This is a genomic window from Clostridium sp. cel8, from assembly GCF_014050525.1.
In the GTDB taxonomy this organism is placed as follows: Bacteria; Bacillota; Clostridia; order Clostridiales; family Clostridiaceae; genus Clostridium_B.
This window is the reverse complement of the sequence record NZ_JACGAG010000006.1, coordinates 1-115,343: the sequence shown is the minus strand read 5'-3', so window position 1 is coordinate 115,343 and position 115,343 is coordinate 1. Positions and strand designations below refer to the sequence as shown.

The window sequence follows — 115,343 nt, the reverse complement described above, 5'->3', positions numbered from 1 at the left end:
ATTGTGTAAGGAAAATAATATAAATACCGTTTTAGATACTTCAGGATTTGGGAAAGGTAATTACGATGAAATTTTAAAATATACTGATCTTGTAATGCTTGATATAAAACATATAGATGCTAAAGGTTATAAAGATTTTACAAGTGGCGATATAAATGAATTCTATGATTTTGTAAAGGCGGTAAATAGATCACACTCTAAAATATGGATAAGACATGTAATGGTACCTGGAATAACTGATAACTATTCATCTATGGATAAAATTGTAGAGATGATAACAAACCTAGTTGATTTAAATAAGTTAGATAAGTTTGAGGTGCTTCCATATCATACAATGGGAGTGGATAAGTACAAAAAGTTTAACATTGAATACAAATTACAAGGAATAAAGGCCATGAATAAAGATAAAGCTATGAAGTTTCAGAATTATGTTATTAAAGAACTTAATGAAATTGGAAAAGATATAAATGTAAGGTAACATAATCAGTTAATTGGAGTACTATGTTATTAAGGTAGATTTTTTTAATCTACTAGCCTAACCTTTGTTTTTAAATTACATAAAAACAAAGGAGGTGATACTTTGAGTAAAAAGTATATTGATTATAGATTAATTCCAATTAATTTAGATGATTGTAAATATTTAGGAAAAGGTCATAGTGGAGAAGTTTATTTAATGCCAAATGGCAAAGTTATAAAAATATTTAGGAATTCAACAAGCTGTAAAGCTGAGTTTGATATATTAAAATCAGTAGAAGGAAGCCCTCATTTTCCAAGAGTTTATGAAATTTCAGGTAACTATATGATAAGAGAATATGTAGGGGGAACCAATGTATACGACTATTTATTAAAAAATGGGATACAAAGATCTTTTGTTATAAATGTGGCTAATTTAGTTGATGATATGAAATTATTTGGATTTACAAAATTAGAGATTAGATTTCCACATTTGTTTGTTCAAGATAATGGGACATTGATGATTATAGATCCAAGAAAAAGTTATGAATATGATATACCTTATCCAAAATCTTTTTTAAGAAAATTAAAGAAGATGGGATTATTAGATAAATTTATGGAAATATTAAATCAAGAAAGACCAGATTTAGAATGGGAATATAGTTAGTATTAAAGCCTGTGTGAAAAATTACTAAGTTTTTGACACAGGCTTTTTATATTACTATCTTGCTGGAATTTTAAATTCTTCTGTTACTGAAGACATATAGTCAAGCAAATCATTTCTTAAATTATCACGCTTTAGAGCGTAGTGAATATTGGCTTTTAAAAATCCAAATTTGTCTCCAGCGTCAAATCGTTCACCTTCAAAACAGTATGCATACATTGCTTCTATTCTTGATAATTCTTTTAATGCATCTGTAAGCTGGATTTCTCCACCTTTACCAGGTTTAGTTCTATTTAAAATTTCAAATATTTTTGGGGTTATTATATATCTTCCTAGTATTGCTATGTTTGATGGAGCATCTGAAATTGAAGGCTTTTCTACCATATCTTTAATTTTGTACAGTCCAGATTCAATTTCCATTCCATCTACTATTCCATATTTTGATATAGCTTCTTTTTCCACAGGCTGTACACCTAAAATTGAAGTTTTGTACTGGTCATAGCAATTAATTAGTTGTTTTAAACAAGGTGTAGTAGAGTCTACTATATCATCTCCAAGCATTACTGCAAAAGGTTCATCTCCAACAAAATTCTTTGCAATGCTTATAGCGTGACCTAGCCCCTTTGGTTCTTTTTGTCTTATATAATATATATCAACCATACTGGATATATCTTGAACAATTTTTAGAAGTTCATCTTTGTTATTACTTTCAAGTTCACTTTCAAGTTCAACTGATTTATCAAAATGATCTTCTATTGTTTTTTTGTTTCTTCCGGTAACTATTAATATTTCTTCAATTCCTGAGGCAACTGCCTCTTCTACTATATATTGTATAGTTGGTTTATCAACTATTGGAAGCATCTCTTTTGCTTGTGCTTTTGTTGCAGGTAAAAATCTAGTACCTAGACCTGCTGCAGGAATTATAGCTTTTTTTATACTCATAAATATCAAATCCTTTCAAAAAATTTATATTAATCAATGTGAAACAGTTTAAATTTCATTAATAGATACATCTGTCTTCTTAATTTTGTCTACAAATATTTTTATTAAATAAATAAATAGAATTATATTTAATAGTGAAGTTACATAATTCATTGTTCCAATACTCCTAAATAGTATGGAATATATATTGATATAAATTGTAAGTGTGTAACCAAGACACAATATCATAAATCTCTTATCTTTTATATATATAGAGGACAGTATGCAGAAAGCAAGTGCTGGGAATAGATATCTTTCATGCATTCCTGTTGAAAAAGTGAAAACACCAGCAATTTGAATTAGTGCTGCACAGAATGCAAAATTTTTATTTTTACTTTTTGCATACATAAACCAGGAAAAAAGTGTAATAGCTACAATTGCAATTAATCCCCAACTGCTATAATTTAATAGCAAAAATGAAGTTGAACTCTCCTTGTAGTTTCCGCCAAGTAGGTAAAAAAAGTTAAAGCCATTTACTGAAGCATATGGATATTCTGATATAGTATTTGAATATAGTTTGAAGATCCACAGTGCATCTTGATTAAAGGAAAATGGTAGTATAATTACAAGAAAAGTTACAAGTGATGATATAATGCTTTTAATAAAGAGTTTTACACTCTTATTTTTTACAAGTTCAAAAAACAAAACTGGTAAAAATATTATTCCCTGTGGTTTCATAAGTACAGCACAGGTGAATAAAATGCTGGATAAAATTATTTTGTTTTCTGATATAAAAAATACTGCAAGCATTACAATAAGTGTAAAGAAGGAATCAACTTGACCCCATAGGGTTGAATCTATAAATACAGCAGGATTAAAAATATAAAACAAACTTAAAATCATGCTTGATTCAAATGAAAAATGTTTCTTTGCTATTCTATATATCAGATACCCTGTAATTACATCTGCTATTATTGAAGGAAGCTTTAGCAAAATTGTATAGTATGAACTCATTGAACTTATACTTCCTAGTTTGCCAATTATAGATAGTATGTAGATGTAAAGTGGAGGATAGTCACTTGACCTTGCATTTGAATAAAAGTTTGAAAAACTATTTGCAGCAGTTGAAGCCCAATTTTTAAATAAACTTAGATCACCGCTATGACCTTCCATTACCGTAGATAGTGAAATTCTTAAAAAAAGTCCTAAAAACAATATGGAAAATATAACTAGTTTTTTGTTGGAATCTGCTATTTTAACATTTTTGTATTTTGTAAAGTATAAAATAAGTATGCATAATCCAATAAATAGTATAAGGTATATACTCAAAAGAGGAGCATATCTACTACTTCTGTTCTTATTTCCAAAATTTTTTCTGGCATTTATATTTTTTGAGTTTATATTTTTTTGAGGTTTTTTTTGCATATTTCTATTAGTATGTTGTGTATTACGATTAAAATCAAAATTAATTATTTCGTTTTGATGTGTTGGATTTACACCTGTAGTGGATTTATAATTGGAAAGTGTGTAAATACATAAAATTATTGATAATACCATGATTAAAATCAAGCTTATTTTAAGCAGATTTTTTTTGGTAGAAATAATACCCATATTAATTAAAGCTCCTCTCTAAAACTTAATTTATAAAATTTCTATAAATATATTTTGAAGGTAAAAGCTTAAAAATAGCTTAAAAAATAACAGTTATTTTATTAATATTGTTTTAACTGATAATAAATAACTTTAAATATTTGTTACATTTTATATTCTATTTGTTTATAATTAGTATATTAAACAAGAGTACATAAATTTGTAAAAAGTATTAGTGGGAATAGAATTGGACAATCTTATTTTTAGTTTTAACGCGATAATTCCAGTATTTTTGGTAATGGGAGTTGGATATTTTATAAAGGAAATAGGGCTTATAGATGATAGATTTATAGCTACAGCTGTAAAAATGAATTTCAAAATTGGCCTGTCAACGCTTATTTTTTACAATATATATAAATCTAAGCTCAGTAAAGTATTCAATATTAAATTGGTTGTATTTGTGTTTTTATGCATTTTAATTTGGGCAATTGTACTTTCATTTGTGGTTCCTATATTTATAAAAGATAAAAAAAGGGCATCTGCTATGGTACATACTATTTTTAGAAGTAATTTTGTACTTCTTGGAATACCATTTGGTATAAATATGCTTGGAAAGAATAACATCGGAGCCATATCACTTCTCATACCAATTGCAATTCCGTTATATAATTTTTTAGCAGTTGTAATACTATCTGCCTTTGATGAAAAAGGTGGCCAAGATATAAAAGTTAAGATAAAGTACACAATTATAGGTATTATTAAAAATCCTCTTATCATAGCATCTGCTATTGGAATAATGATGCAACTATTTTTAATTAAACTTCCCTTGTTTTTAGATAGAGCTGTATCTGAGGTAGCAGCATTAGGTACACCACTTGCAATTATAACTCTTGGAGCACAGCTAGAATTTAAAAGCTTAGTTAATAATTTAAAATATTCTTTAATAGCTACTTTTGGAAGACTTGTTATGGTACCTGGTGTAGTTGTCAGCCTTGCAATATTAATGGGATTTAGAGGAAGTGAGCTAGGAGCAATATTTGTACTATTCTCTGCACCATCTGCAGTTTCATCTTATGTAATGGCAAGGGAAATGAATTCAGATTATAAACTTACAGGTGATGTAGTTATACTTACAACATTTTTCTCTATGTTTACTATATTTATAGGAGTGTATCTACTCAAAACATTTTCTCTTATTTAGTCAGTTATATAAATTAACCCGGAGAAAAATAATTTTCCGGGTTAATTTATATAAGTTACTTGCAGATAAAGCTTTTGATTTCTTTTAAATCCATTCCGAAATATACCCAACGTCTTCTATACCATCTATATCCTGATACAGATTTTTTGCCAACATAAGTTAGCCATGACCAAAATCCTTTTCCCCTTTTAGGCCAGATGTATACAAATCTAAAAAGACAGGGCCTAATTGATTTTTGATTTACAGATTTTATTCCAGATGATTTTGCCAGCTGAGATTGCATCTCAGCTTCTGAAATTTGATCTGGTGGAGGGCCTGGGGGAGTTAATTGTCTTTGCCTTGGCATAAATACAGGAGGTATAACTGGAATCATTGGAATATAGGACATGTAAAATTCTCCTGAACTATAGGGATTAATGTAGTTTAAGTTATTTTCATTAGAATTATTTCCAAAATAATTGTTCATACAGAAAACTCCTATTATTGCTTATATTAAATAGTATGTGATTTATATATATATAGTTACAGTAAGTATTTTATATAGTAGAGAATAGCTGGTAAATAAAAATTGATTGAAAACTTAGAGAAAAATGAGTTAAAATTTATTTGTTATGTTAGAATAAGTACAAGACAAAATTTAATAATTAGGGGGTTTTTTATGGAATGCGTAAATTTTGAGCCGAATTTTAAAATAACAGATATAAGACTAGCATTAAGTTCTATTTCTGTTTATAGAAATCTACTTAAAGATGAGGTGATAAATAGTTTATATTTACTTCTTGATTACATTGGGGAAGAAAGAATTGAGTTGAATAGAGTATCCTTGCTTTACAATGATTTTTTCTTTAGACTGTCAAAAAGTGGAGCAGATTCACTGGAAGAATACATTGTAGATAAGATTGTATTTGACGAAAATTCCTTTTCAAGGAGAGAAAAATTTAAAAATCAATATGGGGCTGGAAAATTTATTGAAAAGGCTGCATCAAATGATTTGAGAAATTTGCAGTTTGTAGCAAGGTTTAATAACAGGATAATAAAAGATCAGTTTATAGAATTATTTGGGGATAAATATAAACAGATTATAGAGTCATTTCCTGATTGGTATTCTGATGAAAGAAAAAGTTGTAATGAAAGTGTAGAATATGTAAGATCTATTAAAGAGATGTTTTATAAAAGTGAAGATTGGAGAGAATGCTTAAAGCCTCTTGAAAGGTTCCATGAAAAATATGGTTATAGCATATTTGCAAGGTACAGAGCATTTGTATGGGAACATAAAGATGGTCATGGAATCCTTAAAGGTATAAGTAATCCAGATCCAATTCAGCTTTCAGATCTTATAGGATATGAAGATAAAAGATCTATTGTAATAGAAAATACTCTACAATTTTTAAATGGGTTTGCTGCAAATAATGTACTTCTTCATGGAGATAGGGGTACAGGTAAATCATCTACAGTAAAAGCTATATTGAATAAGTACTATACAGAAGGACTTAGGATGATAGAGCTTCCAAAGGCATATATTACAGATTTTCCTGATATAATAAGAATTTTAAGAAACAAGCCTCAGAAATTTATTATATTTATAGATGACTTAGTATTTGGAGATGATGAGGAGAGTTATACTGCACTTAAATCAGTGCTTGAAGGAGGCCTTGAACGTAAGTCTCAGAATATATTAATATATGCAACTTCAAATAGGAGACATCTTGTAAAAGAGTATTTTAGTGATAGATCGGAATCTCAATATCTAAATAATAGTGAAGAGATACATGCTGGAGATAGCAGACAAGAGAAACTTTCCCTTGCAGATAGATTTGGAATAAATATAGTATTTTCATCTCCAGATAAGAAAGGATACCTTGCAATTGTAGATGGAATAGCTGATAAGAGGAATCTAAATATAGATAGAGAAGTTCTTCATAGAGAAGCAATGAAGTGGGAAAAATGGTATAATGGACTTTCTCCAAGAACTGCAGTTCAATTTGTTGATTGGATGGAAGGACATCAATCAATTTGTAGTTTAGAAACAGAATGAATTTAAAAGTAAAATATTAGATAATAATATAATCGTATTAAAATGTATAGGGGGAATAAGTTTATGATATCTGAAAAGATGAAAAAATATGTATCTCAGAGTTCTATAATAAGGGCTATGTTTGAAGAGGGAAAAAAGTTAGCAGATATTTATGGAGAGGAAAATGTATTTGATTTTAGTCTTGGAAATCCCAATGTAGAGCCTCCAGAGGATATTAAAAAGGCAGTAATTGAAATTTTAAATGAGGAGTCTCCAAATTTGATTCATGGATACATGAGTAATTCTGGATATGAAGATGTAAGACAGAAAATAGCTGATAGTATCAATAAAAAGTATAATTTAAAGCTAACTGAAAAGAATTTAGTAATGACATGTGGAGCTGCAGGAGGATTAAATATTATTTTTAAAACTATTTTGAATCCTTCAGAGGAAGTTATTACTTTTTCACCATTTTTCGGTGAATACGAGAATTATGTAAGTAACTTTGGAGGAAAACTTGTTATCGTTCCTTCAAATACAGATAATTTTGAACCGGACTTAAATGCATTGGAAGATAAAATAAATAAAAATACAAGAGCGATAATAATAAATTCACCTAATAATCCTACAGGAGTAGTTTATTCAGAAAAGATTATCAAGGATCTTTCTGAACTTTTAAATAGAAAACAGGAACAATTTAATACTACTATTTATCTTATTTCTGATGAACCATATAGAGAAATTGTATATGATGGAATAAAAGTACCTTACATATTGAATTATTACAGAAATTCAATTGTAGGTTATTCATATAGTAAATCTTTGTCACTTCCTGGTGAAAGAATAGGATATGTAGCTTGTAGCAGTGATATGGATGATTTTGATGATGTAGTAAATGGACTCAATGTGGCAAATAGAATTTTAGGATTTGTAAACGCACCATCCCTTTTCCAAAGAGTAATTGGAAGATGTATTGATTCAAAAGTAGATGTTAATATATACAAGGAAAATAGAGATATTTTATACAACCACTTAATTAAACTAGGATTTTCATGTGTAAAGCCTCAAGGAGCGTTTTATTTGTTTCCAAAATCACTTATACCAGATGATAAGGAATTTGCAAAAGAAGCTAAGAAATTTAATCTTCTCATAGTTCCTGGATCATCTTTTAAATGTCCTGGATATTTCAGACTTGCTTACTGTGTTTCTCGTGAAAAGATAGAAAAGTCCCTAGATAGTTTTGATAAGCTAGCTAAAAAATATTTATAAATTTTTATAAGAAAAAGAAGCTGCGTAAAGTAGAATTCAATTTCTATTTTACACAGCCTATTTTTATGTGATTGTGAACTTTAATATGTAAATACCATTTTTCCAGATCTTAAACTAATTGGTCTTGACCACAACCATGTATTTGTAGTGCTGTCGTCAAAATAATAAATTGCACCATTAGTAGGATCTGATCCATAAAGAGCATCATGAGCGGCCTGTTTTGCAGTTTCAGAAGCAGGCTTGTCTATAAAGCCATTGGATACAGGAGTGAATTGATAGTACTTATCTGATTTTTGATATATTACACTTTTAATTGTAGATGGAAAGCTTGTACTTTTAACTCTATTCAACACTACAGCTGCAACTCCTACTTTAGCAGTATATGATTCAGTTTCAGCTTCTGCAGTTATCAACCTTGCAAGAAGGTCTAAATCGCTTTCGGTATATGATACTACTGGCTTTAAAGAAGATGTACTTTTAAAAACCCATCCTGAAGGTATATTTAGAACTTGTCCAGGATATATGTAATTACTTACATTTTCATTTGCAGCAATTAATGCATTAAGTGAAATACCAAATTTTTTTGATATAAGGTAAAGTGTATCAGAATTTTGCACTGTATAGGTTTTTGAATTAACTTTTAAGACTTGCTTTGGATATATTTCGTAACCCTTTAGATTGTTGTCTTTCATAATTGTATCTACACTTGTTTTAAACAAAATCCCTATTTTGAATAGAGAATCTCCAGATTTAACTGTGTAGTTAGCTGCATGTACCTGAGTAAATGATATTATTGAAAAAGATGCAGCAAAAAGAATTGTTCTAATTTTTTTAAAATTCATAAATTAAGTGTACCCCCCTATAGTGTGCCTACGAGGTTAGCTGACGGGTTTGGGATAGGAGACCCTACTTTTTATATTAAAAGATTAACCCCAAATAATTGTATCCCCCGTATTCCATTTTGGAATTTAGGCTTGTTTATGTTTCATATTTTAACAGGGTTTTTATATTCTATCCATATTAAATCAATGGAGGGATTGGTGGAAAAAGGAAGAAGGGAAAAATCTAAATAAAATGCACAATTAAAAATGCACAATTCACAATGAAGGATGACAGTGACAATTAAGAATTAAGAATTCACAATGCACAGTGGAGGATGACAGTGACAATTAAGAATTAACAGTTCACAAATCACAATGAAGGATGATTTTTCTTTGGAAAAAATCTAAAATATAGGTTTTCTGAAGCAAAGCTGAAGAAAAACAACAACCATTGTGCATTGAGAACTGTGAATTGAGAATTGAAATTCACAATGCACATTGCACAATGCAGAATTAAGGATGATTTTCTAATAGAAAATCCCAAATATAAGTTTTCTGAAGTGAAGCTTAAGAAAACAAACATCCATTGTGAACTGTGAATTGAGAACTGTGAACTGAATTACAATTAAGAATTAACAGTTCACAAATCACAATGAAGGATGACAGTGACAATTAAGAATTAAGAATTCACAATTCACAATGAAGGATGACAGTGACAATTAAGAATTAAGAATTCACAATGCACAATGAAGGATGATTTTTCTATGGGAAAAATCTAAAATTTAAGTTTTCTGAAGCAAAGCTGAAGAAAACAAACATTCATTGTGCACTGTGAATTGTGAATTGTGAACTGAATTAAATTGTGCACTGAATTAATTGTGAATTGACTCAATTCCCTCATTCATGCTTCCTGTTTTGTATCCAAGCAAGTCCAAAGTTACATAGGTAAATCCTATCTCTTTAAGCTTTTTGCCAACTTTATCCATAGTATCAATATTGAAAAATTTTGTTCTCTCTTCTGGGGCTACTTCAATTCTTGCAATTTTTCCATGATGTCTTACTCTAACTTGTCTAAATCCTAGATCAAGGAGAAATTGTTCTGCATCTTCTACCATTTTTAGCTTTTTTATATTTATTTCATTTCCATATGGAAATCTTGAAGATAAACAAGCAAAGGAAGGCTTGTTCCAAGTTGGAAGATTCATTTCATTTGAAAGTTTACGAATTTCAGCTTTAGTAAGACCAGCATCTTTTAGGGGGCTTACTATTCCAAGTTCTTCTGCGGCTTTCATTCCAGGTCTATAGTCACCAATATCATCAAGATTAGCACCATCTAAAACGTAGTTCATGTTGTTTTCTTTTGCAACTTTTTTAAGTTTTGAAAACAATTCTTTTTTGCAGTAATAGCATCTGTTTACAGGATTTTTAGAGTATCCTTCTATATTAAGTTCTTCAGATTGTATAATTATATGTTTTACACCTAAGGATTTTGCGTAATCTATAGCTTCATTTAATTCTCTTTTAGGATATGTGGAAGAAGAAGCAGTAACTGCAATTACTTTATCGCCTAAAACGTCATGAGCAACTTTTAATAAAAATGTGCTGTCTACTCCTCCTGAAAAAGCAACAATACAGCTTTGAAGTCTTTTTAGGTTTTCTTTTAGTGTTTCTAACTTTTTATGCATAATTTAACCTCCAGTTTTCATTTCTTAGTAATATAAATGTCTTATTCAATTATAGCATAGTTAAAGAGCTGTAGTTACTTTACAGTAAAAGTAGCTTATAATAATCTATTTTTTAGATTTTACATATTCTTTAAATTTTATATAAACACCAGGATTATCTTTCATAAATGATACATAGTTTTTAAAACATTGAACAGTTTCCTTGCTTATTGTATGCTCCATTTTCTCTGTTTCTGTAAGAATTGAATTTTTATTTACACCTAGGAGATTTAAAAATTTAGATATAGTGTTGTGTCTGTCTATTAAATTCTTTGCTATTTTAAGTCCTGTTTTTTGAAGAGTTATGACACCGTATTTTTCATATTTTAATATTTTTAGTTTAGATAATTTTTGGATCATTTTAGTAACAGAGGGAGGCTGTACATTTAAGGAATCAGATAGTTCATGAACCCTTGTAAACCCTGTATTTTCAGATAATCTATATATCATCTCTACATAGTCTTCCATTGATGCGGTAAGAAGATTTTCATCTTTTTTCATGTATTCATTGAATGTAAAAAACTGATTGTCGTCCATAATTTCACCTACCTTGCAGATATTCTGCTCAATAAAGTATATGATTTTAAGTATAATTTAATTACAGTGCAAAGTTAAGTAGGATAACTTTCTTATTTACAATTTTATTTAGTAAAGGTAAAATTATTTTATAACAATTAAGAATTCACAATGCACGATGACAATTAAGAATTAACAATTCACAAATCACAATGACAATTAAGAATTTACAGTTCACAAATCACAATGAAGGATGATTTTTCTATGGGAAAAATCTAAAATATAGGTTTTCTGAAGCAAAACTGAAGAAAACAAACATTCATTGTGAATCGTGAATTGAGAACTGTGAATTGAGAATTGTGAACTGAATTAAATTGTGAACTGAATTAAATTGTGCATTGTGCATTGTGAATTGTGAATTAAAAAAAAGCGGGGTGTTTTAAGTGATAGATAAAAATTCAATTATAGGTTTTGTTGGAACTGGGGTTATGGGAAATAGTATGGCAGCTAATTTGATGAAAGGCGGATTTAAACTTTTAGTATATAACAGGACAAAATCAAAAGCTGAGAATCTTATTGAAAATGGAGCAGTGTGGAAAGACAATATAGAAGATTTATCAAAGAGCGCTGATGTAATTATTTCAATTGTAGGATATCCAAAAGATGTAGAAGAAATATATCTTGGAGAACATGGTATAGTAAATAGCGCAAGACCTGGAAGCATAATAATTGATATGACAACTTCAAAGCCATCTCTTGCAAAGAAAATATATGAAAAGGCAAAAGAGAGAGGAATTTATGTACTTGATGCACCAGTATCAGGAGGAGATGTAGGGGCAAGAGATGGAGTACTTTCTATAATGGTAGGAGGAGAAAAAGAGATATTTGAGAAAGTTAGACAGATTTTCGATCTTATGGGAAATAACGTTGTATTACAAGGAGGTCCAGGGGCTGGACAGCATACAAAAATGTGTAATCAAATAGCAATAGCTGCGAATATGATGGGAGTATGTGAAGCTATGGTATATGCTAAAAAGGCAGGACTAGATCCACAAACTGTGCTTAAAAGTATATCCTCTGGAGGAGCCGCAAGTTGGTCACTTAGTAATTTAGCTCCTAGAATGATAAAAGGTGATTTTGAACCTGGATTTTATGTAAAGCATTTTGTGAAGGATATGAATATTGCTTTAAGTGAAGCTAAGGCTATGAATTTAGATACACCGGCTTTAAAACTTTCAAAGTCACTATATGATGAACTCTTAAAGGAAGATAAAGGTGACTGTGGTACACAGGTACTGTATAAACTTATTGACAAGTAAATTACAGTTGGAGATGATAGTTTTGTTTAAATATTATTTTAAAATGTTTCTATTATCTATAGGATTTTTAATTTTATTTTGTATATTTTCTGGACATGCTGCTTATGCAGAGGGAAATTATAAGTTGTGGAATGATGGAAATGTGATAACTGTAAATAAAGATAAAGTGTGGACTGTTACTTTTAATAGGGATGTAGATATGACAACTGCAAAAAACTATATTAAAGTATATAGGGCAGATGATAATGAAAATGTAGATATTGATATTTCATCTAAAGAAAATAACATTCTTAGTATAGCTCCTAAAAGTCCTTATGAAAGCGGAGAAAGTTACATTCTAGAAATTGGCAGTGATATGGAAGATATAGATGGGAATAAATTAAATCAGTCTATAAGATATAATTTTAAGATAGACAGTAATGATAGTAGCAATGATAGCAGCAATGATAGCAGTGATGATAGCAGTGATGACAATAATAGTAATATTAGAAAAAAAATAAATATTGAAAATTATAATGAGTACTATAATGCAGTAAAAAATGCAATGGCAAATTATGAGTCCCAATTGACACTAAATATATCTAATTATGATAAAAGTATTTATAATCTAGATGTAATAGACGATATAGTAGAGGATTCACCTGAACTTATGGCTTGGTATAATAGTGCTAAAGCTACAATTCAATCAAGAAGTGATGGAACAAGTATATTTACTATAAATTTTAATTACAGTGATACAAGAGAAAATATAATAGAAAAAGATGAAGAAATAAACAATAAGATAGAGGAAATAGTAGACAAGGTAACAAGTCCAGAAATGGAGGACTATGAAAAGGAACTTGCACTCCATGATTATGTTGTAAATAATACAAAATATGATGAAAGAGCTGATACGGATATAGATAGCATGCCAATGGAGTCCTATAATGCCTATGGTGTTTTAATAAATGGGGTTGGAGTGTGTCAAGGATATGCTGATGCTATGTACAGGCTTTTAAAAGCAGCAGGTATAGAAAATGAAATAGCAGTTGGAAGTGCAAATAATGGTACAGGATGGGTTGCCCATGCATGGAATATAGTTAAAATACAGGGAAAATACTATCAATTGGATTCTACATGGGATGATCCTGTGGCAAGTAATGGAGAGAACATACTTTCACATAGTTATTTTAATGTTACAGATTCTAAACTTTCAGCAGATCATCAATGGGATAGATCTCAGTATCCAGAATGTAATAGTACAGATTACAATTATAATAGGATAAAAATTATAGAGATGAGAAATAATATATTAAAAAATTCCTTTAAAATAGCTTCTTAATAGAACAATCTATATATTTATAAAAATGCAAACACATATAATGTAATCATGTGTTTGCATTTTTGGTATATCATAGTACTAATTTTTTCCCATTTCTTTTGATTTTTCTATAGTATCATTTATAGCATTCATTACAGCTGATCTAAAGCCGGAATTTTCAAGAGAAAATACTCCTTGAATTGTAGTACCAGAAGGTGAGCATACATTATCTTTCAATTCACCAGGATGTAGACCACTTTCAAGTACCATTTTTGCAGATCCAAGTACTGCTTGAGCTGCAAATTTATATGCGCTTTTCCTTGTCATACCTTGAAGCACTGCTGCATCTGCCATAGCCTCTATGAACATATACACAAATGCAGGGGAAGAACCACTTATACCAGTAACTGTATCCATAAGATTTTCATCTATTATTTCAGATTTCCCGCAGCTATTAAATATTTCAATAACTTTTTTCTTATCTTCATCAGTAATATTTTCTGAAAAGCATATAGCACTCATACCTTCTCCAACTTGAGCAGGAGTATTTGGCATTACTCTAGCTACTTTTACATCTTTTCCAAAAAGAGATTTTATGTTGTCTATTGATATTCCTGCTGCAATTGTAATTATTATTGTGTGAGAACTTATGCAGTTTTTGATTTCTTCTATTACATCTTTGTATTTGTTGGGCTTTACAGAAAGAATAATTAAATCTGAAGTTTTAGCTACTTCTAAATTGTTATTTGTAGTTTCAATGTTATATTTTGCCTTTGTATTTTCAAGCTTTCCATTAGAAGGATTGCTTGCAATTACTTCATCTGGTTTAAGTGTACTTGAATTTATTACTCCTCCTATAATTGCCTGAGCCATATTGCCGCATCCTATTAAACCTAGCTTTTTGTTCATCTATTACACTCCTTGAAAAATTATTAATTTGTATGATATAATTTTTTTAACTGTATGTATTATCATTAATTATACATCAAAATTTAAATTAGGTGGCATATATTATAATGGGTAATAGAGAAAAATATTTAAGTCATGTAAAGAGAATTGTAGTTAAAGTTGGAAGTTCTACTTTGACATATAAAAGTGGTCTTTTAAATTTGTATATGATAGAACAGCTTGTAAGGCAAATTGCTGATATACACAGTATGGGAATGGAAATAGTGCTTGTTACCTCTGGAGCAATAGGTGCAGGTATTGGAAAACTCGGCATGAAAAAAAGACCAGAGAGTATACCAGAAAGTCAGGCAGCAGCTGCTGTTGGACAGGGACTTTTAATGAATACATATGAAAAGTTTTTTTCTGAATATGGAAAAACAGTCGGGCAGATACTTATTACAAAAGAAGATATTTCACACAAATATCGGTTTTTAAATGTAAAGAATACATTTTCTGCACTACTTGAAAGAGGAGTTATACCAATAGTTAATGAAAATGATGCTGTTATTGTAGATGAAATTAAATTTGGTGATAATGATACACTGTCAGCTATGGTTGCAACTCTTATAGATGCAGATCTTCTTATATTACTTTCAGATATAGATGGACTTTATGATAAAAATCCAAAATATGATTTAAATGCATCTTTAATAGAAAATGTATTTGAAATAACAGATGAAATAGAAGAGTGTGCAGGTGGAGCAGGAAGTAAGTTTGGTACCGGAGGAATGGTTACTAAGATAAAAGCTGCAAAGATAGCTAAAAAAGGTGGAGTTCCAATGGTAATTGCAAAAGGAGAGAGAAAAAATATAATTAGGGACATAATAGGTTTTAAAGATGTAGGTACATTGTTTGTAGTTTAAAATAAATGTGCTGTAAATATATAAAAGGGTGGTTTGATTATGGATATAAAAGAGTATGTTATAAAAAAAGCAAAAGATGCAAAACTAGCCAGTAAAAAGTTGTCCTACGAGAAGACTACAGTAAAAAATCAGGCACTTATAAATATGGGCAGGGCTCTTCTTGAAAATAAATCTTACATAATAGATGAGAACAAAAAGGATATAGAAAATGCAAGAGATAAGGGAATATCTAATGCTTTAATTGATAGACTCATGCTAAATGATAAGAGAATAGAAGAAATGGCACAGGGACTTAAAAATACAGCAATGTTGCCAGATCCTGTAGGAGAAGTAACAGGTATGTGGAAAAGACCAAATGGTATTAGCATAGGTAAAATGAGAGTTCCACTTGGAGTTATAGGTATAATTTACGAGGCAAGGCCAAATGTTACAGTAGATTCTGTAGCTCTTTGCATAAAATCTGGTAATGCAGTTATATTAAAAGGTGGAAGTGAAGCTATAAATTCAAATAGCGCTATCTACAATGTTATATCAAAGGCATGTTATGATGCAGGAATTGAAAAAGGAGCCATACAATTTATAGATGTAACTGACAGAGAAGCTGTAAATGTAATGATGAAATTAAATGACTATATTGACGTTTTAATACCAAGGGGAGGAGCAGGACTTATAAAAAATGTAGTTAGAAACTCAACTGTTCCAGTTATAGAAACAGGTCTTGGCAATTGTCATGTATATGTTGATAAATATGCAGATTTTAATATGGCAGAAAATATAATTGTAAATGCAAAGACTCAAAGGCCAGGAGTATGTAATGCAATGGAAACTCTTTTGGTTCATAAAGATATAGCGCAGGATTTTCTACCTCATATGTGTGATGTCTTAAAAAAGTTAAATGTTGAGATAAGAGGATGCGAATCTACGCAAAAGATTGTAGATGGCATAAAGCCTGCAGTAGAAGATGATTGGTCAACTGAATATAATGATCTTATTTTAGCGGTAAAGATAGTTTCATCTATAGATGAAGCTATAGAACATATATATAAGTACAGTACTAGACATTCTGAAGTAATTATAACAAATAATTATACAAATTCACAGAGATTTTTAAAAGAAATAGATGCAGCTGCTGTATATGTAAATGCATCTTCTAGATTTACAGATGGTGGTCAGTTTGGTTTTGGTGGTGAAATAGGAATAAGTACTCAAAAGTTGCATGCAAGAGGACCTATGGGACTCAATGAATTGACTACATATAAGTATATAATTTGTGGAAATGGCCAAATAAGGGAATAAATTTTGAAAAGCAATTAAATTTATGTGAAATAGAGTTCTTTTTGGAACTCTTTTTTACATGAAATTTTACTTAAGATAAATATTTATAGAAGGTGAGGACATAGAATGAAAAGTATAAAAACCAAAATAACTACAACAATACTATCAATATCAATTTTAAGTCTTATAGCAGTTTTATGCATAAGTTATTTTATAGTACATAATACGATAATTGATCAGTCAAAAAAAGCTATGCTACTTTCTGCAGAGAAGTATTCAGAAAAGATAAATAGAATACTTGATGAGCAAGGAAAAATAGTAAATGAAATATCAGATACTGTAGAAAATATGAATACACTTGATAAGAATAAGATACTTCCATATCTCAAAAAAAAGTTGAAAAGCAATTCTAATGTTATGGAAGTTTATATGGGATTTAAAGATGGCTCTGTGGTAATGGCTTCTGGTAAGATTCCACCTGCAGGATATAATTTTACTGAAGCACAATGGTATAAAAGTGCAGTTGAGAAAAAGACTGTAATTTACACAGAACCATATGTAGATAAAAATACAGGAAAAATGGTAATTACTATAGCAAAAACTGTGAATATTAATAATAAATTTGCAGGAGTACTTGGATGTGACATTGATTTAGACACAATTACTAAAATGGTTGAACAGGCAAAGCCTGTAGAAAATAGTTATGGATTTTTAATAGATAGTAATGGAAATTTTGTAGTGCATAAAAATACGAAATTCAAGCCTACAAAGGATGGACTTAAAAAAGTTGCTTCAGTTATGAATGGACAATTTTCAGATATACTTAAAGAAAATTTTGTTAAATTAAAGGATTATGATGGAGAAGAAAGATATTTTGTAACATCTAAAATAGCAGCTACAAATTGGACATTGGGATTTGCTACTCCAATATCACAAGTTGAAGAAGCTATGCAAAAATTGGTTTCTAGTTTAATTTTACTAATTGCAATTGTAATTTTAGTAATTGCAGCGGTATCTATATATTTGGGAAATAGTATAGGAAGACCAATACTTGCACTATCTAAAATGGCAGATAGAATATCTAATTTTGATCTTAAATATGAAGAAAAAAATTATGATCAATTTGCCTCATATAAAGATGAAATAGGAAGACTTTCAAATTCATTTAAAATTATGCATAGGGAACTCATAGAAATTATAACTAAAATACTTGAGAATTCTAAACATATGGATAAATCTAATTTGGAACTTTCAGGAATGTCAAATGACCTTGCTTCAATGTCAAAAAATATTAATGCTGCAATAAAAAACATAGCCTCAGGAATACAAGAAAGCAGTGCTGCATCTGAAGAAATAACTGCATCAATGGAAGAGGTAAATGCAAGTATTAATGAGCTATCACAAAAATCAATGGATGGGAGTAATAGTGCAGAGGCATCAAGAAATAGAGCAGTTGAAATGGAAACTAAGAGTAAAAATCATATAAAGAGGATAAATGATGTATATTCTGAGAAAGAGAAAAATATTATTAATTCTATTGAACGGGCAAATGTAGTGGAAAATATAGGTGATATTGCAGATACTATTGCAGATATATCAGAACAGACGAATCTATTAGCATTAAATGCGGCTATAGAAGCTGAAAGAGCTGGAGAAAATGGGAAGGGCTTTAGAGTTGTAGCTGAGGAAATTAGAAAACTTTCAGAGCAATCAAAGGAATCAGTTTTGGAAATTAAAAATAAAATTGATGAAGTCAAAACTACATTTAAAATGAATACTGAAAACAGCAGAGAAATATTGAAATTTGTAAATGAAGAAGTCATTAATCAATTAAAGTATTTTCAAGATATATCTTACCAGTATTTAGATGATTCAGATTTTCTAAGTAAAATGTCCGAGGAAATAGCAGCTATGTCAGAAGAACTAAATGCCACAGCAGATCAGGTAAGTCAAGCCGTAGAAAGTCTATCAAAGAGTATGCAAAAATCTTCTGATGATATGGAAACTATAAAAGAAAATATAGATAAAGCAGCTAATTCTGTAGTTGACATAAAATATTCTTCAGATAGTAATTTAAATTTAATAGGTGATTTAAAGAAATTGGTTGCAAAGTTCAAAATATAAATAAGGGTTTAGGAATATAATTCAATAGAATAATGTAAAAGGAGAGGTGTAATATGAAATTTAGGAGTATTGTAAGTAGAATTATTATTCTGTTTATGGCATTTGCTTCAGTTCTATCAATATCAGGAAGTAGGGTCTATGCGGATTCTTATAAAGTAGTTACTTTAGGAGGAGATCTTACATCTGAGCAAAAAGAGGACATGCTAGAATATTTTGAAGTTACAAAAGAAGATGCAGATATTCTAGAAGTTCATATTGATGAGGAAAAAAAATATTTAAGTGATGTTGCAACTAGTGATGAAATAGGAACTAAGTCCATATCTTGCGCCTATATAGAACCTACTACAAGCGGAGGAATTAATGTAACAACTAAGAACATATCTTGGGTAAGTAGTAGTATGATAAAAAATGCACTTATTACAGCAGGAATAAAAAATGCAAATGTAAAAGCAGCTGCACCATTTCAAGTTTCTGGTACTGCAGCACTTACTGGAATATTAAAAGGCTATGAAAATAGTAGTGCAGGAAGTAAAATAGACGAAAATAAGAAAAAGGTTGCAAATGATGAGCTTGTAACTACAGGAAAGCTTGGAGAAGAAATAGGAAAAGATAAGGCAGCAGGGCTTATAAATGATATAAAAACTCAAGTTGTAAAAGAAAATCCTAAAACTGAAGAAGAAGTAAAAAACATAGTTGAAAATGTTATTAATAACTATAACATAAATTTGAGCCAGGAAGATATTGATAAAATAGTTTCCCTTATGAATAAAATAAATGGTCTGAACTTAAATTTTTCAGATATAAAAGGACAGTTAAATGACGTTGCAAATACTTTAAAAGATACGCTAGCAAGCCCTGAAACACAAGGATTTTTTGCTACTATCATAAATGCAATTAAAAACTTTTTTTCAAGTTTGTTTTAATTGAAAAGTTGTTTTTAATATAAAATGAAGCCTATATTTTAAGGCTTCATTTTATATTACAGTAAAACATATTAAATTTTATATAATGGTACAATAGAACCATTTTTAACATCAACTAAACCAAAATCCGTTAATTTTAGAGCCGGACTTACTGGAAGAGAAAGAGTACATAAGGATGATATTGGATTGTTGTGCCTGTATCCAAGACTTTCAAGGCTATTTCTTACTTCTTTTAAAGAAGTACCTATTTTGTCTGCAGAGTCTCCTGATATAATTCCACATATATTAAGTTGAAGCTGGCTTAGAATTTTACCATTGCATGCAGTTACAATACCACCTTGTAGTTCTTTTATGCGATTTATTGCAAGCATCATATCATCTATATTTTCACCAATTACCATTAGATTGTGGTGATCGTGACAATGGGTAGTTGCAGCGGCACCACGTTTTATACATGATCCGGTTACAAGTCCAATGCCTACATTTCCATTTTTCCCGTATCTTTCAATTACCATGGCCAGCATGCACCCACTGCCCTGCCATTTTAACTGATGGTTTTCTACAGGAAGCTGGATTTCTTTTATTTTTGTCTGAGTTGAGTTTTCTACAACTTCTATAGTACGAACTGTAACTGAAGTTACATTCTCTTTTACAGGAATTGAAAAGTCAGATTTATTTATATTTTTTATGCAGATGCTGTTATAATAGTTTTCTGGAAAGGAATAGCTTGAATTTTTCCATTGGGTTTTATTTTCTATGTTATAAACTTCAATTCCTCTTTTGTATGTTGAAACTATGTGGAAATCGTATATATTGTCTAAAAGTATGAAATCTGCTAGTTTTCCAGGTGCAAGAGATCCTCTATCCCTTAAATTCATTCTTCTTGAAGCTGTGAAGGTGCTACAGTATATTGCATTTTCAATGCTGAAACCAAGGGAAACAGCCTTTTTTAAAATTACATTTAAATGACCACACTCATAGAGCTTGTCTGCCATTGTATCATCTGTTACAAAACAGCAGTGCTCATAGAGATCATTATTTATTATATATTCTATTATATTCTTTTTAAGCATTTTTCCCTGTATCTCCACAAACATTCCATTTAAAAACCTCTGACGGATCTCCTCAAGGCTGTGTTCAGTATGGTCACTGTTAATTCCAAGGTAAAGGTATTTTGCAAGGTCTAAATCAGTAAGTGAAGGGCAGTGACCTTCTATTACATAGTTTGGCATATTTTTTCTCAAGTATTTTAAAAGTTTTGTTATTTCAAGATCATTTTTCTCTATAATTTTTCTTGAATTCATTACCTCACCAACACAAATTACATTTTTGGAAGATAAAAGGTTTTTCATGTCATTGAAGTTTATTTCTCCACCTGTTGTTTCAATATTTGCATTGGTAGAAGGAACACTACTTGGTATTCCATAATAAACATCTATAAGAGATTTCTTACCAGCTTCTATCATATGTAATATTCCGTCCACACCTGCTGCGTTTGCCATTTCATGGGGTTCAGATACAATTGTAGTAACTCCACAGGAAGCCATTTGTGCACAAAATGGTTCTGGTGCCATCATTGAACTTTCAATATGCATATGAATGTCTACAAGTCCTGGAATCATGTATTTCCCAGTGCCATCTATTGTTTTTATACTTTTAAATTTATCAGTTTTTTTTGTATCTATATAGTATATACGTCCATCTAATATATGAACATTTGCATTTATAAATTTCTTGAAATAGCTGTTAAAGATATTTACATTTTTAATTGTGAGATTAACTTTATCCATATATTCTCCTTTCTTTAAGTTACTATAATTTCAAAATAGAATAGAAATACAATATACATATAATTGCTATTATGTACATAGGTTTGCTTATTTCTTTTGTCTTTCCAGATGAAATTTTTAAGATAATATATGCAGGAAGTGCTACGCATATTCCGTTTGCTATGTTGTTTGCAAATATAGTGAAAACTACACATAAAAGTGCTGGAATATATTCTGTTATATCATTATAATTTACATATCTTAATTTACTAAGCATGTTTACTCCCATGAAAATTAACACTGGTGCTGTTGCAGAAGATGGAATCATAAGAGCAATAGGTGTGAAAAAAAGCATTGTGGCAAAGAATATGCTAGTAAAAATTACAGTGAGTCCAGTTTTACCTCCAGCTTCTACACCTGCTGAAGATTCAAAATAAGTTACCATAGTTGGCATTACAAAAAATGATCCTATACAAGCAGATATGGAATCTACATAAAAGCATTTATCTATTCCAGGAAGATTTCCATCTTCGTCAAGATATCCTGCTTGAGCACCTACTCCAAGAACAGTACCTAGAGTTGAAAAAAAGTCAGGTATGAAAAGGGCAAATACAAATGGAATATACTTTAGTTTAAATGCACCAAGAATATCTATGTTAAAGAAATTTTCTCCTAATCCTTTTGGAAGCATTACAAAGGTTGATGGAATTTTGGTAACGCCCATAGGTATTCCTATTAATGTTGTTATCATAATAACTATAATCATTCCAGCTGTAACATTTCTTGCTTTGAAAATAAGCATAAGTACAAAACCTATGACTGCAAGTATAACTGCAGGAGAAGTTAGATCTCCAAAAGAAAGACTCTTTTTTGCAGCATTTGCAGTTATAAGTCCACAGCTTTTTGCTCCAATAAGTGCGATAAATATTCCTATACTTGCAGTAATAGAGTATTTTAAACTTATAGGTATCATTTTAACAATGCTTTCCCTTACCCCTGCAAAGGAAATAATTACAAACAAGAGACCACCTATAAAAATTATACCAGCTGCGATATCTGCTGGAATTCCCTCATTGCCTACCATTGCAGCAACTATAGCTATACTTCCAAGACCAGGAGCAAGTGCAAATGGTCTGTTCGTGTAAAGTGCCATCCATACAGTAGTAAGTATAATCAAAAGTATTTCTGCTGTAAGTGTGTTGCTCCTGTTGAAACCCGCTGCTCCAAGAGTGTTTGGAACTACTGCAAGTACATAGGCCATTGTGAAAAATGTGGTAAGACCGGCTATTAGTTCTATTCTTATTTTTGTATTGTATTTTGAAAGTTTAAATTTTCTTTCTAATAAATCTTTCATATAAACATTCTCTACCTTTCTCAATATATTTTATTTACCATACCAAACTTTTTTTGATTTTTTTACAAAAACATTCGAATGTTGTGTTACAATAAATTTTATTAAGATAGCACGGATAAGTCAAATATATAAAATTCATATGTGTCATGAATTTTAGCTATAATATATATGGGGGATTTATTATGGATTTTAAAGAACTAAAATATGTACTTTGTATTGCAAAATATAAAAGTGTTACAAAAGCTGCAAGAGAGCTCTATGTTTCTCAATCTACTTTAAGTAAATTTTTAAAAAAGATTGAAGATAGAATGGGAACAAAGATATTCCATCATATAGATAACCAATTTACTCCAACTTACATAGGAGAGCGTTATATTGAATATGCAAACATCATAATGAATATAAATGAAAAGTGGGATGAAGAACTTAAAAAACTTCTTTCCCTTGAAAATGGAGAGCTTACAATTGCATTTCCTCTTTTTAGAAGTTATTGCATAATACCATATACACTTCCGGAATTTAAGAAGATACATAAAAATATTCATGTGAATATTCTTGAGGAGGCCTATGATGTTGAAGGAAAACTTTTAAATAATGAAAAAATAGATATTGCAATTTTTAACAAACCCGGGAAGCATTTAAGTCTTGAATATGAGATCCTTGGTGAAGATGAAACTTTGCTTTTAGTAAGTAGGAATCATCCACTTGCAAAAAAAGGTACTAAGGTAGAAAAGTCAAAATACCCATGGATTGATTTAAAACTTTTTAAGAATGATGAGTTTATACTTCTTGATTCGGATCTTCATACAGGAAAAATTTCTGTAGAATTGTTTGAAAGATTGGGTATAGTTCCTAAAGTAGCTTTTAGGACAAGAAATGTGGAACTGCAGGCTCAGATGGCTGCACAGGGATTTGGAGTTTGTTTTATCTCAGAAAGCTATTTAAAACATATTAAATTTGAAAATGATCCAGTATGTTTTTCTATTGGAAATCCAAGAATTGTAAATCCAATTGTTGTAGCTTATAGAAAAGGGGCATATTTAACTAAATATACATTGGATTACATTCAGATATTAAAGAAATATTTTGATAAAATATAGATATATATTAAAATTTAAAAAGGGAGGAAATTAAATTTGAAATTCGAAACTTATAAAGTTGAAACTTTTATACCAGAAGAATATGTTACAAAACTTAGAGAGAGTTTAAATGAAGTTGGAGCTTTGACTATAGGTGGAAATTATGACAATTGTATCTCTGTATCAAAAGTTACAGGATATTTTAGACCACTTAAAGGAGCAAATCCTTTTAAAGGGGAAATAGGAAAAGTAAGCATGGTAGAAGAGTGTAAAGTTGAATTTTGCTGCAAAAGTAAAATTGTAGATAAAGCAGTTACAACAATAAAGGAAGTTCACCCATATGAAGAGCCAGTTATAAACATTATTCCAATGCACAATTCACAAATCACAATGGAGGATGACAGTGAGAATTAAGAATTGAGAATTCACAAATCACAATGAAGGATGATTTTTCTATGGGAAAAATCTAAAATATAGGTTTTCTGAAGTGAAACTGAAGAAAACAAACATTCATTGTGCATTGAGAACTGTGAATTGTGAACTGAATTAGAAGGATGACAGTGACAATTAAGAATGCACAATTCACAAATCACAATGAAGGATGATTTTCTAACAGAAAATCTAAAATATAGGTTTTCTGAAGTGAAACTGAAGAAAAGCAACAATCATTGAGAATTGTGCACTGTGAATTGTGAACTGACTTATGTGAAGTTTTTATCAAAAAAATTGAAGCTTTTATTGACAATGATTATTTTATAAGTATACAATATAAGTAGTCTTTAAGTATAGATTTTCTGTTCTTAGAGATATAACCAAAATCTACATCAAATTGCAAAGATTTTCTGAGCAAAATGCTGATAGAATACATTTATGATGTAAAAGTACTTTTATATGTATAAATAGTAAGCTGCTAAATTGTTATGTATTTAGCAATTATTGTTGTGATTTTAAGTATTTTTACGTTATTTAGTTAAACTTTCAGCATTGTGTAGAAAGTTTATTTTTATTATCAGGAGGGAATTATGAAAGTAGATAAGAAGTATTTGGACCCTAATTTTAAAGATTTTATTGATGATGATAAGATATGGGAACAACTCAATGCTGCAAAGAATCCAGAAAAGAGTGAAATAAGAGCAATTTTTGACAAGGCTAAATCCAAAGTTAGACTTGAACCAGAAGAAACTGCGAAACTACTTCAAATAGAAGATGAAGAGTTGCTAGAAGAGATGTATTCTCTTGCTGCAAAAATAAAAGATGAAATTTATGGAAATAGGATAGTCTTTTTTGCTCCACTATATATTGGCAACAAATGTATAAATAATTGCGTTTACTGTGGATTTAGAAGAGAAAATAAGTCGATAGAAAGAAAAACATTAACTATGGACGAGCTTCAAAAGGAAGTTGAAATACTTGAAAAGGCAGGACATAAGAGATTAATACTTGTATATGGTGAGCATCCTATGTATGATGCTGACTTTATTGTAGATACAATAAAAAAGGTTTATGAAACTAAAGTTGGAAGAGGAGAAATAAGAAGAGTAAATATAAATGCAGCTCCAATGGATGTTGAAGGATATAAAAAACTTCATGAAGCAGGAATCGGAACATTTCAGATATTCCAAGAAACATATCATCATGAAACATATAAAAAGTTGCATCCACATGGGGATATGAAGTCAAATTACGCTTGGAGACTTTACGGTTTAGACAGAGCTATGGAAGGAGGAATTGATGACTTAGGAATAGGTGCACTTTTTGGACTCTATGATTGGAAGTTTGAAGTTATGGGACTTTTATATCATACTATCCATCTTGAAAATACCTTTGGAGGAATAGGACCTCATACAATATCATTTCCAAGAATAGAAAATGCATTGGATGTTCCTTTTACATTGAATCCAAAGTATAAAGTTTCAGATGCTGATTTTAAGAAACTTGTTGCAGTTTTAAGACTTTCAGTTCCATACACTGGAATGATATTAACTGCCCGTGAAAGTGCTGAAGTTAGAAAAGAAGTTTTACCTGTTGGTATATCTCAAGTAGATGCAGGTTCTAGAATTGGAATTGGTGGATATGCAGAATATGAAAGTGGACTTATACCAGAGAAAGAACAATTTCAACTAGGTGATATGAGAAGTCTTGATGAAGCAGTAAGAGATGTATGTAAAAAAGGGTATATTCCATCTTTCTGCACAGCTGGATATAGATGTGGTAGAACAGGTGAGCATTTTATGAGTATAGCAAAGAAGGGGCTTGTTCACAATTATTGTGTTCCAAATGCTCTATTTACATTTAAAGAATATCTTATAGATTATGCATCTCCTGAAACAAAGGAAGCAGCAAAGGGAGCTATAGAGAATACAATAAAGAAATTTGACAGTAAAAAGCAGAAAATGATAAGAGAAAGACTTAAATTAATTGAAGATGGAAAAAGAGATGTGTATATTTAAATAGAGGTATGTATATTTATGAGTAAAGTTAAATTTCATCAACTTATAAAAGAAAATTTGAAGGAAATATTAAAGGATAAGGATATTAAGGATCTATTTTATACTATTTGTAAAAACACATCAGAATTTTATAATGACAATCAAGTGATTGTTTGTGAGAGATTCACTAAAAGAATTTCATATATAACTGGAGCAGGAAAAGATAGATTTACTTCTCAGAAAAAAATAGAACTAGATGGAAGGTATGTAGTATTTTTGCAAGGCTTTGAAGAAGTGCCTAAATGGGAAATAGATATTTTGATTTCTATTTTTAAAATAGCAGTAGAAATTTCAAAAAAATAAATAGACTTTTGATTTATAACCTGTAATAAACAAATTTGTTTGTGCAGGTTATTTTTTTATGAAAATAAATTTGCATAATCTTTTACCTATATATATAATAATTTAGAAGATTGTGTTTTAAGTAACTATGCCTTCTATATGTTTAGAAGGTTTTTTTCATAATATAAATAATTAGGAAAATATTATCTGGAGGTATAAGAATGAAACATATAAATACAAATAGTGAAGTTTATGATGTAAATTCTCTAACTTCTCTTGAAAAGCTTGAGCCTATAAGAGTAAGGCCTGGAATGTACATAGGTTCTACAGGAATTAGAGGACTTCACCATTGTATATGGGAAATACTAGATAATTCTATAGATGAAATTTCAAATGGATATGGAAATTATGCCGCTGTTATTTTAAATAAAGATGGCAGTGTTACAGTAGAGGACAATGGAAGAGGAATTCCTACTGGAATACATCCTGTAAAGAAAAAGACAGGAGTTGAAATGGTATTTACTGAACTGCACACTGGAGGAAAGTTTAACAACAATGTTTATAAAACTTCTGGAGGACTTCATGGAGTAGGAGCAGCGGTTGTGAATGCACTTTCTAAGTGGATGGAAGTTGAAGTTAAACAAAATGGACATATATATAAGCAGCGTTTTGAATATACTTATGATAAATCATCTAAAAAAGATATGCCAGGTACACCTGTAACTTCTCTTGAAGTTGTTGGTGATACAAAATCTACAGGTACTAAGGTAACATTTATGCCTGATGATTCAGTATTTTCAACAGTAAATTTTAAATTTGATGTAATAGATGAAAGATTAAGAGAAATTGCTTTTCAAAACAAGGGAATAACTTTAAAGCTAATGGACTATAGAGGAGAAGAGATTATTGAAAGAGAATATCATTCAAATAGAGGCCTTTTAGATTTTATAGAATACCTAAATGAGAGTAAGACGATTCTTCACAAAGAACCAATATTATTTGAAGGTTCAAGAAAAATAGGAGATATAAATATGCAAGGAGAAGTTTGCATACAATTTACGGATTCAACTACTTATCATATAGCAAGTTATGTGAACAATATTCCAACTACAGAGGCAGGAACCCATGAAAGTGGCTTTAAAACAGGAATGACAAGGGCTTTTAAGGATTGTGGTAGAAAGTTCAAGCTTTTTAAGGATGGAGAATTTGAAGGAGATGATTTGCGGGAAGGAATGACTGCAATAGTCAAGATAAAAATAAGCAATCCAATATTTGAGGGACAGACAAAGACAAAGCTTGGAAATACAGAAGCATATACAATGATGAATGAACTCTGTTATACAAAACTTTGTGAATGGATAGAAGATCACAAGGATATAGCAACTTTAATAATAAATAATGCACTACAATCTGCAGCAAGAAGGCAGAAGATAAAAAAGATAAATGAAGCTGAAAAGAAAAAAGTAGGTAAGGGAGCTGCACCACTAGCAGGAAAAATTGCTGTATGTACATTGAAAGATTATTCAAACTGTGAATTTATAGTAGTGGAAGGTGATTCTGCAGGTGGATCTGCAAAACAAGCAAGGGACAGAAGATTTCAGACTATAATGCCATCTAAAGGTAAAATTATGAATACGGAAAAGCAAAATCTTGAAAATGTATTGGGCAGTGAAGAACTTAAGATATTTAATACGGCAATAGGAACTGGAATTCTTGAAAATTACAGGGAAGAAGATTTAAAATACGGTAAAATAATAATAATGAGTGATGCAGATGTTGATGGTTATCATATTAGAACTCTGTGGATGACTTATATTTATAGATACATGAGGCAACTTATTTCAAATGGACATCTATATATTGCACTACCTCCTCTTTATAGGGTGTACAAGAATACAAAGAAAAAAAATGTGGTAAAGTATGCTTACAGTGATGAACAACTATTAAAGGTTAAGAAAGAAGTTGGATCTGGTGCTCTTATCCAGAGATATAAAGGATTAGGAGAGATGAATCCAGAACAGCTTTGGGAAACTACGTTAAATCCTGAAACAAGAACTCTGCAGCAAATAACTATAGAAGATGCTGCAAAAGCTGAAAAGATGGTTTCACTTCTCATGGGAGATGTTGTAGCACCAAGAAAAAAATATATGTATAAGTATGCAAAGTTTTAAACAATTCACAATGCACGATGCACGATGCACAATGATTGTTGGTTTTCTTCAGCTTTGCTTCAGAAAACCTAAATTTTAGATTTTTCCTAAGAAAAATCCTCCTTAATTGTGAATTGTGAACCGTGAATTGTGCAATCTTAATTGTGAATTGTGAACTGTGAATTGTGCATTGATTAGACGAAAGGGTTGATTTAATTTGACTAAAAAAATAATAATTCCAAAAGATAATAATATAATAAAACTTCCAATAGAAGAGGCAATGCCAGAGAACTATCTTCCCTATGCAGTAGAGGTTGCAAAAGATAGGGCACTTCCAGATGTTAGAGATGGTTTAAAGCCTGTACATAGGAGAATAATATATGGCGCTTATATGCTTAAGGCTTTTCCAGATAGACCATACTATAAGTCTGCAAGAATAGTTGGGGATATTCTTGGAAAATATCATCCTCATGGTGATGCTTCTGTTTATGATGCAATGGTTATACTTGCACAGAATTTTACAACAAGAATGCCTTTAATAGATGGTCATGGAAACTGGGGAAGTCAAGACGGAGATAATGCAGCAGCTATGCGTTATACAGAAGCAAGGCTTACTCCAATTGCTATGGAAATGGTAAAGTACATAGAGGATGATGTAGTAAATATGGTAGATAACTATTCTGGTTCTGAAAAAGAGCCTGAAGTTCTTCCAGTAAGATATCCTAATTTACTTGTAAATGGAGCATTTGGAATAGCCGTTGGACTTGCTACAAATATACCACCTCATAATCTAGGAGAGGTAGTAGATGCATCTATTGCATTAATAGATAATCCTAACTTGGATACAGATGGACTTATGAATTATATAAAGGGTCCGGATCTTCCAACTGGAGGAATTATAATAGGTAAAAAATCAATGAAACATGCATATGAAACCGGTGAAGGTAAAGTTACATTGAGAGCAAAAACTTCAATTGAAAAACTTGAAAATGGGAAATATGCAATTGTAATAACTGAATTTCCATATAGGAGAAGTAAGGCTAAATTGCTACAGACTATTTCTGAAATGACAGTAGATAGGAAACATTCAAAGATTCTTGAATCAATTTATGACATAAGGGACGAATCGGATAGAAGAGGAATTAGAGCTGTAATTGAGATGAAAAGATCTGTAGATTATGAGCAATCTGAAAAGATATTAAAATATCTATTTAAAAAGACTGATCTTCAATGCAGTGTTTCATTTAATATGGTTGCACTTGCAGAAGGAAAGCCTGTAACTCTCTCATTGAAAAAGATACTTACATATTTTTTAGAGTATCAAAAAGAAATACTTATAAGAAGAACTAAAAAGGAACTTAAAGCTTCAAAGGAAAGATTTCATATAGTTGAGGGATTTATAAAGGCAATTGGCATTATGGATGATATTATAAAAACTATAAGGGAATCTAAATCAAAAAAAGATGCTTGTGAGAATTTGATGTCAGAGTTTAAATTTACCAAAATGCAATCTGAGGCAATATTAGAACTTATGTTATATAGGCTTACAGGTCTTGAAATAGTCCGATTTGAAAAAGAACACAAAAAACTTTCAAGATACATAAAAAAAATGGAACTGATACTTTCAAGTGAAAAAGAACAGTTTAAAGTTATAAAAACTGAACTTAAAGAAATAAAAGATAAATATCAAGATCAAAGGAGAACATCTATTGTAGAAGATGATAATGTTGCAAACATACATATGGAAGAGCTGATATTTGAAGAAAATATAGTAATTACAATGTCAAATGAAGGATTTATAAAGAGAATACCACTTAAAAACTACAATCGTTCAAGTAAGAATGTAGATGAAATAGACTACAGAGAAGGAGATTATAATAAATTTTTAATAAATTCAAATACAAGTGATACTATTATGTTTTTTACTGACAGAGGGAATATGTATAAACTTAAAGGTATTAATATTCCAGAGCGTAAATGGAAAGAAAATGGCGAAAAACTCGACAGTATAATAAAGGGACTTGATTTGTCGAAAGAGAGAATAGTTTCTGTATTAAATTTAAAAGATGAAGATTATGAATTAAATTTTTTAATTATGACAAGTATAGGAGGAATAAAAAAGACACCAGTAGAAAAATTCAGAACAAATTATTCAAAGCTTGTGGCACTTAAATTGAAAAATGGAGAAAATTTAATAGATGTAAAGCTTGTACCAAGAGATAGAAAAGAAAAGTTTCTCCATGTTTTAACAGAGCTTGGACTTGAGTTTACAATTACTGAAAAGAAAGTTGATTTAGAGGATAGAAATATAGTAAGTACACCTATGTTTGAGCTTCCACCAAAAGATAGAGTCATTAGTATGAAATTTCAAGATGAAAACAATTATGAAGATTTTTATATATCTATAGATAGAAATGGAATATTAAAATCATCTTCAAATAGTAAAAGAACTTTTGGAGTAGCTACAAATTCAAATTCAATTTTAATGATATTTACTAAATATGGTAGAGCTTTTTCAATTCCATCATTGATGCTTCAGAATATTGAAAATGGCATAAATGTAAGTGACTTGTTTGGTATATCAAATAGAAAAGATATATTGAATATATTCTCTGTAGATGATTTTAACTATGGATATATATATTTTTTTACAGCTAAAGGAATGGTTAAGAAAACTGAACTTTCTAAATTCGAAAATGGAAAAATTGGAGAAATAGCATATAAATTTAAAAATAAAGATGATATTTTAGTTGATGTAAAACTTTTCTATGAGGAAAATGGAGAAGTGGTTATATTCACTGAAAATGGAATGGGAATAAGATTTCCAAGTAAAAATATTAATTCTACGGGTAAAATAAGCTGTGGAACAATTGGAATTAACTTAAAAGATGATGATAGGGTTGTTTATTCAGATATTTTCAAGAAAAATATGGAAAAGTATTTTCAAATAAACTGTAAAATAGGAAAAAGTGTTAAGGTGAAATTAAGTGATATGAAACTTCAAAATAGAGGTGGAAAGGGAAAAAATATAATTGATGAAGATGATAAAGTAAAAAGTGTTTCATTGATAAAATAATGAGATAAGAGAATTATATGGTAAAAAATGTATCAAAACGATAACAAAAATCTATTGCATGTTTTGTTGTTATATATTATAATAAAACATGTGATAATAAAATATGATAAGTGGTAGAGAATGGGAGAACCGCTTTTAATGGAAATGTATATACGTTTTGCATTAAAAGCGGTATTTTAAGTTCATTATTACAAATTTAATCGTTTTATTACTTGTTCTGTACCATGAGTGCAATATTTAATAAATATAAGGGAGGAAAATTATGTCTAAATTAGTAGCGGAGTTTGTAGGAACAATGCTTTTGGTTTATCTAGGGGATGGTGTTTGTGCAAACTGTACACTTGCAAAGAGCAAAGGACAAAATTCAGGGTGGATTGTAATAACTACAGGTTGGGCTTTTGCAGTTGGTATACCAGCATTTATATTTGGCGATATAAGTGGTGCGCATTTTAATCCGGCACTGACTATTGCTCTTGCAGCAATAGGTAAATTTCCAGCATCACAAGTATTGGGGTATATATGTGCACAGATGCTTGGTGGACTAGTAGGTGCAGCGATTGTATGGCTTACATACTTGCCACATTGGGAAGAAACTGAGGACAAAGCAGCAAAACTTGGTATATTTTGTACAGCACCGGCTATAAGAAATTTGCCTCTTAACTGTTTGACTGAGTTTTTTGCAACAGCAACTCTTGTGTTTGCAATTCTTGGAATAGGAACTACAAATGCAGCACCAGGATTTGGAATATTATTTGTAACATTTATAATCTGGTCTCTTGGTCTTTCTCTTGGTGGTCCAACAGGATATGCTATGAATCCAGCGAGAGATTTGGCACCTAGAATTGCACATGCAATTTTACCTATTGCAGGAAAAGGTGATTCTGATTGGGGATATTCATGGGTACCAGTTGTAGGACCTATAATTGGAGGAATAGCTGGAGCATTTTTATTTGTGGCTATATTTTAGGAGATTCTTATTTTAAGTAATTTATACCTTGAATTATCTATAAGTATAATGTTATTATAAAATGGCTAAACAAAACAATTTAAAAGAGGTATGTATTAGTGATGAAACTCAAAGAAATGTTAATAGAAAACCCAGTAATAGCAGCTATAAGAAATGATGAAGATCTTGAAAAATCGATTAAAAGTAATGCCAGTATAGTGTTTACATTATATGGTGATATACTTAAAATAGGCGATATATGTAAAAAATTAAAAAAAAGTGAAAAAATTGTTTTTACACATATAGATTTAATAGAAGGACTTAGGGGGGATCAAGCGGCTATAAGATTTATAAAAGAATCTGTAAAACCAGATGGAATAATAAGCACTAGAGCTTCAAATATAAAGTATGCAAATAATTTGAATTTGTTTGCTATACAGAGAATGTTTGCAATAGATTCTCTTTCACTCAAAACGGGTATAAAAAGTATACATGAAACAAATCCAACAGCAGTAGAGGTAATGCCAGGTGTGGCAAATAAAATAATAAGTGTAATTAGAAAAGATATAAAAGTACCTATAATTGCAGGAGGTCTTATAACAAATAAAAAAGATGTTATAGATTCACTATCTGCAGGAGCTATTGCAGTATCAACTACAGACAGTAGTCTTTGGAACTTGTAATATAGATGTATTAATCTTACTAATTATTAAAATTTTGATGCGAGTTATTATTTAAAAATTTATCATTATTAGAAAACGTTATATTAATAGGAGGAAATTAAAAATGGCAAAATATATAATGGCACTAGATCAAGGAACTACAAGCTCAAGATGTATATTATTTAATAAAAATGGACTACCAGTAAGTACATCACAAAAGGAATTCAAACAAATATATCCAGAAAGTGGCTGGGTAGAACATGATCCTATGGAAATATGGGCTACGCAATTTGGTGTTGCTACTGAGGCACTTCTTAAAGCAAATATAAGCGCAGAAGATATAGAAGCAATTGGAATAACAAATCAGAGAGAAACGACTATTGTTTGGGATAAGAGAACAGGACTTCCTATATATAATGCAATAGTATGGCAGTGTAGGAGAACTTCAGATTATTGTAATGAGCTTAAGGCAAAGGGAATAGACAAAATGATAAAGGACAAGACAGGACTTGTGCTGGATGCATATTTTTCAGCTACTAAAATAAAATGGATATTAGATAATGTTCCTTCTGCAAGACGCGAAGCTGAAAGAGGTAATCTTATATTTGGTAACGTTGACACATGGCTTATTTGGAACCTTACTAAGGGGAAAGTACATGTAACCGATTATACAAATGCATCAAGGACTATGCTTTTCAATATACACGAACTTAAATGGGATAAAGAACTCCTTGAATTATTTGACATTCCTGAGTCAATGCTTCCTGAAGTAAAACCATCAAGTTGTGTTTATGGAGAAACAGCAGAATCTTTATTTGGTGTAAAAATTCCAGTAGCAGGAGATGCAGGAGATCAGCAGGCAGCACTCTTTGGACAAACTTGTTTTAAGCCTGGAATGGCAAAGAATACTTATGGCACAGGTTGTTTTCTCCTTATGAATACAGGAGAAAAAATAGTAGAGTCTAAAAAAGGACTTCTAAGCACAATAGCAATAGGTATAGATGGAAAAGTTGAATATGCACTTGAAGGAAGTATATTTATAGGTGGAGCATCTATACAATGGCTAAGAGATGAACTTAGAATGCTTAAGTCGGCACCAGAATCTGAAAAATACTGTGAGGCAGTAGAAGATACTTGTGGAGTATATCTTGTACCTGCATTTGTAGGACTTGGAGCTCCATATTGGGATCAGTATGCAAGAGGAATTATGGTTGGAATTACAAGAGGTACTAAAAAGGAACATTTTGTAAGAGCCACAGTTGAATCCCTTGCATATCAGACATATGATGTGCTTAAAGCTATGGAAGAAGACTCTAAAATAGAACTTAAAGCACTTAAAGTTGATGGTGGAGCTTGTGCAAATAATTTCCTCATGCAGTTCCAGTCTGACATATTAAATGTACAAGTTGACAGACCACAAGTAATAGAAACTACTGCCCTTGGAGCAGCATATCTTGCAGGTATTGCAGTAGGATACTGGAAAGATAGAGAAGAGGTAACTAAGAACTGGGCAGTATCTAAGAATTTTGTTCCTAAAATGGATGAAAGCAAGAGAACTGAGCTTCTAGACGGATGGCATGAAGCAGTTAAGAGATCCATGGGTTGGGTAAAAAATAAATAAGATTTTATAAAAGTCCTGCAGAATTTCTGTAGGACTTTTAATATGGCAAAAAATTTGAAAGGAAGTTTACTATTTATCTAAAATTAGTGTAATATATATTTATAAAATATATTATTCTTAATAAATGAGGAGGTATTATTTTGAAAAGTGCAGTAGTTTTATTAGATAATGGATTTGAAGATATTGAAGCACTTACACCAGTGGATATTTTAAGAAGAGGAGATGTAAATTGCATAATTGCATCTGTAGATGACAGCGTATATAAGAGTAGTTCAAGAAATACAACTATAAAAACTGATGATACACTTAAAAATATAGATCCAGACAAATATGAAGCTTTAATACTTCCTGGAGGAATTCCTGGAGCAACAAATTTAAGAGATAATGAAAATGTAATAGATTTAGTAAAGAGGTTTTATTCAAAGGGAAAAATCGTAGCTGCTATATGTGCAGCACCTATAGTTTTAAAAAAAGCAGGAATTATTGATGGAAAAAAGGTTACTTCAAATCCTGGCTTTAAAGATGAATTAGGAAAAGTTGATTATAAGGAAGATCTTGTAGTTCAAGATGGAAATATAATAACAAGTAGAGGGGCTGCTACATCAATTTACTTTGCATTTAAGATACTTGAAAATATAACAGATGAAAGTACTGTAAAAAGAGTGGAAAAATCTACGGTTATGAATCTTGTTAAAGAGTACTATGGTAAGTAGATATGAACTTTACTACTTTAAAAAATGGTATTAAGTTAATACATGAGCCAAGACAAGGGGGAATAACTTCCTTCTGTATTGGCTTTAATGTGGGAGCTCTAAATGAGTACCCAAATTTTAATATAGGAACAGCCCATGCACTTGAACACATGATATCTAAAGGAACAAAGTACAGAAGTGAAGAAGAAATAAATGAAATATTTGACAATATATTTGGCTTTGAAAATGCAATGACTAATTATCCATATACAATATATTATGGAAGTTGTTTGACTAAAAATATAGAAACAGCACTTAAACTGTACTCAGAAATACTTTTAAGTCCTCTGTTTCCAAGAAAAGATTTCAAAAGTGAAATGGATATAATATTGGAGGAGTTGAAAGAATGGAAGGGAGATCCAAATAGAAATTGTGAAGATACTCTATTTATGAATTCATTTAAAAAAAGGAGAATAAAGTATCCCATAATAGGATCAGAAGAGAGTATAAAATCAATTACTATAGAAGAGGTAATTCGTTTTTATAAGTGCTTTTACAATCCAGACAATTGTGTAATAAGTTTTTCTTCACCTTTAGATTTTGAAGTTATATGTAGTTTAGTTGAAATGTATTTTGGAAATTGGGAAAATTCTAGCTTTTATTTAAATACTGAAAGCATAGAATTTGATTATGAGAAAAATATTTCTGGAACTTATTATGAGAAAAAACATAATTCAAAGGCGGCTAAAATTCAGTATATTTTTGACATAAGTAATGTAACATTTGAAGAATTTAAAGCGCTTATGCTGTTTAACTGTGCTTTTGGAGAGGGAACTAGCAGTTTCCTTTTTCATGAAATTAGAACTAAAAATGCAGCAGCTTATGAAATAGGAAGTCATATAAAAAATGAAAATGGGATAAAACTTCTTTCAATAAATATGGGAACATCTATAGAAAAGGTTAGAAAATCAATAGATATTATAGATAATGTTATAAATGAGATAAAAAATAGTAGAGAATATTTTACAAAAGAAGTCATATGTAACCTTGCAAATAGAATAAAAATAAAGAGAGAACTTAAAATTGAAAGATCCATTCAGCTTTGCAAAGAGCTTACAACATATCAGCTTATGTATGGGGATTTTAAAAGATTTTATAGAGAAGTTCAGGGGCTTGAGAAAATTTCTGGAAAAGATATATGCTATGTAATAAGCAAAGTTTTGAATAATCCTTCTATACAAGTAGTAGAAAGTTAATCATATATTTCATAGTGTCTAGATAGATAAGAAGGTGAGAATTTGCATAAAAGATGGATGCTTAGAAGGCGCAGGATAGATGAGCAGGTAATGAGGAAAACAGGTATAAGCAAAATTATAATGTCAATACTTGCAAATAGAGGTATAACTTCAGAAAAGGAAGTAGATGAATTTATTCATCCTTCAGTAGATAAATTATTAGATCCATTTATGATGAAGGATATGGATATAGGAACTAATATAATATGTAATGAAATAAGGAAAAATAATAAAATTGCAGTTTACGGAGATTATGATTGTGATGGAATAACAAGTACATATATACTTTACAATGGACTTTTGCGCTGTGGAGCAGATGTTATATACCATATACCTGACAGAATAAAAGAAGGTTATGGTATGAACATAAAAAGCATAGAAAAACTTAAAAGAGAAAACATATCAACAATTATAACTTGTGACAATGGAATATCTGCATTAAAGGAAATTGAAAGAGCAAAAGAACTTGGTATGAATGTAATTGTAACTGATCATCATGACATACCTTTTGCTGAAGATGGAGAAGGAAAAATAATTCAAAAAATTCCATGTGCAGATGCTGTAATAAATCCTAAACAAGAAGGCTGCAAGTATCCATTCAAAATGCTTTGTGGTGCAGGAGTTGCATTTAAATTTATACAGGCACTTTATAGTAAAATGGGAAAAGATAAAAAAGATGCATTTGAATTTATTGAATATGCAGCAATTGGTACAATATGTGACGTAGTAGATATTGTAGGTGAAAATAGGATAATTGCAAAATTAGGACTTCAATCACTTAACAATACAAAAAATATAGGACTTAAATATCTTATAGAGGAAAATAAACTAGAGCTTGGAAGTATACGATCCTATCATATAGGATTTGTATTGGGACCATGTATAAATGCATCAGGGAGAATTGAAAGTGCAGCTACATCTTTAAAACTTCTTATGGCAGACAGTACTGAAAATGCAAAAGAGTTAGCACAGAAACTTAGAGGGTTTAATTTAAAAAGACAGGAAATGACTGAAAAGAGTTTAAATGAAATAATTTATATGATTGAAAATTCAAGTCTAAAGCAGGATAGAGTTATTGTAGTGTATAAAGAGGACATTCATGAAAGTATTGCAGGAATAGTTGCAGGAAAGTTAAGGGAAAAATACAATTTACCTTCTATTGTAATCACAAGAGGAGATAGTTTTTGTAAGGGGTCTGGTAGATCCATAGATGAATATGATATGTTCTCTGAACTTACAAAGTGTGCAGATTTAATGGAAAACTTCGGAGGACACAAAATGGCAGCTGGTATGTCTATAAAAGAGGAGAACATAGATAAGCTTAGAAAAAGGCTGAATGATAATTGTAGACTTACAAATGAGGATATAATACCTAAGATAATAATAGATAAGAGGCTTCCTATAGATAGTATAAGTTTTGATGTTATAGATAACATAAAATCCTTAGAACCATTTGGAAAGGGAAACCCAGCACCTGTCTTTGCAGAAAAAAATATAGAGGTCATCAGAGTTTACCTTATTGGAAAAGATAAAAATACTTTAAAATTATGTTGTAGATTTAAAAATACTATGGGAAAATTAGATGCAATAAGTTTTAATGCAGGAGAAAAATTTAAGGAAATTATTAAAGAATCCTATGGAATATATGAAATGAATAAGATTTTAAAAAATGATTTCAAACATATTTTTATGGATATGGTATTTTCTCCTGTAGTTAATGAATATAGAAACAATAAAAGTATTCAGATTATAGTGAAAGACTTTAGAATTTCAATTCACAATTAAGAATTCACAAATCACAGTGAAGGACGATTTTTCTTTGGGAAAAATCTAAAATATAGTTTTTGTGAGGCAAAGCTGAAGAAAAACAACAATCATTGTGAATTGAGAATCGTGAATCGTGAATTGAAATACAATTAAGAATGCACAATTCACAATGCACAGTGAAGGATGATTTTTCTTTGGAAAAATCTAAAATAAAGTTTTTCTGAAGCAAAGCTGAAGAAAAGCAACAGTCATTGAGAATTGTGAATTGTGAATCGTGAATTGAAATACAATTAAGAATGCACAATTCACAATGCACAGTGAAGGATGATTTTTCTTTGGAAAAATCTAAAATAAAGTTTTTCTGAAGCAAAGCGTAGGAAAAGCAACAGTCATTGTGAACTGTGAACTGCAAACTGTGCATTGTATTGAATTGAGAATTGAAATACAATTCACAATTAAGAATTCACAATGCACAGTGAAGGACGATTTTTTCTTTCAAAAAATCTAAAATAAAGTTTTTCTGAAGCAAAGCTGAAGAAAAACAACAGCCATTGTGAACTGTGAATTGAGAATTGTGCATTGTATTGCATTGTATTGAATTGATAAAAGTGTGGAGGAATAGACTTTGAAGAAGATAATTTTAACAGGTGGAGGATCAGCAGGACATGTGACTCCAAATCTGGCTCTTGTACCGAAATTGAAGAAAATGGGATATGTTGTGCAGTATATTGGCAGTAAAAATGGAATTGAAAGAAAAATAATAACATCTCATAAAATACAGTATTTTGCAATATCAAGTGGAAAGCTAAGAAGATATTTTGATATAAAAAATTTTACGGACCCATTTAAAGTAATGAAAGGAGTTATTCAAGCTTTTTTAATAATCAAAAGGGAGAATCCTAACATAGTATTTTCAAAAGGAGGATTTGTTTCTGTGCCAGTTGTAATTGCTGCTTATTTAAGTAAGGTTCCAGTTATAGCACATGAGTCGGATATAACTCCAGGTCTTGCAAATAGGATATCTCAGCCATATTGCAGTAAAATATGTGTTACTTTTCCTGAATCACTAAAAAAGATAAAGGATAATAAGGGAGTTTTAACTGGTACTCCAATAAGACAGGAAATTATAGATGGAAGTAGGATAATTGGAAGAAGAATTTGCAAGTTTAGTAATGATAAGCCAATTTTATTGGTAATTGGAGGAAGCCTTGGGTCTAAATTTATAAATAATATAGTAAGAAAATCACTTGATTTGCTTATTCAAAAATACAATATAATCCATATATGTGGAAAAGGAAACATAGATAAAAATAGAGAAAATATAAAAGGTTATGTACAATTTGAGTATGTAAATGAGGATATGCCACATATATTAAATGCAGCTGATATTGTAATATCAAGGGCTGGTGCAAATGCCATATTTGAGATACTTGCACTTAAAAAACCCAATATTTTGATTCCACTTTCAAGGAAGTCAAGTAGAGGAGATCAGATATTAAATGCTAAATCTTTTAAAAAAAGGGGATATAGCATAGTACTTGAGGAAGAAACTTTAAACTCAAAATTGCTTGTAGATAAAGTAAATGAACTATATACAGAAAGAAATATGTATATAAATAAAATGAGCTCAAGTGATTTAGGTAATGGAGTTGATAATATAATAGATATAATTAAGAGATATAGTAAGAAATAATAATGTAAAATTTTATATATAAAAATTATGTTTTGTTAAATATTATTATATGTTATAATAATTAAAGTATATTAATTATAGTTCATATTAAGCTTGATATTTTGGAGATTATTGTATGTATAAAGTTTTAATTAATATTTTAAAATTTTAGATAATACTTTTCTTTGATAAAATATATTGTTAAAAAGATATTTATAATTTCTCATAATTAAGAAGGAAAAAAGATATAGAATCTAGAATTCTTTGGAATAGGACTATAAAATTTTAATGCATTGAAAGGTGGTGATATTGATATGAAAAAAGTTGCTATAATATATTGGAGTAATGGAGGAAATGTAGAGGTTTTAGCTGATGAAATTTCAAAAGGTGCTAAGAGTGAGGGAGCTGATGTTGTTATAAAACAGGTTCAAGATGCAAAAGTTGAGGATGTAACTTCAGCTGATGCAGTTGCCTTTGGAAGTCCTTCAATGGATAATAACAGAATAGAACAGAAAGAAATGGCTCCATTTATAAATGAATTTAAACTTCTTCCTTCAAATAATAAGAAAACTGTATTATTTGGATCCTATGGTTGGGATGAAGGTGCTTTTCTTGAAGACTTTGAAAAAACTGTAACTGATTATGGATTTGAAGTAGTTGGAAAACTTGCAGTTAATGAAGCACCAAGCGATGATCAAATTAAAAAGGCGGAAGAACTTGGAAAATTACTTGCAAAATAGATAATTTAATATGTAAAATTAGATATATATTCTCGTTGATATGCAATGTTAATTAGAATAATATGAATACGTTTTGTTATTTTATTGTTTTTTTTGAAATAGATACTTTATAAAATTAATACAGATAAGAATTATCCTTAAAATTACTTATGATTTTATTGTAGACAAATAAAAAAAATAAGTAATACAGTATAAATTTATAATTTACAGATTTCATTTTTTGTTGTATAGTAAGAATGTAAGTTTAATTAAAATATAATTAAGATATCTTGTATACTTTTAGGATGTGTAAAGATATATTTTTTAATATCAAAGAAGGAGAGGAATTTTTTATGAGAAAAATGAAGACTATGGATGGAAATACTGCTGCAGCTCATGTTTCATATGCATTTACTGATGTAGCGGCTATTTATCCAATAACTCCATCATCACCAATGGCTGAACATGTGGATGAATGGGTTGCTCAAGGAAGAAAGAATATATTTGGACAAAAAGTAAAAGTTATGGAAATGCAATCTGAAGCAGGTGCATCAGGTGCTGTACATGGTTCACTTCAAGGAGGAGCATTAACTACTACTTATACTGCATCACAGGGTCTTTTACTTATGATACCTAATATGTATAAAATAGCAGGAGAACTTCTTCCAGGAGTATTCCATGTATCTGCTAGAGCAATTGCAGCAAATTCACTTAGTATATTTGGAGATCATCAAGATGTAATGGCTTGTAGACAAACTGGATTTGCGCTTCTTGCAGAGAGTTCAGTACAGCAGGTTATGGATCTTTCAGCAGTAGCTCATCTTTCTGCTATAAAAGGTAGAGTCCCATTTTTGAACTTTTTTGATGGTTTTAGAACTTCACATGAAATTCAAAAGATTGAAGTGCTTGAATATGATGAATTAGCTAAGCTTCTTGATAAAGATGCTTTAAAAGCATTTAGAAGAAGAGCACTTAATCCAGATCATCCAGTAACTAGAGGAACTGCACAGAATCCTGATATATATTTCCAGGAAAAAGAAATAAGTAACAAATATTATGATGCACTTCCTGAAATAGTTGAAAACTATATGGCGGAAATAACTAAGCTTACAGGAAGAGAATATCACCTGTTCAATTACTATGGAGCAGAAGATGCCGATAGATTGATAATAGCAATGGGTTCAGTTTGTGAAACTATTGCAGAAACAGTAGATTATTTGAATTCAAAAGGAGAAAAAGTTGGTCTGTTGACAGTTCACTTATATAGACCATTCTCAATAAAACATTTCTTTAAATATATACCAAAGACAGTTAAGAAAATTGCTGTCCTTGATAGAACTAAAGAACCAGGATCAACTGGAGAACCACTTTACTTAGATGTAAAGAATGCTTTCTATGGAAAAGACGTTCAACCTACAATAGTTGGAGGAAGATATGGACTTGGTTCAAAAGATACACTTCCATCAGATATTGTAGCTGTATATGAAAACTTAAAATCAGATACTCCTAAAGATAGATTTACTATAGGTATAGTAGATGATGTTACAAATACATCACTTCCAAGAGCAACAGAAATAGATGTTACTCCAGAGGGAACTAAAGCTTGTAAGTTCTGGGGACTTGGATCAGATGGTACTGTTGGAGCAAACAAGAGTGCTATAAAGATTATAGGAGATCATACAGACATGTATGCACAGGGTTACTTTGCATATGATTCAAAGAAATCCGGTGGTATAACTGTATCTCATTTGAGATTTGGTAAATCACCAATAAGATCACCATATCTTATAGATAAGGCTGATTTTATTGCAGTTCACAACCAGTCTTATGTTCATAAGTACAATGTACTTGAAGGACTTAAAAAAGGTGGAAATTTCTTGCTCAATACAATTTGGACACCTGAAGAGCTTGAAAGAGAACTTCCAGCTTCAATGAAGAGATATATAGCAAATAATGATATAAATTTCTATACATTAAATGCTGTAAAGATAGCTCAGGAAATAGGACTTGGCGGAAGAATAAACATGATTTGTCAGGCTGCATTCTTTAAGATTGCAAACATAATACCAATAGAAGATGCTATTAAATACTTAAAAGAAGCAGTTGTAACTTCTTATGGTAAAAAGGGACAAAAAGTTGTTGATATGAACAATGCTGCTATAGATAGAGGCGTTGATGCAGTAGTTAAGATAGATGTACCTGATTCATGGAAGAGCGTAGAAGATGAAGCTGCAGCTACAAAAGAAGTTCCAGAGTTCATAGAAAAAATAGTTTATCCTATTAATAGACAAGATGGAGATAAGCTTCCAGTAAGTGCATTTGAAGGCATGGAAGATGGTACATTTCCAGCAGGAACTGCAGCTTATGAAAAAAGAGGAGTTGCTATAAATGTACCTGAATGGGATGTAGATAAATGTATTCAGTGTAATCAGTGCTCATTTGTATGTCCTCATGCAGCAATAAGACCAGTTCTTACTACTGATGAAGAATTAGCTAAAGCACCTAAAGAATTTAAGTCTAAACCAGCAATGGGAGCTAAAGGACTTAACTTTACAATTATGGTTTCACCTCTTGATTGTGCAGGATGTGGAAATTGTGCTGACATATGTCCAGCTAAGGAAAAAGCTCTTACTATGAAACCAATAGGAACTCAGCTTAAGAATAAAGATGCTTGGGATTATGCAATGTCAGTATCACATAAGGAAAACCCAATGAAGAACAAGTATAGTGTAAAAGGCAGTCAATTTGAACAACCACTTCTTGAATTCTCAGGAGCTTGTGCAGGTTGTGGAGAAACTCCTTATGTAAAACTTGTAACTCAGTTGTTTGGAGATAGAATGATGGTTTCAAATGCAACAGGATGTTCATCAATATGGGGAGCATCAGCACCAGCAACTCCATACACTACTAATTATAGAGGACAAGGTCCAGCATGGGCAAATTCATTGTTTGAAGATAATGCTGAATATGGATTAGGAATGCATCTTGGAGTTAGTCAGACAAGAGAAAAACTTGTAGATGATGCTAAGAAGGCATTAGAATCTGGAGTAAGTGCAGAATTAAAGGCAGCTCTTGAGGACTGGATTGCAAATGTAAATGAAGGCGAAGGTTCAAGAGAAAGAGCAGATAAATTAACAGCTATACTTGAAAAAGAAAAGGGAAATGATGTATTATTAAATTCATTATATGAAAATAGAGATTACTTCGTTAAGAGATCACAATGGATCCTTGGTGGAGATGGTTGGGCTTACGATATAGGATATGGTGGTTTAGATCATGTTCTAGCATCAGGCGAAGATGTAAATGTACTTGTACTTGATACAGAAGTTTATTCAAATACAGGTGGACAATCATCAAAAGCAACTCCAGCAGCAGCTATAGCTAAGTTTGCAGCAAGTGGTAAGAGGACTAAGAAGAAGGACTTAGGAATGATGGCAATGTCTTATGGTTATGTATATGTTGCACAGATATCCATGGGTGCTAACAAGAACCAGACATTGAAAGCAATACGTGAAGCAGAAGCTTATCATGGACCATCACTTATAATAGCTTATGCACCATGTATAAACCACGGATTGAAAGCTGGAATGGGTAAGAGCCAAGAAGAAGCTAAAAAAGCAGTTGAGTGTGGATATTGGGCACTTTACAGATATAACCCAGAATTAAAAGAAGCTGGAAAGAATCCATTTATACTTGATTCAAAAGAGCCAACTGGAGATTTCAAAGAGTTCTTGCTTGGTGAAGTAAGATATGCTTCACTTAAGAAGCAATTCCCAGAGCAAGCAGAGGCATTATTTGAGAAAACTAAAAGAGATGCAATGGAAAGATTGGAAAAATACAAGAAGCTTGCAGCTGAGTAGTAAAAATCAGATAGATTTTAAATCGGATAGGTTTTCTATCCGATTTTTTTATACAAATTTTAAAAAAATAAAAAAAAGCTTTTAATATTGAAGTATTAAGGGTAAAATTAAAACATAACACTAAAAGGAGGTTCATATATGAACAAAGAAAATTTGCAGGATAATGATATGAGTAAAGAAAGTTGCGGCTGTGGCTGTAATGATGAACATGAAAATTCTTGTGGATGTGGATGTACAGATCATAATCATGAGGCAATAATGGTTGATTTAGAAGACGAAAATGGAAATACAATTTCTTGTCAAGTTGTAGATGGATTTGTATTTAAAGAAATTGAATATGCTGTAGTCCAAAACCCAAATGATAACAGTGTATATCTTTTTAAAGTTGTAGGAGAAGGAGAAACAGGTGAACTTGTAATTCCTGACGATGAGGAATTTGAAGAGGCATCAAAATACTATTCATCACTTGAAGATTAGTAAAATATTTTATTTAATATTGAAAGAGAAGGTAAAAATTCTTCTCTTTCTTAAAATTAAAGAATAAATTTTATAATAAACTATTTCCATGAGAGTACTTTGATTCCCATTGTATTTTTTTTCTTAAAATTTATAAGATAAGGATTGCCGACAAGTCTTAAAAGAGGCAGATCCGATAGAGAATCTGAGAACATATATGAGTTTTTAAAGTCAACTTCTATATTTTCAGACTTAAGATATTTTTTTAGTCTTATTACCTTTTCATTTCCTTTACAATTGTTTCCATTCATTTTATTTGAATACTTTCCATTTTTCTTTAAAAATACACTTCCTATAATTTTATCAACTTCTTTTATATTATATAGTGTATTTAGATAAAATTCAGGAGATGCAGATATTAAATAAATTTTATATCCTAAAGACTTTAATTTTTTAATTTCGTTTATAGCATCTTTGTACAATATCTTGCTTAGACGATTTTTATAAAACTCATCTACAATAGAATCCATTTTTTCATCAGTAATACCATTTATGAACTCTAAAAATATTTGTTTTGATGTTTTTGCTTTCATAAATCCAATTAGAAATAGAAAAGATGATATAAGTGCCATTGGGGCATGAAATATTAAAATAGGATGCTTTTTTACCATAAATAGATAGAATTCAAGTAGAGTTTCACGTTTTGTTATAGTAAAATCTACATCGAATATTGCAAGTTTTTCCAAACAAATCACAACCCTTCTTTTCAATGCACAATTCAATACAATTCACAGTTCACGATTCACAATGCACAATTCAATTCAGTTCACAATTCACGATTCTCAGTTCACAATTCAATACAATGCACAGTTCAAATCAATGCACAATTCAATTCAGTTCACAATGCACAATAAATGTTAGATTTTTCCATAGAAAAATCATCCTTCATTGTGCATTGTGCATTGTGAATTCTTAATTGTCACTGTCATCCTTCATTGTGCATTGTGCATTGTGAATTCTTAATTGTCACTGTGAACTGTGAATTGTTAATTCTTAATTGTTTTAATTATAGCATAAAATTTTGTTTGTGTGGAAATTATACTTTGGATAATGATAAAATGTAAGTGAATAGATATATTAACAGCTGATTGATTTTCATGTAAATTTTACGTTTAAGTTGCATTTACAATAAAACTTTATAGAGGTGGGATATAATTGAATAATTCCTGTAAATTTTTTATGCAAAATGACGAAATAAAAAGCTTTGATGATTTCCCAAAAGAAATTATAGATTCTGGAAGTTCAATTTATGAAGTAATTCGTGTTATAGATGGAAAGCCATTGTTTTTAAAGGAGCATATTGTTAGATTAGAGAATTCTGCAAAGAAAGCAAACTTAAAACTTTGGATTTCAAAAGAAGATATAAAAAAGAAAATATTTAAAATTATAGATTTAAATAAGTGCTATGTAGGTAATATAAAGTTTATTTTTAATTATAACTCAAAGAATAATTTTTTACTTTATTTTATTGAACATCATTATCCTTCTAAAGATAATTATGAAAATGGAGTTAAAACTATATTATTCTTTGGAGAAAGACATAATCCAAATGCCAAGATAATAGATAATAACTTTAGAGAAAAAGTTGACATAAAAATAAAGGAGAAGAATGTATTTGAAGCACTTCTTGTAGATAGAAATGGTAATATAACTGAAGGAAGTAGATCAAATGTGTTTTTTGTAGATAATGAAAAAATTTTTACAGCACCACTTGAGCAAGTATTACCTGGTACTACAAGACAGATTATATTTGAGTTATGTAAAAAAATGAGAATAAATTTAGTAGAAAAGAAGATAGATTATAGGCAAATTAATAATTTTGATGCTGTTTTTATATCTGGTACTTCACCTAAAATTCTACCTGTAAGTTATATAGATGATGTCAAATTCAACTCTTCAAAAAATGATATTGTTCTCAAAATAATGAAGTCATATGATGAGAGAATACATCAGGATATAGAGAATTTTGACTTATAATATTTATTTTGGAATTGAACATTTATGAGTGGAGGATGATATTTATGAAAAAAGTATTTAGGGGAAATTCACTTGAAGCATGTCTAGAGGCTGCAGCTAATGACTTAAATATGAAAAAAGAGGATCTTAACTATAAAGTTTTAGAGAATAAAAAGAGTTTCTTTAGGAGAAAAGTTGCAATTGAGATAGAATACATGGACAATAAGGAAATTGATCATGAAAACATTGAGGAAGATTCTAAAATAAATGGTACAATAAAAATAATAAATGGTAATATAATAGTAACAGATCCTAAAGATGGAGGCACACCTGCAGTAATAGAAAAGGGAAGTGGTATGAAACTCATTATAGATGGAAGAAATATAGAAAAGAAAAGTGAAGTTTTAGCAAGCAGTAAAATAGAAGTGGTTTTAAGTGGTCAAGAAGCTACAAGACAGCTTAATATTTTTACTTCTAATGATAAGATGGAAGTTTATGCACAAGCTGTGTATGTTCCTAAAGTAATATATAAACTTCGTGATACATCTGCAAAGGAAAGAGTTCTGCTTTCAAGGGAAGTTTTACAAAAAATTGATCCTCCTAAATACACAGAAGAAGATATAAAAAAAGAACTTTCAAAAAATGGTATAGTATATGGTATAATAGAAGAAAATTTTCATAAACTTGAAGAAAATAGTAAGGAAAAAATAATAGTGGCAAAAGGGAAAAAAGCAGTAGATGGTGAAAATGATTCTATAGAGATTAAATTTGAAACTTTACCAACATTTAAAGAAGATAAAATAGGAAATATAGATTTTAAAAGTATAGGGGTTGTATCCTCCGTAAAGAAAGGTGAAGTAATAGCTGTAAGACATCCTGGAAAAGAAGGTGAAGATGGATTTGACGTTACTGGAAAAGTAATAAAGGCAAAAATCGGAAAGAAACGTACTATAAAAGCTGGTGCTGGATGTATTATGAAAGATGAAAATACATTATGTGCTGTAATAGATGGTAAGCCTTCTTTTAAAGGTAATACATTTTATGTAAAACAGGTACATGAGTTGAATAATGATGTAGATCTTAAAACTGGAAATGTTTGCTTTTTAGGTGATATAAATGTTCACGGAAATATAAGAGAGGGAATGAAAATAGAGTGTGGTAATAATCTAGTTGTAGATAGGGATATTGAGAGGTCAGTTTTAACTGCAAGAGGAAATATAGTTGTAAAGGGAAGTATAGTTGCATCAAAGGTAAGTGGTGGTGGCGATGATGTAAAAAAAATAAAGACAGTAGAGCATCTTACAAAATTCAATAAGTTAATGAAGGAACTTATAAATGCAGTTAAAGAAATTAAAATGTATAATCTCCTTGGGGAGGAAAAAAGAGATGGTGAGATTATAAAGATACTACTGGAAAACAGATTTAAAAATATAATTAAATTGAGTATTTATATAATTTCAGATCTAAATACTCAGTGTCTAGATAAAAATATGCAGCAAGATGATGTTGTAAAATATATAAGGTCACATCTCATGGGAATGGGGCCTATAAGTATAGAAGATTATAGAGATTTAAATGAAATTGTAGAAAGAGTAAACATGAAAATAGAAGAAATGAATTGCACACTTAAATTACCTGTAAAAGTTGTTATAGCATATTGTCAGGATTCAGATATTGAAAGTTCAGGCGATATAGTAATAACAAGTAAAGGAGAATACATTTCAAATATTTTTGCAAATGGTTCCATTGAATTTTTACAGAAAAATTCTGTTGCAAGGGGAGGTTATCTCAAGGCAAAAAAAGATATAAAATGCAGTGTTATTGGAAGTGTAGCAGGAGTTACGACTAAAGTTGAAGTAGAAGATCAAGGAAATATATGGGCAGATGTTGCATATCATAATACTGTTTTTAAAGTTGGAAAAAGGGAGTTTATACTTGATTCTCCAAGTAGAAATGTACATGCTTATCTAAAAGATGGAGATATATTTGTAGATAAACTTTTATTGTAAATTTTGTTGTATATATTTCAATTTATGAATTATAATGTAATATGTTAGTTAAAAATATAGTGAGGAGGATATTTAAATGGATGAAAAAGAATTGAAGGTACTTATATTTAGTATAAATGGTGAGTTTTATGCTACGGATATTATGGAAGTTGAAAGAATACTTGGCTACGAGGAAACTACAAAAATTCCAGATTCCCCAGACTTTGTAGAAGGAGTTATAAATTACTCAGGGAAAATACTTCCAGTTATATCACTCACAAAAAAATTTGGACTTGAATACAATGGAGATAATAAAAATTCTAAAATTATTGTCACAAAGCAAGATGAAAATAAAATTGGAATTATAGTAGATGTTGTATCTGAGGTAAGAGATATAGATAGAGAAACAATTGAAGTTCCACCTGAAATTGTTTCTGGTATATCAAAAAGATATATAAAGGGACTTATAAAAGTGGATGGAAAAATAATAATATTTTTAAATCTTTTTACAATATTAACAGAGGAAGAAAAGCAGCTTATACAAGAATAATTCAACAATAATTGAAAGGTGCAGTATTATGGATATAAAGAAAATAAAAGTAGGAATTGCAGATATGAATACAGCTTCATCACCTGATATAATTATGACTATTGGTTTAGGCTCGTGTGTAGGTATAGCTATATATGATAAATACAATTTAATAGGTGGACTTGCACATATAATGCTTCCAGATAGTACCCAGTTTAGTAATGTAAAAAATCCGATGAAGTTTGCTGATCTGGCTATACCAATGCTTATAGAAAAATTAGAAAAACTTGGGGCAGGAAAGAAAAATCTTACTGCTAAAATAGCAGGAGGAGCTTCAATGTTCAATTTTTCAGATAAAAAGATGATAATGGACATAGGAAATAGAAATGGTAAATCTGTAAAATTGAATTTAAAAAAGTATTCAGTACCTCTCATAGCAGAAGATCTTGGGGGAAATAAAGGGAGAACTATGATATTTGATACTTCTAATGGGAAAGTTGAAATAAAAACCGTTGGTTTAGGAATAAAGGAATTGTAGATTTTAATTTACTTGAGGTGATAGAGTTTGGAAAAAATAAAGGTTTTAGTGGTGGATGATTCGGCACTAATGAGAAAAGTAATTTCTGATATTATAGAAGAAGATGAAGAAATAAAAGTTATAGGTACTGCAAGAAATGGAGAGGACTTACTCCACAAGCTTTCAAAGGCAGATGCTGAAACTATGCCAGATATAATAACATTGGATGTAGAAATGCCTATAATGGATGGTATAACTGTATTAAAGGAAATGAAAAAAAGACATATATGTATACCTACAATAATATTAAGTAGTGATTCAAAATCTGGGACTAAACTTACAATGGAATGTCTTGAACAAGGTGCTTTTGATTTTTTACCAAAGCCTTCAAGAAAGTTGTCAATTGATATATATAAGGTAAAAGATGAGCTTATAAGAAAAATAAAAATATCCCATAAGATATGTAAAATAAAAGGGTCAACAGCAAAGATAGAAAATAAAAAAACAGTTAACAATAATGTAAAGATTGATAGAAATAAATACAAAAGGAATATACAAGCTATAGTAATAGGAGCATCTACAGGCGGACCTAAGGCTATATATTCTGTTATAACAAATTTACCTGAAAATATGGGAGTACCTGTTTTTATAGTACAACATATGCCTGTTGGATTTACAAAAGCATTTTCAGAGAGGCTTGATGCAAATTCAAAGCAGAAAGTAATTGAAGCAGAAGACAATATGAAAATTGTTCCAAATAGAGTATATGTGGCACCTGGTGGATATCATATGGAAGTTTTGGAAGATAAGAGGATACATTTAAATAAAGAACCATCTATATGGGGAGTAAGGCCAGCTGTAGACAAACTCTTTATTTCTGCATCAAAAGTATACAAAAGAAATCTAGTAAGTGTTGTTTTAACTGGTATGGGAAAAGATGGAGCACATGGAACTGAAGTTGTAAAAGATAATGGTGGTATTACAATATCTGAAGATAAATCTACATGCACAATTTATGGTATGCCCAAAGTAGCTTATGAAACTGGAAAAGTGGACATGGTTTTGAAACTCGATGAAATAGCCGATAAACTAGTAAGCTTAGTATCAGTTTCAGGGAGGTGAATTTTATGATTAATGATATGGATTATTTTGAAAGATGGGTTTTAAATGAATTTAACATAAATTTGTCTGCCTACAAGCCGAATCAGCTTCACAGAAGGATAAATAGCCTAATGTCGAGGGTAGGTGTAAATAGCATACATGAGTACATAGGACTTTTAAATAGAGATAGATCACAGAGGCAAAAGTTTTTGGATTTTATAACTATAAATGTATCTGAGTTTTTTAGGAATCCCGAAATATTTAAGGAAGTAAAAAAAATATTAAAAGAAGAACTTGCAAAATCTCCAAGAAAACTTAAGATATGGAGTGCAGCCTGTTCTATAGGGGCAGAACCTTATTCTCTTGGAATATATTTGAATGAACTATCTCCACTGTTATCTCATTATATTCTTGCAACAGATATAGATAACACTATAATTTCAAGGGCTAAAATGGGAGAGTATTCTGCACAGGAAGTAAAAAATGTTAAAAAAGAATATTTGGATAAATATTTTATAAAAAAAGACGATAAGTATATTATAAAGAACAATATAAAGAAAATGGTTACTTTTAAAAAGCATGATCTGATATTGGACAGCTATGAAAGTAATTTTGATCTTATAGTATGTAGAAATGTAGTAATATATTTTAACCAAGACATAAAGGATAAAATATATGAAAAGTTTAGTAAATCCCTGAAAAAGGGAGGGGTGTTGTTTGTAGGAGCTACTGAAAGTATATATAATTATAGAGATTATGGGTTTGAAAAAGCTTCTACCTTTATATACAGAAAGCTATAAGGAGGAAATGAGATGGATACATCGCAGTACATGTCTATGTTCCTGGAAGAAGGAATGGATAATTTGCAAACTTTAAATGAATCTCTTCTTCAACTTGAACAGGAACCTGATAATGTAGACAAGGTAAATGAAATTTTTAGAGTTGCACACACCATAAAAGGAATGGCAGCTACTATGGGATTTAATAAGATGGCAGAACTTACTCATAAAATGGAGGATGTTCTATCTGAATTTAGGGAAGGCGAACTTAGTGTAACTCAAAATGTAGTAACGGTTCTCTTTAAGTGTCTTGATACTCTAGAGCAGATGCTTAAAAATATAGAAGATGGTGTTGATGATGAAACTCCAATTGAAGATATAATGGAGGAACTTGAAAAAATAGCAGAGCAAGGCAAAAAAGGTGATGAAGGTGAATCACAGAAAAAAGAGGAGCCTGAGGAGAAAACTGAAGATAAAAAACAAGAAAAAGAAGGTACAAATTCAGAAAATAGCACACAAGATATTGAATTAAATGAGTATGATATAAATGTCATAAAGCAGGCAAAAGACAAAGGATATGGAGCTTATTCAATAAAGATAATTTTAAGTGAGAATACTCTTTTGAAATCTGCAAGGGCATTTTTGATATTCAAAAGCTTAGAAGAAGTTGGAGAGATTACAAAGTCCGTTCCTGGAACAGAGGATCTTGAAAATGAGAATTTCGATTTTGAAATAAACTTGGTAGTAATTTCAACTAAAAGCAATGAACAGATAAGTGATATATTGCTAGGTATATCTGAGGTTGAAAGTGTTGAGGTAAATGACATAGATATTGAAGCAGAAAAACAGAATAAAATAAAAGAGGAGAGCAAAAAGGCAGCTGCTAAAAAAGTTATACAACCTAAGCCTGTAGAGTCAAATGTAAAGTCGAAGAATGCAAAATCTAAAAAAGTGCAGAAAGCACAGACACAAAAGAAACCACGAAGAAAAGTGCATCAATCTGTAAGAGTGGACCTTGGAAGACTTGATAAGTTTATGAATATGGTGTCTGAACTTGTAATACACAGGACAAGACTTGAACAGATAACTAGTAATTACAAGTCTGCAGAGTTAAATGAAACTTTAGAGCAGGTTGCTAGAACTACTTCAGATCTCCAAGATCTTGTTATGAAAATAAGAATGTTGCCTCTTGATACAGTATTTAGTAGATTCCCAAGACTTATAAGGGATCTTTCAGTTGAACTTGGTAAGGAAATGGAGCTTGTGATTGAAGGAGCCGATACAGAACTTGACAGAACTGTAATAGATGAAATAGGAGAACCTCTTATTCATCTTATAAGAAATGCAGCAGATCATGGAATTGAGAAGAAAGAAGATAGGATAAAAGCTGGAAAGGATCCTGTTGGAAAAGTAAAACTTATTGCCTATCAAGAAGGAACTCAAGCAGTTATAAAAGTAGAAGATGATGGAGCTGGAATAAGTGTAGAAAAGATAAGTCAAAAGGCTCAAGAAATGGGGATAAATACTGAAGGTATGTCAGATGCTGATATAAGAAATCTTATATTTATGCAGGGATTTACCACAAATAAAAAGGTTACAGATATATCTGGAAGAGGAGTTGGTATGGATGTTGTAAAAAACAAAATATCTTCTCTAAATGGTACTGTAGACCTTATAAGTGAAGAGGGAAAAGGTTCCTCATTTATAATAAGACTTCCACTTACGCTTCAGATAATTCAAGCACTTCTTGTAAAAGTCGGAGAAGAGACAATGGCAATATCACTTGGATATATAGATAGAGTTATAAATTACAGAGATGACATAGTAAAGATGTCAAATAATAGTGAAATTATAATATACAATGGGAAAATAATTCCTTTTATAAGGTTATATGAAAGACTTGAACTTAAAAAATCTGAAAGTAATAAAAACTATATAGTAATAGTAAAGGTTGGAGAAAAAACTGCAGGACTTATGGTAGATTCACTTCTTGGACAGAAGGAGATAGTTATAAAACCACTTGGAAAGACGCTTCAGTCCATGGAAGAGTATATTGGAGCTACAATATTAGGTGATGGACTTGTAACGCTTATATTGGATGTTGCAGCTCTCGTTTAAGGAGGATATAATATTATGAGTTATGATAATCTTACTCCTATGCAGATAGATGCACTAAAAGAAGTTGGAAATATAGGTACAGGAAATGCAGCAACTGCATTGTCACAGCTTTTAAATAAGAAAGTTGATATGACAGTACCTTCTATAAATATAGTACCTTTTAGTAAAATATTTGAATGCATTGGAGAAGAAGAACCAGTTGTAGGGGTAGTAGTTAGAATACTTGGTGATACACCTGGAAATATATTATTTATATTTGAAAAAAAGGTGGCTCTTGGTATAGTGTATGATTTGACTGGTGAAAAATCAGAAGAACTTACAGAAATGGGAAATTCAACTATATGTGAAATAGGAAATATAATATCCAGTTCATATATGAATGCAATATCAAAATTTACAGGATTATCTATAACACCATCTGTACCAGCAGTTACTTATGATATGTTAGGAGCAATATTGTCCACTACATTTATAGAAGCTGGTCAATTTGAAGAATATGTTCTTGACATAGAAACTGTATTTATAGAAGACAATTCACAGATAAATGGGCACTTTTATTATATACCTATGCCAGGATCTCTTGAAAAGATACTTGGAACTCTTGGAATAGGATAATAATATAGTGTAATTACTAAATAATTTGGAGGGAAAGAAATGGCAAAAGTATTAATCGTAGATGACGCTGCGTTTATGAGGATGATGATAAAGGATATATTAGAAAAAAATAACTTTGAAGTTGTTGGAGAGGCTAATAATGGAATAAAGGCTGTTGAACTTTTCAAAAAGGAGAAACCTGATGTAGTAACAATGGATATAACTATGCCAGATATGGATGGAATTGAAGCTGTAAAGGCAATAAAGAAAATAGATGCAAATGCAAAGATCATAATGTGTTCTGCAATGGGACAACAGACTATGGTTATGGATGCAATAAAAGCTGGAGCAAGGGATTTTATAGTAAAACCATTCCAGCCTGATAGAGTACTTGAAGCTATAAATAAAGTACTTAGGTAGGTAATCGATATTTATTGAGAATTAGAACTTAAATTTACAAAGTCAACTATAAAGATATAGTGCTTTGTTACGAAAATATTTAATAGCATTAAAATTATATTTAAATTTATATATTATACCTTATATATTTTCTACTCTAATTCTCAAGAGAACTATATGGTATGTGGAGGTGTAATAAATGCAAGTTGTTATATTTAAGTTAAATGAAGAGCAGTTTGCCGTGGAAACATCAAAAGTTAAGAGCATAAATGATTCCATGAAAATAACAAAGGTTCCAAAGGCACCTGCCTATATAAAGGGAATTATAAATTTAAGGGGAAATGTAATATCAATTCTTGATATAAATCTCCTTATGGATGTTCCAAAACAAAAAGACAATAAAGAAAGTGAAAATAGCATAATTATACTTGAAATGGAAGATGAGTTAGTTGGTATAGTTGTGGATCAAGTGGATGAGGTTATGGATCTAGATGAAAAAGTTATTGAGAAAGTAAATGATGAAAACAAAAAAAACTACATAGAAGGAGTTATAAATTTTAAGGATAGAGTTGTTACCTTAATTGATATTGACAAGCTATTTTCAAATTAGAATTTTCATAAGAAATGAGGGAGAGAAATGGCAGACGTATTATCACAGAGTGAGATAGATGCCCTTTTAGAAGCCTTATCTGCCGGAGAACTTACTCCAGATGAAGTACCAAAGGAAGAAGAGAAGCAAAAGGTAAAGCCTTATGATTTTAGAAGTCCACAGAAATTTTCCAAGGAACATATAAGGACCCTTGAACTTATTCATGAGAATTATGCAAGAATAATTTCAAATTATCTAACTGCTCAGGTAAGGACTAATGTAAAGGTAAAAGTGGAGTCTGTGCAGCAGATAACTTATGAGGAGTTTATCCACTCAGTACCTAATCCAACTGTTTTAACTATATTTAAGATGCCTCCCTTAAGTGGGTCCATTTTGTTTGAAATAAATCCACAGTTTGTATTTGAAGTCATAGATCTGCTCCTTGGTGGAAGTGGAACAGGAAAATTCAAAACCAGGGAGTTTACAGATATAGATAAGAATATTATAAATGCTATAAATACAGGACTTATATCAAATTTGAAACTTGCATGGGAAGATGTAATAGAAGTAGAGACAGAAGTAGAGGGAATGGAAACAAATCCTGCATTGAACCAGACTTTAGCACCTAATGATCCTGTGGCTCTTATAACTTTTTCGGTTGAAATGAGCGGTAGTACTACGTTTATAAATATCTGCATACCATATTTGAGCATAGAGAAGGTACTTGATAAGTTGGTTGTACAATATTGGTTCCAAGATAGGAATGAAGATGTCTTAAGTGAATCCCGTGAAAAGTTGAGAAATAGATTAAATGTAGTTGGAATAAGTCTATCTTGTGTTCTTGGAACAGCAAATATTACAGTAAGGGAGTTTCTAAACTTGAATGTAGGGGATGTAATTACCTTGAATGAAAAAACTACCAGTCCTGTTAAACTTATGGTGGAAAATAAGGCGTACTATCGCGGCAAGCCCGGTATAATTGGTAAAAACAGGGGTGTTGAGATACTAGATATAATAGATAAGGATGTGGAAGAGTATGAGTAACGGGAATGATAATGAAGGCAATGGATTCCTTTCCCAAGAGGAAATAGATGCTCTCTTAAATGGAGGAGGAGAGCAAAGCGATAAGGAAGATAAAACTGAGAGATTAGAACTTTCAGATGTAGAAAAAGATTTGCTAGGAGAGATAGGAAATATATCTATGGGATCTGCCTCTACAGCACTTTCTACAATAATAAATCAGCCAGTAAATATAACTACGCCTATAGTTACTGTGACTACACTGAATAAATTAAAAAGTGAATTTAAAGTTCCCAATATAGCATTGGAAGTTAAGTATACAAGCGGTATAACAGGTGAAAATCTACTTGTTATGGAAGTTAATGATGCTGCTGTAATTGCCGACTTAATGATGGGTGGAGATGGATCCGTTAAAGATGGAAGCATGACTGGACTTTCAGAAATACAGGAAAGTGCAGTAGCTGAGGCTATGAATCAAATGATAGGTTCAGCTGCAACTTCAATGGCAACTATGTTTATGAGAGAGGTAAATATATCACCTCCAATATCTAAAATATGGACAGATATGACAGAACCTCTTTCAGAGTCAATATCAGATGATGAAACAATTGTAAGAGTGTCATTTTCACTTAAAATAGGTGATTTTGTAGACAGCCATATAATGCAGATACTTCCAATTGCAACTGCAAAAAAGATAGTTTCAATAATGATGGGACAAGAAGAAACTACAGAAAGCAAAAGTGCAGCACCTAGTAACAATGCACCTGAAAGCAAAGAGGTGCCTTCGCAAGATGTACCTGTAGAGCAACCTAAAGAAGATGTTGGCATTGCTGCAACAAGCCAACCAAGCCAAGCAAATCAAAACAATATATATGAAAAGCCTATAGAAAATCCTACAGGCAATCCTACGGGAAATCCTGTGGTAAATCAAAATAAAGTTGAAGTTCATCAAGCTGAATTTCAACCACTTGGTCAAAATAAGGATACAGAAGTTGTTCCTAAGAATATAGATCTTATAATGGATGTATCCCTTGAGATTTCAGTAGTGCTTGGAAGGACTAAAAAGAAGATAAAAGATATATTAAACCTTGGTACAGGATCACTTGTAGAACTTGATAAATTAGCAGAAGAGCCAGTAGAGATACTTGTAAATGGAAAAAAGGTTGCTTATGGTGAAGTAGTTGTAATAGATGAAAATTTTGGAGTTAGAATAACTGGTATAGTAAGTGATGAGGACAGAATAAGATCTCTTGGAGAGGATATTAATTGAGTTTTAGAAGGTATGTATTCAGTATATTTAGATGTGAATTCTAAATATACTGTTTTTATATTTATAATGAGTTTTTTAGATGTATTTACTTATAAATTAAAATAGGGACTTATAACACTTTTTTAATAAAATAACTCTTGTATTCTTAATAGCAGGTATAAATATTAATATTTTGCAGCCGATAATATTAATAGCATAGGACATAATATAAAATTTTAGGTTAGTAAGTAGGGAGTGTATTTTTATGAAAGTTAATGGAATCAGTACAAATCAACTGTCTAACTTGTATAAGGATAGTAGTAGAGAAAAAAACGTAAATACAAATAGTGAAGCAGCAAAAGATTCCATTTCTATATCGTCTATCGGGAAAAGTCTAAGCTCATACTTTACAGATGATAACATAATAGATTATAAAGAGGAAAAAGTTAATAGTATAAAGAAAGCCATAGCAAACGGAACATATAAAGTGGACGCTAAACTTGTAGCACAGAAAATTATTGACAATATGAAAGGAAGAATATAGCGCTGCCTAGTTTGGGGAGGTTAAGATAAAGTGGACTTGGAACAAATAATGAATTCAGAATATGAGGTTTTAAAAGACCTCTACCAACTGTTGATTGATCAAAATGGATATCTCATAAAAAGGGAAGTATTTTCACTTGACAGCATAGTAAAATCTATAGAAGAGAAAAGCAGAGAAGTTGCAAAGTGGGAAATTGAAAGAAGAAAAATAACAAAAGGTGAATCTATGAAAGAATTCATAGGGAAACTTGAGAGCGAAAATTTAGAAAAAACATACAATAATATAGTAGAACTGCTAAATAAGATACAATTTCAAAAAGACACAAATGAAATGCTTATAAAGCAGTGGCTTATATTTACAAATCAGATGCTTTTAGCAATTAAGCCAAACAAAGTAGCAGGAACGTACAATGCGCAAATGAAAATTCACAATGCATAGTGACAATTAAGAATTAACAGTTCACAATGCACAACGACAATTAAGAATGCACAATTCACAATGCACAACGACAATTAAAAATGCACAATTCACAATGCACAGTGAAGGATGATTTTTCTATGGAAAAATCTAACATCCATTGTGAATCGTGAATTGTGAATTGTGAACTGATTTGAATTGTGAACTGTGAATCGTGAACTGTGAATTGAATTGAATTGTGAATCGTGAATTGTGAATTGTGAATTAAAAAGGGGTGGAGTGATAAAATGCCAGGTTTATTTTCTATATTTAATACAGCAAAGAGCGGACTTTTTTCCCAGCAGACTGCTATAAATGTTACATCACATAATATAGCAAATGCGAGTACAGATGGCTATTCAAGGCAAAGAGCTAATATGGTTACAACAACGCCTTATACAATGCCTAGTGTTGATAGCCCAGCAGGTGCAGGACAGCTTGGAACAGGAGTAACAGTAGAGTCTATTGAAAGAATAAGAGATACATTTATAGACTATCAGTATAGGGTTCAGAATTCTATAAATGGACAGTATACAGCTGCAGAGAAGTACTTAAGTCAAGTTGAAGGAGTAATAAATGAGCCTACAGATAGTGGATTGTCTACACTTATGACTGAGTTTTTCAATTCGTGGCAAAGTTTAAGTTCATCAACGCAAAATAAAAATACTGTTGCACAGCAGGCATATCTGCTTACAAGTCAGTTAAATAGTACATATTCTCAACTATCAGATATAAAGACCAATGCTGCAACTGAAATAAAAAATTCTGTTGTAGATGTAAATAGTATTTTTGAACAGCTGTCAAAACTGAACCAGCAGATAATAGATATAAAAAATTCAGGAAATAATCCAAATGACCTTATGGATAGAAGAGATAAGTTGCTCGATGAACTAAGTGATCAGCTTGGTATAGATGTAACAGAGAAGGATTTTGGTGGAATTGATGTTACAACATCTAACTTGGGAGTTGAGCCAGACTCAGGAGATTGTGGTACTGCCCCACTTGGAACTGATGGAAAAGTTTTAAATGTTGTTCAGGCCGAAAATCCAGACGATGTTGCAACTCTTTCCTATGTATCAAGCATAGAAGAGACAGGAACTGATGGAACTTATAAGGTTACTTATTACAAAAAGGGAGACACAAATGATGCTAGCAGCAAGGTATCAATTAAGGTAGTAATGACAGATGAGGAGAAAGAGGAACTTGACAAGACAAGAGTTCTTTGGTCGGATAAGGATGGAAATGCTTTAAAAGTCACAGAAAGCGGCAGTACAGTAACATTAAAAAATGGAGAAAAGGTAAATTTTGATAAACTTGCTCTTTTTAAGCCACCATCTGGTGAGCTTAAAGGATATATGTCAGTTCAAGATAATGTAACAGAGTACGAAAATGAGTTAAATAGCCTTGCAAAGGCGCTTGCACTTTCAGTAAATGCTATAATAAGCCAAAGTGATAAGTGGACAGCAGATGATAGTGGAGATCCAGAAGGAGGAATAAATAACTTCTTTGTAAATGGAGATGCAGATATATCTACTTATGGTGCAGATGACGAGAATGGCATAAATGCATCAAATATAACTGTTAATGTGGAAATTTTAAACGATCCTTCAAAAATAAAGACTGCAACTAAATATGATTCAAGTGGAGATTCTCTTGGAAGTAGTACAGATCCAAATAGAGCTGTTGCTGTAGCACAACTTGCAAACAGTCTAATGAATATTCAAGATGTTACAGACACAAGTACAAGAGAGGATTTAGTTAGTGATATATTTGCTCCGGATAGTGATTTAAACAATGTGTACAAGATAGGAAATGCAGAAGGAGGTAAGACACTTAACAACTATTTTAATGATCTTGTAAATAAGATAGGAGTTGAGGCCAAAGAGGCAACACAGCAAGTTGAAAATAAAGCAACACAACTTGCAAATTATGAGCAGTCAAGAGAATCAATTTCAGGTGTTTCAATAGATGAAGAAATGACAAACTTAATCCAGTTTCAACACTGCTATCAGGCAAACGCAAAAGCGATATCAACAGTGGATACTTTGCTTGATGTAGTTATAAATGGACTTAAGACTAGCTAATTATTAATTCACAATTAAAAAATGCACAGTGGCAATTAAGAATGCACAATTCACAATGCACAGTGGAGGATGATTTTTCTTAGGGAAAAATCTGAAATTTAGGTTTTCTGAAGTAAAACTGAAGAAAACTAACAATCATTGTGAACTGTGAATTGAACTGAATTGAGAATTGTATTGAATTGTGAATTGAGAACTGTGCATTGTGAATTGAACTAGATTGGGGGTAAATTATGAGAGTAACAAATAAGTCATTGTCGAATAATTTTTTATTTGATATGCAGACAAATCTGCAAAATTTGAGTAAGATACAGCAGCAAGTAGCTTCTACGAAGAATTATTCAAAGCCTTCTGATAATCCTCTAAATGTAGAGAGAATAATGCAGCTTGAAACTTCAATAAGTGCAAATTCTCAGTATGCTTCAAATATAAAAGTTGCAAGTAAGTGGATGGATACTACAGATACTGCACTTGGGCAGCTTGGGACAGTACTTTCAAATATAAGAGATAATCTTGTTAAATCTGGTGGAGCATATGTGCAAGATGATAGAGATAAGATAAATGATGAAATAAACCAGCAAATAGCACAGCTTGCACAGATTTTAAATACTAATTTTGAAGGAGAGTATATTTTTGGAGGTACAGCAGGAAATTCAAAGCCTGTAAAGACTGAGTCATATGACATAACTAGAAGTGGTACTGATTCAAGTGGAAATGAATTAACTGATTATAATGGTTGCATCTCACTTAAGTATGCAAATAAAGACGGAGATACATTAGAGGACATTCCGGAAGTCGTATCAGATGGATTTAATATAGATAATTGGAAAAGTGGTACAGTAAGTTTTAGCGTTAATGGAGGAACTAAGGAAGATTTAACTTTAAAATCATCATACTCAGATATAGATGATGTAGTTAAGGATTTGAATTCTCAGATACAAAATAATGGAACATTAAAAGATAAGATCAATGTGGTAAAGACAAATGATGGAAATATAAAATTTCTTGCAATAAATAGTAGTGACAATATAACAATATCTACAACAGATATATTAGATATGCCAGATATGTCAGATATGTCAGATGTCAGTGGAAAACAGCTTTCTAGTATGGATATGGAAAATATATCTTCAAAGAAGACAATAGAAGTATCTCAAGGAGTAGTTCTTGAATACAATGCTACGGCAACAGAGGTGTTAAACTATGGAGATGGTGAAGATGATAATGTACTTGATCTTATGGACAGAATAGTTCACCATATGGCAGGACAAGTTGAATCAACAGACTCAGATGGAAATACAGTATGGAAATATGATGAAGATGCTGCACTTGAAAAATTAACAGGAGAAGATCTTGATTCTATAGATGCAGCTTCAAAGCAAGTAATAAAAATTCGCTCAGAGATAGGTGCAAAGGGAAATAGAATGGAGGATTTAGCAGATCAAAACTCTGCAGCTGATTTGAATTTAACTGAAGTACTCTCAGACATAGAAGATATAGATGTTACAAAGAAGACTATAGAACTTTCAACTATGATTACAGTATATCAATCATGTCTTCAGGCTGGAGCAAAGATAATGCAGCCTACGCTTATGGACTACATTAGGTAGTAGTTGATAATTAAGAATTCACAATTCACAGTGCACAATGAAGGATGATTTTCTAAGAGAAAATCTAAAATATATGTTTTCTGAAATATTAATTATTAACTATTAGCTATTAATTACAAAAGTTGGGAGATAGAATATGGAAATAAAAACAAAGTATCACGGTATAAAGCATTATAAAGATAGTGATGTTATAACTTTTAAAAAGGGTATACCGGGATTTGAAAACTTGAAAAAGTTTATTATATTTCCTGTTGAGGAAAACAATTTGTTTTATGTACTTCAATCCATTGAAGATTTATCTATAGGTCTTGTATTGATATCACCATTTAATATACTTAAAGACTATGAATTTGATCTAGATGATAGCAAAATGGAAGAACTTGGAATAAAGAGCTATGAAGACATAATTGTTTTTAATACTGTTACTTTAAATTCGAAGATTGAAAATATAACAGCAAATTTAAAAGCTCCTTTTGTTATAAATATAAATAAAAAAATAGGGGAACAAATAATATTAGATGGCAGCAGCTATTCAATAAAATATCCACTTTTTAAGGAGGAAAATTGATTGCTTGTTATAAGTAGAAAAAAAGGTGAGTCACTGCTTATAGGTGATGATATAGAAATAACAGTTTCAAAGATAGAAGATGGCAGTGTAAAGCTGTCTATATCTGCACCTAAAAGCGTTACAATACTAAGAAAAGAACTTTACAAAGAAGTAGAAAAAGAAAATAGGAGTGCGGCAGCTTCAGATATGAGTTTGCTAAAAAAATTTAAAAAATAGATATATTTATAAATAAAAGAGGTGATTGGCATGGAAGTTATAGGTATGAGTCAAGGAGGACAACAGCCTTTAGAGTTTAATACATCTAGTTTAAGTGCAGAAAGTTATGAAAATACAATTTTAAAAGATACAGAGGGAATGTATTTTCCAACTGTAAACGAATATGATAAATCTAAAGCAAACAATGTTATAGGTAAGAAAGATATAAAAGATGTTGCAGATAAAATGAATGAACTTATGGATAAAACTTCAACTCATTTAAAGTTTGAAGTGTATGGAAAATTTAAAGATATTGTTTTTAAAATAGTAGATGACAGTACAAATAAAGTAATCAAAGAAGTTCCGCCTACTAAAATAATAGATATGATAGACAAGTTTTGTGAAATGTCCGGAATTTTCATGGATGAAAAAGCGTGAGAACAGTGATAATTAAGAATTCACTATGACAATTAAAAATTAACAATTCACAATGCACAATTAAGGATGATTTTTCTTTAGGAAAAATCTAAAATTTAAGTTTTTCGAAGTAACACCGAGAAAAACTAACAATCATTGTGAATTGTGCAATGTGAACTGTGCATTGAAAAGAACTGTGAACTGTGCAATGTGAACTGTGCATTGAAAAGGGGTGTTATTATGGAATTTAGATTGAATAAAGTAGACCCTGAAGTAAGACGTAGAGTAAAAGAAACTACAAGTGCAAATAGAATCCATAACAAGAGGGAAATTTTCATAAACAATGGAAGCAAGGATAAATCTAAAAATGGAAGCGGAAGTTTTTCTTCACAACTTGGAAAGTATAAACAAGGGAAAGATAAGAAGAAGATACTTGTACAAGCAATTAAAACTGAAGAAGTAGAAGTAAAAGCATTTAAAGAAGATGCTGCCTCAGAAAGTGGATATGACAGAGGAAGTATAATTGACGTGAAAAAATAACAGGCGAAATAATTTACTATGACAATTAATATGACAATTAACAATTCACAAATCACAATGAAGGATGATTTTTCTTTAGGAAAAATCTAAAATTTAGGTTTTCTGAAGTGAAGCTGAAGAAAACTATCATTCACTATGAACTGAGAATTGTGCATTGTGAATTGAAAAGAATTGTGCATTGAATTGTGAACTGTGAACTGAGAATTGAGAACTGTGCAATGTGAATTGTGCATTGTGAATTGAAAAAAGGGGGAGGTAAAATATGTACGGAGCTAATGCTTATAAAACATATAAGACAAATAGTATAAATTATGCATCAAAGGAGCAGCTGCTTTTAATGCTAGTAGATGGTGCATCAAGGTTTGCTAAAATAGGTAAACAAGCTATACTTGACAAGGATATAAAAAAAGCTCATGAAAATATAGTAAAAACGGAGAATATATTTTATGAACTCATGGCATCTTTAGATATTTCAAAAGCAGGAAAATGGGGAAAATCCCTTATGAGCGTATATGATTTTATAGTGAGAAGACTTATAGATGCTAACATGAAAAAAGATGCTAAAATAATGGATGAAGTAATTCCGCTTATAGAAAATGTAAAAGATACATGGAATGAAGCATATAAAATTTCTAAAACTAAAAAAGTTATTAATTAATTATTAATTAAAAGAGTGGAGGTGTAATTATGTCAGATAGTACAAGTAGCAGTATTCCAGTAGGTTCAACTGGAGCCGGCGGCGGAAATATGCTTAGAATTACAGGACTAAATACGGGACTTGATATAGATGCAATGGTTGAAAAGATGCTTATATCTGATAAGACAAAGGTAAATAAGGCAAAACAGCAACAGCAGTTAATTGAATGGAAACAAGAAGCTTATCAAGATGTAATAAGCGATATTAAAGACCTGCAGAGTTCATTTTTTGATATAACTGATAGTTCAAATTATATTTTGTCTTCAAGTAATTATAATAATATGGTAGGTGAAAGTTCTGATTCTACTGTAGTTGCAGCAAGTGCATTAACTACGGCAGTTTCAGGAAATTACAAAATTCTAGTAAAACAGCTTGCAGAATCAGCATCTATAACAGGTACTAATAAAGTACAAACCTCTGATGGAAAAAATGCAGATTCTTCTACAAAGCTAACTGATATTGGACTAAGTGAAGGTACTTATTCTTTTAAGCTAACATATGGAAGTAATGATACGACTACAATTACTTTTGATATAACTGATTCATCAACTATTAGTGATTTTATAACAGCAATTAAAACCCAGACTGACGGACAAGTTACTGGAAGGTTAAATGACCTTACAGGACAATTTTCAATTCAGACTTCAGATACAGGTACATCCTCAAATTTGAAGATTGAAAATGTATCAAATGGAGATACTCTTTTAAATGCACTTGGTATAACTACATTAGGAGAAGAGATTCAAGGTCAAAATGCTTTATTTGCAATAAAAGAACCTGGATCAAGTGATTATATTGTCGGTGAGAATAGTTCAAATAGCTTTACTATAAATGGAGTAAGATATACTATATCTGATTCAAATTCTACAAATTCTGATATATCAGAAAGTAATGTGGGAAAGAGTATAAGTGAAGTTTCTGGAGATAGTCCTGTCAGTGTATCTGTTTCAAAAGATACTTCGAAAATACACGACCTTATTTCAAATTTTATTGATAAGTATAATGATCTTATAGTAAAGATAAGGGATAAATTACAAGAAAAGAAGGACTATGATTATCCACCACTTACAGATGAGCAGAAGGAAGAAATGACAGATAGTCAAATATCAAAATGGGAAGAAAAAGCAAAACAGGGAATACTGAGAAATGATGATAATCTTGAAAATCTTTTAAATGATCTTGAAAATGCATTTACAACTCCAGTTGTGGACAGTGATGGCAATCAAGTATCAACATTGTATTTTGGAAGCATAGGAGAAAATTCAATAGGAATTGATACTTCAAGTAAAATAAGTGATGCTGGAAAAATAAGTATTACAGATGATACAAAATTTACAGATGCAATTACAAATAATGCAGATGAAATAATAAAGCTTTTTACAACTACATCAGATAGTTCTGATTCTGAGGATAAATTTAATCAGTCTGGAATATTTCAGAGAATAAAGGATATCTTAGTTGACAATGTTGGAGTAGTTGGAAGTACACTTAACAATGCTATTCTTACAAAGTATGCTAATTTACAAGAAGATTATAGTGTGACTGGAACTGGTGGTTCAGGAACACTTCCAGATCAAATATATACACAACAGCTTTTAATAGATAAACTTACTGATCAGATGAACGATGACCAGACGAAATATTATAATCAATTTACAGCACTAGAAACGGCAATGGAACAACTTAATGCCCAGCAATCTATACTTTCAGCATACTTGAGTTAGGAAGTTTATTATGAAAAGAAAAATTGAAGAAATGTTAATTGATTATAAATATTGTACTATAGAAATTATAGAAATTTTAAAGAAAGATGAATTCCATCGATTAGAAAATATTATGGAGAAAAGACAGTGTATTTTAGAAGAGCTCATTTCAGATAGTAGCAAAAAAGATGAAATCAAAGCACTGTATAAAAAACTCAATATAGAGAATATTGAAAATGAATCAAGAAATGTAATGAAAAAGAAATCTATTATAATAAAGAGAAAACTAGAATGTATTGCTAAAAACAAATCAGCAGCAAATGCATATGGAAATAAAATAAGGTCTGCTAAAATATTTAGTAAAAAAATATAAAAATAATTACTAAAACATATAAAGATAGAGGAATCTAGTACGATAAATAAATTGTAAAGTAAAAGTTAATTAGCTCTACGGAGTTTAATTATAAATAAAATATGGACAAGGATGTCTACTACAAAAATCAAGGAGGAATAAATTATGATAATAAATCACAATCTTATGGCAAATAATGCTTTAAGAAATATGTCAATTAATTCAACTAATGCATCAAAGGCAATGCAAAAATTATCTTCAGGACTTAGAATTAATACTGCATCAGATGACGCAGCAGGTCTTGCAATATCTGAGAAGATGAGAGGACAGATTAATGGTTTAAATCAGGCATCTACTAATGCTCAGGATTCAATATCTCTTATTCAAACTGCTGAAGGTGCATTAAATGAAACTCATTCAATACTTCAGAGAATGAGACAACTTGCTGTTCAATCAGCAAATGACACAAACAACGATTCAGATAGAACTGCTATACAAAGTGAAATTAATCAGTTAACTGATGAAATTGATAGAATAGGTAATACTACTGAATTCAACACAAAGAAACTTTTAAATGGTGATCTTGTTGGCGTAAATGCAGAAGTTAAAGGAACATATTCTATAAATAATAATACTTCAATTAAGGATTTAAGTTTAGCAGCTGGTGTAGCTTCAAATATTGCTAATAGCGGTACGAAAAATGGGGCAATAACTATAACAAAAATATCTGTTGGTTCAGGTGGCACAGCAAAATTTGATGTTAGAGATACTACTGGAAGCGCAATTACAGGTGTTACTGTTGCATCTGGTGTTACTTCATTGACTGTTGCTGGTGCAGTAGACGGTACTAATGATTTGACGTTAAGTGGAACTTTTGATAACATGAAAGTAGGAGAAAGCATTACTGTTGTATTGAACAAGCATGAAGATGCTACTAGTGATGGGTCAAAATCTATTACAGCACAGATTGGTGCAAATTCAGGTCAAACAATGCAAATTGGTATTGCAGATATGAGATCTGAAGCATTAGGAGTAAAGGATTCTTCAGGAAATGCTATAAAAGTTGATGATAAATATGCAGCTAATGCAGCAATCTCAACTATTCAAAATGCAATTGAAAAAGTTTCATCTCAGAGGTCAAAACTTGGTGCTTATCAAAACAGATTGGAACATACTATAAATAACCTCGGAACATCAAGTGAAAACTTGACTGCTGCTGAATCAAGAATAAGAGATGTAGATATGGCATCAGAGATGTCCGAGTATTCAAAGGACAATATATTGTCTCAAGCAGCTCAGGCAATGCTTGCTCAGGCAAATCAACAACCACAACAAGTTCTTCAATTATTAAGATAATAAAAAAAGCCAGCTTAGAGCTGGCTTTTTTAGTAAAGGTGAATTTATATGATTAAAACTTTATATGAAAAAAACATGAAATTTATAAAAAAATTAAACTATCAATTGTATGAGAAAATAATTAATGTTAAATTAAAAACTGTAAAGAAAATTATTACTAAAAATAATTATAAAAATATAGTTAAAACTAATAATGGAAATGAGTTTATCATTCATAGTCAGTATAACCCTAAATATGAAGCTAAGTTTATTGCAAAAGATGTTTTTGAAAATAGTAAATATGATATTGTATTTTTATTTGGTTTAGGATTTGGATATGAATTAAAAGAAATGATTAAATTAAATAGTAATATAAGGTATTTTATTGTAGAACCTGATGAGGAAATATTTAAGTTATTAATACAGACTTATGATATAAAATTTTTGTTTGATAATATGAACATTCATTTTATTTTAGGAAAGAATCCAGAAGATATAGGTGACTTTTACGAAAAAGTTATAGGATTTGAAAAATCAATAAATATAAAATTTGTTATTTTACCATCATATCAGATTATATATGAGGATTTAATTAATGATACATTTTCTATTATAAAAGAAAAAATTAATATTTTTAGAGTTAATATTAATACAAGAATTATGTCAAGAAGACAATGGGTTCAAAATTATATAGGAAACCTTAAATATTTAGATTCTATGTGTCCTGTTGTAAAATTGAAAACGAGTTTTGCAGGAAAGCCTGCAATTTTAGTGTCTGCTGGACCTTCATTGGATTATAATATAGAAACTTTAAGAAAGCTTCAAGGTAGAGTATTAATAGCTGCAGCAGGTTCAGCTATTAGTGTACTAGAGAAGAAGGGAATTAAATTTGATATTGCTTGTATGATTGATGGATGGGAAAATGAATTTAAATTAATTAAGGATATTAAATTAAATAAAGATGTTTCTTTGTTTTATTCAAGTATGCTATATTATAAAATATCTGATGAACTAACAGGGCCTAAATTTCTATTAAATATAAATAATTTTGATAGCAAAATATACGATGAATTTAAAGAAAAATCATTTAGTAAATTTTCAGGTCCTTCTGTAGCAAATTCCTTAGCCTATAATTTATCGGAATTAGGTTGTAATCCAATAATATTTTTAGGACAAGATTTTTGTTATAATTCTGGTAAAAATTATGCTAATGGAGCAACTTATGAAAGAGATATGTCAAAAGAATTTAATACAGAGAATTACATAAAGTTAACAAATAAGAAGGATGAATATGTATATACTACCAGGGTATTTTTAGCAATGAAAAGTTCTATGGAATTTTGTATAAAAATTCATCCTAATATAAAATATTTAAATGGTACTGAAAATGGATTATCAATTGAAGGTGCTGTAGATATTGATTTTAATAAATATGCAGATGAAAAACTTATGGATAGCGAATATACTTTTAATTTAAAACATATTTCTAATAAATTTATAAATGATAGTAAAAATAGTAAAAAAATTAATTATATAATAAAAAAATTTGAAGATGAAAATTTAAATTTAATTAAGTTATGTAAAGAAGCTATATCATTTATAGAATCTGATGCAAATGATAAAGAAAAGTGTAATTTAATAGAAAAAATAGAAAATAAAATAAATAAAATTGCATTATTTAAAGATATTTTAAAACCTGATTTAGTTAATTTAGATTATATATATAAAAATAAGACATATCTTGAGAAAACTAAACAAAAATTCAGTTATATATTGGATGAATGCTTAATAATGGATAATGCTTTTACTTATATATTAAAAGGAGGAAATGCCGGTTGAAATCAACTTTTAATATTGAAGATGAAAAAAAATTTATATATGAAATAAATCATACAATAGAATTTATTGAAGAAGCATGGAAAAATTTTGTCTTATGTAATTTTAATAATGCAATGCAATATTTTAATAATATAGTAATTTCACTGGATAAAATTATAAATTATATGAATAAATATTGTGAATTGAACTTGGAAATTAATTACTTATTAAAAATATTGCAAAAGTTAGAAAAATCAATAATTATAAAAAATTACGTTTATAGTGCAGATTTACTTAAATATGAAATTGAACCAATATTAAAGAAATGGAAGAATATATAAATGATTTGTGATATTATCCTTGGTTAACTTTTATATATCATGGTAATCAAAAATATATGGGTATCGATTTTTTGGTACTCTTAAAGAATCAAGAATTTTCCTGATTCTTTTTTCTAAGTTTTATCTTATTACTTCGATAATAAAAGGAGATGATTGAATTATAATATAAAAAAGAAATAGATTTAATATATATAATGGAAAAGTATTTTTTATATAAGGAAATTTTGAAATGTTAATAGCAAAATTAAAGGCATTATCATATGACATTTATAAGATTTGAGGTGTCAAACTAATGAAAAACAATGTAAGTAGATTATTTATTTACAAAAATTATTCTATAAGGAAAACTATTGAGGTAATAGATTCAGGTGCAAGAGGGATTGCTTTACTAGTTGATAAACGCGGTAAATTAATAGGTACTGTTACAGATGGTGATATAAGAAGAGCTATATTAAGAGGAATATCTTTGGAAGACTCCATAGAAAATATAGTACATTATGATCCTATAAGTGTAAATAAAAACATGAGAAGAGAACAAATCAAAGATATTTTTATAAAAAAAGCAGTTAAGGATATACCTATTGTAGATGATGACAATAAAGTAATAGATTTAGTTACTATAAATGATATTCTCATTCCAAAAGGTAAAGAAAATCCAGTTGTAATAATGGCAGGAGGACTTGGGACAAGACTTAGAGATTTGACAAAAGAAATTCCAAAGCCAATGCTCAAAGTTGGGAATGATCCTATACTTCAACATATTATAAATAATTTCAAACAATATGGTTATAATAAAATTTTACTTTCTGTAAATTATAAATCTGAAATAATAGAAAATTATTTTCAAGATGGTATTGCATATGGTGTTAAAATAGAATACATAAGAGAAAATAAAAGACTTGGAACAGCAGGGGGTATAAAGCTTGCTGGAGATTATTTAGATGAACCATTCTTTGTTATAAATGGAGATATATTTACAAATTTAAATGTGGAAAATATGATGGAATTTCATATGAAAAATAATTATGATATTACTATAGGAACGAGGAAACATTCATTTCAAATTCCATATGGTGTTGTTAAAACCAATGGAAGTAATGTGGTTGCTTTAGAAGAAAAGCCTACAATAGAATATCTTATAAATGGTGGAGTTTATTGCTTAAATCCAGATTTAATAGATTTTATACCTGATAATGAGTATTTTGAAATAACAGATTTAATAGATATATGTATAAAAAATGGTAAAAAAGTAGGAAGTTATGAAATAATGGATTATTGGATGGATATAGGCAGAATTGAAGATTATAATAAGGTAAATAAAGACTTATATGATTTAATAAGTTGTGATAAGGTTGATGATAATTGTGATAAATAATAAAAAAGTACTTGCTATAATACCAGCAAGAGGAGGCTCAAAGGGCATACCTAGGAAAAACATAAAAAATATAAATGGTAGGCCACTTATATCTTATAGTATAGAAGAAGCTAGGAAGAGTAAGTATATAGACAAGTTAATAGTTTCTACTGAAGACAGTGAAATAGCTAAAATTTCTAAAAAATTTGGAGCAGAAATACCTTTTCTAAGACCAAAAGAACTTTCAAAAGATACTACTCCAGGTATAGAACCTATATTACATGCAGTTAGTTGGTTTAAAAATAAAGGCATTACTTTTGATTATGTAATGTGTTTGCAATGTACATCTCCTTTTAGAAAATATAGTCAAATAGATAAAGCAATTGAAGTTTTAATTGAGAAAAATGGAGATTCTATTGTAAGTGTTTGTGAAAGTGAAATTACACCTTATTGGATGAAAAAAATTGAATATGGAAAACTAAAAGACTTTTTAGATAGTAATATTTTTTATACTAGACGGCAAGATGCTCCAAAAGTGTATAGATTGAATGGTGCAATTTATATGGCAAAAATAGATGTATTGGTTAAATATAAAAATTGGTATACTGAAAATACACTACCATATGTAATGGATGAGATTAGTTCCATAGATATAGATAATATGCTGGATTTTAAATTTGTAGAATTTTTAATGAAGGAGAGTCAGAATGTTTGACAGTAATCATATTTTTATAATAGCAGAAGCAGGAGTAAATCATAATGGAAATATAGATATTGCTAAAAAACTTGTAGACGTTGCAGTTTCATCAGGAGCAGATGCAATTAAATTTCAAACTTTTAAAGCTGAAAATCTTGTAACTAAAAATGCTCCTAAAGCTGAATACCAAAAAAATAATACTGGAAATGGTAATCAATATGAAATGCTTAAAAATTTGGAATTGTCACTAGAAGATCATATTACTTTAAAGAATTATTCTGAAAAGAAAGGAATAATGTTTATATCTACTCCATTTGATTTTGAAAGTGTGGATTTACTTGAAAAAGTTAATGTTCCTCTGTATAAGATAAGTTCAGGTGATTTAACTAATATTCCACTTTTAAAGTATATATCAAAGTTAAAAAAACCAATGATAATTTCTACTGGAATGGCTAATTTAGGAGAGGTAGAAGAGGCAGTGAGAGCTGTAGAGGAATGTGGAAATAATCAAATAAGTTTATTACATTGTACGTCAAATTATCCTACAGATTATGAAGATGTAAATTTAAATGCGATGATTACTTTAAAGAATGCGTTTAAACTTCCAGTTGGATATTCAGATCATACAGTTGGAATAGAAGTTGCTATTGCAGCTTCAGCCATGGGTGCCAAGATTATAGAAAAGCATTTTACTCTTGATAAAAATATGAAAGGACCAGATCATAAAGCTTCTTTGAATCCAGAAGAGCTTATCAAAATGATAAGTTGTATTAGAAATATAGAAAAAGCCTTTGGAGATGGAATAAAGAGATGCAATAAGAGTGAAGAAAAAAGTAAATTTGTATCACGAAAAAGTATAGTAGCTAAAAGATTTATAAAAAAAGGTGAATTAATTTTTTTAGATATGATTGATATTAAAAGACCAGAGGGAGGAGTTGAACCTAAATATATTCAATATATTACTGGAAATAAAGCTTTGGTAGATATAGAAAAAGATTCACTAATAACATGGGATAGTATAGGATGATTTTATGAAAAAAAAATGTATATTTTTAGATAGAGATGGCACTATAAATGTTTATAAAGAGTTACTACATAATGTTGAAGATATGAAATTAATAAAAGGTTCAGCAAAAGCTATAGAATTAATAAATAAGAGTGGATATTTATGTATAGTTGTATCAAATCAATCAGTAGTTGCAAGAAATTTGTGTACCATGGGTGATGTTATAAGAATTAACAAAAGAATGGAAGAACTTTTAGCAAAAAAAAATGCATATTTAGATAATATATTTATATGTCCGCATCATCCAGATAAAGGTTATCCAGAAGAGAATAAAAAATATAAAATAAAATGTAATTGTAGAAAACCTAATATAGGACTAATAAAAAAAGCACAAAAAAAATATAATATAGATTTAAATAATTCATATATGATAGGAGATACAACTATAGATATAAAAACAGGACAAAATGCAGGAATAAAAACTATATTAGTTAAAACAGGTTTAGCAGGGATGGATAGTACATATAACGTAAGGCCAGATTATATAAGTGAAAATTTATATGATGCAGTAAAATTGATATTATTTTGATTAAAAAGGAGTTATAGTAATGATATTAGGTATAATAGGAGCAATAGGTGTTGATGATATTGGAGATGTAATTATACTAAAAGAAAATTTACAACAATTAAGGGAAATATGTAGTAATAATAATATTAATATTGAATTTATAATTTTTGCATTAAATAAAGATAAATGCAAAACACAAATTAGAGAAATTAATTTTGAAGCTAATATTGTAGAAATTCCAACGATGAAAGATATATTAAGGAATGTGCATAATAATTTTACTTTTAAAGATTTATTTGAAATTGATTTAGAGAAAGTTATTAATGATAAAATATATTGGAATGAATTTATGAAATGTGATGCGTTGTTTTTTATAGGTGGAGGATATTTTAATAATTATTGGAATAATAAATTAATCTCAACATTTATTATTCCAATAATACTAGGATATAAGTTTAGAAAATCAATTTTTATTTCTGGAGTAAATATTGGACCATTTGATGAACGTAACGTATATAAACTTCAAGATGTGTTTAAAGAAGTTAATTCAATAATATTAAGAGATAGGCAGGGTTCTCTTGAAATGTTAGAAAAATTAGGAGGAACTAATGGAAATATAATTTTAGGAGCAGATGATATTTTATCAATACATTATAGTACAGGATGTAGAGGAAATGTGTGTACTGAAAAAAAACTAAATTATGCTGTGATACAATTGCATCACTTGGTTGAGTGCAATTCTACAAATTATGTAATATTTTACAAAGAATTAAGTGCATTTTTAAATAACATTATTGATAATGGGTTTATAGATAGAGTGTATTTTTTACCATTTGATTATTTTAAAGGATTAGATTATGAGTGTGGAAGAAGATTAAAAACATTTTTAAATAATAGAAAAGAGTACATAGTTTTAAATCCAACTAAGGACTATATTTTTATGAGGGACTTAATTAAAAATTCTAAATTCGTAATAGCTTCTAGGTATCATCCTATAGTTTTAGGATTAGGCAACCAAGTACCGTGTTTAGGAATATATGTAAATGATTTGTATAAACAAAAAATATCAGGAGCTTTTGAAGTAATGAATATATATAAAAATATGGTTAACGTTAATGATGTATCAAATAACATATTATTTCATTGGTATAAGAATATAATTGGAAATTATAAAAAAAACTATTTTAGAAATTCAATCAATTTAATTAAAAAATATGATTTAAATAGAAGAAAAAATATAGAAAAATTTGTGATGAATGTATATAAAAAAATATAATTATATCTTTATTGAGGTGTTGATATGAATGTGTTAGTTGAAGGAATAGGAAGTATGGTGTTTAATACTCAGCTTAAATATTATAATCAAATGAATTGGAATTTGGTGGGAATAGATATTACAAATAAATCTTTTGGGCTATATAAAAACTTAAAACCATATATTGTACCTAAATACTCTGATCAAAAATGTTTTAATGTTATTGAAAATATAATAAAAAATGAAAAAATAAATTTAGTTTTTCCAACTATTAATGAGGGATTATTAGGGTGGAGTAAAAGAAAAAAATATTTTAAAAATAAATATAATGCAGACATAATAATTTCTGATGAGGAAGTCATAGATATATGTACAGATAAATGGAAGACTTATAATTTTTTTATAGATAATAATTTTCCTACACCTAAAACATCTTTAAATTTAGTATATGAATTGATTAAACCTAGAATTGGGAGAGGAAGTCAAGGCATTTGTTTAAAAAATGAAGTTAATTCTAATTTTAATATGGAAGGTTATATATCACAAGATATAGTTAGTGGAGAAGAATATACAGTTGATATACTATGTGATTTTAAATCTAATCCAGTATATATTATTCCAAGAAAAAGAATTGATGTAGAGTCTGGAGTATCTGTAAAAGGTGTAACAGTATATGATGAAAAAATAATTGACTATTGTAAAAAAATAGTAGCTAAATTAAAACCAGTAGGAATAATAAATATACAATGCATGAAAAAAGATAAAGATATATACTTTATTGAAATTAATCCAAGAATTGCAGGAGGAAGTTCTTTATCTTTTGCATCTTCTGATAATTGGTTTTGTGCTATAAATTGTTTCTTAAATAATAAAGAATATAATACAAAATCGATTAAGTATAATCAATATATGTTTAGATATTATGAAGATTTAATAATAAATGATATAGATCTAATTTAGGCATGAGTATAATTAAAAAATTAAATATAAGAAAAAGGAAATATTACCGATTGAAGAATGATGTCTTAGAGTTATGATTAAGACTAGATTTAATTTAAAATTGAGGTGAAATATTTGAAAAAAATATTAGCAGTGACAGGAATACGTTCAGAATATTTTATATTGCAACCTATTTTGGAAGAATTAACTAAAAGAAATGATGTAGAGTTAAAAGTTGTAGTTACAGGTACACATCTATCTCCTTTATATGGAGATACATACAAATTAATAGAAAATGATGGTTATGAATTAATAAAATTAGAAACGTTATTGTCTTCCGATTTGTTATCAGGAAGATGTAAATCAATAGGAATTCAAATAATGGGACTTACAGATATCATTGTTAGAGAAAAGCCTGATTGGCTTATGGTTTTAGGAGATAGAGAAGAAAGCTTGACTACTGCAACTGTAGGAACTTATATGAATATTCCAATAGCACATATTTGTGGAGGAGATAGAGTAGTAGGAAATATAGATGATTCTGTTAGACATGCCGTTACAAAACTTGCACATTTACATTTTCCTACTACAAAAGAGAATGGTGAGAGAATTTTAAAAATGGGTGAAGAACCTTGGAGAGTTAATGTAGTTGGAAATCCTGCTTTAGATTCTATAAGAAAACAACCTGAATTATCATATGATTATATAAATGAAAAATTAAATACTAATTTAAGAGAAGATAAACCCTTTATACTTTTGATAAAGCATCCTTTAAGTTCTGAAATATCTGAAGCTGAGGATCAAATGAAAGTTACTTTGGAAGCAGTTGCCGAACTAGGATATAGTACTATAATAACATATCCTAATTCAGATGCTGGTGGATTTGAAATGATAAAAGTCATAAAACAATTTGAAGAAAAATTTAAATTTATAAAAGCTTTTCAAACATTGCCTAGAGATTTGTTTGTAAATTTACAGAGAAAAGCATCACTACTTTTAGGAAATTCTAGTTGCGGATTATTGGAAGCTCCATTTTTAAAATTACCTGTTGTTAATGTAGGAAATAGACAAAAACAAAGGCAGCATTCAGAAAATATTATATTTGTTTCTCATAATAAGGATGAAATTAAAAAGGCAATAAACAAATGTATTTTTGATAAAGAATTTATAAATATATGTAAAAATTGTTATAATCCTTATGGTGACGGATATAGTGGAGAAAGAATAGCTAGAATTATAAGTGAAACAAAAATAGATAGTAAATTACTTAATAAGCAAATTGTTTATTAAAAGGAGTTAATCTATAATGAAAATATTAGTTGTATCAGTTCATCCAGATGATGAAACTTTAGGATGCGGAGGCACTTTATTAAAACATTTAAAAAATGGTGATGAATTGTATTGGATGATAGTTACTAAGGCAAATGAATCCGTTGGATTTACCAGAGAATTTATATATAAAAGAAAATGTCAAATTAAAAAAGTTTCTAAAGAATATGGATTTAAAAATGTTTATGAGTTAAATTATTTGGCAACTCAATTACAATCTGTTGATTTTGGACAGTTTATAAATTCAATTTTAAAAGTTATTGATACTATACAACCACAAATAATTTATATGAACAATAGGTCAGATGTTCATACGGACCATCAGATTACAGCTAAGGCTCTTATAAGTTGTACTAAGAGTTTTAGACATCCTTTTATAAAAAAAATTCTAATGTATGAATGTATATCAGAAACTGAAATGTCACCGGGATTTCCTGAAAATATATTTATACCAAATGTATACAGTGATATAACAGATTATGTTGATAAAAAGCTTGAAATTATGACTATTTATGAGTCTGAAGTTCAAAATCCACCGCTACCAAGAAGTTTAGAAAATATAAAAGCTCTTGCAAGGTATAGAGGGACATCTTGTGGAGTCCATTATGCTGAAGCTTTTATGTTAGTTAGAGAAAGATTTTAATAATAGCTCAAGTATTATGAGTATGAAAAAAATTGTTATTGTAGGTGCCGGTGGACATTGTAAAGTTATTGTAGATATTATAAGAAGTATAAATCAATATGAAATAGTTGGTATTACAGATAAGAATATTAAAGGAAAATTACTGGACATTCCAATACTAGGTAATGATAGTATATTAAAAGAGCTTTATGATAGTAAAGTGAACTATGCTTTTATAGGTATAGGTGGATTGAAAAATATAAATATTAGAAATGAGATATATAATAAGTTAAAAAAAATAGGTTTTAAATTGCCAGTATTAATTCACAAGAAGGCTATTGTGTCAACTTATGCAAAAATACATGAAGGAACTTGTGTAATGGCTGGAGCTATAATAAATGCTGAAGCTGATATAGGAAGAAATTGTATAATAAATACAGGGAGTATTATAGAACATGATTGCAAAATAGGAAATAACACACATATATCGCCTAATTCAGCTATAGCAGGCGGTGTTAATATTGGATTTAACACTCATATAGGAATAGGGAGTTCTATAATACAGCAAAGAATTATTGGAAATAACGTAACTATTGGAGCAGGAGCTGTGGTTATTGATAATATACCAAATAATTCTGTTGCAGTTGGTGTACCAGCTAAAGTAATAAAAATTAAGGAGTAGATACTATGAATCTAAAAAGAAAAAAAGTTTTAGTTACGGGATCAGAAGGATTTATAGGAAGTCATTTAACAGAAAAGCTTGTAAAACTTGGCGCAGAGGTTACTGCCCTCGTTCAGTATAATTCCTTTAATAATTGGGGATGGATAGACACATTTGATAAGAATATAAGAGATAGTATTAATGTTGTTACAGGTGATGTTAGAGAATATGATGGAATGAAGAGAATAATAAATGGACAGGATGTTGTATTTCATCTTGCAGCCCTTATAGCTATTCCATATTCATATCTTTCTCCTATGGCATATGTTAAAACTAATGTAGAAGGTACAACAAATGTACTTGAAGCTTGCAGGGAGTACAATGTAGAAAAAGTAGTTCATACTTCAACTTCAGAAACATATGGAACAGCGCTATATGTACCAATAGATGAAAAACATCCTATGCAGGGACAGTCTCCATATTCTGCTTCTAAAATTGGAGCTGATAAGATTGCAGAGAGTTTTTATAGAAGTTTTAATTTACCAGTAGCTACTATAAGACCATTTAATACATATGGGCCTAGGCAGTCTGCAAGAGCTGTAATTCCTACAATAATATCTCAGATATTGTCTGGTAAAAAGCAAATAAAACTTGGAAGTTTGACACCAACAAGGGATTTTAATTATGTAAAGGATACAGCAGATGCTTTTATAAAAGTTGCAGAATGTGATAAAACCGTTGGACAAGTTTTAAATGCAGGTTCAAATAATGAAATATCAATAGGAGACTTAGCTTCAAAAATATGTGATATTATAGATAAAAAAGTTGATATTATATGCGATGATGAAAGACTTAGGCCTGAAAAAAGTGAAGTAAATAGATTGTGGGCAGATAATACTAAGATAAAGGAACTTACAGGATGGAATCCTAAATATACATTAGATGATGGTTTGAAAGAAACAATTGATTGGATAAAGTGTAATATGAAATATTTTAAAACTGATATATATAATGTTTAAGGAGATGAAACTTATGATACCACTTTGTGTACCAGAGATAAAAGGGAATGAATGGAAATATATAAAAGAGTGTCTAGATACTAATTGGGTTTCATCTGCTGGATCGTTTGTAGATAAATTCGAAAATGAATTTCAAAAATATATGAACGTAAAAAGTGCAGTTGTCACAATGAATGGAACTTCTGCTTTGGAACTTGCACTTAGATCACTGAATATAGGGAGTGGAGATGAAGTTATTGTTTCATCAATGACTTTTATTTCTCCTGTAAATACTATAAGGTACGTTGGAGCTGAGCCTGTATTTGTTGATGTATGCCCTGATACTTGGGTTATGGATGCAGATAAAGTTGAAGAGTTAATAACACCCAAAACCAAGGCAATTATGCCTGTACATATATATGGACATCCAGTTGATATGGATAAAATTATTGATATAGCAAACAGGCATAACCTATATGTAATAGAAGATGCAACAGAGAGTTTAGGATCAAAATATAAAGGCAAGAATGTTGGAAGCATAGGACATGTAGGTTGTTTTAGTTTTAATGGAAATAAACTTATAACTACAGGCTCAGGTGGTATGCTTGTAACCAATGATGAAAAGCTAGGAGAAAGGGCTAAGTATCTTTCAACTCAGACAAAAAGCATATTACCAAATGGAGCTTTTTATCATAAAGAAGTTGGATATAACTTTAGAATGCCAAATCTTCTGGCAGCTATGGGTTGTGCTCAGCTGGAAAATATAACGGAATATATAGATAAAAAGAGAAAACATGCAGAATTATATAATAATATGTTAAATAAAGTGAATGGTATAAGATTACCAGTTGAAAAAAATTGGGCTGATAATGTATATTGGATGTATTCTATTATAATTGAAGATTCATATGAATTAACTAGAGATGAGTTGATTAATAAATTAAAAGAAAAAAATGTTCAATCTAGGCCATTTTTTATGCCAGTTCATGAGATGCCACCTTATAAAAATTGCACACATGGAGATATGAGTGTAACAAATGATATTGCCAAAAGAGGTATAAATTTACCTAGTTCTGTTGGATTAAAAGAAGATGAAATCAAAAAAATTTGTGATATTATAAAGTAGCGGAAATAAGTGAATTATTATAGGATATTTAAGCTAATGCTATTTACCTATTTTAAACACAATAGAAATGGAGGTAATCAAATGGATATAGCAGCACTATCAATGGCTATGAGTCAATTTAATGTATCAACTGCAGTAAATACATCATTAATGAAAAAAGCTTTAGATGACGGTACAGAAAATGCAGTACAAATGATACAGAGCATTAATCAAGCTTCCAATCCTAATGTAGGAACAAAGTTAGACGTAATGGCTTAATCATGTCAGATGAGGATAACATATAAATTATTGCATATGTTACACGAATATTGTATTGTAAGTAATTTACCTTATTATAATATATTGGAGGAATGAAAGATATGGAAAGTAATGGAGAAAAGAAAGGTAATATGTATATAAAGGCTATTGTAAAAAGTGTACATAGTTCTTGTGAAATTTTAGAAGTTGAATTAGAAGGAGTAGAAAACTTTATTTTAAAACAAGAGAATTATAAGGAAGAAAAAAAGTTAGTTAAATGTGATAGTAGCAAGGATATGAATGTATTTATAAAAGATGTTGATAATGATTATAATATATTTAAATTAATTAGAGCTGACAAAGTGTTTAAAGTTAATGATGATCATATAAAAGACATAATTAAAAATATATTTACTTCTCAGATGCCATATATTTTTACTATTAATTCCGAAAATGTAATAACTTATATAAGAAAGTGTGATTAATTTATGGACGAGTATAAACCTATTTGGCCTAAAACTGTTATGTTTTGGGGAGCAGGTGCAAGTGCTTCACTTGGATTTAAAACTACATATCAACTGGGAAGCTTTTTTGTAGATTTGTGTAAAGGTTATGAGAAAGGCACTATTGGCAATGTTTTTAATAGTATCACACATGATAGAGAAGTAGATAGAAGCCTTGAAAATCTGTTTAAATTTCTTGATACATCTAGAGAAATTGATGACATGAAAAAGGAAATAAGTGAGGAATTTAAAACTTATGATGTTGAAGGGGTTAAAGCTGTAAGACAACTTAGAGATTATTATGACTGGAATTCTTTAATGAGTATAATGAAAATTTGTCCTAATTTTAAAAATGGAATGCAACTTCAAGATTTATTTAATATTATAGATATGCATATATATGAAAAAGAAGGTTTTTATGTAAGTAGTAGTAATGGAAAGGAGAAATTTCTACCACTACAGAATATAATAAAAGCACGAAATACATTGGTAATGATGACTACTCTTGTACATTCTTTGAACTACTATTTCAATGTTCTAAAAAATAAGCAGCTTTTGAAGCCTTATTATGAATTTGCATATTCTTTGGGAAGATTAATGCAAAAAGAGGGGATTTCTGCCTATAATAATGGATATGCACTTGATTCTAGAGAATTTTATATGTGCAGTTACTCTGTAATATCTTTAAATTGGGATCCTATTTTACTGTGGATGATATTCAATGCAAATAAAAAATTAAACAGCTCTTCAAATGTACCATATGTTGGTTCACCTCTTTCACCTATGAAATTATTTAATGATATGGGAAATTTCATGGCAGTTAGAAAAATAACTTCAAAGAAACAAGAAATTTGGTATCCTCTTAATGAAACTATAGTTCAAAGACTAAATGATGCTCAATATCAAACTGGAAGAAGAGTTAGAATAGGAAATTTTTATTTTCCTCATGGATGTTCAAATTGGAGAGAGTGTCCTAACTGTGGAAAAATGTTTATGTATTTGGGTAATGAGTGGGATATATATTCAAAGTCACTTTTCCCACCTCAATTAATACCAAAATTGTCTTTTGGTTTCAAACCTAAATCTAAAGAAGAAAAAGAAGCTATAAAAAATAATCAAATAGATTCCATTCAGTGTCCTTTTTGTGGAACTATGGTGAGTTCAATAAATACACCTATTGTTATGCAGAGCAATTTTAAAGGAAATCATCCTCCATTTATTGAAAATATACAGCGTGATATGAGAATTTCAGTTGAAAACGCAGAACATGTACTTCTCATGGGTTACACTTTGCCAAAAGATGATGCCATATATAGAAGTATGTTTGCAGCAAAAATTAATAGGGGACCAACTCATTTTTGTTCTGTAGTTGTTGGAAAAGATGATAACTTTCCTGACAAATGGCTTTGGGGTAATGAATTAAAAAACTATGTTGACAATAGAAGTAGTGATGAAGGATTTAGAAATGCTGTAAACTCTGCTTTTGATATATTTGGTGTAGAAAATGTAAGAGGATATGGTAGAGGCATACCAGATGTATTTTTAAAATGCGGGAAGGTAGATATAAATAGAGTTGAAGATTTAATTTCTGTTCCAGTTAAACCTTAGATTTATATACAAGTACATAAAACATAATAAAAAATAATAAAAAAGGCTGCTAAAGAAATTTCTCTAGCAGTCTTTAAAATTGTATATTAAGTACATACTAAGAAATAATGATGGTTATATAAAAAATTGCCAATAGGATTATATATGATATAAAATATAAGATATAATATGAGTAGAAGTGTTATAGATTTTGTGATAGTAGAATAAGTATTAAGATTAGGAGTGTGAATATAGAATGAAACGAATACCTTATGGTATTTCCAATTTTGAAGTTTTAAGAGAAGAAGACTATCTTTATGTAGATAAAACATCATATATAGAACTACTAGATAGATATGCACCCTATCAATTTTTTATAAGGCCAAGAAGATTTGGAAAGAGTTTATTTATATCAATGCTTGAAAATTATTATGATATAAACAAAAGTGATAAATTTGAAGAGTTATTTTCTGATTTATATATAGGTAAAAATCCTACAAAAAACAAAAATAAGTTTTTAGTGTGGAAAATAAGTTTTGCAGGAATTGATGCAGGCCATGGAGAGGAAGAACTTAGAAAGAGTTTTAATACAAAAGTAACTTATTCTGTTAAAAATTTTATCGACCAATATTCTAATTTTTTTATTGATGAGAAAATAGAAAAACAGTCTATAAGGGCAGAGGAAGCGGTTGAATATATATTGCATCTTTCTAGAAAAATAAAAATACCTGTTTTTGTACTAATAGATGAGTACGATAATTTTGCCAATGAGTTAATTACAGGAGGAAAACAAAATACTTATGACAGTATTCTTCATGGTGAAGGATTTGTTAAAGTTTTTTATAAAGCAATAAAAGATGCAACTATGGATAACTTTAATAGAATATTTATGACTGGAGTAAGTCCTATAATGCTTGATGACTTAACAAGTGGATTTAATATAACTAGAAATTATACTTTGGATGAAAATCTTAATGCAATGATGGGATTTACAAGAGAAGAACTTTTATCTATTATGGATGAAGTTAATATAAAAGATATAGAACTTAGAGAAAAAATGTGCAGAGATATGACAACATACTATAATGGATATAAGTTCAATGAAAATAGTAATTCTGTTTTTAATCCAGATATGTCAATGTATTTTTTAGATAATTATCTGCTTTACAATCGTTATCCAAAAGAAATGATAGATAACAATGTAAAAACTGATTATGGAAAAGTTAATCAATTGGCATCTAATTTTAATGATAGAGAAGCATTAGAGGAGATAATGACTAAAGGTGAAACTTCAACTATGCTTGTAGATAGATTTAATATTCATACTATGTATAGTATAAAAGAAAATTTTAAGTCTTTATTATTCTATTTGGGGATGTTGACTATAAATCAGCAGGGAGTTTCTGGAACAATTCTTAAGATACCTAATTATGTTATAAAAACAATTTATTGGGAACAGTATTTTCAAAGTATAAATGAAAATTATGATGTACAAATGAAAAGTGTTAGAGATGCAGTAACTGAAATGAGAATTCATGGAAACATTGAACCTTTAATAGAACTTTTAAAAGGAATATTAGGAGATTTATCAAACAGAGATTTGATTAATATGGATGAAAAGAATGTAAAGATGATGCTTCTAACTCTTTTGGGAGTTGACAGTACTTATTTTATAGAAAGTGAAGATGAAAATAATAAAGGTTATGTAGATATAATGCTTAAAAGAAAAATTCAATTCAAAGATATAACTAAATTCCAGTGGATTATAGAGTTAAAATATATAAAAGAAAGTGAAAGAAATACACTGCAAAAAGTAAAAGAGGATGGGCTAAAGCAGTTAAAAGGTTATGAAAATAGCAAAATGGTTCAAGAAGAACTTGGGGTAGATGATTTGAAAAAAGTCTTGATTATTGTGGTTGGTAAAAAGGATATTTATTACTTTTAGAAAAGATCTAATCTTTATAAGTATTGCTAAAGTAACATAAACAATCTTCCGATAATTTAAGATAGAGTTTATTTATGTTATTTTTTACATATAGAGATAGAGAGGAGAAAAAATTTATGAATAAGATACAGAAATTAAGCAGTATAATTATGGCAGCTGTATTAACAGTTGGACTTGGCATAAATAGGGTTTATGCAAGTAGTACTGTAAATGTGGACAGGTATTATGGTGACGATAGATATGAAACTGCATCAAGTATTTGTGAAAATGGATGGAAAACCTCATCACAATATGCAGTATTGGTAAATGGTCAAAACTTCCCTGATGCATTGTGTGCAGGTCCACTTGCTAAAAAATACGATGCACCTATTTTGCTTGTGAAAAAAAATGAATTAACTCCATACACTTCAATGGAACTTAGCAGGCTAAATGTAAAGAATGTTTTTTTAATAGGTGGAAAGGGTGTTATATCACAGAGCTTGGAAGATGCTATAGAATCAAAGGGAATAAAGGTTACAAGAATATCAGGTGATACAAGATATGATACTAGTATAGAAGTTGCAAAAAAACTTGGAAGTACAAAGCAGATAGCAGTAGTTACTGGAGAAAACTTCTATGATGGAGTTTCCATTTCACCAATTGCAGCTATGAAAGAAATGCCTATAATTTTAGTTCCTAAGAAAAATTTCTCTGAAAATACAGTAAAATTTTTAGAAGGCAAGAAAAAAAGTGATGCAATCTATGTTGTAGGTGGAGAAGATGAGATAAGTGATGATATATTTGAAATACTTCCAGATGCAAAGAGGATTGCAGATGATACTGATGTTTTCTCAAGAAATATAGATATAATAAATGAATTTAAAACCGAATTAAATACAGCTACTGTATATGTAGCTACAGACAGAGAATTTTCTGATTCACTTGCAGCATCTCCAATTGCAGCTAAAACTAATTCTCCTATAGTGTTTGTAGGAGATTATATACATGATGTTACATCCAATTTTTTTAGTTCGGAGATTATAGCAAATATAAAGATACTTGGAGGTTCTGGTGCTATAAGCTATGAAAATGAAAGTTATCTAAAGAATATTCCACTTGCAGTTTCAGATGATTCTTCATATGTATTTACTGATACAATATGGCAAAATGATACCTATACTCCAAGAACTACTGTAGTTGTAAATACAAGTGCTGGTATAAAAAAAGATGTTAATGTTACATGGAATATATCAAAAGTGAAAACTTCTAACCCAGGTAAATACACATTGTATGGAAAGATAACAGGTACAGATCAAGAAATAACTGCATGTTTGATTATAAAGCCTATACCTACTGAAATTGAAGATATAGAAAAGGAAATATCAAGTGGAAGGCAGTATACTTTTCCTAGTACTGTAAGCGCTAAAATGTCCGATGGAAGTACAAAGAGTGTTGATGTTAAATGGGAATACAGTCAGCAGACCATAAAAGATCCAGGAGTCTATACTTTTTATGGAACTGTTGAAAGATATAAAAAGAAAGTTAAATTGACTCTTACTGTATATTAGTTTATCATTTAATCATGAAGGTGTTAACATAGTTAATTCAGTTGTATTTTTAGGTTATTATCTGACAGATAATAGCCTTTTATATTAAAAAATAAACTCTAGGAGGAATAAAAATTGTTTAATAAAGTAAAAAAAATCTCTTTTTTACTTGTTGCTTTTATAATGGTATTTTCTTTAACTGGTTGTATGAAAAATAGTTCAAAAGATTCACAAAAGGATAATGAACAAATTCAAACATCGAAAGATACAACTTATCCCATTAAAATAAAGGACTCATTTAATAGAGAAGTTACCATTGAAAAAGAACCTAAAAAAGTTATATCTCTAGCACCAAATATTACAGAAATAATATATGCTCTTAACAGACAAGATACTTTAATTGGAAGAACTGATTTTTGTACATATCCTAAAGAAGTTAGTAAAATTCCATCTATTGGTGGTTTAACTAATCCAAATATTGAAAAAATTGTTCAGTTAGAGCCTGATTTAGTTATAGCATCTAATCAGCTTGGAAAGGAAGACTTAAAAAAGATTGAAGAACTCAACATAAAAGTTGTAGTATTATCTGGTGCGGATAGTTTTCAAGGCACTTACGATATTATAACTAACGTAGGTAAAGTTCTTAATTCAAATAGCAAAGCTAATTCTATAATTTCCTCTATGAAGAAAAAAGTAGAATATGTACAGAAAAAGGTTAAGGGCATGCCCACTCCTTCAGTATACTATGTAGTATCCTTTGGAAAAGTTGGAGATTACACTGCTGGAAGAGATACATTCATTGGAAAAATGATTACAATGGCTGGTGGAAAAAATGCAGCTGATGATATTACAGGATGGAAATACAGCATTGAAAAGTTAATTGAAAAGAATCCTGATATGATTATATGTTCTAATAAATTTAATTCAAAAAATGGAATTAAAACTACAGTTGGATATAAGGATCTTGATGCAGTAAAAAATAATAAAGTTTTTGAAATTGATGAGGATATAATAAACAGACAAGGCCCTAGATTGGCAGATGGACTAGAGGCTTTAGCAAAAATAATACATCCTGAGGCTTTTAAATAGTTTTCTACAACATGAAAGGATTTTAATTATGGATTTAGCTTATAGGAAAAAGTATCTTAGATTTATGTTTTATATTGGCTTAATTTTGTTGTTTTTTATAATGATATTATCAGCTACTTTTGGAATTGCTAATATATCCTTTACTGAATCTTTACGGATAATTTTAAGCAAGATATATTTCATAAATAATTTTATACCAATATCCTCAATACCTGAAAATCATATTCTCATTATATTGAAAATAAGATTACCTAGAATAGTACTTTCTGCACTTGTTGGAATGGGATTATCAATAGTTGGAGCTTCTTTTCAATCAATATTTAAAAATCCAATGGCAGACCCATATATTCTTGGAATATCCTCTGGTGCAGCACTTGGAGCCTCCCTTGGATTTGTGTTTAAACTTGAAAATTCATCTTTAAGCTCTGCAGCAATTATGATAGCTGCATTTATTGGATCAATATTGTCTACTATACTTGTGTATAATATAGCAAGAGTAAAAAATAAAATACCTACTACAACACTTCTTTTAGCAGGTATTTCTGTAAATTTTCTTTTATCATCTTTAATTTCTATAATTATGGTATTTAATAGAGATGAAGTTGAGCAGATTGTATTTTGGACTATGGGAAGTTTTTCAACTGCAAATTTCAATGAGATAATACTCCTTATACCATTTTTAGTAATTGGCATAACAACTCTTCTCTGTTTTTCAAAGGATTTGAATATAATAATTACAGGTGATGAAACTGCTAAAAATTTAGGTGTAGAAGTTGAAAAGGTGAAGAAAATAGTGTTAGTTGTGTCCTCAATGATTGTTGCAGCTTGTGTATCTGTAAGTGGAATAATAGGTTTTGTTGGACTTATAATTCCACATGTAGTTAGAATTATTTTAGGCCCTAATAATAGGGTCTTAATGCCTTTTTCATTGGTATTTGGTGCTGGATTTATGATTATTTCTGATACTCTTGCACGAACTATAGCCTCACCAGCTGAAATACCAGTAGGTTCTATAACAGCTTTGTTTGGAGCTCCTTATTTTATATATCTTTTGATTAAATCAAAGAAAAAGGTGATGTAATGAAGAAAGAATATTCTATTTCAGTTAAACTTAATAATCTAAACTGCAACTTTGGAAAAAATCAGGTACTTCATAATATAAATATAGATTTTTCCAAAAATAAATTTTACACTATTTTAGGTCCTAATGGTTCTGGTAAAACTACATTACTTAGGAATATAGGAAGAACAATATCACCATCTAAAAATACAATTTTCCTAGGAAATAAGGATATTTTAGATTTTACAAATAAAGATTTAGCGAAGAGAATTGCTGTTGTACCTCAAAATACTATTTCAAATTTTGATTTTTCTGCTCTAGATATTGTATTAATGGGAAGAGCACCCTATATTCCTAGATTTAAAGATGAATCAAAAGAGGATTATGATATTGCAAAATATTCTATGAAAATGACAAATACATGGTATCTTCGTGACAAATCTATAAATGAATTAAGTGGAGGAGAACAACAAAGAGTTATTATTGCAAGGGCATTAGCTCAGAAAACTGACATTATGTTATTAGATGAGCCTATATCTCATTTAGATATACATCAACAGATTGAAATTTTAGACACTATTAAATTATTAAGTAAAAAGATAACTGTTATAGCTGTACTTCATGATTTAAATTTAGCAGCACAATACAGTGACTATTTAATTCTAGTAAATAAGGGCTCTATTTATTCCAAAGGTGCTCCAGAGGAAGTACTTACAAAAGAAAATATTAAACAAGTTTATGATATAAATGTATGTATGATAAAAAATCCGGTAACAGGTAAACCTCACATTATACCTATAAAATAGTTAAAAACAATAATAATAGTTAGTTTTTTTAATATAGTAAAATGTGATAGAATAATATGTACAAATGAATAAATTAAGGATGATTTTTTAATGATATTTAAGAAAAAAACACTAAATGAACTCCAAATTTTAATACTTGGTTTTTTTGTAATAATTTTTATAGGTGCTATTTTATTGAGTCTTCCTATATCATCTAATAGACATACATATACAAATTTTCTAGATTCAATTTTTGTATCAACATCTGCAACTTGTGTAACAGGCCTTGTAACTGTTGATACGGGAACTCATTGGAGTTATTTTGGAAAATCAGTAATTTTGGCCTTAATTCAAATTGGTGGATTGGGATTCATGTCATTTTCTACTTTAATTGCACTTGCACTTGGTAGAAAAATAACTTTAAGGGAAAGAATGATTATACATCAGTCTATTAATTCATTTAATTTAGGTGGACTTGTTAAAATGTCAAAGTACATATTGATATTTACATTTTCTATAGAAGCTGTAGGAGCAGCTATTTTGTCCATACAGTTTATACCTCAATTTGGAGTTTACAAGGGAATTTTTTATTCTGTTTTTCACTCTGTTTCTGCCTTTTGTAATGCTGGAATAGATATTATAGGAAGTGGAAGGAGTCTTACAACTTATTACGACAATTCTACAGTAATATTGGTTATAGGTTTTCTTGTAATTATAGGTGGATTGGGATTTTATGTGTGGAAGGAATTATACAGTTTGAGAAGTTTTAGACAGATAAAATTAATATCTGTTAATTCTAAAGTATGTATTTCTGTAACTTCCTTTCTGCTAATTTTTGGTACTATATTGTTTTTTATTTTTGAATTTAATAATCCAGAAACTATGGGAAATATGAGTTTGAAAAACAAACTTCTATCTTCATTTTTTGCATCACTTTCACCGAGAACTGCAGGCTTTAATTCAATTTCTATTGAAAATATGAGTGGAAATAGTAAATTTTTAACTATGATTATGATGTTTATAGGTGGATCTCCAGGGTCTACTGCAGGAGGTTTAAAGACTACAACATTTGCACTCATTGTAATGACTGCAGTGTCAGTTATAAGAGGAAGAGAAGAAACTGAAATATATAAGAGAACTATAAGAAGAGATCTTGTTTATAAGGCCATTGTAATACTAATAATAGATCTCTTAATTTTACTTATTTCATGTATGATACTTGGATTAACTGAACATGGCAAGTCTATGGAAAGTATAATATTTGAATGTGTTTCAGCTTTTGGAACAGCTGGACTAAGTCTTGGGATTACATCAAGTTTAAGTATTATAGGTAAAATTGTAATAATAATTCTAATGTTCTTTGGAAGGCTGGGAGGACTTACTATAATACTTGCAATGACACACAGAAAAGTTCCAAGATCTATAAAATATCCAGAGGGAAAGATATTAATAGGATAAAACTTGAAAATAGGAAGGTATGCATATGAAAAAGAAACAGTATTTAGTAGTAGGACTTGGACGTTTTGGAAGGGCTATAGCAAGTACTCTATATGAGCTTGGAAATGACGTACTTGCAGTTGATTCAAATGAAGATAATGTACAGGAGATATCTCCTTATGTTACTCAAGCTATTCAAACTGATGCAACAGAGGAGGAAAATCTTTTAGCTCTTGGAGTAAATAATTTTGATGTGGCAATAATAGGCATAGGTGTTGATATACAGAGCAGCGTTATAGTTACTTTGCTTTTAAAGGAAATGGGAGTAAAGTATGTACTTGTAAAAGCAAATTCTGAACTACATGCTAAGATACTCTATAAAATAGGGGCAGATAAAGTTGTTTTTCCTGAAAAAGATACTGCAATTAGGGTAGCACACAATCTTGTATCAAATAATATACTTGATTTTATAAGGTTATCTCCAGAGTACAGAGTAGCAGAAATACTGTGTATTGATAAGTGGGAACAAAAAGATCTTAAAGAACTTGACATGAGAGCAAAATATGGAATAAATATTATAGCCATAAAAAGAGAAGATGATATAAAAATATCACCTACTTCTGATTTTAAGCTACTTAAAAATGATATAATTGTTGCAATTGGAAAACAGAAAGATATTGAAAAGCTTGAAAAAAATATATAGCTAAACATATTATTTAGAGCATTTTATTTTTTTATTCACAAAGTGCTCTATTTCATTTTCTTTTATAGGTTTACTGAAATAATATCCTTGAATTACGCTGCAGCCAATATCAAGCAGTGAATTTAATTGTTCTTTTGTTTCCACACCTTCTGCAATAATATTGTAATTTAAAATTTTAGATAGATCAATTATGCATTTTATTACAGCTTTGCTCTTTTTGGAGTAAATATTATCAATAAATGACTTATCTATTTTTAGTGTGCTTACTGGAAGCGAAATAAGGTAGTTTAGTGAGGAATAGCCTGTCCCAAAATCATCTAGCGCAATTTGCATTCCCATGTCTAATATTTCATCAAGAATTTTTGTCTTATTTACAAAAATATCAATTAAAGTCCTTTCTGTTATTTCAATTTGAATCATTGAAGGAGATACCTTGTATTTTTTACATATATTTAATACTCTCTTTATAAACTCCGGTTCACTTAACTGATAGGAACATACATTTACAGATATCTTTTTTATGTCTATATTTTTTAATTGTAGATTGTGAATTGTATTGCATACGGATTCAAATATCCAATAACCAATGTCTATTATACTTCCTGTATCTTCAGCAATTGGTATAAATTCTGAAGGTGAAACAAATCCAAGTTTATTGTTATCCCATCTTAAAAGTGATTCAAATCCAACTAACTTATGGGAGAATGCATCTATTTGAGGTTGATACAATATACGAAGTTCCTTGTCTTTAATGGCATTTTTAAGGCTTTGTTCTATGATAAGTCTTCTTGAATAGGAATCATGTAGTGATTTAGTAAACATTGTTACAGTATTTTTACCACTTGATTTTGATTTACACATAGCAATATCTGCATATTTGTATAATTTATTTATATTTCTGCTGTGAGTTGGAAATATACTTATTCCAATGCTTACAGTTAAAAATATATTTTCTCCCATTATACAGAAGGGATTTTTTAAATAATTCATTATACGATTGCATAATCTTTTTAATCCTTCTTCAGAATTGAAATGGCTTATAAGTATAATAAACTCGTTTCCATTTAAATAGTAAAGTTTACCAAAATCTTTTACAAACATAGACATAGATCTTGAAAAAATTGTAAGAAGCATATCTCCAAAATTATAGTCGTAGTGGTCGTTTATCAGCTTGAAATTGTCTATATTTAAAAGGAGAAGTGCACCTTGCTTTGAGTTTTTAACTGCCATTTTAAGGTGATTCCTAAATGAAGATTTATTTGGAAGATTTATAAAAGGTCTATAATGTGAAAGGTAGTTTATATCATCTTCCATTAATTTTTCACTTGTAATATCACAAATACAACCTGATATAAGTCTTATTTTGCCATCTGAGTTTTTAGTTGATTTTCCTTTAACTAGTAGGTATATAAGTTCACCTTTTTTGCTTTTGATTTTAAATTCTCTATTATAATTAGATCCATTTTCATTTACAAAGCAGTTTAAAGAGTCCTTAACTTGAGTTATTTCATTTTCTATAACTAATTTTTCTATAAAATCCATTGGATTTTTGAAATATTTAGGATCGTATCCAGTTATATTTTTAAAATTTGAGGATATAAATAAAGTATCTTTTTCTACATCCCATTCCCAAATTGATATATCAGCTCCATTTATGGCTCTGGTATATATATTATCATTACTTTTGTTATAAGTCTCCACAGCATATCCCTCCATAATATTTACATTGTAGTATTTAGAGACGGGTAGAATTATTTTCCATTTAATATATTATACCATTAATATATATGTTTAGGAAACTTACTTAAAAAATAATTAAAAAAAATTATATCTATATTCTCAATCTGTATCCAGCACCCCATACTGTTTCTATGTATTGAGGATTGGAAGGACATGCTTCTCTGCTAAATACTTTATTTGGATTTTCACACATATAGAGGAGGAGCTCAAATTCTTTTTGTGGAAGATTTACTTCATTCCCATTTACAAATACTTGCATTGAATCTTTAATTATTTCAAGTCCGCGTATAATTATTTTATTTTTTTTAGGTGTAAATTTATTTTTTATTCTTTCATAATTTTTTATGTGGGATTTTACTCTTGCTACAAGTTCACTTGGACTAAATGGTTTTGTGATGTAGTCATCTGCTCCAAGACTTAATCCCTTTATTTTATCTATCTCTTCTTTTTTTGCAGATACAAGTAAAACAGGGATGTCCTTTTCATCTCCTAATTTTTTTAGTATACTGTATCCGTCTATATTAGGAAGCATTATATCAAGAATTAAAAGATCAATGTCAATTTTATCAATCATATGCAATCCCTTTATACCATCTGTGCATATAGTTACATTAAATCCGTTTAGTTCTAAATAATCTCTTTGAAGTTCAGCTATACTCAAGTCATCTTCAATTATAAGTATGTTTTTCATTAGAATCCCCCTTAACTTTAAGATATAACTTTTTTTATTGATATCATTATACTTGTTCCTTGGTTGTATTGAGATGAGGCCCATATTTTCCCGTTATGTCCTTCTACAATTTGTCTTGCAATTGCAAGGCCAAGACCGCTTCCACCTGTACTTACTCTTGCAGAATCACCTCTGTAGAATCTATTGAATATTTTGTCTATATCATCTCTTTTGATTCCAGAACCATTATCTTTTATTTCAATTATAATACTAGTTGATAGTTCTTTTAAAATTATTGATATAATTCCCTCTTTTTTATTCATGTATTTTTTAGAATTATTGACTATATTAAATATAACTCTCATGAATCGCTCTCTATCAATCATAACATAAGGGGAATTTTTGATATAGTTTAACAGTTCTATTTTTATATTGGATTTTTCAAGTTCTATCTGAGTTTCCTCTACATAATAGGAAAAGTACTCTACAATATCTGTTTTTTCAAATTTAAATGGAATTTGTTTCATATCAAGCTTTGAATAGAGGAGGAGATCGTCTACCATAGAGTCAATCTGTTTTGCCTTTGTATTTATTGTATTTAAATAGTGCTCTAGCTTTTCAGGAGTATTTGCAACTCCATCTAGAATTCCTTGAACGTATCCTTCTATAGAAGTTATTGGTGTTCTCAAATCATGTGAAATGCTGGAGATGAGCATCTTTCTGTTGTTATCATATTTTAATTGCATATTTATTGAATCTTTTAGTTTTATCCTCATCTCTTCAAAATTAGAGCAAAGTTCTTTTATCTCATTATCTCCACTTTCAAATATTTCAAAATCTAAATCTCCCTTTCGTATTGCTGTTGTAGCTTTTTTTAAGGAAGTAATTGGATCAAGTATCTTTTTTGAGAACGTACATGATACAATTATATTTGTAATTAAATAGGAAGTGAAGAATACACAAATTATAAATATGAAAAAATAATTAAAAATTTTTCCATCTGTTTTTACAGGAGTCAAAAATATTGCTTTTCCAAGGGAACTATCACTAAACTCCATTGGAAAAGTATCCACTATATAGTAAGTATTTCCTATTTGAATGGGTTCTTTTATAGCATTTGTTGATTTTTCAATATAAACTTGTGCTTCAATTTTATCTATTCCACTAGAGGAAAAAATTATTTTGTCATTTTTTGCAATTACTGCTTTTGCGTTTATAATTGAAAGCTTATGTTTTAAGTATTCTTGAAATTCTTTATTGTCAGTAGATTTCAATTCTGATTTTGATATATCTTTTACTGTTGTAATGAGTTCTGACTTTACAGCAGAAGCTCTCTTGAAATTGTCATAGTTTAATCCTGTGCCAAAGAACTTTGAAGATATAAGAACAAATATAGCTATGGCAATGGAAGTTATTAAAATAGGTACTAGAATAATTAGGGAATTAAAGAAAATTAAACGCTTTTTTATATTCATATTTTCACCTTAAAAGTCTTTTTTATCAAACAGATAGTAACCTGCTGTAAAAAATATTATATCATAACTTAACATCATTAAAAATTGTATCAGTATTTCGAATATAGGTATTTCATCCATAATCCATAGGTTGTACCATCCAAGTGTAGATGTGAAAAGTATTCCAGAATATGTAGAAAAGAATATTCCAAATACCTTAAGTCCTATAAATACAAGTATAAATAGAAAAAATACAGCTAACCCGTTTTTAATTATATTTGAAAAAAATACAGCTGCAAGACATACAACTATAAGTGGCATCATTGTAACTATATAGGATATAAATATTTTACCTATATTTCCACTACTTATATACCTTTCATTGAATATAAATCCAGATATTACAGATATGATAAATACAAGCATTAAATTTGAAAATATGAATATAAGTACAGAAATTATTTTTGCACTATAGAGTTTAAATCTTGTTATAGGTCTTGTAAGAGCTATTTTAAATGTATTTTGTGAAAATTCATTTGAAAAACTTTCTATTGTCATAAGAAGAATAAAAAGAGGAAGTATTGTGTTTGAAAGTATTGAGAGAATTAGTATTGGAAATTCAGCACTAGAGGTTCCAACAACACCAAAGTTCTTTCTAAGTAAGATTATAGAAATTTGACCTAGTACTATGAATATAAGTGAAATTATAACTATTAAAAGAGCTCTTTTCTTTTTAAATAGTTTTTCCAGTTCATTTATAAGTGCAATTTTAAAGCTGTTCATTTTTTTTCACCTCTTCTACAAAATAATCTTCAAGGGAAGGGTAGTTTTGTAATATGTTTTTAGTGGTATTTGTATTTATTATCCTTCCATTATAAAGTATTCCTATACGAGTGCATGTTAGTTCAATATCGTGGATAAGATGACTTGAAATAAAAAATGTTGTATTTTCTTCTTCTGACATTTTCTTTATAATGTTTCGTATTGATATCATTCCCTCCACATCAAGACCGTTTAGTGGTTCATCTAAAATTACTACTTTAGGTTTTGATAAAATAGTAGCTGCAATTCCGAGACGTTGTTTCATTCCAAGTGAAAATTTTATAGGCTTTTCGTCTTTGTACTTTAAAAGATCTAAAGAATCTAATACTTCACAAATTCTATTTGAATCTACATCTTCATAGTATCTTGAGAATTGTCTTAAATTTTCAAAAGCAGTGAGATACGGATAAGCCACTGCATTTTCTATTAGGCATCCCATATTTGAAAGGGCTTTTTCAGGGTTATCTGTAATGCTATAACCTAAAATTTTAACATCGCCTCTATCTGGTTTTATAAGTCCTGTCATTAATTTCATTGTAGTTGTTTTTCCGGAGCCATTTGGTCCAAGAAATCCAAAAATTTCACCTTTATATATATCAAGATTTATGTTTTCTATTCCACGACTATTTTTAAATATCTTATACAAATTTGATATTTCAATTACTTTATCCATGCTGGATACCTCCTCTTGTTATGTAAATTATTCAAGGAGACAAGTGTAGTGTGTACATTTATCTCCTTGAGATATTAGTCAAATACCATGTAAAAAGATCCATCCCAATAATTGTCATTTATTTGTTCAGTATCTTCATCTGGGCGAATGTACAGTATTGGTTTTTCAGGGTTTATGTTTAAATATAATTTATGAGAGTTTTTATCAGAAGATGTAACTGAAGTTACTTTTGCAGCAAAATTATCATTGTCATATCCAAGCTCCCCATTGAATTTAAAGTTAGTTGCATCTTTTGCATAACTTTCATAACCTTTTTTATACTCTTCATAGTAATTTCCACTTATCTTTGTTTTTGTGAGTTTGTCTATAGTTACAATTCGCTGGCCTATTTTTACAAATTTATTATCCTTTTTAGTTAATATATCGGATTTGTATTTACCAATGTATTGCTCAGGATTAGATATTTCATTATAATTTGAAACTGTTTCCTTTATTACTTTTTTATCTGAAAGATCAGGTCTCTTTACAGAAGTGGAGTTTATATTGTATATTTTGCACATAAGTTCCATTGTCAATGTATGGGATGTTCCATTTTTATCTTCTCCTGTTATAGTGCATGATAAAAGGGCATTTTTTATAAGACCATTTTTGTCTATATCTGCACTTCCTTGAATATTTTTTAAGTATATTTTGTCTACAAGTTTCGGAAAGCTTTTTTCATTATTTGCCATACCTTTTAATTGGAATGATACAAAGGCATTTATAACAGATGGAATTTGAGTATTTGAAATAGAACCATGTAGTTTCTTGCTGCCATCTGAATTTTTAGTAACTACAACTGAATTTTTCAAGTTTCCAACAATTGCATCAGCTATTTTTTCTAGATCACTTGCTCTTTCATCATCAAAAGGATTTTCTACTAATGGAGTGTTTAGTTTTTCAGTATATACATAATAAGATTGGTTAGGATTGTTATTAGTTATATATCCATCTTTGTCTCTATAAAAATAACTATTTCTTTTGATTGAACCATTAAATCTTGAGTCCGTGCTCTCCTTTGCTTGATTTTTTAGATCATATTTGTTTAATGAATCATCAGAACTAAGTACTTTTCCTCCGTCTTTTATTACAGATGATATGCTAAGCGTGTAATTTGGAAGAGTTTCAGTGCAAGATTTTGCAGTATATTTAATTGCGTCCTTAAGTTGTGTATATCCATTTTTAGATGTTACTTCAGCCATAGCTGTGGCACTGAACATAAATACTCCTAAAGCAAAGCTTATTGCCATGGCAGTTTTCTTTTTTAACTTCATTTTTCTATCCCCTTTTCTATATTTTGTTTACAATTTATATTCTAATATACACATCTCTATTTTATATAAACTAAATCTAAACAAAATCTAAACTTTAATCTATTCTTATAATCTTAACAGAGTACTTTCCCTCTGGAGATGAAACTGTTACTTTTTCTCCACATTTGTGTCTATATATTGCACTACCAAGTGGGGATTCTATGCTTATTTTGTTTTTCATAGGATCAGCTTCTACAGTGGTTACTATAAAAAATTTTTCTATGTCATCTTCATCTTCAAACTTAAGATATACCTCTTTTCCTATGCCAACTTCATCTTTTGAAGTGGTGTTTTTAATTATCTTTGCAGTTTTTATCATTCTCTCAAGGTATCTTATTCTGCTTTCATTATGAGCTCTTTCTCTTTTGGCAGATTTATATTCAAAGTTTTCACTTAAGTCACCTTGAGCTCGTGCCTCTTTTAGATCTTGGTTTATTTTGCGCCGTGTTACTACTTTTCTATATTCAATTTCCTCTTTTAATTTTTTTATAGCCTCTTTTGTAAGATAGTTATACATATATATACCTCCATATTAAGATTATTATGGATATGATAACATTAATATAGATAATTTTCACATTTAGTAGTAATATAATATTAGTATTTAATCAAAATTCTGTAACATAAGGAGGTATAATTTTGAAAAGTTTAAAATTTAGAGGGAAAATAATTACAGCATTTGCTGTAGTCATCGTATTTTCAATGATATTTTTGGTAGCTATATCTTCTAAGATGAGGACTTTAAGAGATGTTTGGAATTCAAGCATTGTATCTAGCTCAGTTGGAAACATGACAATGTCAATAGACACCTGTGGAGTAAATTCTAGAGATTTAAGATTTACAAGTAATAAAACTGACATAGAGTCAAAAGTAAAATTGATCAATAAATCTATTGAAAGTTTTAAGAGTGCAAGGAAACAAATTGAACCACTTGTACGATCTAATAATAGTAGTGTCTTGTCTACAATTGATAAAGCTTCTAGCCAATATTTTGCTACAGTAAAATACATAACGGCACAGAAAGATGCTACAAAGATATCAGATTCATATATGCAGACTTTAGCAAAACAGGAAGAAACATTGGAAGAAGATTTAATGAAAATTGTGGAAAATGGAAGCGCTGCAAAGTCCATGGATCCTTCACAGGGAAAGAGCGTAATATCCTTTATAATAATGGCATGTTTTGCAATGATAGTTGGTATTTTATTAGTTGGTATTGTATGCGTTAAATTGTTAGAAAAGAGTGTTTCTGAGCCTATAGGGGTTATAAATTCCAATTTAAAAGAATATGCCAATGGGAATTTTTCAGAAACTGTTCCTGAGAAATTTTTAAATAGAACTGACGAAATAGGAGAACTTGCTAATTCTCTGAATTCCTTGAAAGAGAATATTTCAGAAATATTTACAAAGGTGATGAACTCTTCTAAAAATTTGGATATGTCAAGTTCAGAGCTTTCTTCTATATCAGATAAAATTGTAGATGATTTTAAAAATATAACTTTATCTACTGAGGAAATATTAAATGTAGTTCAAGAAACAAGCTCTGCTTCTGAAGAGATAAGTGCATCTGTAGAGGAAGTAAACTCAAGTGTAAATGAACTTTCACAAAAGGCACTCGATGGAAGTAATAATGCAAATCAAGCAAAACAAAGGGCACTTGATATTAAAAATAATGGGGAAGCATCAATACAGAAAATAAGATCTATGTATAGTGAAAAGAGAAAGAATATATTAAAAGCAATTGAAGATGGAAAAGTAGTAGAGGATATAAAATCTATGTCTGAAACAGTTGCGTCTATTGCAGAACAGACAAATCTTTTGGCACTAAATGCTGCAATTGAAGCTGCAAGAGCAGGAGAGCATGGTAAAGGATTTGCTGTAGTTGCAGAAGAAGTTAGAAAACTTGCAGAACAATCAAAAGATGCAGTTTTAGGAATACAAAATACTATTGTAAAAGTTCAAGATGCTTTTAAAAATATGTCAGGTACAAGCAATGAGATATTGTCATTTATAAATGAGGAGATAGATCCTCAACTTGCAGAATTGAAAAATGTAGGAGATAGTTATTTTAATGATTCAAATTTTGTAAGCAGTATGTCTGAGGATATAGCATCAATGGCAGAAGAACTTTCTGCTACTATGGATCAAGTTAATGAGGCAATTCAAGGTATGACGGAAAATGCACAGAAGTCATCAGAAAATACAGATGTGATAAAGGAAAGTATAAACGAGAATTTTAGAAAGATGGAGAATGTATCTAAGTTTGCAGATAAACAGCTAGAGATGGCCGAATCTCTTAAAGAAGTAGTTGATAAATTAAAAGTTTAAAATATAATTTTATAAATTTGGCTTAATGAAAACTACCATTAAGCCTTTTTTTATATAATAAAATAAGATTAAACAAACTATAACTGCAATAACTGCTATTAAAGTATATTTTGTAAAAAATAAGTTATGTAAATTGAAGTTGTTTCCTAAAAATTTTCCAAATGATATAAAAGTAGATGTCCATATAAAAGCTCCAATGTAAGAACACAACATGAATTTCTTAAGTGGAATTTTTATTATACCTGAAAAGTATCCACTTATATGCCTTACACCAGGTATAAAGTATGCGATAAATAACATAAATACACCATATTTTGCAAAGAAAATAGATATCTTCTTTAAATTTTTTTTATCTAGATATATGAACTTACCGTATCTTTCAAAAAATGGCCTTCCAAGTGCTTTGCCTATGAAATAGGATACTGTAATTCCAATTATTCCACCAATAGAAGCCATTAATATCCCAATAGACCAGCTCATATTTTCTACGCCTATTATATATCCACAGTAAGTCATAATTGTTTGACCTGGAAGTGGGAGGGCTATGAGTTCAAGCATTAAAGATATAGTGAGTATTATGTAACCATAGTCATGAAATAGATTTATTATGGAATCCAATATGCATTCACCTCTATTTTCTCTTGTTTATAATTAGTTTATCACAGAGAAATTTGAGTGTAAATCATAAAAAATAGTATAATGGCATAGTGTATTAAGTAAAGTATAGGAGAGGAGATGTTATATATGAAATTATTAGTTGAAAAGATAAAGGAAAATGCTGTTATCCCATTTTATGCTCATGAAGGAGATGCAGGACTTGATCTTTTTTCTGTAGATAGAGTTTTAATAAAACCTATGGAGAGGAAATTAATACATACAGGGATAAAGATTCAGCTTCCTAAAGGCACTGAGGCACAGATAAGACCAAGAAGTGGCCTTGCTTTAAAAAACGGAATAACCCTTTTGAATTCTCCAGGAACTATAGATGAAGGCTATAGAGGTGAGATAAAAGTACTTATAATAAATTTAGGTGAAAAGCCATTTTTAGTTGAGGAAAATATGAAAATTGCACAGATGGTTGTAAAACCTGTGGAAAGGGTAGAAGTAGAGGAAACCTCAAATCTTTCAAATACGGAAAGAGGAGAGGATGGCTTTGGTTCAACTGGAGTTTAAGATATAATAAGCTGTAATTTAAAAGAGTTGCCTAAGATTTAACTTAGGCAGCCTTTTAATTTGTAATATTTAAATTGAATGTTTCACCAATATTTTTAATAGACATAACTTGAGTTTTAGAATCTTTCATATCTTCCTTGAATTTTTCAGTTATTGAATAATTATTCCAAAAGTGCATTGGGAAAAATATGCTTGGATGTATATTCTCTATAAAATATTTTCCACCAGATATATAGTACTCATCTAGTCTTGGATCTACTGGGAAAAATGCTACATCTATTTTTTCGCCTTTCAATTTTTCTATTTCAAATTTAAAGTTTATATCAGCTGATATTCTTTCATTTTCAGGATCTTCTTTCCAATACCAAAGATTTAGATCTCCTGAATGGAATAGTGTTATTCCATCAATTTTTACAAGAAAGGAAATCCCAATATCCGTTGAACCAAATGCTTTTATATAAATTCCCTCATCTTTAAATGAAATATCTTCGTATTTAGAAAGTTTATAGCAATTTTTTATGGAGTTTTCAATATACACATCATTGCTTACTATATACTTTATATCTTTATTTAAGTTTGACCATTTTAAAATAACAGGATTGAAGTGGTCTGGATGACTGTGTGATACAAATACAAGTATATTTTTTTTGCTTTTTATTAATTCATCTGAAATAAGCCCATTTTCTAAGGACTTTTCTTTCCCCATAAAATTGTCTTTATAATAATCAAATATTAGAAAATGGTTTTCTGTTTCAACTGCAAATCCACTGTGATACAGGTAATGCACTTTTATATTATGAGTATTTGACATATCTTCACCTCATCTTTTATAATTGTATTATTAAACATATAATAGTACAATTAATTTTACACTGCAAGACAATGCACGAGGACAATTAAGAATTCACAGTGCACAAATCACGGTGATAATTAAGAATGCACAGTGACAATTAAGAATTCACAGTGCACAATGCACGGTGACAATTAAGAATTAAGAATTCACAAATCACAGTGAAGGATGATTTTTCTTAGGAAAAATCTAAAAATATAGGTTTTTGAAGTAAAACTGAAAAAACCAACAACCATTGTGAATTGTGAATTGAGAACTGTGAATTGAAAAAGAACTGTGAACTTAAATACAATTCACAATTAAGAATGCACGGTGATAATTAAGAATTAAGAATTCACAAATCACAGTGAAGGATGATTTTTCTTAGGAAAAATCTAAAATTTAGGTTTTTGAAGTAAAACTGAAAAAACCAACAACCATTGTGAATTGTGAATTGAGAACTGTGAATTGAAAAAGAACTGTGAACTTAAATACAATTCACAATTAAGAATGCACGGTGATAATTAAGAATTAAGAATTCACAAATCACAGTGAAGGATGATTTTTCTTAGGGAAAAATCTAAAATTTAAGTTTTTCTGAAGCAAAGCGTAAGAAAACTAACAATCATTGTGAATTGAGAATTGTGCATTGTGAATTGAATTAAAAGGATGATTTTTCTTAGGAAAAATCTAAAAATATAGGTTTTTCTGAAGCAAAGCTGAAGAAAACCAACAACCATTGTGAACTGTGAATTGTGCATTGTGCATTAATTAAGGAGGGTTTTACTTTGAAGTTTAAATTTGATCATAATAACATAAATGTTTTTGATCTTGAAAAGTCAAAGAAATTCTATGAAGAGGCTCTTGGATTTAAGGAAATTGATAGAAAAGTAGCTGATGATAATAGTTTTATACTTGTTTTTATGGGAGATGGACAGAGTAAATATAAGATAGAGCTTACTTGGCTTAGGGATAGAAAAGACCCATACAATCTTGGAGATAATGAAATTCACATGGCTGTAAGGACAGATGATTTTGATGCTGCTTATGCTCATCACAAAGAAATGGGCTGTATTTGCTATGAAAACAAGAAAATGGGATTGTATTTTATATCTGATCCAGATGGGTATTGGACAGAAATACTTCCACTAAAGCACTAAAGCAAATAAACAGTTGTTGAAAATATATTTAAGTTGTGAATTAAACTAAGATGTTATAGACTTAAATCGTAGTACAAAATTAAATAAAATTATTACTGGGTGTGCCTTATGGCTGAGAGGAATTTTAATTCCAAACCTTAGAACCTGATGTAGTTAATTCTACCGTAGGGAAAGTATTTGTATGTTGTTTTATTATGAACATATATGTCAGCTTTCTACTAGTGGAAAGCTGATTTTTTGTTGTTTTTTTAAGTTATAGATTGAATTATACAAAATAATTAAGATTTGAAGGGAGAAATATTATGAATTATTCTACTCAAATGGATGCAGCTAAAAGAGGTATAATTACAAGAGAAATGGAAATAGTATCTAAAAAGGAAAACATGGATGTAAATAAACTCAAAGAGCTTATTGCAAGTGGACAAGTTGTAATCCCTGCAAATAAGAATCACACTTCACTTAATCCTGAGGCTGTAGGAAAAGGACTTAGGACAAAGATAAATGTGAATCTTGGAATATCGAGGGATTGTCCTGATGTAGATGTAGAACTCAAGAAGGCATCAAAGGCAATTGAAATGAAAGCAGAGGCAATAATGGATTTAAGCTCTTTTGGTAAAACTGAAGAGTTTAGGAGAAAGCTTATAAAAATGAGCAGTGCTATGATTGGAACAGTTCCTATATATGATGCAGTGGGGTTTTATGATAAAGAATTAAAGGATATAACAGAGGGTGAATTTTTAAATGTAATTGAAAAGCATGCTAAAGATGGAGTGGATTTTATGACTATTCACGCCGGAATAAATAGAGAAACTGTAGATATTTTTAAAAGGAATAAGAGAACAATGAACATAGTTTCAAGAGGAGGTTCTCTTATGTATGCTTGGATGGAACTTAATCATAAAGAAAATCCATTTTATGAGTACTATGACAAAATACTTGATATATGTGAAAAGTATGATGTAACAATAAGTCTTGGAGACGCCTGTAGGCCTGGGTGTGTTTCAGATGCAACAGATGCAGTTCAGATAAAAGAATTAATTGTACTTGGAGAACTTACAAAAAAGGCATGGAGTAAAAATGTACAGGTTATCATAGAAGGGCCTGGACATATGAATTTAAATGAAATACAGGCAAATATGATGCTGGAGAAAAAGCTGTGTTTCAATGCACCTTTTTATGTGCTTGGGCCCTTGGTTACAGATATTGCGCCAGGATATGACCATATTACAAGTGCAATAGGTGGAGCTATTGCAGCATCTTATGGAGCTGATTTTCTATGTTATGTTACTCCAGCAGAGCACTTGAGACTTCCAACTTTAGATGATATGAAAGAAGGAATAATAGCATCTAAAATAGCAGCCCATGCAGCAGATATAGCAAAAGGTGTACCTGGTGCAATTGAATGGGACAATAAAATGGCAGAGGCAAGGCAGAAGCTTGATTGGGAAAAGACATTTGAATTGTCAATAGATCCTGAGAAGGCAAGAAGATATAGAAAAGAGTCCACCCCAGAATGTAGTGACAGCTGTACTATGTGTGGAAAGATGTGTTCAGTTAGAAATATGAACAGAGTAATGAAAGGAAAAGATGTAAATATACTTAGAAAAGATGACTAGATATGTTTAAATACTCTCAATGTGGATATAATTAATAAAAAAATAGTTGGGAGGTAATTTATTTGAATAATGTCACCCTTATAGGAAGATTGACCAAAGATGCAGAGCTATTTAAAATAGAAAACAGTAAGAGGAGCATTTTGAAGTTCATACTTGCTGTAGATAAGAATTATTTAGATAAAAATGGAGAAAAGCAAACAGATTTTATTTCTGTGTCTTATTTTAGTGGAGGAGCTGAAAAGCTTCAGCAGTATTTGACTAAAGGAAGACTTTTAGGAGTAAATGGAAAAATAACTACTAAAAGTTATACAAAAGACAATGTTAGAAAATATTATACAAGTGTTGAAGCTGATACAATTCAATTTTTAGAGTACAAGAAAAAGACATTGGCATAACTAGAAATTTTTAAAAATTTAAAATTATATTTTTAATTAAGAGTAAAGGGCAGAAAATCAAATTTTCCGCCCTTTACTATGATATAATTGACACATATATGTAATTATTGATAATATAAAGTATAAGGAGTAATATTTTTAGTTGGATTCCAGAATATGCTATATATGTAAACCTAGTTAAAATGGGGGGATAAATTTGGGTAGTGAAGATAAAATATGGGTAAGTAGAAAATTTATAAACAAAATAAAAATAGGATTAAAAGATATTAGATTAAATGAAAAAAGTAAAATACTTAGAAAACAGATTTCTGAGATGATTGATATGATTGATAGAGAGCTAAGTGATTCTGATTCTTCAATTGAAGAGAAAATACTGAAGAAAATGAAAGAAACCAAAAAAACTGATCCAGATATGAATGCAAATTTATATATATTGTATCGTAATTTTAAAAGTGGACGTATAGATGAAAGCCAAGCAATAGAGCTATATAATATGTATGTTAAAATAGAGCCTTACGAAAGAACTATAGATTGAAATTTTTCTAAAGTGAATGTATAAAACCTACGATAATAAAATTGATTTGAAATAGCGTTGTATTCTCTTATAAAGATATAGATAATAGATATGTAAGAAAGGAGGATTTTATGAGATTAAATTATAATATACCTGCATTAACTATGAGTTTTGTTCAGGACAAGGCGCTTAAAAGTCAAAGTTCAAGTCTTGAAAGGATATCAAGCGGCTATAAAATAACAAGTGCTAAAGATGATCCAAGTGCATTTGTGCAAAGTGAGAACATAAGATTGCAAATTGGTGGACTTAAAGCTGCCTCTAGGAACGCTCAAGATGGTGTAAGCATGCTTCAAACTGCAGAAGGCGGAATGCAGGAGATAACAAGTATGGTTCAGAGAATAAGACAGCTTACAGTACAGGCAGGAGATGCATCACTTACAGATGAAGATAAGGCTATTATACAAAATGAAATAGATCAGATGTTAGATGGAATAAATGATGTAGCAAATAATACTGAATTTAATACATTTAAACTTCTTAAATCAAGTGGAGAAGATGGAAAAGAAAAAAGCGTTAATATACAAGTAGGTGCAAATTCAGGGGAAAGTGTAACTATAACTCAGATGGATATGACAGAGAGTTCAAGCGATAGTTTTATAAAAGGACTGTATGAGCTTAGAACAGGAGGAGAAAATAGTATACTAAAAGGGGATATAGGAAATTCTTTAGATGCAATAGATAATGCAATGAATACTATTACGTCTATAAGGAGTCAGTATGGTGCTCTTGAAAACAGATTCCAGAGTAGTTATGAAAATATTCAAGAATTAAAAGATGAAATGACTGATGCCGATAGCAGTATAAGAGATGCAGACATTTCAAAGGAAATAATGAATTATTCTACTCAAGATATAATTGTACAGGCATCTAATGCCATGATTGCACAGACTAATAAATTGCCTCAAGATATTTTGCAGATATTATCTACATATAAATAAATAAGAGGTAATTAAATGGGGCTGTCGTGTTAGCCTATTTTTTATGTTAATGCGACGGCCTTATTTAATTATATTTTTTTAAAATTAGATTATTTTGGTAAACTATTTTGCCTTAATCATAGTATAATATTATAAGAGTTAATATAACTTGCATAACTTTGAAAAAACATATTAGAATAGAAGATATTTTACATTTTATGTAGATTGTGATGCATAATTATGATAAAATATGATATATGCGGAGTGTTTTAATTAAAAATAAAATATAATTAAAATTTATATTTTGGAGAAGGAATATAATAGTAGATGTCTAATATATAAAAATATAGAAAATTCAAGTTTAGAATAATTATAGAAAGGAGAGATGACCTATAAATATACGAGAAAATGGAAGCGTAGATGAACTGATTGCAAGAGCGCTTGATGCAGCTTCAGCTAGAAGTAAAGCAATATCAAATAATATAGCAAATATAAATACAAAAGGATACAAAAGACAATATGTAACTTTTGAGGAAAATCTTAAAAAAAGCATTGATGATCTTGAACTAAAGACAAATGATAAAAGACATATAAAACTCCAAAATAATTATGGAGATATAATTACAAAAGTAGATAATTCAACAAGTATGAGAGAAGATGGAAATAATGTTGATATTGATATTGAAACAGTGAACCAAGCTGCAAATGAACTTATGTATAATTCTCTTATAACTCTTGAAAATAATAAGCTTAGTATGCTTAGCAATGTTATAAATGGAAATTAGGAGATGATTTTATGATTCAAGCTTTTAATACTATGAGAATAAGTGCTAGTGGTCTTTCAGCTGAAAGGCTTAGAATGGATACAATATCTTCAAATATGGCAAATGCTGAGACAACTCATGGTGCAGATGGTAAGCCATATAGAAGAAAAGTTGCAGTTTTTCAGGAAAATTTACGCAAAGTAATGGATAGTAATGGTACATATAAAGAAATTCCTATGGGAGTAAAGGCAATTGGAATAAAAGAGGATACTTCTCCTCTTAGAAGGGTATATGATCCATCAAATCCAGATGCAGATGCTTCAGGATATGTGACAATGCCTAATGTAAATATATTAAATGAAATGGCAGATATGATGATTGCAACTAGATCTTATGAAGCAAATGTAAGTGCTATTAATTCAGAGAAAAGTATGTTCTCAAAGGCTTTGACTATAGGAAATAGATAGGAGGATATGTTTACATATGAAAGTAAATGAATTTACACCTGATACTAGTATATTTAAAAAAATCAGTAGTGATATGTTTAAAGAAGATAGTAAAAATACAGAAGATGCGGTAGATAATGTATCTAGCTTTGGAAATATTTTAAAGGACAAGTTAAGTCAGGTAAATAGTGATCAAATAAAAGCAGATGAAAGTATAGATAAATTTATAAAAGGTGATGATGTGGACATTCATGATGTTATGCTTGATGTACAGCAGGCTAAAATGTCTTTGGAACTTGCAGTTCAAATAAGAAATAAATTTATTGATGCATATGAAGAACTAAATAGAACACAGATATAGAAGGAGAACTAGATTAATGGGCAAGCTATCGCAATTTTTTAAAAATTTATTAGAAAAATGGAAAGGACTTGGAAAAAATAAGAAGATAGCTTTTAGTATTATGGCTGTAGGAATTTTAGCGGCTCTTATATTTGGAGGAGTGACTCTTGGAAAAACTAAATATGCCGTGCTATTTTCTAATATGGATAGTACGGATGCAGCAGCTGTATATAAACAACTTCAAAGTGATAAAGTAGATGTTAAGGTGGAAGGAAATTCAATTCTTGTACCAAAGAGTCAAGTTGATAAAATTAGGATGCAAGTGCTTTCAGAGGTAGAGCTAACAAATGGAAGTAAAGGATTTGAACTTTTAGATGAGAGTAAATTTGGAGAAACAGATAATCAGTTTAATGCTAATTACCAAAGAGCGTTACAGGGAGAAATTGAAAGAACAATAAAATCTCTTCCTGAAATAGATGATGCAAGGGTACATCTTGTACTTCCAGATGATACGGAATTTGTTAAAGATACAAGTGAAGCTACTGCATCTGTAACAATTAAGCTCAAGTCAGGACAGCAATTGTCAAAGGATCAAGTAAGAGCACTTGTAGCTTTGGTATCTGGAAGTGTAAAAAATCTACCTAAAGAGAATGTAGAAGTTGTAGATAATAAGTTAAATCTTCTTTCAAAGGATTTATACGATAGTAATGGAGATGATATAAATTCAGATGATTTTGATGCTACTTCAGCTGAGAAACAGCAGGAGCTAAAAGAAAATTATGAAAATCAAATGGAGAAAAAACTCTTAAGTCTTTTGGAACCTGTATATGGGAAAGGCAATGTTAAGGCTACGGTAAATGCAGACTTAGATTTTGATGCAGTTCAGCAAGACAGCAAATCTTATGATGAAAACAATGTTGTTGTAAGTGAACATATTGTAAATAGTAGCAATACTGATGGCACTCAAAATGCAGGTAGTAGTCCTGTTGATAACAATATGAGTAATACATCACAAACTACTACAACCAATGGAAATTCTACATCTAGTGAAGTTACTAGAAATTACGATGTGCCTACAGTAAATGAAAAGACTATAAAAGCACCTGGAAGTGTGAAAAGACTAACAGCATCTATAGTTATTGATGGTGATGTGGATAATGCTACAATAACATCTGTAAGAAACCTTGCAGTGTCAGCTATAGGATATGACCCACAAAGAGGAGATACTATAAGTGTAGAATCACTTCCTTTTGATACTACAGCAGAGGATAATGCAAAAGAAGATATAGCTGCAATGGAAGAAGAAGAGCAGCAGAAAAAGACACAAAGACTTATAATAGCAGGAGCAATTGCAGCTGTAGTTGTAGTTGCAGCTATAGTTGGATTCTTACTTTGGAGAAGGAAACATGCTCCAGAAGAAGAGGATATATTTGACGAAGAAGGATTTGTAAAAGGTGTTGATGAAGGTGAAGAGGAAAATCCTACAGAGGAACCTATTAAACCTAAATTTAATCCTATGGACTTTGAAGAGGAGAATGAAGATGTTCATATTGAAAATGAAATTAAGAAATATGCCAAGGAGAAACCTGAACAGGTTGTCGATGTAATTAAGGCATGGCTGGCAGAGGATGAGAGGTGATATAAATGGCTAAAGATAAACAAACATTGACTGGAGTACAAAAAGCAGCCATACTCTTTATAACACTTGGACCAGAGGCATCTGCAGGTATAATAAAAAAGCTTCCAGAGTCTGAGATACAAAAGATAACCTATGAAATAGCAAATATAAGTTCTGTAAAAGCAGAACAGAAAAGAGATATATTAAATGAATTTATTGAAATGAATAGAGCAAAGGACTATCTAATAGAAGGAGGTATAGAATATGCTAAAAACCTTCTATCTAAGGCACTTGGAACTCAAAGGGCAAATGAGATATTAAATAAGGTAACAGAAGCAACTCAGCAGTTTAGACCTTTTGCTATAGCAAGAAAAGCAGACGCACATCAGCTTTTAAATATAATATCGGATGAGCACCCACAGACTATAGCTCTTATATTGTGTTATTTGCAGGCAGACAAAGCAGGACAGATATTATCTGCACTTCCAGAGGATGTTCAAACTGAAGTTGCCTATAGAATAGCTACTATGAGGAATACCTCACATATGGTTGTAAAAGAGATAGAAAAAGTATTAGATGATAAGTTATCATCTGTAGTAAAATCCGATATGAAAGTAATTGGAGGAGTACAAACTATAGTTGATATATTGAATCAAGTTGATAGAACTACTGAGAAAAATATTACAGAAGGACTTGAAAAAGAGGATGCTGAACTTGCAGAACAAGTTAAAGAGTCTATGTTTGTATTTGAAGATATTGTTACTCTTGATGATGTATCTATTCAGAGAGTATTGCGTGAAGTTGATACAAAAGAACTTGCTCTTGCACTTAAAGGATGTTCAGAAGAAGTTGCAGATGCAATATTTAGGAATCAATCCAAGAGAGCTTCGGCTATGCTTAAAGAAGATATAGAATTCTTAGGACCTGTTAGACTTATGGATGTTGAAAAGTCACAGCAGAAAATTGTAAATATAATAAGGAGATTAGATGAAGCAGGAGAGATAGTTATGTCAAGAGGAGGAGAAGATGCAATCATCGTATAGTAAGATATTTAAAGGTGACAGCATAAATAAACATGGAAAAAAAGGTATATTTACAGAAGTTATAATTAAGAATAAAGAGGAAATTAAAGATAAGCCTGAGAAAAATCAACTTGTAGAAAACTATGACAACTTGGGAAAGACGATAATTGAAGATGCTAGACGAAAAAGGGACAGGATAATTTCTGAGGCTTATGAAAAGGCTGCTGATATAGCAAAGAAATCACAGGAAAAAGGTTATGAAGAGGGTTATAAAAAAGGCTATAAAAAGGGTGTAGAAGAAGGTTCAACTAAAGCCTATGAAGATGGATACAAGAAAAACTATGATAGAGCAAAAAAAGAAGAGCAAGATATGTTAAAAAAAGCAGATGATGTATTAAAAAGTGCAATTTCTGAAAAAGAAAGATATTTGGAGGAAAAGGAAGGACAGATAAAGCAGCTTATAGTAAATGCAGTTGAGAGCATACTAAGACATGAAGTAAAGGATAAAGAGAGCTTAAATAATATAGTATTTGATTCGTTAAAACAGATGAAAGGCACAAATACATTTGTGATAAAGGGTAGAAAAAAATACTGTAGTGAATTTAAAGAAAAAGTTGATATGTGGAAACAGCAGATACCTTTTAAGGGAGATATATTTATAATACCTGATGAATCTATAGAAGAGGGAAACGTAGTTATTGAGAGAAATAATGGAAAGATGGTATTTAGCATAGATACTGCATGTGAGAGAATAAGGGAAATCTTTAAAGATGAAGGTTGATATTTAATTTGAGGTGAAGTTGTGATAAGCATAGATTTTGATAAACTAAATAGAAAAATAACTGAACTAAATTATTGCTATGAGGAAGGTATTGTAAAAAAAGTAATAGGATTGACTGTGGAGGTTGAGGGAATAAAGGCATTTGTCGGTGAAGTGTGTTCCATTTACAATGAAGTAAACCACAGGATAATGTGTGAAGTTGTAGGGTTTAATGAGGAAAATGTAATTTTAATGCCTCTTGGAGAACTCATAGGTATTTCACCAGGATGTAGGGTGGTTCCAGAGAGAAAGCCATTGAGTGTGAGATGTTCTGATGATTTATTTGGAAAAGTACTTGATGGGCTTGGAAATCCAATAGATGGATCAACTATATCCTCTGGAATACCATACAAGTTAGATGCAGAACCGCCGGATCCTTTAAAGAGAAAGAGAATTACAGATGTAATTTCAACAGGAATAAGGGCAATAGATGGATTTTTAACCTGTGGTATGGGACAGAGAATTGGAATATTTGCAGGTAGTGGGGTTGGAAAAAGTACAACACTTGGAATGATTGCAAGGTATGCAGAAGCAGACGTTAATGTAATTGCTTTAATTGGAGAGAGAGGAAGAGAAGTTAAGGACTTTATAGAGAAAGATCTTGGTAAAGATGGAATGAAAAAGTCCGTTATAGTATGTGCAACCTCTGATAAGCCAGCTCTTGTAAGACTCAAAGGAGCATTTACAGCAACAGCTATTGCAGAATACTTTAGAGATAAGGGTAAAAAAGTGATACTAATGATGGACTCCGTTACAAGATTTGCAATGGCACAGAGAGAAATAGGACTTGCAATAGGTGAACCTCCTGCAACAAAGGGATACACACCATCGGTATTTGCAAAGCTGCCAAGGCTTATGGAAAGAGCTGGAATGTCTGATATAGGTTCTATTACTGCATTTTATACTGTACTTGTAGATGGAGATGACTTAAACGAGCCTATAGCAGATTCTGTAAGAAGCATATTGGATGGACATATAGTATTGTCCCGTGAACTTGCAAACAAAAACCACTATCCATCTATAGATGTACTTTCAAGTGTAAGCAGACTTATGTCAGAGATAGTTACAAAAAAGCATAGGGAAAATGCATCATTTGGAAGAGATATGCTCTCAACTTATAAAAATTCCGAGGATCTTATAAATATAGGCGCCTATGTGAAAGGAAGTAATAAAAAGATAGATATGGCAATAAAATATCATGATGAAATAGTAAATTATTTAAAACAGGGAATGGATGAAAGTTCATCTTTTAATGAAAGTGTAAATGCACTTTATAAGATGTTTAATTAAAATGGAGGAAACTAATGAAAAAATACAAATTCAGGCTTCAAAAGCTTCTTGATATGAGAATAGATAGAGAACAGGAAAGCATAATGGAATTTCAAAAAGTAAGACGGGAAAGCTTGAAGTTAGAGGAAAAGCTTGATGATCTAAATAAAAGTTATAACAAGTATAAGGATATTTCAAAGATAAATGGAGTAGCAGAACAAAAGATGGCGAGGATGTACATAAATACTCTAGTTAATAGTATAGATAAAACTAAAAAGGAACTTGTATCAAAGAAAAAGTTGTTGGAATTGAAGAGAAAAGAACTTAAAAATAGAAAGATTGAAAGAAAGACAGTAGATATCCTAAAAGAGAGAGGAAGAGCTTCATTTATAAAAGAGGAAAATAGATTGGAACAGAAGTCAAATGATGAATTTGCACTTTACGGATTTATAAGAATGAGAAGAGAAGGATACAAATAGTTGTATTATAGATATGAGCATAATTAAAAAATTAAATACAAGAAAAAGAAAATATTATAGATTGAAAAATAAAAGTTAAAAATTT

General features: G+C 30.0%; 108 protein-coding genes and 2 riboswitches (1 of these 110 running past the window's edge). Of the genes, 89 read left to right on the top strand and 19 right to left on the bottom strand.

Features of this window, described 5'->3' with window-relative positions:
• Together pflA and H2684_RS07415 are read left to right on the top strand one after the other, a co-directional pair.
• Positions 1-478: the 3' portion of a pyruvate formate-lyase-activating protein gene (gene pflA, locus H2684_RS07420; protein ID WP_182088768.1), read on the top strand. Its footprint begins 269 nt before the window's first position; only the last 478 of its 747 coding nucleotides appear in the window; its start codon lies beyond the left edge, outside the window; its stop codon occupies positions 476-478.
• Positions 479-580: 102 nt separating this feature from the next.
• A complete protein-coding gene (locus H2684_RS07415; RefSeq protein WP_207719410.1) occupies positions 581-1,120 on the top strand; it encodes a protein kinase in 540 nt (179 codons plus the stop codon).
• Between the two features lie 54 nt (positions 1,121-1,174).
• Here the strand turns inward: H2684_RS07415 and galU are convergent, their stop codons facing one another.
• Positions 1,175-2,059 carry a UTP--glucose-1-phosphate uridylyltransferase GalU gene (gene galU, locus H2684_RS07410; protein WP_182088767.1) on the bottom strand — a complete coding sequence of 295 codons (885 nt, stop codon included), beginning with the start codon at positions 2,057-2,059 and terminating at the stop codon, positions 1,175-1,177.
• Positions 2,060-2,107: 48 nt separating this feature from the next.
• Positions 2,108-3,649 carry a glycosyltransferase family 39 protein gene (locus H2684_RS07405; protein ID WP_182088766.1) on the bottom strand — a complete coding sequence of 514 codons (1,542 nt, stop codon included), beginning with the start codon at positions 3,647-3,649 and terminating at the stop codon, positions 2,108-2,110.
• Positions 3,650-3,875: 226 nt separating this feature from the next.
• On the opposite strand from H2684_RS07405, the gene H2684_RS07400 reads away from it, so the two are divergent.
• Positions 3,876-4,829, top strand: coding sequence for an AEC family transporter (locus tag H2684_RS07400; RefSeq protein ID WP_182088765.1), 954 nt, complete (start codon positions 3,876-3,878; stop codon positions 4,827-4,829).
• A 55-nt stretch (positions 4,830-4,884) separates the two neighbouring features.
• Here the strand turns inward: H2684_RS07400 and H2684_RS07395 are convergent, their stop codons facing one another.
• Complete coding sequence (locus tag H2684_RS07395) at positions 4,885-5,295, bottom strand: hypothetical protein (RefSeq protein ID WP_243159295.1); 411 nt, start codon at positions 5,293-5,295, stop codon at positions 4,885-4,887.
• Positions 5,296-5,487: 192 nt separating this feature from the next.
• Between H2684_RS07395 and H2684_RS07390 the strand changes: the two genes are divergently transcribed.
• Positions 5,488-6,864 (top strand): ATP-binding protein, encoded by a 1,377-nt coding sequence (locus tag H2684_RS07390; RefSeq protein WP_182088764.1) that lies wholly within the window; start codon positions 5,488-5,490, stop codon positions 6,862-6,864.
• A gap of 63 nt (positions 6,865-6,927) precedes the next feature.
• Complete coding sequence (locus tag H2684_RS07385; protein WP_182088763.1) at positions 6,928-8,112, top strand: pyridoxal phosphate-dependent aminotransferase; 1,185 nt, start codon at positions 6,928-6,930, stop codon at positions 8,110-8,112.
• Positions 8,113-8,192: 80 nt separating this feature from the next.
• Here the strand turns inward: H2684_RS07385 and H2684_RS07380 are convergent, their stop codons facing one another.
• The 3 genes from H2684_RS07380 to H2684_RS07370 all read right to left on the bottom strand — a co-directional run bounded on the left by H2684_RS07380 (position 8,193) and on the right by H2684_RS07370 (position 11,194).
• The gene (locus H2684_RS07380; RefSeq protein ID WP_182088762.1) at positions 8,193-8,954 is read right to left on the bottom strand and encodes a LysM peptidoglycan-binding domain-containing protein; all 762 of its coding nucleotides are present in this window, start codon (positions 8,952-8,954) and stop codon (positions 8,193-8,195) included.
• Between the two features lie 10 nt (positions 8,955-8,964).
• Positions 8,965-9,097: riboswitch (cyclic di-AMP (ydaO/yuaA leader) on the bottom strand.
• Positions 9,098-9,805: 708 nt separating this feature from the next.
• A complete protein-coding gene (larE, locus tag H2684_RS07375; RefSeq protein WP_182088761.1) occupies positions 9,806-10,618 on the bottom strand; it encodes an ATP-dependent sacrificial sulfur transferase LarE in 813 nt (270 codons plus the stop codon).
• 105 nt (positions 10,619-10,723) lie between these two features.
• Positions 10,724-11,194, bottom strand: a complete 471-nt coding sequence (locus H2684_RS07370; protein ID WP_182088760.1) for an iron dependent repressor, metal binding and dimerization domain protein — start codon at positions 11,192-11,194, stop codon at positions 10,724-10,726.
• Positions 11,195-11,616: 422 nt separating this feature from the next.
• Between H2684_RS07370 and H2684_RS07365 the strand changes: the two genes are divergently transcribed.
• Together H2684_RS07365 and H2684_RS07360 are read left to right on the top strand one after the other, a co-directional pair.
• Positions 11,617-12,492, top strand: a complete 876-nt coding sequence (locus H2684_RS07365; RefSeq protein WP_182088759.1) for an NAD(P)-dependent oxidoreductase — start codon at positions 11,617-11,619, stop codon at positions 12,490-12,492.
• Between the two features lie 43 nt (positions 12,493-12,535).
• On the top strand, positions 12,536-13,813 hold the full coding sequence (locus H2684_RS07360; RefSeq protein ID WP_182088758.1) for a transglutaminase domain-containing protein: 1,278 nt from the start codon (positions 12,536-12,538) through the stop codon (positions 13,811-13,813).
• A 78-nt stretch (positions 13,814-13,891) separates the two neighbouring features.
• On the opposite strand, the gene proC is transcribed toward H2684_RS07360, so the two are convergent.
• Positions 13,892-14,701: a pyrroline-5-carboxylate reductase gene (proC, locus tag H2684_RS07355; protein WP_182088757.1), complete on the bottom strand. Its 810-nt coding sequence runs from the start codon at positions 14,699-14,701 to the stop codon at positions 13,892-13,894.
• Between the two features lie 107 nt (positions 14,702-14,808).
• Here proC and proB point away from each other — a divergent pair, with 107 nt between their 5' ends.
• The 4 genes from proB to H2684_RS07335 all read left to right on the top strand — a co-directional run bounded on the left by proB (position 14,809) and on the right by H2684_RS07335 (position 19,925).
• Positions 14,809-15,603, top strand: a complete 795-nt coding sequence (gene proB, locus H2684_RS07350) for a glutamate 5-kinase (protein ID WP_182088756.1) — start codon at positions 14,809-14,811, stop codon at positions 15,601-15,603.
• A 39-nt stretch (positions 15,604-15,642) separates the two neighbouring features.
• Positions 15,643-16,899 carry a glutamate-5-semialdehyde dehydrogenase gene (locus H2684_RS07345; RefSeq protein ID WP_182088755.1) on the top strand — a complete coding sequence of 419 codons (1,257 nt, stop codon included), beginning with the start codon at positions 15,643-15,645 and terminating at the stop codon, positions 16,897-16,899.
• Between the two features lie 105 nt (positions 16,900-17,004).
• Complete coding sequence (locus tag H2684_RS07340) at positions 17,005-19,002, top strand: methyl-accepting chemotaxis protein (protein WP_182088754.1); 1,998 nt, start codon at positions 17,005-17,007, stop codon at positions 19,000-19,002.
• A gap of 53 nt (positions 19,003-19,055) precedes the next feature.
• Complete coding sequence (locus H2684_RS07335) at positions 19,056-19,925, top strand: DUF1002 domain-containing protein (RefSeq protein ID WP_182088753.1); 870 nt, start codon at positions 19,056-19,058, stop codon at positions 19,923-19,925.
• A gap of 71 nt (positions 19,926-19,996) precedes the next feature.
• Here H2684_RS07335 and H2684_RS07330 read toward each other — a convergent pair whose 3' ends face one another.
• Both H2684_RS07330 and H2684_RS07325 read right to left on the bottom strand, forming a co-directional pair.
• Positions 19,997-21,715 carry an adenine deaminase C-terminal domain-containing protein gene (locus tag H2684_RS07330; RefSeq protein ID WP_182088752.1) on the bottom strand — a complete coding sequence of 573 codons (1,719 nt, stop codon included), beginning with the start codon at positions 21,713-21,715 and terminating at the stop codon, positions 19,997-19,999.
• A 22-nt stretch (positions 21,716-21,737) separates the two neighbouring features.
• Positions 21,738-23,048 carry an NCS2 family permease gene (locus H2684_RS07325; protein ID WP_182088751.1) on the bottom strand — a complete coding sequence of 437 codons (1,311 nt, stop codon included), beginning with the start codon at positions 23,046-23,048 and terminating at the stop codon, positions 21,738-21,740.
• A 182-nt stretch (positions 23,049-23,230) separates the two neighbouring features.
• Here H2684_RS07325 and H2684_RS07320 point away from each other — a divergent pair, with 182 nt between their 5' ends.
• From H2684_RS07320 to H2684_RS07245, 16 genes are all read left to right on the top strand, one after another.
• Complete coding sequence (locus tag H2684_RS07320; protein WP_182088750.1) at positions 23,231-24,148, top strand: LysR family transcriptional regulator; 918 nt, start codon at positions 23,231-23,233, stop codon at positions 24,146-24,148.
• A gap of 36 nt (positions 24,149-24,184) precedes the next feature.
• A complete protein-coding gene (locus H2684_RS07315) occupies positions 24,185-24,541 on the top strand; it encodes a cytochrome C biogenesis protein (RefSeq protein WP_182088749.1) in 357 nt (118 codons plus the stop codon).
• A gap of 608 nt (positions 24,542-25,149) precedes the next feature.
• Positions 25,150-26,577: a [FeFe] hydrogenase H-cluster radical SAM maturase HydG gene (hydG, locus tag H2684_RS07310; protein WP_182088748.1), complete on the top strand. Its 1,428-nt coding sequence runs from the start codon at positions 25,150-25,152 to the stop codon at positions 26,575-26,577.
• Positions 26,578-26,595: 18 nt separating this feature from the next.
• Positions 26,596-26,919, top strand: coding sequence for a hypothetical protein (locus H2684_RS07305; protein WP_182088747.1), 324 nt, complete (start codon positions 26,596-26,598; stop codon positions 26,917-26,919).
• 200 nt (positions 26,920-27,119) lie between these two features.
• Positions 27,120-29,069, top strand: coding sequence for a DNA topoisomerase IV subunit B (locus tag H2684_RS07300; RefSeq protein WP_182088746.1), 1,950 nt, complete (start codon positions 27,120-27,122; stop codon positions 29,067-29,069).
• A gap of 196 nt (positions 29,070-29,265) precedes the next feature.
• The gene (locus H2684_RS07295; protein WP_182088745.1) at positions 29,266-32,124 is read left to right on the top strand and encodes a DNA topoisomerase IV subunit A; all 2,859 of its coding nucleotides are present in this window, start codon (positions 29,266-29,268) and stop codon (positions 32,122-32,124) included.
• 262 nt (positions 32,125-32,386) lie between these two features.
• Positions 32,387-33,091 (top strand): MIP/aquaporin family protein, encoded by a 705-nt coding sequence (locus H2684_RS07290; RefSeq protein WP_182088744.1) that lies wholly within the window; start codon positions 32,387-32,389, stop codon positions 33,089-33,091.
• Between the two features lie 101 nt (positions 33,092-33,192).
• Entirely contained in the window at positions 33,193-33,753 is a 561-nt protein-coding gene (locus tag H2684_RS07285; RefSeq protein ID WP_182088743.1) for a glycerol-3-phosphate responsive antiterminator, read from the top strand.
• A 103-nt stretch (positions 33,754-33,856) separates the two neighbouring features.
• A complete protein-coding gene (gene glpK / locus H2684_RS07280; RefSeq protein WP_182088742.1) occupies positions 33,857-35,353 on the top strand; it encodes a glycerol kinase GlpK in 1,497 nt (498 codons plus the stop codon).
• A 140-nt stretch (positions 35,354-35,493) separates the two neighbouring features.
• Complete coding sequence (locus H2684_RS07275; protein WP_182088741.1) at positions 35,494-36,066, top strand: DJ-1 family glyoxalase III; 573 nt, start codon at positions 35,494-35,496, stop codon at positions 36,064-36,066.
• A gap of 2 nt (positions 36,067-36,068) precedes the next feature.
• On the top strand, positions 36,069-37,301 hold the full coding sequence (locus H2684_RS07270) for a pitrilysin family protein (RefSeq protein ID WP_182088740.1): 1,233 nt from the start codon (positions 36,069-36,071) through the stop codon (positions 37,299-37,301).
• 42 nt (positions 37,302-37,343) lie between these two features.
• Positions 37,344-39,125 carry a single-stranded-DNA-specific exonuclease RecJ gene (gene recJ, locus H2684_RS07265; protein WP_182088739.1) on the top strand — a complete coding sequence of 594 codons (1,782 nt, stop codon included), beginning with the start codon at positions 37,344-37,346 and terminating at the stop codon, positions 39,123-39,125.
• A gap of 607 nt (positions 39,126-39,732) precedes the next feature.
• Positions 39,733-40,800, top strand: coding sequence for an undecaprenyldiphospho-muramoylpentapeptide beta-N-acetylglucosaminyltransferase (locus H2684_RS07260; protein WP_182088738.1), 1,068 nt, complete (start codon positions 39,733-39,735; stop codon positions 40,798-40,800).
• 293 nt (positions 40,801-41,093) lie between these two features.
• A complete protein-coding gene (locus tag H2684_RS07255) occupies positions 41,094-41,519 on the top strand; it encodes a flavodoxin (RefSeq protein WP_182088737.1) in 426 nt (141 codons plus the stop codon).
• A gap of 332 nt (positions 41,520-41,851) precedes the next feature.
• On the top strand, positions 41,852-45,358 hold the full coding sequence (nifJ, locus tag H2684_RS07250) for a pyruvate:ferredoxin (flavodoxin) oxidoreductase (RefSeq protein WP_182088736.1): 3,507 nt from the start codon (positions 41,852-41,854) through the stop codon (positions 45,356-45,358).
• 138 nt (positions 45,359-45,496) lie between these two features.
• The gene (locus H2684_RS07245) at positions 45,497-45,835 is read left to right on the top strand and encodes a DUF1292 domain-containing protein (protein ID WP_182088735.1); all 339 of its coding nucleotides are present in this window, start codon (positions 45,497-45,499) and stop codon (positions 45,833-45,835) included.
• 80 nt (positions 45,836-45,915) lie between these two features.
• Here H2684_RS07245 and H2684_RS07240 read toward each other — a convergent pair whose 3' ends face one another.
• Positions 45,916-46,560, bottom strand: a complete 645-nt coding sequence (locus H2684_RS07240) for an HAD-IB family hydrolase (protein WP_182088734.1) — start codon at positions 46,558-46,560, stop codon at positions 45,916-45,918.
• Between the two features lie 493 nt (positions 46,561-47,053).
• Here H2684_RS07240 and H2684_RS07235 point away from each other — a divergent pair, with 493 nt between their 5' ends.
• From H2684_RS07235 to H2684_RS07005, 47 genes are all read left to right on the top strand, one after another.
• Positions 47,054-47,851 (top strand): aminotransferase class IV, encoded by a 798-nt coding sequence (locus H2684_RS07235; protein WP_182088733.1) that lies wholly within the window; start codon positions 47,054-47,056, stop codon positions 47,849-47,851.
• Positions 47,852-47,895: 44 nt separating this feature from the next.
• A complete protein-coding gene (locus tag H2684_RS07230; protein ID WP_182088732.1) occupies positions 47,896-49,839 on the top strand; it encodes a flagellar assembly protein A in 1,944 nt (647 codons plus the stop codon).
• Between the two features lie 76 nt (positions 49,840-49,915).
• Positions 49,916-50,368, top strand: a complete 453-nt coding sequence (locus H2684_RS07225; RefSeq protein ID WP_182088731.1) for a chemotaxis protein CheW — start codon at positions 49,916-49,918, stop codon at positions 50,366-50,368.
• 28 nt (positions 50,369-50,396) lie between these two features.
• Positions 50,397-50,885 (top strand): chemotaxis protein CheD, encoded by a 489-nt coding sequence (locus H2684_RS07220; protein ID WP_182088730.1) that lies wholly within the window; start codon positions 50,397-50,399, stop codon positions 50,883-50,885.
• 27 nt (positions 50,886-50,912) lie between these two features.
• Positions 50,913-51,986 carry a chemotaxis response regulator protein-glutamate methylesterase gene (locus tag H2684_RS07215; protein ID WP_182088729.1) on the top strand — a complete coding sequence of 358 codons (1,074 nt, stop codon included), beginning with the start codon at positions 50,913-50,915 and terminating at the stop codon, positions 51,984-51,986.
• A 5-nt stretch (positions 51,987-51,991) separates the two neighbouring features.
• Positions 51,992-52,765 (top strand): protein-glutamate O-methyltransferase CheR, encoded by a 774-nt coding sequence (locus tag H2684_RS07210; RefSeq protein WP_182088728.1) that lies wholly within the window; start codon positions 51,992-51,994, stop codon positions 52,763-52,765.
• 12 nt (positions 52,766-52,777) lie between these two features.
• Positions 52,778-54,862: a chemotaxis protein CheA gene (locus H2684_RS07205; protein ID WP_182088727.1), complete on the top strand. Its 2,085-nt coding sequence runs from the start codon at positions 52,778-52,780 to the stop codon at positions 54,860-54,862.
• Between the two features lie 15 nt (positions 54,863-54,877).
• On the top strand, positions 54,878-55,477 hold the full coding sequence (locus H2684_RS07200; RefSeq protein ID WP_182088726.1) for a chemotaxis protein CheC: 600 nt from the start codon (positions 54,878-54,880) through the stop codon (positions 55,475-55,477).
• A 39-nt stretch (positions 55,478-55,516) separates the two neighbouring features.
• Positions 55,517-55,876, top strand: a complete 360-nt coding sequence (locus H2684_RS07195; RefSeq protein ID WP_182088725.1) for a response regulator — start codon at positions 55,517-55,519, stop codon at positions 55,874-55,876.
• Positions 55,877-56,054: 178 nt separating this feature from the next.
• A complete protein-coding gene (locus tag H2684_RS07190) occupies positions 56,055-56,465 on the top strand; it encodes a chemotaxis protein CheW (protein WP_182088724.1) in 411 nt (136 codons plus the stop codon).
• 27 nt (positions 56,466-56,492) lie between these two features.
• Positions 56,493-57,488 (top strand): flagellar motor switch protein FliM, encoded by a 996-nt coding sequence (gene fliM, locus H2684_RS07185; protein WP_182088723.1) that lies wholly within the window; start codon positions 56,493-56,495, stop codon positions 57,486-57,488.
• On the top strand, positions 57,481-58,734 hold the full coding sequence (gene fliY, locus H2684_RS07180) for a flagellar motor switch phosphatase FliY (RefSeq protein WP_182088722.1): 1,254 nt from the start codon (positions 57,481-57,483) through the stop codon (positions 58,732-58,734). The genes fliM and fliY overlap by 8 nt, the downstream gene beginning before the upstream one ends.
• A gap of 244 nt (positions 58,735-58,978) precedes the next feature.
• Entirely contained in the window at positions 58,979-59,257 is a 279-nt protein-coding gene (gene flgM / locus H2684_RS07175; protein ID WP_182088721.1) for a flagellar biosynthesis anti-sigma factor FlgM, read from the top strand.
• 30 nt (positions 59,258-59,287) lie between these two features.
• Positions 59,288-59,695, top strand: coding sequence for a flagellar protein FlgN (locus tag H2684_RS07170; protein ID WP_182088720.1), 408 nt, complete (start codon positions 59,288-59,290; stop codon positions 59,693-59,695).
• Positions 59,696-59,961: 266 nt separating this feature from the next.
• Entirely contained in the window at positions 59,962-61,797 is a 1,836-nt protein-coding gene (gene flgK / locus H2684_RS07165) for a flagellar hook-associated protein FlgK (RefSeq protein WP_182088719.1), read from the top strand.
• 230 nt (positions 61,798-62,027) lie between these two features.
• Positions 62,028-63,404, top strand: a complete 1,377-nt coding sequence (gene flgL, locus H2684_RS07160; RefSeq protein WP_182088718.1) for a flagellar hook-associated protein FlgL — start codon at positions 62,028-62,030, stop codon at positions 63,402-63,404.
• Positions 63,405-63,540: 136 nt separating this feature from the next.
• Entirely contained in the window at positions 63,541-63,972 is a 432-nt protein-coding gene (gene fliW / locus H2684_RS07155) for a flagellar assembly protein FliW (protein ID WP_182088717.1), read from the top strand.
• Positions 63,973-64,188: a carbon storage regulator CsrA gene (gene csrA, locus H2684_RS07150; RefSeq protein WP_182088716.1), complete on the top strand. Its 216-nt coding sequence runs from the start codon at positions 63,973-63,975 to the stop codon at positions 64,186-64,188. It abuts the gene before it with no gap.
• Positions 64,189-64,218: 30 nt separating this feature from the next.
• Positions 64,219-64,605: a flagellar protein FlaG gene (locus H2684_RS07145; RefSeq protein ID WP_182088715.1), complete on the top strand. Its 387-nt coding sequence runs from the start codon at positions 64,219-64,221 to the stop codon at positions 64,603-64,605.
• 219 nt (positions 64,606-64,824) lie between these two features.
• A complete protein-coding gene (locus H2684_RS07140; protein ID WP_182088714.1) occupies positions 64,825-65,124 on the top strand; it encodes a hypothetical protein in 300 nt (99 codons plus the stop codon).
• A 262-nt stretch (positions 65,125-65,386) separates the two neighbouring features.
• Positions 65,387-65,782 carry a flagellar export chaperone FliS gene (gene fliS / locus H2684_RS07135; protein ID WP_182088713.1) on the top strand — a complete coding sequence of 132 codons (396 nt, stop codon included), beginning with the start codon at positions 65,387-65,389 and terminating at the stop codon, positions 65,780-65,782.
• A 29-nt stretch (positions 65,783-65,811) separates the two neighbouring features.
• A complete protein-coding gene (fliD, locus tag H2684_RS07130) occupies positions 65,812-67,545 on the top strand; it encodes a flagellar filament capping protein FliD (protein WP_182088712.1) in 1,734 nt (577 codons plus the stop codon).
• A gap of 10 nt (positions 67,546-67,555) precedes the next feature.
• On the top strand, positions 67,556-67,897 hold the full coding sequence (locus H2684_RS07125) for a hypothetical protein (RefSeq protein WP_182088711.1): 342 nt from the start codon (positions 67,556-67,558) through the stop codon (positions 67,895-67,897).
• A 144-nt stretch (positions 67,898-68,041) separates the two neighbouring features.
• Positions 68,042-69,232 (top strand): flagellin, encoded by a 1,191-nt coding sequence (locus H2684_RS07120; protein WP_182088710.1) that lies wholly within the window; start codon positions 68,042-68,044, stop codon positions 69,230-69,232.
• A 48-nt stretch (positions 69,233-69,280) separates the two neighbouring features.
• Positions 69,281-71,050 (top strand): 6-hydroxymethylpterin diphosphokinase MptE-like protein, encoded by a 1,770-nt coding sequence (locus tag H2684_RS07115; RefSeq protein ID WP_182088709.1) that lies wholly within the window; start codon positions 69,281-69,283, stop codon positions 71,048-71,050.
• Positions 71,047-71,370, top strand: coding sequence for a hypothetical protein (locus H2684_RS07110; RefSeq protein ID WP_182088708.1), 324 nt, complete (start codon positions 71,047-71,049; stop codon positions 71,368-71,370). The genes H2684_RS07115 and H2684_RS07110 overlap by 4 nt, the downstream gene beginning before the upstream one ends.
• A gap of 292 nt (positions 71,371-71,662) precedes the next feature.
• A complete protein-coding gene (locus tag H2684_RS07105) occupies positions 71,663-72,745 on the top strand; it encodes a nucleotidyltransferase family protein (protein ID WP_182088707.1) in 1,083 nt (360 codons plus the stop codon).
• Positions 72,726-73,439, top strand: a complete 714-nt coding sequence (locus H2684_RS07100) for an acylneuraminate cytidylyltransferase family protein (RefSeq protein WP_182088706.1) — start codon at positions 72,726-72,728, stop codon at positions 73,437-73,439. Before H2684_RS07105 ends, H2684_RS07100 begins: the two co-directional genes overlap by 20 nt.
• The gene (gene neuB, locus H2684_RS07095; protein WP_182088705.1) at positions 73,432-74,448 is read left to right on the top strand and encodes an N-acetylneuraminate synthase; all 1,017 of its coding nucleotides are present in this window, start codon (positions 73,432-73,434) and stop codon (positions 74,446-74,448) included. The genes H2684_RS07100 and neuB overlap by 8 nt, the downstream gene beginning before the upstream one ends.
• 4 nt (positions 74,449-74,452) lie before the next feature.
• Positions 74,453-75,016 (top strand): HAD family hydrolase, encoded by a 564-nt coding sequence (locus H2684_RS07090; RefSeq protein WP_182088704.1) that lies wholly within the window; start codon positions 74,453-74,455, stop codon positions 75,014-75,016.
• A 19-nt stretch (positions 75,017-75,035) separates the two neighbouring features.
• Positions 75,036-76,271, top strand: coding sequence for a polysaccharide pyruvyl transferase family protein (locus H2684_RS07085; protein WP_182088703.1), 1,236 nt, complete (start codon positions 75,036-75,038; stop codon positions 76,269-76,271).
• A 24-nt stretch (positions 76,272-76,295) separates the two neighbouring features.
• Entirely contained in the window at positions 76,296-77,210 is a 915-nt protein-coding gene (locus H2684_RS07080) for an ATP-grasp domain-containing protein (RefSeq protein WP_182088702.1), read from the top strand.
• Positions 77,211-77,324: 114 nt separating this feature from the next.
• Positions 77,325-78,479 carry a UDP-N-acetylglucosamine 2-epimerase gene (gene neuC / locus H2684_RS07075; protein ID WP_182088701.1) on the top strand — a complete coding sequence of 385 codons (1,155 nt, stop codon included), beginning with the start codon at positions 77,325-77,327 and terminating at the stop codon, positions 78,477-78,479.
• A 16-nt stretch (positions 78,480-78,495) separates the two neighbouring features.
• Entirely contained in the window at positions 78,496-79,161 is a 666-nt protein-coding gene (locus H2684_RS07070) for a PIG-L deacetylase family protein (RefSeq protein WP_182088700.1), read from the top strand.
• Positions 79,162-79,183: 22 nt separating this feature from the next.
• On the top strand, positions 79,184-79,822 hold the full coding sequence (locus H2684_RS07065; protein WP_279286873.1) for an acetyltransferase: 639 nt from the start codon (positions 79,184-79,186) through the stop codon (positions 79,820-79,822).
• 5 nt (positions 79,823-79,827) lie between these two features.
• Positions 79,828-80,820: an NAD-dependent 4,6-dehydratase LegB gene (locus H2684_RS07060; RefSeq protein WP_182088698.1), complete on the top strand. Its 993-nt coding sequence runs from the start codon at positions 79,828-79,830 to the stop codon at positions 80,818-80,820.
• Positions 80,821-80,833: 13 nt separating this feature from the next.
• Positions 80,834-81,925: a LegC family aminotransferase gene (locus H2684_RS07055; RefSeq protein WP_182088697.1), complete on the top strand. Its 1,092-nt coding sequence runs from the start codon at positions 80,834-80,836 to the stop codon at positions 81,923-81,925.
• A gap of 81 nt (positions 81,926-82,006) precedes the next feature.
• Positions 82,007-82,183 carry a YjfB family protein gene (locus H2684_RS07050; protein ID WP_182088696.1) on the top strand — a complete coding sequence of 59 codons (177 nt, stop codon included), beginning with the start codon at positions 82,007-82,009 and terminating at the stop codon, positions 82,181-82,183.
• A gap of 101 nt (positions 82,184-82,284) precedes the next feature.
• Positions 82,285-82,647 (top strand): hypothetical protein, encoded by a 363-nt coding sequence (locus H2684_RS07045; protein WP_182088695.1) that lies wholly within the window; start codon positions 82,285-82,287, stop codon positions 82,645-82,647.
• Positions 82,648-82,650: 3 nt separating this feature from the next.
• Positions 82,651-84,273, top strand: coding sequence for a hypothetical protein (locus H2684_RS07040; protein WP_182088694.1), 1,623 nt, complete (start codon positions 82,651-82,653; stop codon positions 84,271-84,273).
• 235 nt (positions 84,274-84,508) lie between these two features.
• Positions 84,509-86,197 carry an ATP-binding protein gene (locus H2684_RS07035; protein WP_182088693.1) on the top strand — a complete coding sequence of 563 codons (1,689 nt, stop codon included), beginning with the start codon at positions 84,509-84,511 and terminating at the stop codon, positions 86,195-86,197.
• Between the two features lie 116 nt (positions 86,198-86,313).
• Complete coding sequence (locus H2684_RS07030; RefSeq protein WP_182088692.1) at positions 86,314-87,744, top strand: cell wall-binding repeat-containing protein; 1,431 nt, start codon at positions 86,314-86,316, stop codon at positions 87,742-87,744.
• A gap of 162 nt (positions 87,745-87,906) precedes the next feature.
• A complete protein-coding gene (locus tag H2684_RS07025; protein WP_182088789.1) occupies positions 87,907-88,812 on the top strand; it encodes an ABC transporter substrate-binding protein in 906 nt (301 codons plus the stop codon).
• A 28-nt stretch (positions 88,813-88,840) separates the two neighbouring features.
• Positions 88,841-89,893: an iron chelate uptake ABC transporter family permease subunit gene (locus H2684_RS07020; protein ID WP_182088691.1), complete on the top strand. Its 1,053-nt coding sequence runs from the start codon at positions 88,841-88,843 to the stop codon at positions 89,891-89,893.
• Positions 89,893-90,678 carry an ABC transporter ATP-binding protein gene (locus H2684_RS07015; RefSeq protein ID WP_182088690.1) on the top strand — a complete coding sequence of 262 codons (786 nt, stop codon included), beginning with the start codon at positions 89,893-89,895 and terminating at the stop codon, positions 90,676-90,678. Before H2684_RS07020 ends, H2684_RS07015 begins: the two co-directional genes overlap by 1 nt.
• 90 nt (positions 90,679-90,768) lie before the next feature.
• Entirely contained in the window at positions 90,769-92,115 is a 1,347-nt protein-coding gene (locus H2684_RS07010) for a TrkH family potassium uptake protein (protein WP_182088689.1), read from the top strand.
• Between the two features lie 25 nt (positions 92,116-92,140).
• Entirely contained in the window at positions 92,141-92,797 is a 657-nt protein-coding gene (locus H2684_RS07005; RefSeq protein WP_182088688.1) for a TrkA family potassium uptake protein, read from the top strand.
• Positions 92,798-92,806: 9 nt separating this feature from the next.
• Here H2684_RS07005 and H2684_RS07000 read toward each other — a convergent pair whose 3' ends face one another.
• From H2684_RS07000 to greA, 7 genes are all read right to left on the bottom strand, one after another.
• Complete coding sequence (locus H2684_RS07000) at positions 92,807-94,498, bottom strand: GGDEF and EAL domain-containing protein (RefSeq protein WP_347707533.1); 1,692 nt, start codon at positions 94,496-94,498, stop codon at positions 92,807-92,809.
• 130 nt (positions 94,499-94,628) lie between these two features.
• The gene (locus H2684_RS06995) at positions 94,629-95,228 is read right to left on the bottom strand and encodes a response regulator transcription factor (RefSeq protein ID WP_182088686.1); all 600 of its coding nucleotides are present in this window, start codon (positions 95,226-95,228) and stop codon (positions 94,629-94,631) included.
• A gap of 17 nt (positions 95,229-95,245) precedes the next feature.
• A complete protein-coding gene (locus H2684_RS06990; RefSeq protein ID WP_182088685.1) occupies positions 95,246-96,682 on the bottom strand; it encodes a HAMP domain-containing sensor histidine kinase in 1,437 nt (478 codons plus the stop codon).
• A gap of 9 nt (positions 96,683-96,691) precedes the next feature.
• Positions 96,692-97,444, bottom strand: a complete 753-nt coding sequence (locus H2684_RS06985) for an ABC transporter permease (protein ID WP_182088684.1) — start codon at positions 97,442-97,444, stop codon at positions 96,692-96,694.
• Positions 97,431-98,156 carry an ABC transporter ATP-binding protein gene (locus H2684_RS06980; RefSeq protein WP_182088683.1) on the bottom strand — a complete coding sequence of 242 codons (726 nt, stop codon included), beginning with the start codon at positions 98,154-98,156 and terminating at the stop codon, positions 97,431-97,433. Before H2684_RS06980 ends, H2684_RS06985 begins: the two co-directional genes overlap by 14 nt.
• Before the next feature lie 74 nt (positions 98,157-98,230).
• On the bottom strand, positions 98,231-99,469 hold the full coding sequence (locus H2684_RS06975; protein ID WP_182088682.1) for a hypothetical protein: 1,239 nt from the start codon (positions 99,467-99,469) through the stop codon (positions 98,231-98,233).
• 94 nt (positions 99,470-99,563) lie between these two features.
• On the bottom strand, positions 99,564-100,025 hold the full coding sequence (gene greA, locus H2684_RS06970) for a transcription elongation factor GreA (RefSeq protein WP_182088681.1): 462 nt from the start codon (positions 100,023-100,025) through the stop codon (positions 99,564-99,566).
• Positions 100,026-100,147: 122 nt separating this feature from the next.
• On the opposite strand from greA, the gene H2684_RS06965 reads away from it, so the two are divergent.
• Entirely contained in the window at positions 100,148-101,836 is a 1,689-nt protein-coding gene (locus H2684_RS06965; protein ID WP_243159294.1) for a methyl-accepting chemotaxis protein, read from the top strand.
• 9 nt (positions 101,837-101,845) lie between these two features.
• Here H2684_RS06965 and H2684_RS06960 read toward each other — a convergent pair whose 3' ends face one another.
• On the bottom strand, positions 101,846-102,454 hold the full coding sequence (locus H2684_RS06960; protein ID WP_182088680.1) for a DedA family protein: 609 nt from the start codon (positions 102,452-102,454) through the stop codon (positions 101,846-101,848).
• A 126-nt stretch (positions 102,455-102,580) separates the two neighbouring features.
• Here H2684_RS06960 and dut point away from each other — a divergent pair, with 126 nt between their 5' ends.
• Positions 102,581-103,009 (top strand): dUTP diphosphatase, encoded by a 429-nt coding sequence (gene dut, locus H2684_RS06955; protein ID WP_182088679.1) that lies wholly within the window; start codon positions 102,581-102,583, stop codon positions 103,007-103,009.
• 55 nt (positions 103,010-103,064) lie between these two features.
• Here the strand turns inward: dut and H2684_RS06950 are convergent, their stop codons facing one another.
• Positions 103,065-103,820, bottom strand: coding sequence for an MBL fold metallo-hydrolase (locus tag H2684_RS06950; protein WP_182088678.1), 756 nt, complete (start codon positions 103,818-103,820; stop codon positions 103,065-103,067).
• A gap of 806 nt (positions 103,821-104,626) precedes the next feature.
• Here H2684_RS06950 and H2684_RS06945 point away from each other — a divergent pair.
• The 13 genes from H2684_RS06945 (at position 104,627) to fliJ (ending at position 115,258) form a co-directional block, all read left to right on the top strand.
• Positions 104,627-104,998 (top strand): VOC family protein, encoded by a 372-nt coding sequence (locus tag H2684_RS06945; RefSeq protein ID WP_182088677.1) that lies wholly within the window; start codon positions 104,627-104,629, stop codon positions 104,996-104,998.
• 87 nt (positions 104,999-105,085) lie between these two features.
• Positions 105,086-105,187, top strand: a riboswitch (TPP riboswitch).
• Positions 105,188-105,300: 113 nt separating this feature from the next.
• Positions 105,301-106,614 (top strand): phosphomethylpyrimidine synthase ThiC, encoded by a 1,314-nt coding sequence (gene thiC / locus H2684_RS06940; RefSeq protein ID WP_182088676.1) that lies wholly within the window; start codon positions 105,301-105,303, stop codon positions 106,612-106,614.
• Between the two features lie 62 nt (positions 106,615-106,676).
• On the top strand, positions 106,677-107,009 hold the full coding sequence (locus H2684_RS06935) for a single-stranded DNA-binding protein (protein ID WP_182088675.1): 333 nt from the start codon (positions 106,677-106,679) through the stop codon (positions 107,007-107,009).
• Positions 107,010-107,205: 196 nt separating this feature from the next.
• Positions 107,206-107,544, top strand: coding sequence for a hypothetical protein (locus H2684_RS06930; protein WP_182088674.1), 339 nt, complete (start codon positions 107,206-107,208; stop codon positions 107,542-107,544).
• Positions 107,545-107,654: 110 nt separating this feature from the next.
• Positions 107,655-108,521 carry a flagellin gene (locus tag H2684_RS06925; protein WP_182088673.1) on the top strand — a complete coding sequence of 289 codons (867 nt, stop codon included), beginning with the start codon at positions 107,655-107,657 and terminating at the stop codon, positions 108,519-108,521.
• Between the two features lie 371 nt (positions 108,522-108,892).
• Positions 108,893-109,285, top strand: coding sequence for a flagellar basal body rod protein FlgB (flgB, locus tag H2684_RS06920; protein WP_182088787.1), 393 nt, complete (start codon positions 108,893-108,895; stop codon positions 109,283-109,285).
• Between the two features lie 11 nt (positions 109,286-109,296).
• Positions 109,297-109,731 carry a flagellar basal body rod protein FlgC gene (gene flgC, locus H2684_RS06915; RefSeq protein ID WP_182088672.1) on the top strand — a complete coding sequence of 145 codons (435 nt, stop codon included), beginning with the start codon at positions 109,297-109,299 and terminating at the stop codon, positions 109,729-109,731.
• A gap of 16 nt (positions 109,732-109,747) precedes the next feature.
• The gene (fliE, locus tag H2684_RS06910) at positions 109,748-110,071 is read left to right on the top strand and encodes a flagellar hook-basal body complex protein FliE (protein WP_182088671.1); all 324 of its coding nucleotides are present in this window, start codon (positions 109,748-109,750) and stop codon (positions 110,069-110,071) included.
• Positions 110,072-110,087: 16 nt separating this feature from the next.
• Complete coding sequence (gene fliF / locus H2684_RS06905) at positions 110,088-111,689, top strand: flagellar basal-body MS-ring/collar protein FliF (RefSeq protein WP_182088670.1); 1,602 nt, start codon at positions 110,088-110,090, stop codon at positions 111,687-111,689.
• Between the two features lie 5 nt (positions 111,690-111,694).
• Positions 111,695-112,711 carry a flagellar motor switch protein FliG gene (gene fliG / locus H2684_RS06900; protein WP_182088669.1) on the top strand — a complete coding sequence of 339 codons (1,017 nt, stop codon included), beginning with the start codon at positions 111,695-111,697 and terminating at the stop codon, positions 112,709-112,711.
• Positions 112,695-113,471, top strand: a complete 777-nt coding sequence (locus tag H2684_RS06895; RefSeq protein ID WP_182088668.1) for a flagellar assembly protein FliH — start codon at positions 112,695-112,697, stop codon at positions 113,469-113,471. Before fliG ends, H2684_RS06895 begins: the two co-directional genes overlap by 17 nt.
• Before the next feature lie 21 nt (positions 113,472-113,492).
• A complete protein-coding gene (fliI, locus tag H2684_RS06890; protein ID WP_182088667.1) occupies positions 113,493-114,800 on the top strand; it encodes a flagellar protein export ATPase FliI in 1,308 nt (435 codons plus the stop codon).
• Positions 114,801-114,814: 14 nt separating this feature from the next.
• Positions 114,815-115,258, top strand: a complete 444-nt coding sequence (gene fliJ, locus H2684_RS06885; RefSeq protein WP_182088666.1) for a flagellar export protein FliJ — start codon at positions 114,815-114,817, stop codon at positions 115,256-115,258.
• The last annotated feature ends 85 nt before the right edge of the window (positions 115,259-115,343 follow it).

Excerpts from the sequence above, each read along its gene's own strand:
- galU (WP_182088767.1), bottom strand. The coding sequence starts at position 2,059 with ATGAGTATAAAAAAAGCTATAATTCCTGCAGCAGGTCTAGGTACTAGA.
- H2684_RS07405 (WP_182088766.1), bottom strand. The coding sequence starts at position 3,649 with ATGGGTATTATTTCTACCAAAAAAAATCTGCTTAAAATAAGCTTGATT.
- H2684_RS07395 (WP_243159295.1), bottom strand. The coding sequence starts at position 5,295 with ATGAACAATTATTTTGGAAATAATTCTAATGAAAATAACTTAAACTAC.
- H2684_RS07390 (WP_182088764.1), top strand. The coding sequence starts at position 5,488 with ATGGAATGCGTAAATTTTGAGCCGAATTTTAAAATAACAGATATAAGA.
- H2684_RS07385 (WP_182088763.1), top strand. The coding sequence starts at position 6,928 with ATGATATCTGAAAAGATGAAAAAATATGTATCTCAGAGTTCTATAATA.
- H2684_RS07380 (WP_182088762.1), bottom strand. The coding sequence starts at position 8,954 with ATGAATTTTAAAAAAATTAGAACAATTCTTTTTGCTGCATCTTTTTCA.
- larE (WP_182088761.1), bottom strand. The coding sequence starts at position 10,618 with ATGCATAAAAAGTTAGAAACACTAAAAGAAAACCTAAAAAGACTTCAA.
- H2684_RS07370 (WP_182088760.1), bottom strand. The coding sequence starts at position 11,194 with ATGGACGACAATCAGTTTTTTACATTCAATGAATACATGAAAAAAGAT.
- H2684_RS07360 (WP_182088758.1), top strand. The coding sequence starts at position 12,536 with ATGTTTCTATTATCTATAGGATTTTTAATTTTATTTTGTATATTTTCT.
- proC (WP_182088757.1), bottom strand. The coding sequence starts at position 14,701 with ATGAACAAAAAGCTAGGTTTAATAGGATGCGGCAATATGGCTCAGGCA.
- proB (WP_182088756.1), top strand. The coding sequence starts at position 14,809 with ATGGGTAATAGAGAAAAATATTTAAGTCATGTAAAGAGAATTGTAGTT.
- H2684_RS07345 (WP_182088755.1), top strand. The coding sequence starts at position 15,643 with ATGGATATAAAAGAGTATGTTATAAAAAAAGCAAAAGATGCAAAACTA.
- H2684_RS07340 (WP_182088754.1), top strand. The coding sequence starts at position 17,005 with ATGAAAAGTATAAAAACCAAAATAACTACAACAATACTATCAATATCA.
- H2684_RS07335 (WP_182088753.1), top strand. The coding sequence starts at position 19,056 with ATGAAATTTAGGAGTATTGTAAGTAGAATTATTATTCTGTTTATGGCA.
- H2684_RS07330 (WP_182088752.1), bottom strand. The coding sequence starts at position 21,715 with ATGGATAAAGTTAATCTCACAATTAAAAATGTAAATATCTTTAACAGC.
- H2684_RS07325 (WP_182088751.1), bottom strand. The coding sequence starts at position 23,048 with ATGAAAGATTTATTAGAAAGAAAATTTAAACTTTCAAAATACAATACA.
- H2684_RS07320 (WP_182088750.1), top strand. The coding sequence starts at position 23,231 with ATGGATTTTAAAGAACTAAAATATGTACTTTGTATTGCAAAATATAAA.
- hydG (WP_182088748.1), top strand. The coding sequence starts at position 25,150 with ATGAAAGTAGATAAGAAGTATTTGGACCCTAATTTTAAAGATTTTATT.
- H2684_RS07305 (WP_182088747.1), top strand. The coding sequence starts at position 26,596 with ATGAGTAAAGTTAAATTTCATCAACTTATAAAAGAAAATTTGAAGGAA.
- H2684_RS07300 (WP_182088746.1), top strand. The coding sequence starts at position 27,120 with ATGAAACATATAAATACAAATAGTGAAGTTTATGATGTAAATTCTCTA.
- H2684_RS07290 (WP_182088744.1), top strand. The coding sequence starts at position 32,387 with ATGTCTAAATTAGTAGCGGAGTTTGTAGGAACAATGCTTTTGGTTTAT.
- H2684_RS07285 (WP_182088743.1), top strand. The coding sequence starts at position 33,193 with ATGAAACTCAAAGAAATGTTAATAGAAAACCCAGTAATAGCAGCTATA.
- glpK (WP_182088742.1), top strand. The coding sequence starts at position 33,857 with ATGGCAAAATATATAATGGCACTAGATCAAGGAACTACAAGCTCAAGA.
- H2684_RS07270 (WP_182088740.1), top strand. The coding sequence starts at position 36,069 with ATGAACTTTACTACTTTAAAAAATGGTATTAAGTTAATACATGAGCCA.
- H2684_RS07255 (WP_182088737.1), top strand. The coding sequence starts at position 41,094 with ATGAAAAAAGTTGCTATAATATATTGGAGTAATGGAGGAAATGTAGAG.
- nifJ (WP_182088736.1), top strand. The coding sequence starts at position 41,852 with ATGAGAAAAATGAAGACTATGGATGGAAATACTGCTGCAGCTCATGTT.
- H2684_RS07245 (WP_182088735.1), top strand. The coding sequence starts at position 45,497 with ATGAACAAAGAAAATTTGCAGGATAATGATATGAGTAAAGAAAGTTGC.
- H2684_RS07235 (WP_182088733.1), top strand. The coding sequence starts at position 47,054 with ATGCAAAATGACGAAATAAAAAGCTTTGATGATTTCCCAAAAGAAATT.
- H2684_RS07230 (WP_182088732.1), top strand. The coding sequence starts at position 47,896 with ATGAAAAAAGTATTTAGGGGAAATTCACTTGAAGCATGTCTAGAGGCT.
- H2684_RS07225 (WP_182088731.1), top strand. The coding sequence starts at position 49,916 with ATGGATGAAAAAGAATTGAAGGTACTTATATTTAGTATAAATGGTGAG.
- H2684_RS07220 (WP_182088730.1), top strand. The coding sequence starts at position 50,397 with ATGGATATAAAGAAAATAAAAGTAGGAATTGCAGATATGAATACAGCT.
- H2684_RS07210 (WP_182088728.1), top strand. The coding sequence starts at position 51,992 with ATGATTAATGATATGGATTATTTTGAAAGATGGGTTTTAAATGAATTT.
- H2684_RS07205 (WP_182088727.1), top strand. The coding sequence starts at position 52,778 with ATGGATACATCGCAGTACATGTCTATGTTCCTGGAAGAAGGAATGGAT.
- H2684_RS07200 (WP_182088726.1), top strand. The coding sequence starts at position 54,878 with ATGAGTTATGATAATCTTACTCCTATGCAGATAGATGCACTAAAAGAA.
- H2684_RS07195 (WP_182088725.1), top strand. The coding sequence starts at position 55,517 with ATGGCAAAAGTATTAATCGTAGATGACGCTGCGTTTATGAGGATGATG.
- H2684_RS07190 (WP_182088724.1), top strand. The coding sequence starts at position 56,055 with ATGCAAGTTGTTATATTTAAGTTAAATGAAGAGCAGTTTGCCGTGGAA.
- fliM (WP_182088723.1), top strand. The coding sequence starts at position 56,493 with ATGGCAGACGTATTATCACAGAGTGAGATAGATGCCCTTTTAGAAGCC.
- fliY (WP_182088722.1), top strand. The coding sequence starts at position 57,481 with ATGAGTAACGGGAATGATAATGAAGGCAATGGATTCCTTTCCCAAGAG.
- flgM (WP_182088721.1), top strand. The coding sequence starts at position 58,979 with ATGAAAGTTAATGGAATCAGTACAAATCAACTGTCTAACTTGTATAAG.
- flgK (WP_182088719.1), top strand. The coding sequence starts at position 59,962 with ATGCCAGGTTTATTTTCTATATTTAATACAGCAAAGAGCGGACTTTTT.
- flgL (WP_182088718.1), top strand. The coding sequence starts at position 62,028 with ATGAGAGTAACAAATAAGTCATTGTCGAATAATTTTTTATTTGATATG.
- fliW (WP_182088717.1), top strand. The coding sequence starts at position 63,541 with ATGGAAATAAAAACAAAGTATCACGGTATAAAGCATTATAAAGATAGT.
- H2684_RS07145 (WP_182088715.1), top strand. The coding sequence starts at position 64,219 with ATGGAAGTTATAGGTATGAGTCAAGGAGGACAACAGCCTTTAGAGTTT.
- H2684_RS07140 (WP_182088714.1), top strand. The coding sequence starts at position 64,825 with ATGGAATTTAGATTGAATAAAGTAGACCCTGAAGTAAGACGTAGAGTA.
- fliS (WP_182088713.1), top strand. The coding sequence starts at position 65,387 with ATGTACGGAGCTAATGCTTATAAAACATATAAGACAAATAGTATAAAT.
- fliD (WP_182088712.1), top strand. The coding sequence starts at position 65,812 with ATGTCAGATAGTACAAGTAGCAGTATTCCAGTAGGTTCAACTGGAGCC.
- H2684_RS07125 (WP_182088711.1), top strand. The coding sequence starts at position 67,556 with ATGAAAAGAAAAATTGAAGAAATGTTAATTGATTATAAATATTGTACT.
- H2684_RS07120 (WP_182088710.1), top strand. The coding sequence starts at position 68,042 with ATGATAATAAATCACAATCTTATGGCAAATAATGCTTTAAGAAATATG.
- H2684_RS07115 (WP_182088709.1), top strand. The coding sequence starts at position 69,281 with ATGATTAAAACTTTATATGAAAAAAACATGAAATTTATAAAAAAATTA.
- H2684_RS07105 (WP_182088707.1), top strand. The coding sequence starts at position 71,663 with ATGAAAAACAATGTAAGTAGATTATTTATTTACAAAAATTATTCTATA.
- H2684_RS07100 (WP_182088706.1), top strand. The coding sequence starts at position 72,726 with ATGATAATTGTGATAAATAATAAAAAAGTACTTGCTATAATACCAGCA.
- neuB (WP_182088705.1), top strand. The coding sequence starts at position 73,432 with ATGTTTGACAGTAATCATATTTTTATAATAGCAGAAGCAGGAGTAAAT.
- H2684_RS07090 (WP_182088704.1), top strand. The coding sequence starts at position 74,453 with ATGAAAAAAAAATGTATATTTTTAGATAGAGATGGCACTATAAATGTT.
- H2684_RS07085 (WP_182088703.1), top strand. The coding sequence starts at position 75,036 with ATGATATTAGGTATAATAGGAGCAATAGGTGTTGATGATATTGGAGAT.
- H2684_RS07080 (WP_182088702.1), top strand. The coding sequence starts at position 76,296 with ATGAATGTGTTAGTTGAAGGAATAGGAAGTATGGTGTTTAATACTCAG.
- H2684_RS07070 (WP_182088700.1), top strand. The coding sequence starts at position 78,496 with ATGAAAATATTAGTTGTATCAGTTCATCCAGATGATGAAACTTTAGGA.
- H2684_RS07065 (WP_279286873.1), top strand. The coding sequence starts at position 79,184 with ATGAAAAAAATTGTTATTGTAGGTGCCGGTGGACATTGTAAAGTTATT.
- H2684_RS07060 (WP_182088698.1), top strand. The coding sequence starts at position 79,828 with ATGAATCTAAAAAGAAAAAAAGTTTTAGTTACGGGATCAGAAGGATTT.
- H2684_RS07055 (WP_182088697.1), top strand. The coding sequence starts at position 80,834 with ATGATACCACTTTGTGTACCAGAGATAAAAGGGAATGAATGGAAATAT.
- H2684_RS07050 (WP_182088696.1), top strand. The coding sequence starts at position 82,007 with ATGGATATAGCAGCACTATCAATGGCTATGAGTCAATTTAATGTATCA.
- H2684_RS07045 (WP_182088695.1), top strand. The coding sequence starts at position 82,285 with ATGGAAAGTAATGGAGAAAAGAAAGGTAATATGTATATAAAGGCTATT.
- H2684_RS07040 (WP_182088694.1), top strand. The coding sequence starts at position 82,651 with ATGGACGAGTATAAACCTATTTGGCCTAAAACTGTTATGTTTTGGGGA.
- H2684_RS07035 (WP_182088693.1), top strand. The coding sequence starts at position 84,509 with ATGAAACGAATACCTTATGGTATTTCCAATTTTGAAGTTTTAAGAGAA.
- H2684_RS07030 (WP_182088692.1), top strand. The coding sequence starts at position 86,314 with ATGAATAAGATACAGAAATTAAGCAGTATAATTATGGCAGCTGTATTA.
- H2684_RS07025 (WP_182088789.1), top strand. The coding sequence starts at position 87,907 with ATGGTATTTTCTTTAACTGGTTGTATGAAAAATAGTTCAAAAGATTCA.
- H2684_RS07020 (WP_182088691.1), top strand. The coding sequence starts at position 88,841 with ATGGATTTAGCTTATAGGAAAAAGTATCTTAGATTTATGTTTTATATT.
- H2684_RS07015 (WP_182088690.1), top strand. The coding sequence starts at position 89,893 with ATGAAGAAAGAATATTCTATTTCAGTTAAACTTAATAATCTAAACTGC.
- H2684_RS07010 (WP_182088689.1), top strand. The coding sequence starts at position 90,769 with ATGATATTTAAGAAAAAAACACTAAATGAACTCCAAATTTTAATACTT.
- H2684_RS07005 (WP_182088688.1), top strand. The coding sequence starts at position 92,141 with ATGAAAAAGAAACAGTATTTAGTAGTAGGACTTGGACGTTTTGGAAGG.
- H2684_RS06995 (WP_182088686.1), bottom strand. The coding sequence starts at position 95,228 with ATGAAAAACATACTTATAATTGAAGATGACTTGAGTATAGCTGAACTT.
- H2684_RS06990 (WP_182088685.1), bottom strand. The coding sequence starts at position 96,682 with ATGAATATAAAAAAGCGTTTAATTTTCTTTAATTCCCTAATTATTCTA.
- H2684_RS06985 (WP_182088684.1), bottom strand. The coding sequence starts at position 97,444 with ATGAACAGCTTTAAAATTGCACTTATAAATGAACTGGAAAAACTATTT.
- H2684_RS06980 (WP_182088683.1), bottom strand. The coding sequence starts at position 98,156 with ATGGATAAAGTAATTGAAATATCAAATTTGTATAAGATATTTAAAAAT.
- H2684_RS06975 (WP_182088682.1), bottom strand. The coding sequence starts at position 99,469 with ATGAAGTTAAAAAAGAAAACTGCCATGGCAATAAGCTTTGCTTTAGGA.
- greA (WP_182088681.1), bottom strand. The coding sequence starts at position 100,025 with ATGTATAACTATCTTACAAAAGAGGCTATAAAAAAATTAAAAGAGGAA.
- dut (WP_182088679.1), top strand. The coding sequence starts at position 102,581 with ATGAAATTATTAGTTGAAAAGATAAAGGAAAATGCTGTTATCCCATTT.
- H2684_RS06950 (WP_182088678.1), bottom strand. The coding sequence starts at position 103,820 with ATGTCAAATACTCATAATATAAAAGTGCATTACCTGTATCACAGTGGA.
- thiC (WP_182088676.1), top strand. The coding sequence starts at position 105,301 with ATGAATTATTCTACTCAAATGGATGCAGCTAAAAGAGGTATAATTACA.
- H2684_RS06925 (WP_182088673.1), top strand. The coding sequence starts at position 107,655 with ATGAGATTAAATTATAATATACCTGCATTAACTATGAGTTTTGTTCAG.
- flgC (WP_182088672.1), top strand. The coding sequence starts at position 109,297 with ATGATTCAAGCTTTTAATACTATGAGAATAAGTGCTAGTGGTCTTTCA.
- fliE (WP_182088671.1), top strand. The coding sequence starts at position 109,748 with ATGAAAGTAAATGAATTTACACCTGATACTAGTATATTTAAAAAAATC.
- fliF (WP_182088670.1), top strand. The coding sequence starts at position 110,088 with ATGGGCAAGCTATCGCAATTTTTTAAAAATTTATTAGAAAAATGGAAA.
- fliG (WP_182088669.1), top strand. The coding sequence starts at position 111,695 with ATGGCTAAAGATAAACAAACATTGACTGGAGTACAAAAAGCAGCCATA.
- H2684_RS06895 (WP_182088668.1), top strand. The coding sequence starts at position 112,695 with ATGCAATCATCGTATAGTAAGATATTTAAAGGTGACAGCATAAATAAA.
- fliJ (WP_182088666.1), top strand. The coding sequence starts at position 114,815 with ATGAAAAAATACAAATTCAGGCTTCAAAAGCTTCTTGATATGAGAATA.